Origin of the sequence: Flavobacterium sp. N2820, assembly GCF_025947285.1 — a bacterium.
In the GTDB taxonomy this organism is placed as follows: domain Bacteria; phylum Bacteroidota; class Bacteroidia; order Flavobacteriales; family Flavobacteriaceae; genus Flavobacterium.
In genome coordinates this window covers 57,072-172,414 of the sequence record NZ_CP110008.1, presented here as the reverse complement: position 1 = coordinate 172,414, position 115,343 = coordinate 57,072, and the positions used below count along the sequence as shown (strand labels likewise).

106 protein-coding genes, 1 tRNA gene, 1 other RNA gene and 1 pseudogene (1 of these 109 only partly in view) are annotated in these 115,343 nt (G+C 31.5%); 47 read left to right on the top strand and 62 right to left on the bottom strand.

Annotation, left to right across the window (positions count from 1 at the left end; genetic code table 11):
• Positions 1–10: 10 nt before the first annotated feature.
• The 5 genes from OLM52_RS00865 to OLM52_RS00845 all read right to left on the bottom strand — a co-directional run bounded on the left by OLM52_RS00865 (position 11) and on the right by OLM52_RS00845 (position 9,514).
• The gene (locus OLM52_RS00865; protein ID WP_264549273.1) at positions 11–1,411 is read right to left on the bottom strand and encodes an Ig-like domain-containing protein; all 1,401 of its coding nucleotides are present in this window, start codon (positions 1,409–1,411) and stop codon (positions 11–13) included.
• A 16-nt stretch (positions 1,412–1,427) separates the two neighbouring features.
• Positions 1,428–4,550, bottom strand: a complete 3,123-nt coding sequence (locus OLM52_RS00860; RefSeq protein ID WP_264549272.1) for a glycoside hydrolase family 2 TIM barrel-domain containing protein — start codon at positions 4,548–4,550, stop codon at positions 1,428–1,430.
• Positions 4,551–4,816: 266 nt separating this feature from the next.
• Entirely contained in the window at positions 4,817–7,624 is a 2,808-nt protein-coding gene (locus OLM52_RS00855) for a triple tyrosine motif-containing protein (protein WP_264549271.1), read from the bottom strand.
• Between the two features lie 109 nt (positions 7,625–7,733).
• Positions 7,734–8,972 carry a T9SS type A sorting domain-containing protein gene (locus tag OLM52_RS00850; protein ID WP_264549270.1) on the bottom strand — a complete coding sequence of 413 codons (1,239 nt, stop codon included), beginning with the start codon at positions 8,970–8,972 and terminating at the stop codon, positions 7,734–7,736.
• On the bottom strand, positions 8,876–9,514 hold the full coding sequence (locus OLM52_RS00845; protein WP_264549269.1) for a carbohydrate binding domain-containing protein: 639 nt from the start codon (positions 9,512–9,514) through the stop codon (positions 8,876–8,878). The genes OLM52_RS00850 and OLM52_RS00845 overlap by 97 nt, the downstream gene beginning before the upstream one ends.
• Positions 9,515–9,857: 343 nt before the next feature.
• On the opposite strand from OLM52_RS00845, the gene uvrA reads away from it, so the two are divergent.
• Positions 9,858–12,650 carry an excinuclease ABC subunit UvrA gene (gene uvrA, locus OLM52_RS00840; protein WP_264549268.1) on the top strand — a complete coding sequence of 931 codons (2,793 nt, stop codon included), beginning with the start codon at positions 9,858–9,860 and terminating at the stop codon, positions 12,648–12,650.
• The gene (locus tag OLM52_RS00835) at positions 12,650–13,846 is read left to right on the top strand and encodes an LETM1-related biofilm-associated protein (RefSeq protein WP_264549267.1); all 1,197 of its coding nucleotides are present in this window, start codon (positions 12,650–12,652) and stop codon (positions 13,844–13,846) included. The genes uvrA and OLM52_RS00835 overlap by 1 nt, the downstream gene beginning before the upstream one ends.
• Here OLM52_RS00835 and can read toward each other — a convergent pair.
• From can to OLM52_RS00810, 5 genes are all read right to left on the bottom strand, one after another.
• Complete coding sequence (can, locus tag OLM52_RS00830) at positions 13,843–14,478, bottom strand: carbonate dehydratase (RefSeq protein ID WP_264549266.1); 636 nt, start codon at positions 14,476–14,478, stop codon at positions 13,843–13,845. The two genes, OLM52_RS00835 and can, sit on opposite strands and share 4 nt — an antisense overlap.
• Before the next feature lie 103 nt (positions 14,479–14,581).
• A complete protein-coding gene (locus OLM52_RS00825) occupies positions 14,582–15,265 on the bottom strand; it encodes a carbonic anhydrase family protein (protein ID WP_264549265.1) in 684 nt (227 codons plus the stop codon).
• A 6-nt stretch (positions 15,266–15,271) separates the two neighbouring features.
• A complete protein-coding gene (locus tag OLM52_RS00820) occupies positions 15,272–16,867 on the bottom strand; it encodes a SulP family inorganic anion transporter (RefSeq protein WP_264550505.1) in 1,596 nt (531 codons plus the stop codon).
• Between the two features lie 64 nt (positions 16,868–16,931).
• Positions 16,932–17,222 (bottom strand): hypothetical protein, encoded by a 291-nt coding sequence (locus tag OLM52_RS00815; protein ID WP_264549264.1) that lies wholly within the window; start codon positions 17,220–17,222, stop codon positions 16,932–16,934.
• Positions 17,223–17,299: 77 nt separating this feature from the next.
• Entirely contained in the window at positions 17,300–17,779 is a 480-nt protein-coding gene (locus tag OLM52_RS00810) for a Dps family protein (RefSeq protein ID WP_264549263.1), read from the bottom strand.
• 97 nt (positions 17,780–17,876) lie between these two features.
• Between OLM52_RS00810 and OLM52_RS00805 the strand changes: the two genes are divergently transcribed.
• A complete protein-coding gene (locus tag OLM52_RS00805) occupies positions 17,877–18,818 on the top strand; it encodes a LysR substrate-binding domain-containing protein (RefSeq protein ID WP_264549262.1) in 942 nt (313 codons plus the stop codon).
• A gap of 38 nt (positions 18,819–18,856) precedes the next feature.
• Here OLM52_RS00805 and OLM52_RS00800 read toward each other — a convergent pair whose 3' ends face one another.
• Both OLM52_RS00800 and mnmD read right to left on the bottom strand, forming a co-directional pair.
• Entirely contained in the window at positions 18,857–19,051 is a 195-nt protein-coding gene (locus OLM52_RS00800; protein WP_262318116.1) for a hypothetical protein, read from the bottom strand.
• 132 nt (positions 19,052–19,183) lie between these two features.
• Complete coding sequence (gene mnmD / locus OLM52_RS00795; RefSeq protein ID WP_264549261.1) at positions 19,184–19,849, bottom strand: tRNA (5-methylaminomethyl-2-thiouridine)(34)-methyltransferase MnmD; 666 nt, start codon at positions 19,847–19,849, stop codon at positions 19,184–19,186.
• Positions 19,850–20,001: 152 nt separating this feature from the next.
• Here mnmD and OLM52_RS00790 point away from each other — a divergent pair, with 152 nt between their 5' ends.
• On the top strand, positions 20,002–20,337 hold the full coding sequence (locus OLM52_RS00790; RefSeq protein ID WP_264549260.1) for a hypothetical protein: 336 nt from the start codon (positions 20,002–20,004) through the stop codon (positions 20,335–20,337).
• On the opposite strand, the gene OLM52_RS00785 is transcribed toward OLM52_RS00790, so the two are convergent.
• Together OLM52_RS00785 and OLM52_RS00780 are read right to left on the bottom strand one after the other, a co-directional pair.
• On the bottom strand, positions 20,315–20,779 hold the full coding sequence (locus OLM52_RS00785; RefSeq protein WP_264549259.1) for a hypothetical protein: 465 nt from the start codon (positions 20,777–20,779) through the stop codon (positions 20,315–20,317). The genes OLM52_RS00790 and OLM52_RS00785 overlap by 23 nt on opposite strands.
• On the bottom strand, positions 20,779–21,270 hold the full coding sequence (locus OLM52_RS00780; protein ID WP_264549258.1) for a DUF4920 domain-containing protein: 492 nt from the start codon (positions 21,268–21,270) through the stop codon (positions 20,779–20,781). The genes OLM52_RS00785 and OLM52_RS00780 overlap by 1 nt, the downstream gene beginning before the upstream one ends.
• A gap of 272 nt (positions 21,271–21,542) precedes the next feature.
• On the opposite strand from OLM52_RS00780, the gene OLM52_RS00775 reads away from it, so the two are divergent.
• Entirely contained in the window at positions 21,543–22,610 is a 1,068-nt protein-coding gene (locus OLM52_RS00775; protein WP_264549257.1) for a branched-chain amino acid aminotransferase, read from the top strand.
• Between the two features lie 61 nt (positions 22,611–22,671).
• Here the strand turns inward: OLM52_RS00775 and OLM52_RS00770 are convergent, their stop codons facing one another.
• Positions 22,672–23,055, bottom strand: a complete 384-nt coding sequence (locus OLM52_RS00770) for a nucleoside triphosphate pyrophosphohydrolase family protein (protein WP_264549256.1) — start codon at positions 23,053–23,055, stop codon at positions 22,672–22,674.
• A 296-nt stretch (positions 23,056–23,351) separates the two neighbouring features.
• Between OLM52_RS00770 and OLM52_RS00760 the strand changes: the two genes are divergently transcribed.
• Positions 23,352–24,377: a GyrI-like domain-containing protein gene (locus OLM52_RS00760; protein ID WP_264549255.1), complete on the top strand. Its 1,026-nt coding sequence runs from the start codon at positions 23,352–23,354 to the stop codon at positions 24,375–24,377.
• An 11-nt stretch (positions 24,378–24,388) separates the two neighbouring features.
• Here the strand turns inward: OLM52_RS00760 and OLM52_RS00755 are convergent, their stop codons facing one another.
• Genes OLM52_RS00755 through OLM52_RS00745 form a run of 3 tightly spaced genes read right to left on the bottom strand, consistent with a single transcriptional unit; the run spans position 24,389 to position 26,377 of the window.
• Positions 24,389–25,114 (bottom strand): tRNA threonylcarbamoyladenosine dehydratase, encoded by a 726-nt coding sequence (locus tag OLM52_RS00755; protein ID WP_264549254.1) that lies wholly within the window; start codon positions 25,112–25,114, stop codon positions 24,389–24,391.
• Between the two features lie 32 nt (positions 25,115–25,146).
• On the bottom strand, positions 25,147–25,794 hold the full coding sequence (locus tag OLM52_RS00750; RefSeq protein WP_264549253.1) for a TatD family hydrolase: 648 nt from the start codon (positions 25,792–25,794) through the stop codon (positions 25,147–25,149).
• Positions 25,787–26,377 (bottom strand): DUF1684 domain-containing protein, encoded by a 591-nt coding sequence (locus OLM52_RS00745; RefSeq protein ID WP_264549252.1) that lies wholly within the window; start codon positions 26,375–26,377, stop codon positions 25,787–25,789. Before OLM52_RS00745 ends, OLM52_RS00750 begins: the two co-directional genes overlap by 8 nt.
• A gap of 84 nt (positions 26,378–26,461) precedes the next feature.
• Here OLM52_RS00745 and OLM52_RS00740 point away from each other — a divergent pair, with 84 nt between their 5' ends.
• The 4 genes from OLM52_RS00740 to OLM52_RS00725 all read left to right on the top strand — a co-directional run bounded on the left by OLM52_RS00740 (position 26,462) and on the right by OLM52_RS00725 (position 30,095).
• Positions 26,462–27,688 (top strand): MDR family MFS transporter, encoded by a 1,227-nt coding sequence (locus OLM52_RS00740; RefSeq protein WP_264549251.1) that lies wholly within the window; start codon positions 26,462–26,464, stop codon positions 27,686–27,688.
• Positions 27,689–27,772: 84 nt separating this feature from the next.
• Positions 27,773–28,132: a BlaI/MecI/CopY family transcriptional regulator gene (locus tag OLM52_RS00735; RefSeq protein ID WP_264549250.1), complete on the top strand. Its 360-nt coding sequence runs from the start codon at positions 27,773–27,775 to the stop codon at positions 28,130–28,132.
• 1 nt (position 28,133) lies between these two features.
• A complete protein-coding gene (locus OLM52_RS00730) occupies positions 28,134–29,894 on the top strand; it encodes a M56 family metallopeptidase (protein WP_264549249.1) in 1,761 nt (586 codons plus the stop codon).
• Positions 29,895–29,954: 60 nt separating this feature from the next.
• Positions 29,955–30,095 (top strand): SsrA-binding protein, encoded by a 141-nt coding sequence (locus tag OLM52_RS00725; protein ID WP_166236213.1) that lies wholly within the window; start codon positions 29,955–29,957, stop codon positions 30,093–30,095.
• Here OLM52_RS00725 and OLM52_RS00720 read toward each other — a convergent pair.
• Positions 30,092–30,604 carry an adenine phosphoribosyltransferase gene (locus tag OLM52_RS00720; RefSeq protein WP_264549248.1) on the bottom strand — a complete coding sequence of 171 codons (513 nt, stop codon included), beginning with the start codon at positions 30,602–30,604 and terminating at the stop codon, positions 30,092–30,094. The genes OLM52_RS00725 and OLM52_RS00720 overlap by 4 nt on opposite strands.
• Positions 30,605–30,676: 72 nt before the next feature.
• Here OLM52_RS00720 and OLM52_RS00715 point away from each other — a divergent pair.
• Positions 30,677–30,750, top strand: a tRNA-Arg gene (locus OLM52_RS00715).
• Between the two features lie 141 nt (positions 30,751–30,891).
• On the top strand, positions 30,892–32,244 hold the full coding sequence (locus tag OLM52_RS00710; RefSeq protein WP_264549247.1) for a T9SS type A sorting domain-containing protein: 1,353 nt from the start codon (positions 30,892–30,894) through the stop codon (positions 32,242–32,244).
• Between the two features lie 116 nt (positions 32,245–32,360).
• On the opposite strand, the gene OLM52_RS00705 is transcribed toward OLM52_RS00710, so the two are convergent.
• Genes OLM52_RS00705 through OLM52_RS00695 form a run of 3 tightly spaced genes read right to left on the bottom strand, consistent with a single transcriptional unit; the run spans position 32,361 to position 38,594 of the window.
• Complete coding sequence (locus tag OLM52_RS00705; RefSeq protein WP_264549246.1) at positions 32,361–34,295, bottom strand: OmpA family protein; 1,935 nt, start codon at positions 34,293–34,295, stop codon at positions 32,361–32,363.
• Between the two features lie 18 nt (positions 34,296–34,313).
• Positions 34,314–35,240 (bottom strand): type IX secretion system membrane protein PorP/SprF, encoded by a 927-nt coding sequence (locus OLM52_RS00700; protein WP_264549245.1) that lies wholly within the window; start codon positions 35,238–35,240, stop codon positions 34,314–34,316.
• 12 nt (positions 35,241–35,252) lie between these two features.
• Positions 35,253–38,594, bottom strand: a complete 3,342-nt coding sequence (locus tag OLM52_RS00695; protein ID WP_264549244.1) for a gliding motility-associated C-terminal domain-containing protein — start codon at positions 38,592–38,594, stop codon at positions 35,253–35,255.
• Between the two features lie 163 nt (positions 38,595–38,757).
• On the opposite strand from OLM52_RS00695, the gene OLM52_RS00690 reads away from it, so the two are divergent.
• The 4 genes from OLM52_RS00690 (at position 38,758) to OLM52_RS00675 (ending at position 42,726) form a co-directional block, all read left to right on the top strand.
• Entirely contained in the window at positions 38,758–40,638 is a 1,881-nt protein-coding gene (locus tag OLM52_RS00690) for a sensor histidine kinase (RefSeq protein WP_264549243.1), read from the top strand.
• Entirely contained in the window at positions 40,635–41,267 is a 633-nt protein-coding gene (locus OLM52_RS00685; RefSeq protein ID WP_264549242.1) for a response regulator, read from the top strand. Before OLM52_RS00690 ends, OLM52_RS00685 begins: the two co-directional genes overlap by 4 nt.
• A gap of 154 nt (positions 41,268–41,421) precedes the next feature.
• Positions 41,422–42,036 (top strand): YkgJ family cysteine cluster protein, encoded by a 615-nt coding sequence (locus OLM52_RS00680; protein WP_264549241.1) that lies wholly within the window; start codon positions 41,422–41,424, stop codon positions 42,034–42,036.
• A gap of 81 nt (positions 42,037–42,117) precedes the next feature.
• On the top strand, positions 42,118–42,726 hold the full coding sequence (locus OLM52_RS00675; protein ID WP_264549240.1) for a YkgJ family cysteine cluster protein: 609 nt from the start codon (positions 42,118–42,120) through the stop codon (positions 42,724–42,726).
• On the opposite strand, the gene OLM52_RS00670 is transcribed toward OLM52_RS00675, so the two are convergent.
• Positions 42,723–43,238: an NUDIX hydrolase gene (locus OLM52_RS00670; RefSeq protein WP_264549239.1), complete on the bottom strand. Its 516-nt coding sequence runs from the start codon at positions 43,236–43,238 to the stop codon at positions 42,723–42,725. The two genes, OLM52_RS00675 and OLM52_RS00670, sit on opposite strands and share 4 nt — an antisense overlap.
• A gap of 210 nt (positions 43,239–43,448) precedes the next feature.
• Here OLM52_RS00670 and OLM52_RS00665 point away from each other — a divergent pair, with 210 nt between their 5' ends.
• Positions 43,449–44,663, top strand: a complete 1,215-nt coding sequence (locus OLM52_RS00665; protein ID WP_264549238.1) for a glycosyltransferase family 4 protein — start codon at positions 43,449–43,451, stop codon at positions 44,661–44,663.
• Between the two features lie 58 nt (positions 44,664–44,721).
• Here the strand turns inward: OLM52_RS00665 and OLM52_RS00660 are convergent, their stop codons facing one another.
• The gene (locus tag OLM52_RS00660) at positions 44,722–45,303 is read right to left on the bottom strand and encodes a tRNA-(ms[2]io[6]A)-hydroxylase (RefSeq protein WP_264549237.1); all 582 of its coding nucleotides are present in this window, start codon (positions 45,301–45,303) and stop codon (positions 44,722–44,724) included.
• 153 nt (positions 45,304–45,456) lie between these two features.
• On the opposite strand from OLM52_RS00660, the gene OLM52_RS00655 reads away from it, so the two are divergent.
• Positions 45,457–45,711 carry a hypothetical protein gene (locus OLM52_RS00655; protein WP_264549236.1) on the top strand — a complete coding sequence of 85 codons (255 nt, stop codon included), beginning with the start codon at positions 45,457–45,459 and terminating at the stop codon, positions 45,709–45,711.
• A 53-nt stretch (positions 45,712–45,764) separates the two neighbouring features.
• On the opposite strand, the gene OLM52_RS00650 is transcribed toward OLM52_RS00655, so the two are convergent.
• Genes OLM52_RS00650 through OLM52_RS00615 form a run of 8 tightly spaced genes read right to left on the bottom strand, consistent with a single transcriptional unit; the run spans position 45,765 to position 53,252 of the window.
• On the bottom strand, positions 45,765–46,805 hold the full coding sequence (locus OLM52_RS00650) for an o-succinylbenzoate synthase (RefSeq protein ID WP_264549235.1): 1,041 nt from the start codon (positions 46,803–46,805) through the stop codon (positions 45,765–45,767).
• A 40-nt stretch (positions 46,806–46,845) separates the two neighbouring features.
• Positions 46,846–47,388 carry a TPM domain-containing protein gene (locus OLM52_RS00645; protein WP_264549234.1) on the bottom strand — a complete coding sequence of 181 codons (543 nt, stop codon included), beginning with the start codon at positions 47,386–47,388 and terminating at the stop codon, positions 46,846–46,848.
• A 7-nt stretch (positions 47,389–47,395) separates the two neighbouring features.
• Positions 47,396–48,592 carry a tetratricopeptide repeat protein gene (locus tag OLM52_RS00640; protein WP_264549233.1) on the bottom strand — a complete coding sequence of 399 codons (1,197 nt, stop codon included), beginning with the start codon at positions 48,590–48,592 and terminating at the stop codon, positions 47,396–47,398.
• A 41-nt stretch (positions 48,593–48,633) separates the two neighbouring features.
• Entirely contained in the window at positions 48,634–49,311 is a 678-nt protein-coding gene (locus OLM52_RS00635) for a metal-dependent hydrolase (RefSeq protein ID WP_264549232.1), read from the bottom strand.
• Between the two features lie 27 nt (positions 49,312–49,338).
• Positions 49,339–50,259 (bottom strand): 1,4-dihydroxy-2-naphthoate octaprenyltransferase, encoded by a 921-nt coding sequence (gene menA, locus OLM52_RS00630; RefSeq protein ID WP_264549231.1) that lies wholly within the window; start codon positions 50,257–50,259, stop codon positions 49,339–49,341.
• 43 nt (positions 50,260–50,302) lie between these two features.
• Positions 50,303–51,796, bottom strand: a complete 1,494-nt coding sequence (locus OLM52_RS00625) for a PH domain-containing protein (protein ID WP_264549230.1) — start codon at positions 51,794–51,796, stop codon at positions 50,303–50,305.
• Positions 51,789–52,370 carry a PH domain-containing protein gene (locus OLM52_RS00620; protein ID WP_264549229.1) on the bottom strand — a complete coding sequence of 194 codons (582 nt, stop codon included), beginning with the start codon at positions 52,368–52,370 and terminating at the stop codon, positions 51,789–51,791. Before OLM52_RS00620 ends, OLM52_RS00625 begins: the two co-directional genes overlap by 8 nt.
• A 42-nt stretch (positions 52,371–52,412) precedes the next feature.
• Entirely contained in the window at positions 52,413–53,252 is an 840-nt protein-coding gene (locus tag OLM52_RS00615) for a 1,4-dihydroxy-2-naphthoyl-CoA synthase (protein ID WP_264549228.1), read from the bottom strand.
• Between the two features lie 106 nt (positions 53,253–53,358).
• On the opposite strand from OLM52_RS00615, the gene OLM52_RS00610 reads away from it, so the two are divergent.
• Genes OLM52_RS00610 through OLM52_RS00600 form a run of 3 tightly spaced genes read left to right on the top strand, consistent with a single transcriptional unit; the run spans position 53,359 to position 56,095 of the window.
• Positions 53,359–54,477 carry a C1 family peptidase gene (locus OLM52_RS00610; protein ID WP_264549227.1) on the top strand — a complete coding sequence of 373 codons (1,119 nt, stop codon included), beginning with the start codon at positions 53,359–53,361 and terminating at the stop codon, positions 54,475–54,477.
• Entirely contained in the window at positions 54,478–54,924 is a 447-nt protein-coding gene (locus OLM52_RS00605) for a PH domain-containing protein (protein ID WP_264549226.1), read from the top strand. It begins immediately after the preceding gene.
• Positions 54,914–56,095 (top strand): serine hydrolase domain-containing protein, encoded by a 1,182-nt coding sequence (locus OLM52_RS00600; protein WP_264549225.1) that lies wholly within the window; start codon positions 54,914–54,916, stop codon positions 56,093–56,095. Before OLM52_RS00605 ends, OLM52_RS00600 begins: the two co-directional genes overlap by 11 nt.
• Here the strand turns inward: OLM52_RS00600 and ygiD are convergent, their stop codons facing one another.
• The 4 genes from ygiD to OLM52_RS00580 all read right to left on the bottom strand — a co-directional run bounded on the left by ygiD (position 56,096) and on the right by OLM52_RS00580 (position 59,508).
• A complete protein-coding gene (gene ygiD / locus OLM52_RS00595) occupies positions 56,096–56,974 on the bottom strand; it encodes a 4,5-DOPA dioxygenase extradiol (RefSeq protein WP_264549224.1) in 879 nt (292 codons plus the stop codon).
• A 66-nt stretch (positions 56,975–57,040) separates the two neighbouring features.
• Positions 57,041–57,325 carry a hypothetical protein gene (locus OLM52_RS00590; RefSeq protein ID WP_264549223.1) on the bottom strand — a complete coding sequence of 95 codons (285 nt, stop codon included), beginning with the start codon at positions 57,323–57,325 and terminating at the stop codon, positions 57,041–57,043.
• 1 nt (position 57,326) lies between these two features.
• On the bottom strand, positions 57,327–58,163 hold the full coding sequence (locus OLM52_RS00585) for a S1 RNA-binding domain-containing protein (RefSeq protein WP_264549222.1): 837 nt from the start codon (positions 58,161–58,163) through the stop codon (positions 57,327–57,329).
• A 127-nt stretch (positions 58,164–58,290) separates the two neighbouring features.
• Complete coding sequence (locus OLM52_RS00580) at positions 58,291–59,508, bottom strand: OprO/OprP family phosphate-selective porin (RefSeq protein ID WP_264549221.1); 1,218 nt, start codon at positions 59,506–59,508, stop codon at positions 58,291–58,293.
• Between the two features lie 91 nt (positions 59,509–59,599).
• Between OLM52_RS00580 and prmA the strand changes: the two genes are divergently transcribed.
• The 3 genes from prmA to OLM52_RS00565 all read left to right on the top strand — a co-directional run bounded on the left by prmA (position 59,600) and on the right by OLM52_RS00565 (position 63,532).
• Positions 59,600–60,436 (top strand): 50S ribosomal protein L11 methyltransferase, encoded by an 837-nt coding sequence (prmA, locus tag OLM52_RS00575; protein ID WP_264549220.1) that lies wholly within the window; start codon positions 59,600–59,602, stop codon positions 60,434–60,436.
• Positions 60,437–60,512: 76 nt separating this feature from the next.
• The gene (locus OLM52_RS00570; RefSeq protein WP_264549219.1) at positions 60,513–60,788 is read left to right on the top strand and encodes an ATP-dependent Clp protease adaptor ClpS; all 276 of its coding nucleotides are present in this window, start codon (positions 60,513–60,515) and stop codon (positions 60,786–60,788) included.
• Between the two features lie 140 nt (positions 60,789–60,928).
• Positions 60,929–63,532 (top strand): AsmA family protein, encoded by a 2,604-nt coding sequence (locus OLM52_RS00565; RefSeq protein ID WP_264549218.1) that lies wholly within the window; start codon positions 60,929–60,931, stop codon positions 63,530–63,532.
• A 61-nt stretch (positions 63,533–63,593) separates the two neighbouring features.
• On the opposite strand, the gene OLM52_RS00560 is transcribed toward OLM52_RS00565, so the two are convergent.
• Positions 63,594–64,385, bottom strand: a complete 792-nt coding sequence (locus OLM52_RS00560) for a DUF2797 domain-containing protein (protein WP_264549217.1) — start codon at positions 64,383–64,385, stop codon at positions 63,594–63,596.
• Between the two features lie 101 nt (positions 64,386–64,486).
• Between OLM52_RS00560 and OLM52_RS00555 the strand changes: the two genes are divergently transcribed.
• From OLM52_RS00555 to OLM52_RS00545, 3 genes are all read left to right on the top strand, one after another.
• The gene (locus tag OLM52_RS00555; RefSeq protein WP_264549216.1) at positions 64,487–65,995 is read left to right on the top strand and encodes a GH3 auxin-responsive promoter family protein; all 1,509 of its coding nucleotides are present in this window, start codon (positions 64,487–64,489) and stop codon (positions 65,993–65,995) included.
• A 358-nt stretch (positions 65,996–66,353) separates the two neighbouring features.
• Entirely contained in the window at positions 66,354–67,940 is a 1,587-nt protein-coding gene (locus tag OLM52_RS00550) for an OmpA family protein (protein WP_264549215.1), read from the top strand.
• 10 nt (positions 67,941–67,950) lie between these two features.
• Positions 67,951–68,085 (top strand): hypothetical protein, encoded by a 135-nt coding sequence (locus OLM52_RS00545; protein WP_264549214.1) that lies wholly within the window; start codon positions 67,951–67,953, stop codon positions 68,083–68,085.
• Between the two features lie 55 nt (positions 68,086–68,140).
• Here OLM52_RS00545 and clpX read toward each other — a convergent pair whose 3' ends face one another.
• The 8 genes from clpX to OLM52_RS00505 all read right to left on the bottom strand — a co-directional run bounded on the left by clpX (position 68,141) and on the right by OLM52_RS00505 (position 76,551).
• Positions 68,141–69,373 carry an ATP-dependent Clp protease ATP-binding subunit ClpX gene (gene clpX, locus OLM52_RS00540; RefSeq protein ID WP_264549213.1) on the bottom strand — a complete coding sequence of 411 codons (1,233 nt, stop codon included), beginning with the start codon at positions 69,371–69,373 and terminating at the stop codon, positions 68,141–68,143.
• A gap of 81 nt (positions 69,374–69,454) precedes the next feature.
• Positions 69,455–70,111 (bottom strand): ATP-dependent Clp endopeptidase proteolytic subunit ClpP, encoded by a 657-nt coding sequence (gene clpP / locus OLM52_RS00535; protein WP_262319236.1) that lies wholly within the window; start codon positions 70,109–70,111, stop codon positions 69,455–69,457.
• A 165-nt stretch (positions 70,112–70,276) separates the two neighbouring features.
• Complete coding sequence (gene tig, locus OLM52_RS00530) at positions 70,277–71,602, bottom strand: trigger factor (RefSeq protein ID WP_264549212.1); 1,326 nt, start codon at positions 71,600–71,602, stop codon at positions 70,277–70,279.
• A 101-nt stretch (positions 71,603–71,703) separates the two neighbouring features.
• On the bottom strand, positions 71,704–72,048 hold the full coding sequence (locus OLM52_RS00525) for a phage holin family protein (RefSeq protein WP_264549211.1): 345 nt from the start codon (positions 72,046–72,048) through the stop codon (positions 71,704–71,706).
• Between the two features lie 78 nt (positions 72,049–72,126).
• Complete coding sequence (locus OLM52_RS00520; RefSeq protein ID WP_264549210.1) at positions 72,127–73,704, bottom strand: G-D-S-L family lipolytic protein; 1,578 nt, start codon at positions 73,702–73,704, stop codon at positions 72,127–72,129.
• Between the two features lie 18 nt (positions 73,705–73,722).
• Positions 73,723–74,949, bottom strand: coding sequence for an OmpP1/FadL family transporter (locus OLM52_RS00515; protein WP_264549209.1), 1,227 nt, complete (start codon positions 74,947–74,949; stop codon positions 73,723–73,725).
• A 123-nt stretch (positions 74,950–75,072) separates the two neighbouring features.
• Positions 75,073–75,834: an alpha/beta fold hydrolase gene (locus tag OLM52_RS00510; protein WP_264549208.1), complete on the bottom strand. Its 762-nt coding sequence runs from the start codon at positions 75,832–75,834 to the stop codon at positions 75,073–75,075.
• 3 nt (positions 75,835–75,837) lie between these two features.
• Positions 75,838–76,551, bottom strand: a complete 714-nt coding sequence (locus OLM52_RS00505) for a pyridoxine 5'-phosphate synthase (RefSeq protein WP_264549207.1) — start codon at positions 76,549–76,551, stop codon at positions 75,838–75,840.
• A 95-nt stretch (positions 76,552–76,646) separates the two neighbouring features.
• On the opposite strand from OLM52_RS00505, the gene OLM52_RS00500 reads away from it, so the two are divergent.
• The 8 genes from OLM52_RS00500 to murI all read left to right on the top strand — a co-directional run bounded on the left by OLM52_RS00500 (position 76,647) and on the right by murI (position 84,915).
• Entirely contained in the window at positions 76,647–77,306 is a 660-nt protein-coding gene (locus tag OLM52_RS00500) for a CBS domain-containing protein (protein ID WP_264549206.1), read from the top strand.
• A gap of 4 nt (positions 77,307–77,310) precedes the next feature.
• Positions 77,311–78,195, top strand: a complete 885-nt coding sequence (locus OLM52_RS00495; protein WP_264549205.1) for an NAD kinase — start codon at positions 77,311–77,313, stop codon at positions 78,193–78,195.
• 121 nt (positions 78,196–78,316) lie between these two features.
• Positions 78,317–79,000, top strand: coding sequence for a DUF6089 family protein (locus OLM52_RS00490; RefSeq protein WP_264549204.1), 684 nt, complete (start codon positions 78,317–78,319; stop codon positions 78,998–79,000).
• Position 79,001: 1 nt separating this feature from the next.
• Positions 79,002–79,745: an isoprenyl transferase gene (locus tag OLM52_RS00485; RefSeq protein ID WP_264550503.1), complete on the top strand. Its 744-nt coding sequence runs from the start codon at positions 79,002–79,004 to the stop codon at positions 79,743–79,745.
• Entirely contained in the window at positions 79,675–82,404 is a 2,730-nt protein-coding gene (gene bamA / locus OLM52_RS00480; protein ID WP_264549203.1) for an outer membrane protein assembly factor BamA, read from the top strand. Before OLM52_RS00485 ends, bamA begins: the two co-directional genes overlap by 71 nt.
• Positions 82,405–82,516: 112 nt before the next feature.
• Complete coding sequence (locus OLM52_RS00475; protein ID WP_264549202.1) at positions 82,517–83,533, top strand: OmpH family outer membrane protein; 1,017 nt, start codon at positions 82,517–82,519, stop codon at positions 83,531–83,533.
• 25 nt (positions 83,534–83,558) lie between these two features.
• Positions 83,559–84,062 carry an OmpH family outer membrane protein gene (locus OLM52_RS00470; protein ID WP_264549201.1) on the top strand — a complete coding sequence of 168 codons (504 nt, stop codon included), beginning with the start codon at positions 83,559–83,561 and terminating at the stop codon, positions 84,060–84,062.
• Between the two features lie 73 nt (positions 84,063–84,135).
• The gene (murI, locus tag OLM52_RS00465; protein WP_264549200.1) at positions 84,136–84,915 is read left to right on the top strand and encodes a glutamate racemase; all 780 of its coding nucleotides are present in this window, start codon (positions 84,136–84,138) and stop codon (positions 84,913–84,915) included.
• Between the two features lies 1 nt (position 84,916).
• Here the strand turns inward: murI and OLM52_RS00460 are convergent, their stop codons facing one another.
• The 3 genes from OLM52_RS00460 to OLM52_RS00450 all read right to left on the bottom strand — a co-directional run bounded on the left by OLM52_RS00460 (position 84,917) and on the right by OLM52_RS00450 (position 93,735).
• Complete coding sequence (locus OLM52_RS00460; RefSeq protein WP_264549199.1) at positions 84,917–85,429, bottom strand: gamma carbonic anhydrase family protein; 513 nt, start codon at positions 85,427–85,429, stop codon at positions 84,917–84,919.
• Positions 85,430–85,490: 61 nt separating this feature from the next.
• A complete protein-coding gene (locus OLM52_RS00455; RefSeq protein WP_264549198.1) occupies positions 85,491–86,492 on the bottom strand; it encodes a type IX secretion system membrane protein PorP/SprF in 1,002 nt (333 codons plus the stop codon).
• Between the two features lie 172 nt (positions 86,493–86,664).
• Positions 86,665–93,735, bottom strand: a complete 7,071-nt coding sequence (locus OLM52_RS00450; protein WP_264549197.1) for a T9SS type B sorting domain-containing protein — start codon at positions 93,733–93,735, stop codon at positions 86,665–86,667.
• Positions 93,736–93,843: 108 nt separating this feature from the next.
• Here OLM52_RS00450 and OLM52_RS00445 point away from each other — a divergent pair, with 108 nt between their 5' ends.
• Entirely contained in the window at positions 93,844–94,743 is a 900-nt protein-coding gene (locus OLM52_RS00445) for a NifU family protein (RefSeq protein WP_264549196.1), read from the top strand.
• Between the two features lie 61 nt (positions 94,744–94,804).
• Here the strand turns inward: OLM52_RS00445 and OLM52_RS00440 are convergent, their stop codons facing one another.
• From OLM52_RS00440 to OLM52_RS00430, 3 genes are all read right to left on the bottom strand, one after another.
• Positions 94,805–95,071 carry a heavy-metal-associated domain-containing protein gene (locus OLM52_RS00440; protein ID WP_264549195.1) on the bottom strand — a complete coding sequence of 89 codons (267 nt, stop codon included), beginning with the start codon at positions 95,069–95,071 and terminating at the stop codon, positions 94,805–94,807.
• Positions 95,072–95,147: 76 nt separating this feature from the next.
• Complete coding sequence (locus OLM52_RS00435; RefSeq protein WP_264549194.1) at positions 95,148–95,561, bottom strand: YeeE/YedE family protein; 414 nt, start codon at positions 95,559–95,561, stop codon at positions 95,148–95,150.
• A gap of 4 nt (positions 95,562–95,565) precedes the next feature.
• Complete coding sequence (locus tag OLM52_RS00430; RefSeq protein WP_264549193.1) at positions 95,566–96,132, bottom strand: YeeE/YedE family protein; 567 nt, start codon at positions 96,130–96,132, stop codon at positions 95,566–95,568.
• 102 nt (positions 96,133–96,234) lie between these two features.
• Between OLM52_RS00430 and OLM52_RS00425 the strand changes: the two genes are divergently transcribed.
• The 4 genes from OLM52_RS00425 (at position 96,235) to OLM52_RS00410 (ending at position 98,977) form a co-directional block, all read left to right on the top strand.
• Entirely contained in the window at positions 96,235–96,738 is a 504-nt protein-coding gene (locus tag OLM52_RS00425) for a DUF4199 domain-containing protein (RefSeq protein WP_264549192.1), read from the top strand.
• Between the two features lies 1 nt (position 96,739).
• Positions 96,740–97,201, top strand: coding sequence for a 2-dehydro-3-deoxyphosphooctonate aldolase (locus OLM52_RS00420; RefSeq protein WP_264549191.1), 462 nt, complete (start codon positions 96,740–96,742; stop codon positions 97,199–97,201).
• A gap of 92 nt (positions 97,202–97,293) precedes the next feature.
• Complete coding sequence (gene kdsA / locus OLM52_RS00415; protein ID WP_264549190.1) at positions 97,294–98,112, top strand: 3-deoxy-8-phosphooctulonate synthase; 819 nt, start codon at positions 97,294–97,296, stop codon at positions 98,110–98,112.
• A 19-nt stretch (positions 98,113–98,131) separates the two neighbouring features.
• Positions 98,132–98,977, top strand: a complete 846-nt coding sequence (locus tag OLM52_RS00410) for a hypothetical protein (protein ID WP_264549189.1) — start codon at positions 98,132–98,134, stop codon at positions 98,975–98,977.
• A 53-nt stretch (positions 98,978–99,030) separates the two neighbouring features.
• Here OLM52_RS00410 and OLM52_RS00405 read toward each other — a convergent pair whose 3' ends face one another.
• Both OLM52_RS00405 and OLM52_RS00400 read right to left on the bottom strand, forming a co-directional pair.
• Positions 99,031–99,381, bottom strand: a complete 351-nt coding sequence (locus OLM52_RS00405; RefSeq protein WP_264549188.1) for a DUF1801 domain-containing protein — start codon at positions 99,379–99,381, stop codon at positions 99,031–99,033.
• On the bottom strand, positions 99,381–99,638 hold the full coding sequence (locus OLM52_RS00400; RefSeq protein WP_264549187.1) for a hypothetical protein: 258 nt from the start codon (positions 99,636–99,638) through the stop codon (positions 99,381–99,383). The genes OLM52_RS00405 and OLM52_RS00400 overlap by 1 nt, the downstream gene beginning before the upstream one ends.
• 84 nt (positions 99,639–99,722) lie before the next feature.
• On the opposite strand from OLM52_RS00400, the gene OLM52_RS00395 reads away from it, so the two are divergent.
• From OLM52_RS00395 to creD, 6 genes are all read left to right on the top strand, one after another.
• The gene (locus OLM52_RS00395) at positions 99,723–100,346 is read left to right on the top strand and encodes a hypothetical protein (RefSeq protein ID WP_264549186.1); all 624 of its coding nucleotides are present in this window, start codon (positions 99,723–99,725) and stop codon (positions 100,344–100,346) included.
• Positions 100,347–100,470: 124 nt separating this feature from the next.
• The gene (locus OLM52_RS00390) at positions 100,471–100,707 is read left to right on the top strand and encodes a hypothetical protein (RefSeq protein ID WP_264549185.1); all 237 of its coding nucleotides are present in this window, start codon (positions 100,471–100,473) and stop codon (positions 100,705–100,707) included.
• A 30-nt stretch (positions 100,708–100,737) separates the two neighbouring features.
• The gene (locus OLM52_RS00385) at positions 100,738–101,034 is read left to right on the top strand and encodes a winged helix-turn-helix domain-containing protein (RefSeq protein ID WP_133606851.1); all 297 of its coding nucleotides are present in this window, start codon (positions 100,738–100,740) and stop codon (positions 101,032–101,034) included.
• A 56-nt stretch (positions 101,035–101,090) separates the two neighbouring features.
• A complete protein-coding gene (locus tag OLM52_RS00380) occupies positions 101,091–101,546 on the top strand; it encodes a hypothetical protein (RefSeq protein WP_264549184.1) in 456 nt (151 codons plus the stop codon).
• 100 nt (positions 101,547–101,646) lie between these two features.
• Entirely contained in the window at positions 101,647–101,964 is a 318-nt protein-coding gene (locus OLM52_RS00375; RefSeq protein ID WP_264549183.1) for a hypothetical protein, read from the top strand.
• A 10-nt stretch (positions 101,965–101,974) separates the two neighbouring features.
• The gene (creD, locus tag OLM52_RS00370) at positions 101,975–103,270 is read left to right on the top strand and encodes a cell envelope integrity protein CreD (RefSeq protein WP_264549182.1); all 1,296 of its coding nucleotides are present in this window, start codon (positions 101,975–101,977) and stop codon (positions 103,268–103,270) included.
• Positions 103,271–103,466: 196 nt separating this feature from the next.
• Here the strand turns inward: creD and OLM52_RS00365 are convergent, their stop codons facing one another.
• Together OLM52_RS00365 and OLM52_RS00360 are read right to left on the bottom strand one after the other, a co-directional pair.
• Positions 103,467–105,248 (bottom strand): MFS transporter, encoded by a 1,782-nt coding sequence (locus tag OLM52_RS00365; protein WP_264549181.1) that lies wholly within the window; start codon positions 105,246–105,248, stop codon positions 103,467–103,469.
• Between the two features lie 218 nt (positions 105,249–105,466).
• A complete protein-coding gene (locus OLM52_RS00360; RefSeq protein WP_264549180.1) occupies positions 105,467–106,669 on the bottom strand; it encodes an NAD(P)-dependent oxidoreductase in 1,203 nt (400 codons plus the stop codon).
• A 154-nt stretch (positions 106,670–106,823) separates the two neighbouring features.
• Here OLM52_RS00360 and ssrA point away from each other — a divergent pair.
• Positions 106,824–107,221: a transfer-messenger RNA gene (gene ssrA, locus OLM52_RS00355) on the top strand.
• A gap of 568 nt (positions 107,222–107,789) precedes the next feature.
• Here ssrA and OLM52_RS14320 read toward each other — a convergent pair.
• The 7 genes and pseudogenes from OLM52_RS14320 to OLM52_RS00325 form a co-directional block, all read right to left on the bottom strand.
• Positions 107,790–108,710 (bottom strand): annotated as a pseudogene (locus OLM52_RS14320) (recombinase family protein); the annotation flags it as partial.
• A 233-nt stretch (positions 108,711–108,943) separates the two neighbouring features.
• Positions 108,944–109,852, bottom strand: coding sequence for a hypothetical protein (locus tag OLM52_RS00350; protein WP_264549179.1), 909 nt, complete (start codon positions 109,850–109,852; stop codon positions 108,944–108,946).
• A gap of 1,073 nt (positions 109,853–110,925) precedes the next feature.
• Positions 110,926–111,720: a hypothetical protein gene (locus OLM52_RS00345; RefSeq protein ID WP_264549178.1), complete on the bottom strand. Its 795-nt coding sequence runs from the start codon at positions 111,718–111,720 to the stop codon at positions 110,926–110,928.
• Between the two features lie 117 nt (positions 111,721–111,837).
• The gene (locus tag OLM52_RS00340; RefSeq protein ID WP_413614423.1) at positions 111,838–112,899 is read right to left on the bottom strand and encodes a hypothetical protein; all 1,062 of its coding nucleotides are present in this window, start codon (positions 112,897–112,899) and stop codon (positions 111,838–111,840) included.
• A gap of 15 nt (positions 112,900–112,914) precedes the next feature.
• Positions 112,915–114,147: a DEAD/DEAH box helicase gene (locus OLM52_RS00335; protein WP_264549176.1), complete on the bottom strand. Its 1,233-nt coding sequence runs from the start codon at positions 114,145–114,147 to the stop codon at positions 112,915–112,917.
• Positions 114,114–115,013, bottom strand: coding sequence for a DUF1837 domain-containing protein (locus OLM52_RS00330; protein ID WP_264549175.1), 900 nt, complete (start codon positions 115,011–115,013; stop codon positions 114,114–114,116). The genes OLM52_RS00335 and OLM52_RS00330 overlap by 34 nt, the downstream gene beginning before the upstream one ends.
• A gap of 71 nt (positions 115,014–115,084) precedes the next feature.
• A protein-coding gene (locus tag OLM52_RS00325) for a 5'-nucleotidase (RefSeq protein ID WP_264549174.1) crosses the window boundary here: on the bottom strand, positions 115,085–115,343 show its final stretch. It continues 743 nt past the right edge of the window; only the last 259 of its 1,002 coding nucleotides appear in the window; its start codon lies off the right edge, out of view; it ends in the stop codon at positions 115,085–115,087.

The following is a 115,343-nucleotide window of genomic DNA, read 5'->3' as shown; positions in this document are numbered from 1 at the left end:
TTACTTGTAATTAATTATAGAAGTAAATATTATCAACATATATGACAGAACCATCGCCACCTTCTAAAATAATTTGTGCCAAGTGAGATCTGCTCAATAAAAGTGGCATTGCAGAAAAAGGAATATCAATTGGAATCCAATTTTGAGAAACTAAAGTCGGAGCTGTAAAAGTTGTTGAATGTCTAGTATCATCTCCTCCGCCAAACGCGCCATCTGCACCAAAATCAACTACAATAACACGTAATTGTCTACCTGGAGCAATTGGTCCTGGTATGAATGCATCTAAATGAACGTGGGTCATACTATTTGCATTAATTGTAGGAGAACTAAATTCTATTCCTACGAAGTTAAAAATAGTATAATTCAAGATGTTATCATTTTGAACTGTAAAATCATTAGAAACAGTTGTTTGCCAAGGTTGCCAATATCCATTATAATAGTTTACTGGTACATTTGTGTAAGCATCTGAAAAGATAGATATTACATTCGCTTGATTTTTTGTAGGAGTTGGTGCATGAACAAATGTACCAACACAATTGATTGTAAGGCTACCTGTTGTTGGTGTTCCGTTAAAATCTGCAGTAATAACAGAAGTTCCTGTACTCAAAGAAGTTACTAAACCTGAAGAATCAACACTTGCAACGGATGTGTTTGAAGAAGAAAAATTCAAATAAGCAGGACTAATCGACACCGATTGATTTATACCATTTGGCATGTTAAAAGTAGCAATAACTCCTTCAACATTAGAATTAACGCCAACAAATGTAGTTTCAGATAGATTGTTTCCATTCAAAATAGAAGCTTGACCATGCGCAATAGTTCCTAATTTTTCATACATTACATTATCAATCCAAAAAGTATAACCTAAGCCATTTTCTGGACCTTCAGAATACCAAAACATACCTTTTTCTTGTACTAATTTAGATGCATCAGGAATAGGAATTATCACTTTAGACCAGTTTGTTCCTATCGGTACATTTTGCATAACAACATTATATTTATTTTCGCCAAAATCAGTTCCAAAACCTACTTCATTTAATGTAGCAGCTTGAGAACCTTTTACCCAAAAAGTTAAGGCATCATATTCGGTTAAATTTCTACCCGAACCGTCTATAAAAACACCTCCGGCATAAGCGCCAGCAGGATCACCTTCACTAGGTACATCAAATCGCATTGATGCTGTTCCTAGGTACTTTGTTTCAGTATCTACTGTGAATGCAGTATATTTTGAACCTCCAAAGGCTCCATAACCTAATCCAGCACTAAATGCATCAATAAAAACAGCTGGATTTTTTGAAAAAGTTGAAAGTGTTGCATCATCAGACAAATCTCTTTCACAGTTCACATTTATTAGCAATACTAAGGCTAATACAAATGTGTTTTTTAAGTAATTAATTTTCTTATTTTTCATTTTTCAATTTTTTAAATTATTTTCCAATGTTGATGTGTATATATGTTCTAATTTCCCATTCTGAGCCATTTCCAAAACCTACAGGACTCAAAATTGGTTCTGTATCAAATTCGGTAGCTGTTTGATTTGGTAAATATCTTGGTGAGTATTGGTCTAATGAACGCCAAATTCCCATAATTCCTAATTTTGTGTTTGGCAAAATAAACCAGTCAGGTTTACCAAGAGAAGTTGACAAATCTAGAGACATTTGTAAAGGATAAGTTAAGTTAAAATCACGGTGATAATCATATGGTCCCCAATCATTAAATTTAACTGCTGAAACTAGTTTTACTTTTTTATAAATTAATCTAACATCTGCACCTACTCTTTCAATTAATCTTGCATCGCTTCCATTTGCTTGTGCATTTCCAAAATAAACATTTGCTATAAATCCTAAATCGGGATTTAATTTAGAAACGATTCTTGTATTAGATTCCCACAAATCATGTGCTGGTGCCGATTTATCAAAAGCAAAAGAACTACGATCACTAAAAAATCCAATTGCAGCATCTTGTGTTGTTGGCAAATGACGGAAAACAAAGCCAGAGCTAATTGCAAATTTTGCATCTTCAGCCATATCATTATCCCATTCATACATCCAAGTTCCTGGTGTTGGGTCATAAGTTAATAATAATTCTCCACCAACAGTCTCTCTATTTGCTCTAACTACAAACGGATCATCTTGAATATTTCTTAATCTTCCTGGAGCTTGAACATCGTTTGGCATGGCTTCAAGTAAAGGTTTTTGCCACAAGAAATTAGGTGCAATTTGAAGATTACCAATACTGTATGTAAAACCAGCTAAGAAATTTGCTTGATTTCCACTTCCACTATCTTTTAATCTCCAGCCAGTAAATGTTTGTGTGTTATCGGCACCACCATTTGCAACTAATCCCATTACTGCTCCTTGTGCATACACATTAAATGCCCCTCCGGTGTAGGTAATTTTAGTTTTACCACCCCAATTGTCAGACCCTTTAACTTTATCATCATACACGGTGTAATTTCCAGAAGTACCTTCTGCATATTGGAATATTCTACCATTAAGAGGTTGTCCTCCCCAAATACCACCTAATTCAATACCAACTTTTCCGATAGTTGTTTTAAAATGTACGGTTGCTCTACGTGTTTTAGGAAGTGGAATTGCAATTGAAGTAAGTGCTGCAGAAGCCTTATCAATATCTTCATGATACACAGCTGTTGCATCAAATTTTCCTATTTTTTTACTATATTTCAATAAGAAAGCAGGGTTAGCTCCCCACCAAAGTTGTGGTCCAAAAGCAGCCTTTAATCCATTTAATTCTCTTTTACCATCAATTTCAAAACCCATAGTTTCTCCATTGTAAATATCTAAATTAGGACCATAATTTGCTTCAGGATACAACCCAAAGAAATCGCCTTCATATCCCCAATGGTAATGTCCGGTTCTGTAAAAACCTCTCAAATCAAAATATTTTTCATTCCAAGAATACGAAGCGTTATAAATTTGAACTCTATTGACATCGCTTAATTCAACTGTACCCGTTTCTGTATTAACGGTTTGAGTTCTTCCTCTATTTTCATAGAAAATTTCATTGATAGGATTTTCAGCTACACGACCTAAAATATTAACATTAACATTAGCTTTCATGTTTGGCGCTGGATTTGCTTCAACACCAATATAATAAGATTGCATGTGATCAAATCCTAATTTATTTGGATAAGCATTAGCCTCTGGATCTTCACTTTCAGGAGTTGTAATCAAACTACCACCAGTATTAAATGTAGTAAATTCAGCTCTCAGATTACTTAATTTTATTATCTCACTATCATTTCCACCCAACGCCGCTTTGTCTCCACGGGCTTTTAAAACAGCATCCATTATTTGAATGTTTTTAAAATATTGATTGATATTTTCTAAAGAAACTCCGCTTTCATATGGATTAAGTCTGTGAACATCTTTTAATGTATAGTATGCTGCACGAGGGTATAAATCATAAAAACCTCTTGCATTTGTAGGCCCTTTTGCACAAATACCAAACCACTCTTCATTCATGTTATTTTCACCTAATCTATAATCAAATTGGTACCCACCGTTTGACCAAGAGGCATTATTATCGTGAACACTTAAGTTTTTAGTTTGTCCATATTTCCACCATCCATCACTAAATTGAAAAGTAAATCCTCCTAAAGCATTTCCTGATTTACCTAAACCTGCAGCATTTTCATAAATTTCTTTCCAATTTTCTTTCAGGTAATGTGCTTGAGCGCTTTGATCTTCTTGATTATTTAAAGCATTAAAAGCGTCTGAACCAAATTCAGTAAATAAGACTGGTTTACCGTATTCTTTTTTTACTCTTTCAAACAAATCCCCAAAAGATTGTCCTCTATATACGTTAGTTCCAAAAATATCGACATCTTTACATTCTTCGGCTACTAAATCTAAAAACAATAAATCACCATTACAAATAGCTACTGGATGCGAATTATCAATTGATTTCATTGCTAAAGCAGCCTCATTGAATAATTTGTACATTGCACGGGCACGAACAGTTGATTTTCTATCTTTTACAGGAATATTTTCAGTTTCAGCACCATCCCAAAATAGACCGTAGTTATTTTCATTTCCTAACAAAAATAAAAGCAATCCTTTCGTGTCTTTATAATCTGAAGCCATTTGAGTAACTTCTTTTATTAAAAGCGATTTTGTCTTGGCGTTAGAATACTCTGTATTTGGTGTCCAAACACCATCTAAAGTTAAGCCATAACGTCCAAATGAATGATTTAACATGGTATAAATTCCATATCGATCATGAATGTACTCAATCCATTTTTTGGGCATTCCAGAATATACTCTAATTGTATTTACACCCATGTTTTTTAATAATCCCATCTCTTGGTCAAGAGCTTGTTGAATAAACATATCGGATTGGTTCCAAAGACTGTAAGAATAGTTGGTTCCAATTGGAAAATAATCCCAATTCATTCCGTTTACTATAAAGTCTTTACCATCCACTTTAAGTTTCATTTCCGAATTATTATTTTCAACAACTACTTTTTCGGTTTGAGAATAGGTAGTAAATGAATAACAAAAAATTAGTAAAAAAATAATTTTTTTCATTTGCTGTTTAGGATTTAAGTAATTAATAATTTTAAAAGTTTTTGATTTGTTAATGATTTCATAAAAATAATCAGTAATTATTACATATTTAATAAAATTAACCTCAACAAAAAATATACATAATAAAAATATCGCTAAAACCCTTAAAAAAAGCCAATAAACAATGCGTAGAAGAATATAAAAAACATTTTTATACAATCTACAATTTATAGTAAAAGTGGATTTGTTGAGGTAATGTATAGGTAAAAAATACTTGAAATATCGCTTTATATAGACAATAAATATTCTACAAGACCCATTTCATGCGGGAGATTCATTTTTTTTCGCAAACGATATCGTTTAATTTCTATACTACGAACAGATATATTAAGAAGTGGTGCAATTTCTTTAGAAGATAAATTCAAACGTAAATAGGCACACAGTCTTAAATCATTAGGAGTCAATGAAGGATGATTCTCTTTAACTTTCTTTAAGAAATTATTATCGGCACTATCAAATGCTTCTTTAAAAACATTCCAGGTGTTTTCTTCTTTCACATTTTTATTAATGGTTGAAATTACCGATTTAATACTTCTATTTGTTGTACTATCTGTTGAGTTTTTTAAATCACCTTTGATAATATTTAAAAGTTCTGTTTTCTTAATAAGATTCATAGTTGAAACTGCAAGTTCTTTGTTCTTTTTATCTACATCTTGCGTGAGCTGTTCATTCTTAATTTTCATTATTTGTTGCTCGTTTTCTAATTCCTTTAATTCCAATAAGATATTGTTTTCAGCGATAATTCGTTCATGTCTTTTTTCGTGATAAAGGGTATAGAATTTGTGAATATAATACCCTAAAACAACTAATAATATAAAATAAAACAATTTAGCCCAATTGTTAGCATACCATGGTTTATTGATTACAAAAGAATAAGTTGCAGTATTGTCGGTCAAAGAATTTGCTACCTTAGCTCTTACACTAAAAACATATTCACCAGCAGGTAAATTTTCGAAAACTACCTGAGAATTAAAAGACCAATCGCTCCAATGCTCATGAAGACCCTCTAATTTATATTGGTATTCGGCATTAATATACTTATCATATTCAGGAACAGTATAACTAAATGCGAGATTGTTTTGATTGTGTTTTAAAATTCCTTTATTTGAAATGGAAATATTGGTTGATTTTGAATTCACTACATTATTTGATATTCCAATCAAAGAAACTTTGTAATTGCTAAACTTAAAACCATTATTCTTTAAAACATAATATCCATCCGTTGTGCCTATTAGATAATTATCATCACTTAGTTGCAATATATTTTCGTATCCAGGCATAGAATTAGTTAAAGATGAAGGGATAGGCAAGCTATTTTTCTTTAATTCTGAAGATAATTTACCAGAAGAATAATAGTGAATATAGTTCTTAGTGAAAAACCATAATTTATTAGACTTATCAACAATCATTTTTCCAGTTACATATTCATCATTTTGGAAAATGGTGCTTAATGATTTATCTTTTTCAAAAGCCTTCGTTGTGTTATTCATTTTAAAAACACCTTCTTTTGATGCATAGTAAATTTGATTATTATATTTAGCTAGTGTTGCATTTTTGCTCTTAGTTGGATTATTAAATTTTATTATTTTTGAAGCATTTAAAAGTGAATTATCAATGGTAAATGTATACACACCTTTATATTCATGGCTTACATAGATATCCTTTTTGAGGATTTCAAAATGTTTTGATGAATAATTAAAGCCATTTATTTTATTTTTAAAAACCCAATTATTATTTTTCTTTTCTAATACAGATATCCCGTTATAATTACCTTGTAAAATATAATTACTTCCTTTAGAGAAAGGCTCAAATTTCCATGTTCCTGAAGCAGCAAAAATAAGGTTAGCATTTGTATCGTTAACGATAAAAGTTCCTGAGTCATGACCACAAAAAAGTGTATTTTGGTATGAAAATAAAGACCAAACTTGACCTTTCGTATTTTGAATAAATTCAAATTTTGATGAAGAATTTAAATCTTTAAAAAACAGTCCTTGATTTGTTCCTATATACAATTTATTGTTATGTGTAATCGAAGTGTAAATTGTTCCTAAAATCCCTGTGTTATCCAAATAGCTCTTTATTGGAGATTTAAGATTAATACAGTTAATTCCATTATCGAGACCAATCCATAAATTCTTATCTACATCTTCAAAAAGCGAAAGTGCAGTATTATTACTCAATCCAGAATTTTGAGTAATGTGGTAAATTAATTTACCTTCTTTAGATAAAATAAATATTCCATTTGAAATAGAACCAAGAGCAATGCTTTCATCTGAAAGTAATTGACTACTATAAATATTACTTTGCTGAATTTCTGAATCAATATTCGTAGGAAATTTACTCAAAACACCATTTTTATAGTTAAAAATTCCTTGTTTTTGAGTCACTAAAACTAAACCATCACTAGTATCAAAAATGTTAATCAATTTATTCTGATTAATAATTTCATTGCTTAAGAACAGTTTACTTTTACCTTGATCAATTTCATATAATCCCTTTGTAGTTTGAAAATAAATAGCATTAGCTGTTTGAAATGCCTTATTAATAGTACTGTTTGGGTTTATTATAGTAAAGGATTGATTTTTTGTGTTGTATGCATAAATTTTTTCTAATGACTGAAAAAGAATCCAATTATCAAAAGGAAAAATACCCCAAAATTGTTCGTCATCATTAATTTTATCCTTTATTGTATTGCTAAGTGAAGTATAATATAACTGACCGTTTATAGCACGTTGCCAATAGCCAAATTCCATGAAAGCACCCGTGTAAATTTTATCATTAATACATTTTACTGAACGAACAATTGCCTCATTTGGAGATGGATTCAGTATCCATTTTGCTCCATTAAACTCAAGTAAACCTTCATTATTTGCAAAATACATAAATCGATGACTGTCTTGAGAAATCATCCAATTCTGAATTCCAGCTCCATATATATCTTTAGAATACTTGACAATTGGAGGCAACTGTTGAGCCGAACAAAATAAAGAAAATAAAATTATGAAAAGTTTAATTTGAATTTTTAGAAATTGCATTTTCATTATAATTAGAAAATAAAGATATATAATATAAATATTATAAAAAAATGATTTAAAAAAAAGACTGCCATTGCTGACAGTCTTTAATATGTAAGAATTGAAAAAACTATTCTTTTATGAATTTTGTAGACGAAATATTTCCATCGATACTTGTTCTTATAACATAAATTCCTGCTTGTAGATTTGAAATATCTAAAGAAACTGATGAACTATCAACATTTTTAGTAATAACTTCTTGTCCTAAAACATTCACAACACTTATGTTTTGTATCGCAACAACTGATTCAATATTTAAAATATTAGTTGCAGGATTAGGGTATAATCTAACTTTTGAAACATTAAAGTTTTCTGAACTTAATGTTGTATTTTTATGTAAATAAATATTATCATACCAAACATTACTAACCATTGCAGTTGTAATTCCAATTTGAGCTACATCACTTCTTGTTAAATTATTTGCAACTACACCTCCTAAAGCTGTAATTGGCACATCAACAGAAACCCATTGATTGGCAACTAATTGTGGTGTACTCCCACCATTAATATTAATCTCTAGAGCAGAAGCTTCAGCCGTTCCACCACCAAAATCAACTAATTTAACATTGAATACATCACCAGTTAAATCAGTATCAGTTATATAAAAATCAAAATGAATGTGTGTAAAAGCAGATAAATCTAATTTGTTTGATTGAAATTCAATTCCATGACAAACAACACCAGAATTCTTTTTCAATGTGTTATTACCAACAATTTGAACCTCAGTTGTAGCAGCACCTCCGCACCATCCTGCGTCAAAATTATCAAAAGTAATAGGCGAATAAGCATCACTATAAATTGAAACTACATCAGCAGCAGCTCTAGCTGGAGGGGTTGGAGCTGGAACAGCTGGAGAAGGCGTTACAACTGGCGTACCAAGTGGCCCTCTAATATTATCTACATAAAAAGTTCTAGCAGGTTTAGTTACATTTGGAAAAAATGATGTTTCACCAGGAGCCCAATAAGTATGAATTACAAAACCAGAATATGTTCCATTCGCTAAAGCAGCTTGACCGTCTAATGAAGTGTTGAAAGTAAAAGGAATAGTTTGCCATGTATTACCTCCTGGGTGAGTTACAGAAGCTGCAACAGTTCCAGCACTACCTGAACCACCTGTTACTTTTACTAAAAACGTAATAGGATCTGCAGAGTAAACATCCATTGTCATAGTTTGAGTTGTGGCTAAATCAACTAATGAAGTTAAAGTTAAATTTACACCTTGCCAAACATCAGATGCAGGATTTCCAACAATTTTAAGTACATTAGTGGTGTTAGACCCTGTACCATTTTCAACAACTGGAGGAGCCATACCCCAAATTCAGCCCCAACACCACCGCTTTCAGAAGATTCAAAACCTAAAACAAGTGGTAAGACTTCAACAACAGAAACATTATCAATAAATACAAATCCTGTAGCTGCACCCATGTCAAATATAACTCTATCTGTTACAGCATTACCATAATTAATAGTAACGTCATAAGAAAAAGTTTGAGGAGTTGGAGTTAATGTAGGAGTAAATGTTAAAGATGCAAAAGGAGCTCCTGTTTGCCCTAATCCAGCTACAATTGTTCGCGAACCTGTTGTAGCATCAGTGAAAGCATCAAAAGTAAACTTATAAGTTTTCCCGTCTTCTAATAAAACCTCTTGACTTAAGTTTACATCCCAAGGATTACCCGCACTACCAACATTAGCCTGGTTTACAAAGTTTCCTCCACCTAAATCAACAACATTTGCAGCGTTATTATACCAAGGTGCTGCCGTACCTGTCTGAAAATCACCATTAGTCACAAGGTTCTGAGCAAAACCTAATGAACAAGTCATTAACGTTAGTAAAAAAGTAATTTTTTTCATAATATCTAATTTTATTTAGTTAAAATTTATTAATTGTAAATTTAAAAGTTATAATTTCTAAACAATTCTCAATTCGTATATACAAACTATACAACTCCTTTTTTATAAATTATTTTTTAATTATTTTTTTAAAAACATAACTAATTGATTTTTAATTAATTAATTATATTTTTAAAGTATAAAAATATGAAATGTATAGCTAATGTATAGTTAAAAATTTCTATTTTATAACAACTATAACGATATAATAAAGTCATTCCTAGGTAAAAAAACAAAATGAAATAAAAGATTCTGTATAACTTGAAATAGATTAATTATCTTTGCAATTCTATTAAAATCAACAATGATACAACCCGATTTTTCAACGTTAGAACCAAAAAAAAATATCTTAATTAAAGGTGCTCAATTGCATAATCTTAAAAATTTAGATGTTGCCATTCCACGAAACAAATTGGTAGTAATTACTGGGCTTTCAGGCTCTGGAAAATCAAGTTTGGCATTCGACACACTTTATGCTGAAGGGCAACGTAGATATGTTGAAAGTTTATCCTCTTATGCACGACAATTTTTAGGAAGATTAGATAAACCAAAAGTAGAATATATTAAAGGAATTGCGCCAGCCATTGCCATTGAACAAAAGGTAAACACAAGTAATGCGCGTTCTACAGTAGGTACATCAACTGAAATTTATGATTATTTAAAGCTTCTTTTTGCACGAATTGGTAAAACCTACTCTCCTATCTCTGGAAAAGAAGTTAAAAAAGATACTGTTTCTGATGTGATAAATGACATCAAAACATTTCCTATTGAAAGTAAATGGCTACTGCTTTCTCCTATTCATTTGGAAGAAGGAAGGGCTTTAGAAGACAAACTAAAAGTATTGTTACAACAAGGTTTTGCACGTATTTTAGTAGATAATGAAATGGTGCGCTTGGATATGATTGACCAACATCAATTGGACAACAAAGATATTCTACTGATCATTGACCGAATTGTGGTTAAAACCGAAGAAGAATTTTTTAATCGTTTAGCTGATGCTGTGCAAACCGGCTTTTACGAAGGTAAAGGTGTTTGTTATTTGCAAGAAGTGGATACCAAAAAGCGTTTAGAATATAGTGCTAATTTTGAATTAGATGGCATTACATTTTTAGAACCGAATATTCACTTATTCAGTTTTAATAATCCTTACGGAGCTTGTCCAACATGTGAAGGCTACGGAAGTGTTATCGGAATTGATACCGATTTAGTAATTCCTAATACGGCTATATCAGTTTATGAAAATGCTGTTTTTCCGTGGCGTGGCGAAAGTATGAGTTGGTACCGAGATCAATTGGTAAACAACGCTTATAAATTTGATTTTCCGATTCATAAACCCTTCTTCGAACTTTCAGACGAACAAAAGCAGTTGATTTGGGACGGAAACAACTATTTTACAGGATTAAACGATTTCTTTTCGGAATTAGAAGAGAAAAATTATAAAATTCAAAATCGTGTTTTACTTTCGAGATACCGAGGAAAAACAAAATGTCATACATGTAAAGGTAAAAGACTTCGCCCAGAGGCCAATTACATTACAGTTGGCGGAAAAACAGTTTCAGATTTGGTAGATTTACCAATCGTAAACTTGATTGATTTCTTTAAAAAATTAGAATTAAACGAATACGATACTAAAGTAGCCAAACGTTTGTTAATCGAAATCAACAATCGTTTAGACTTTTTATTCAATGTAGGATTGAGTTATTTGACATTAAATCGTAATTCTAACTCACTTTCTGGAGGCGAATCGCAGCGTATCAACTTGGCCACTTCGTTAGGAAGTAGTTTGGTAGGCTCGATGTATATTTTAGACGAACCAAGTATTGGTTTACATCCAAAAGACACCGAAAGATTAATCGAAGTATTGAAAGAACTTCGTGATTTAGGCAACACCGTTATCGTAGTCGAACACGACGAAGATATCATGAAAGCTGCTGATATGATTATCGATATTGGCCCAGAAGCTGGAACACATGGCGGTGAATTAGTTGCACAAGGAACGTATGATGAAATACTGAAGTTTGATTCGTTAACCGCGAAATATTTGAATGGTCAAGAAGAAATTTCGGTGCCAAAAACTAGAAGAAAATTCAAAAATCACATCGAAGTTATTGGTGCGCGAGAAAATAACTTAAAAAATGAAAACTTCACCTTTCCGTTGGAATGTTTAACTGTGATTACAGGGGTTTCGGGTAGTGGAAAAAGCACATTGGTAAAGAAAATTTTATTTCCTGCGATTCAAAAAAAATTAGAAGGTGTTGGTGAAAAAGCAGGACAATTTACCGAATTGGCGGGAAGTTTTTCGCACATCAAACATATCGAATATGTAGACCAAAATCCAATTGGAAGAAGTTCACGTTCGAATCCTGTTACCTATATCAAAGCGTATGATGATATTCGTGAATTATTTGCCAAACAAAACGTTTCCAAACTAAGAAATTATCAAGCAAAACATTTCTCTTTTAATGTTGATGGCGGAAGATGCGAAGTTTGCAAAGGAGATGGCGAAGTAACTATCGAAATGCAATTTATGGCAGACGTTCATTTAGAATGTGAAGTTTGTAACGGAAAACGTTTCAAAAAAGAAGTGTTAGAAGTTACTTTCGAAGGAAAAAACATTGATGACATTTTAAAAATGACCATTGATGAAGCTTTGAATTTCTTTACCGAACAAAAACAGACAAAAATCACGCAAAAATTACAACCTTTACAAGATGTTGGTTTAGGTTATGTGCAATTAGGACAATCATCTTCTACACTTTCTGGTGGTGAGGCGCAACGTATTAAATTGGCTTCCTTTTTAGTCAAAGGAACTATAAAAGATAAAGCACTGTTCGTATTTGATGAACCTACAACAGGTTTGCATTTTCATGATATTAAAAAATTATTAGCTTCGTTTGATGCGTTGCTTGAAAAAGGACATTCGATTATCGTAATTGAACACAATTTAGACTTAATCAAATGTGCCGATTACATTTTGGATATTGGTCCGGAAGGTGGCGAAAACGGTGGAAAATTAATGGCTTTTGGCACACCAGAAGAAGTGGCCAAAAACAAGAATTCAATTACAGGAAAATATTTAAAAGAGAAACTAAAGTAATGATAAACCCTTCTGCAAATGGATGGATTGACAAGTTTTTTACTGAAAATCGTGAAAATTTCATTGATTTTCAAGGCGATTATTTGTCTTTTTATGAAAGTTGTAGAAAAACAGGTTTTATTTATGGCTATGTAATTAATTTTCAATTAAAAGCGGATGTAAATACTTCAAAATGGTCGTATGATGAAATTACGAAGGTTGGGTTTTTAAACACCTTATTTTCTGTTTATTCCCTAGAAAATAAAGAAGCTAAAGCAAAAGATTTCATCAGTTCTGTTTACCAATTTTACAATATAATTCAGCCCGAAAATCTGAATTTCATTAAAAAAATGTTGCCCGAAAGCACACACAGTTCACGATTAGAAAAAGTGATTGACGACAGAATTCAAACCAATCAGAACAGTATTAGCAAAAATTTTTCGCACATTATAACCAATGCTTTATTGTTTATTGATGTTTTGGCGTTTCATTACTATCTAAAAAACAATGAATTAGCATCAGATTATTTAAAAAATGTAGAATCTGATTGTATCAAAATTGTTTCATTGGCGCTAAAAACAAAACAAAACAAATCTAAATATGATGAATTATTGGTGAAATTGTTTGAAAACTCCATTCGTTATACCAAATTTTCAACTATTGACTCTATTGAATTCTCGGACATTAAATTGCTAAAATATACCGAATTATTAGAAAAATTATACTTGTTGGATATGGCTCAAATGGCCTTGTGGAGTGATGAAAAATTAGAAGAACACGAAGTTATATTTTTAAAAAACATCAATGCTGATTTAGGTTTAGAAGCTACAATTCTTGACAAAAGCATTAACGATATTAACTTTTTCATCAATCAGTATAAAGCTGAAATTCCTTTTTTTAATTTTTCAAATCCAATTAAACATTTTTACGATCAAGCTAATAAAAATGTAACCAAACTGATTATTCGCAACAAAGATAGATTAACTAAAGAAATCAAAGAAAGTGGCGAATTAATGCAACTATTAGCCAAATCAACCCGAAAAGATTTGAGTAAAGAAGAAAAAAAGAAAGTAAAAAAACAGCTGCTAGATGTGTGTAAAACCATTCCATCGTTAACTATCTTTTTACTTCCTGGTGGTGGCTTATTATTGCCTATTTTGATAAAATTTATTCCGCAATTATTACCCTCCGCTTTTAATGAAAATTTGGATGATTAAAACTTCAATTGATACACATCATCTAAATCCTTATCGCAACTAAAATTTACACCTAAATCGGTTACATAACCATCATTTAATCCATAAACCCATCCGTGTAAAGATAATTCTTGCCCATTTTTCCAGGCATTTTGAACGATAGATGTTTTTGCTAAATCTAAAACTTGTTCTTTAACATTGATTTCGACGAATGTATTGAAACGTTCTTTTTCATCAGTAATGGCATCTAATTCTTGTTGATGAAAACGATATACATCTTTAATATGACGAATCCAATTATCAATAATCCCGATTGAACTGTTTCCCATTGCGGCTTTAACACCTCCACAACCATAATGTCCACAAACAATTACGTGTTTTACTTTTAAAGCATTTACAGCATAATCGAGTACACTTAGCATGTTCATATCAGAATGTACTACCATATTGGCAATATTTCTATGTACAAAAACTTCACCTGGCTCAGCACCAATAATTTCATTTGCAGGAACACGACTATCTGAACAGCCAATCCATAAAAGTGGTGGATTTTGTCCGTCAGCTAAATTTTTAAAATAATTTGGGCTTATCGCTAATTTATTCTCTACCCATTTTTTATTATTATCTAATATTTTTTTGTAAAAATCGCTCATTATCATTGTGTATCTGGTATCAAATATAAAATAAAAAAGCTATCAATTCAGTATTAAAATTTGAAGAAATGATAGCTTTTGTAATTATGGTTTAAAATTTATTTTAATGTTTTAGTTCTGCAACTGTAAATTCAGGATTTAAATCATCTTTTATGTACATTACATCATCATAAAAAATTACTTTACCCGATTCAATATCGTGCATAGCACCCACTATACCGATTTGACCTTCTTCTAACATTTGCTCCAAGACAAAACTTCTTTCAATAATGTTTTTTACATTTCTTTTCACATTGATTTCGGCAACATTTTCAACAAATTCACTATTTTTTGAAGTTCTGTTGTTTGCTGTTTCTTTTTCTTGGTAAACTGCCGGTTGAATTTTAGATAATAACTCGGTTAAATTCCCCATTTCAACATGATCACAAGCGCCTTTAACAGCGCCACATTTTGAATGTCCTAAAACCACGATTAATTTAGAACCTGCTACTTTACATGCAAATTCCATACTTCCTAAAATATCAGTATTTACAATGTTTCCAGCAATTCTTACTGAAAAAATATCGCCTAAACCTTGATCAAAAATTAACTCTGCCGAAGTTCTACTATCAATACAACTTAAAATTGTAGCAAAAGGCCATTGTCCGTCTCTTGTTTCATTAGCTTGTTCTAATAAATTTCTATTGGCTTTTAAATTATTAATAAAACGACTGTTTCCTTCTTGTAAAAATTGTAGTGCTTTACGAGGAGTCATTTGAGCTTGTGTTTCTTTATTATGTGCTTTCATAGGGTTTTATTTTTTTTCTTCTTTCGAATCTTTAATTTTTACGTGTTTAAATTCTGTATTGTCTATACTGTATTGTTCTTTAAAACCTTTTAAGGTTAATTCAATTTCTTTGTCTTCTGCTTGGACATTTCTAAAATCTTTTATTAGCTCTAAAACATCAAAATCAATATATTTTGCATTTGAAGCATCAATAATTAATTTAGACCCATTTGGAATACTTCCTAAAGTGCTTTTAATGGCCGCTTTATTTAAAAATGAGACTTCTTGAGCTAATTTAATTGTAACTATATCGCCATCATGAAATGATTCTTTTTTAAACGAGTACGCAATTTTTAAATTTTGATACAAAATAAAAATGATACTTACTGCTAAACCAATTCCAACTCCTTTTAATAAATCAATTCTAACCACTGCTATTACAGTAATTACAAAAGGTATGAATTGTGAATATCCATTATTCCATAAATGTACAAAAACACTTGGTTTAGCTAATTTATAACCTACCATTAATAAAACGGCTGCCAAAGCGGCTAATGGAATTTTATTCAAAATAAACGGAATGGAAAGTGCAAAAGTGAATAAAAGTAATCCATGAAAAATAGTTGAAAATTTAGTTCTACCTCCAGAATTTATATTGGCCGAAGATCGAACTACAACTGATGTCATGGGTAAACCACCTAATAAACCACTTAAAATATTTCCAATACCTTGTGCTTTCAATTCACGATTAGTATCTGTAAATCTTTTATATGGGTCTAATTTATCTGTTGCTTCTATACATAATAATGTTTCAATTGAAGCCACAACAGCAATAGTAGCTGCAACAAGCCAAACATCTCCATTTATTAAAGCTGCAAAATTAGGCAAAGCAAATCCATTGCTGATTTCTGTAAAAGAAGGTAGACTTACTAAGTGATTTTGAGTAACAATTGCTAAACTTGAACCTGATTGAATAAAAAATTCGTTCAATAAGATACTTACCACAACAACAACTAATGCTCCTGGTACAACTTTTATTTTTTTCAAAGCAGGAACTTTTTCCCATGTAATCAAAATTGCTAAGGATAGTAATGCAATTATTAATGCGCCTGTATGAATAAAATTTATGGATTCTATTAGGGTATCAAAAGTAGTATGCCCAGATTTTTCGATGTAGAAAAAATCCCCTTCATTATCCACATCGTGACCAAAAGCATGCGGAATTTGTTTTAAAATAATAATGATTCCTATTGCGGCCAACATGCCTTCAATTACACTTGTTGGAAAATAATTTGAAAAACTACCTGCTCTTAAAAACCCTAAAGCAATTTGTATTAATCCAGCTAAAATTACAGCAACTAAGAAGATATCGAATCCTCCTAAATCTGTAATTGCAGATAAAACTATAGCGGTTAAACCAGCCGCTGGCCCCGTAACACTTAATGCTGAATTACTCAAAAACCCAACAACAACACCTCCAATTACACCGGAAACAATTCCGGAAAAAAGAGGCGCACCAGATGCTAATGCGATGCCTAAACACAATGGCAAAGCTACTAAAAATACAACAAGCCCAGCTGCAAGATCCCCTCTTACATTGGAAAAAATAGAATGATTGTTCATAAAAAAATATAAGTACATTAATACTACACTTCAAAGTTTGAAGCGTTAAAAAAACAATAATGTATTATATTAAATTTGGAGGTGGTGAAAAAATCTGATGTGCTAAGTTAAAAAATGCGACATCGTGCTTAGTATTTACATCAAATACATTATTATCTTCTAAATCTAAATTTAAAAAAGAATAATGATTAGATGGAATCGATTTTATTTCATTAAATGGTGCATGATTCTCTTCTTCTTCACACATACTATAGAAATAGGATGTATCTACTTTATCATCTATCATACCAACTAATGTTGGCGTAGACAAAAAAGTGATAAAAATGAATAAAACTATGTTTACCAAAAATTTCATATGGCGAAAATACTATTTCTGAAGGGTAAATATCTTAATTTTTTTATAAAAAAACCACTTAAAAGTGGTTTTTACAATTAAATTTCTTCTTCCATCCAAGCTTTGAGCATCCAATTGGTCTTTTCTTGCTCTGCAATAAAATCACTCATCATCGAATTTGTTCCTTCGTCGTTGATATCAGCTGCTTTGGCTAAAATGACTCTCTCCACCTGTAACAAAACACTCAATGACTCTAAAATCAAATGAATAGCTTCTACATCTTTAGAAATATTTTTTCCAACATTTAATTTACTGTTCGCAATATAATCCGCAAAAGTATGCAAAGGTGTGCCTCCTAATGTCAAAACACGTTCTGCTATTAAATCAATTTTAATTTGACTGTCGTTATATAGTTCTTCAAATTTTAAATGCAAATCAAAAAAACGTTTTCCACGAATGTTCCAATGTAAACCTCTTAAATTTTGATAATAAATCTGGAAATTAGATAATAAACCATTCAATTCATTTACTAATTCTTCCGATTCTTTAATTGGTAATCCTAAACTATTTATTTTCATTTCGTTTGTTTTTCTATCTCAAATTTACAAAATACCTTAACCAATTCCTATAAGTTTAATTGATTGTTTTTATATTTGCATCAAAATTATCAATACAATGACCATTACTCAATTATACTATGTTTTGGCTGTGGCCGAATACAAAAATTTCACTTTAGCAGCAGAAAAATGTTTTGTTACACAACCTACTTTAAGTATGCAAATCCAAAAATTAGAAGACGAACTGTCTATTTTAATTTTTGACCGTAGTAAAAAACCCATTTTATTAACTGAGGTAGGTGAAAAAATCGTAAACCAAGCAAAAAATATTGTTAATGAAGCAGGAAGAATTAAGGATATTGTAGAACAACAAAAAGGATATATTGGAGGCGAATTTAAAGTTGGGATTATTCCAACTGTGATGCCAACATTATTGCCTATGTTTTTGAATAATTTTATTAAAAAATACCCAAAAGTTAATTTAATTATTGAAGAACAAACGACTGAAGAAATTATTAAGCGTTTAAAAAATGGACACTTAGATTGCGCCATTGCTGCAACGCCTTTGGAAGAAGAAAATCTAAAAGAAATTGTTTTATACTACGAACCTTTTGTAGCATATATTCCTGAAAACCATAGTAGCTTTGATAAAAAAGAAATTACAATTGACGACATTGATTTAGATACAATTTTACTTTTACAAGACGGACATTGTTTTAGAAACGGAATTTTGAACTTGTGTAAAAATAATAAATATATTGTAGACAGTCATTTTCAGCTCGAAAGTGGCAGTTTTGAAACCTTAATCAAATTAGCCGATGAAGGTTTAGGAACCACATTGTTGCCTTATTTACACACTTTAGATTTAAACGAAAAAAACAAATCAAAACTTAGACCCTTTAAAGACCCAAAACCAGCTAGAGAAGTAAGCTTAATTTATCCAAAAAATGAATTAAAAATTCACATAATAAATGCTTTACGCGATGTAATATCTGGAGTTGTAAGGGGTGCAATAGCATTTAGTGACGTAGAAATTATAAGTCCGAAAAGTAAAAAATAGTAAAACAAAAAAGTCCCGCATTTAACGGGACTTTTATTTTAGTTGATATAAATTAAACACTGTCTTAATTCGGGCTTTTCTTCTGTAAATTGCAAAAGCCACTCTCTTAATTGCTCAATTTCGTATGGAAGCAAGTTTTTGATTGCTTTTTCTAATTCTTTACAGAATAATTTTGCATCAAAACTTACTCTTTCCAAAATAGATTTTGTGTAAGAAAACATTGCTCGGGGCATATTAATACTATTTTATTGGTTTGAATAGTGATAAGAACTTGATGTAAAGTTAAACAAAAAAAGGTTTCGAAAACGATATAGTTTGTAAAAAAAGTGCTAAATTTTTGCTAAATTTTTATTTAACACGAAAAATTACGGCTTTTTTGTTGCTCGAAGCATTTCACGTTTTCCTGGAGCTCCAGGTAGTTTTTCAACTGAAAATCCAGCATTTAGCATCGCTTTTCTTATTGGCGTTCTGCATGCATAAGTAACTAAAACGCCATTTGGAAATAATGCTTCATACATCTTTTCAAAAATAACTTCACTCCACAATTCGGGTTGTAATGGAAATCCGAAAGCATCAAAATAAATTAAATCATAGTTATTTTTGTCTTCAATATCTTGAAAGAACTGCTTTCTTTTTGTCAAATAAAAGTTGGTTTTCATTTGATTTTCAATTTCCCAACTGCAATTGTGCATTGTTTCAAAAATTGGTTTAAAATCTGTTGCTTGCAATTCAGAAACATAATTCATTTGAAGCACTTCTTCTGTAGAAATTGGATAGGCTTCTACCCCAACATAATTTACTTTTTCTTTATTTAAAGTTTCTAAAAAAGTAATAAAAGCATTTAAACCCGTTCCAAAACCAATCTCTAAAATTGAAATCGAATCCTGATTATGAAATAAATCCAATCCGTTTTTGATAAAAACATGTCTCGCTTCTTGAATTGCCCCGTGTGTAGAATGGTAATTTTCATCCCATTCTGGAATTCGAATTGTAGTTGAACCGTCGTCAGTAATTATAATTTCTCTTTTCATGGGATTTGGAAGCAAAAAAAAAGGTTTTAGAAAACTCAAACCTTAATTTTTTTTTATCTTGAAAATATTTTCTTTTGAATTTTGGCATTAAAAATACAACGATTAAAAATATATAAAAAAACAATGTGAAAAAATTAAAAGAATAATACCATATGTTGTTAGTTTTTAAATGCAATGGATGTTTTATTGAATCCAAAAAGAAAAATGGATTTATCGGCCAAGCTTCAGAAGCACCAATATTAAAATTGATTAAAATTGCAACTAAAGCAGATATTAAGAAAAGTAATCCAAAACACCAAGTAAACTTATTTTTAAAGCCAATAAATAGAATTAAAACTAAGATTACTAAAACTGAACTTCTGTTTATTGGAATTTCATACAATTGCCAAAAGAGCAATTTTAAAACCAATATTATGGAAAGTAATCCAGATAAAATTTTAGTTATCATATTATCGAACAGAATAATTACTCAATATACAATTTCTTAATTTTCGGTATCGGTCCGCCACATTTTACTTCGTGGCATTTGATACAAGCATCGATTCCGTTATTGAAATGTTCTTTGGCGTTTTTTGGATCTTCATAAATCAATTCTTGTGCTTTGATGAATTTAGCTGCTTGTTCGTTAAAAAAAGCATCTTTATCGGTTTCATCTGTCATAACAGCTTTGTGAATTTTGACAAAATGCTGTGGAAATTTCCCAATTGTATCCCCTTTGATAATTCGATTTTTCAAACGTTCATTATCCACATACATTTGTTCCATAAGTGCTGCCATTTCAGACATTTCGTACATTTCAAAGCCATCTTTATTCAAAGTTGAATCTGTTGCACAAGCTTCTTTATCTGTTGCTTTTTCTGATTTATCGCCAACTTTCTTCTCACAAGAAAAAAGCAATAATCCGAAAATTATTAGTGCTAATTTTTTCATTATTTAGCGATTAAAACACCATCAGCCATAAATGAATACGTTACTTTTGGTTCAGTAATACTATCAATTGCTGCTTGTGATTTTCCGGCATCTTTTGCATAATGTTTCAAAACATCTACACTTTCTACACTTACAAATGCTTTACCGTTTACAACCACTTCTTTATCTTGCGCATTTTTAGGCACAAAAAAGCCATAATCTTTAAACTTTACAAATGCTTCTTTGTCATCGGCTAAATCTAAAGTCATCCAACACCCTTTTTTCTGACACACTTCGTTTATTTCTGATTTGAATTTTACTTCAAGTGTATCTCCTTCTTTTAATTCAGCAAACTTTTGCATCATTTCATCCGAAGTTAAAGCACCCTCATTTGAAATTGAATCGCCAAATTTAACATAGTCAACTTTAGCAACTTCTGGGGTAACTTCTTTTTTTTGTTCGCAATTCGCAAATAATGACGCCATTACAACAAGAGCAAGTATTTTTTTCATTTTTAATAGTATTTATAAAACAAAATTAACTATATTTTTTTACTTTTACAGCTAGTAAAGAAAAGAATTATTTGCTATTCAAATAATTATTTAATTCTGATATTAATCCAAGCCGTCGATTACACCTTATTTATGTTATTGATTTCTTAGTTGTTGATAATTATTTTTAATTATATAAAATTAAAACTTCTTTTTTTTATTAGATTTGCAATTAATATATAAAATTTAGCCCTTTTATTGCTGAATATCTAATTTATAACAGATTATCCCTGATGGAATTAAAAACTTTAAGCGAAATTGAAATTATTTCGACAGCTTCGTCAAGAATCAATGAAGTAGATTTTGAAAATCTAACTTTTGGAAATGTATTTACAGACCATATGTTGGTTTGTGACTATAAAGATGGAGCTTGGCAAAAACCTGTTATAGAACCTTATGCCCCTTTTATGATTGATCCTTCTGCAAAAGTTTTCCATTACGGACAAGCTATTTTTGAAGGAATGAAAGCATACAAAGACGAGCAAGATGCTGTTTGGTTGTTTAGACCTGATGAAAATTTTCACCGATTTAATAAAAGTGCTTCAAGAATGGCAATGCCGGAAGTACCCGAAGATATTTTTATGGGCGGTTTACACAGACTCTTAGAAATTGAAAAAGAATGGGTTAAAAAAGGTAAAGGAAATACATTATACATAAGACCTTTCATGATTGCAACAGGGCATGGTGTAATTGCTGCACCTTCGTCTGAATATCGATTTATGATTATTCTATCACCAGCTCGCTCATACTATTCAGGAGAAGTTAAAGTAATTATTGCCGAACATTTCAGTAGAGCTGCAAATGGTGGAATTGGCGCTGCAAAAGCAGCTGGAAATTATTCAGCACAATTTTACCCAACAAAATTAGCAAACGAAAAAGGATTTCAACAAATCATTTGGACAGACGATGCAACGCATACTAAATTAGAAGAAGCTGGAACAATGAATGTTTTCTTTAGAATTAACGATACATTATTTACAGCACCAACAAGTGAGCGTATTTTAGATGGTGTAACGCGAAAAAGTGTAATTGAATTAGCTAAAAGAGAAAACATCAATGTTGAAGTTCGTTCAGTTTTAGTTGATGAATTAGTTACCGCTGCAAAAGATGGTTCATTGAAAGAAATTTTTGGTGCCGGAACAGCTGCTGTTATCAATCCAATTGTAGGTTTTTCATATAAAGATACGTATTATGAATTACCAAAAATTGAAAACTCAATGGCTTTGGAAATTAAAGAAAAACTAACAAATATTCAATACAAATTAGCTGAAGATACTTTTGGCTGGACAGTTAAGATATAGTGTTCAGTGTTCAAAATTAAAATAAAAAAAGGCGATTTTCGAGTGGAAATCGCCTTTTTTCTTATTTTAAAATTTCTTCAAAGTTGGGTTTAAAATAATTTGGTCCCTTCATTACTTTGCCATCTTCACGATAAATAGGTTTTCCATCTTCACCTAATTTGCTCATGTTGGAACGCTGAATTTCGTCAAAAACGGCTTCAATTTTATGTTGCAAACCATGTTCTAAAATAGTTCCACATAATATATATAACATATCACCAAGCGCATCGGCTATTTCTACAATATCATTATTTTCTACTGCTTCTAAATATTCTTCGTTTTCTTCTTTCATTAAATTAAAACGAAGCTCATTTTTTAGGTTCCCTAAATCGGCTTTCAATTCAGTACTTACCCCTAATCCATAGGTTTCGTGAAATAATTTTACAGCGTTTAATTGTTTTTGCATAATTGTCAAATTAATTTTACTAAAAATAGAAATTTTGAACCTAATTAATCATTATTTTTGTGAAAATTATTAATATGTTTTCAACAGGTCAAATCTATTTTGCGATTTTTTTTATTATTGTTTTTATAATTACGATGGTTCTAGTTTATCGTAAAGATTTAAAAATATTGAAACCTTTTTACACAAAAACGTATACCATTTTTATCGTTTTCATCGTTTTTATTGGTTTACTCTTTTTAATTAAATTTTTGATGAAAGATTAATTTGCTATATTTGAACTATATAAGCTGTACCAAATGAGAATTCTTAAATATGTCCTTCTTTTATTGCTGCTTTTTAGTGTAGCTTTTACAGTATTTGTAGCTACTCAACCAGGCGACTATAAAATAAAACGCACTAAAGAAATTAAAGTAGCAAAAGATATTATTTTTAATTTTGTTTCTGATAGTACGGCTATTACAGATTGGAGTCCTTGGGATAAAAATGAAGCTGTATTTAAAAACAGTATTACAATTGCTAACGACACACTTCAACATAATATAATTGTAGATTCAGAAGAAAACAAATCGTTATTACAATTTCAAAAAACAAAAACCGGAACTTTAATCACTTGGGAACTTAACGGAAAATTAGATTTTAATTTAAAAATGTTAAGTGTTTTACAAGGTGGTGTTGATAACGTTTTAGGTGATAAATTAGATGAAGGTTTGAATAATATAGATTATTATTTGGTCAAAGAATTATCTTCTTATTCTATCAAAATCAATGGTTTAGTTACCAAACATACCACAAACTACATTCAGCAAATAGATACTTGTTCACTTGCAGATTTTCAGAAAACTTCAAAAGCAATGTTGCAAAATATGCTTTCGTTTGTAGAAAAAAATGATATTAAAATTACAGGTTTGCCATTTATTGTGTACGAAAATAAAAACACAGTAGACAATCAAACCATTTTTGCAATGTGTGTTCCTGTTGAAGAAGAAATTTTAACTACAGAAGGTAGCGAAATTTCTGGTGGACATTTTGATGAATTCTTAGCCGTTAAAACAACATTAGTTGGCGATTATTCTCACAATAAAGAAGCTTGGAAAAAGACTGCTGCATACATAAAAGACAAAAAAATGGTTGAAGACGAAGCTGGGAAACACATTGAAATTTATAAAGTGAGTTTACCAAAAGAACGCAAGCCTTCTAAGTGGGTAACAGAAATTTACATTCCTGTAAAGAAAAAAGTGTATCGCCCAAAAGTTGCAAAACCAGAAACTATTGAAGAAGTTGCTGCACCAAGTGAAAGTACAACAACAAATCCTGTTCAATAATTAGTTTTTCTTTACTTTTTTACTTTACCTATTAAATGTTTTACAACAGTTTCGGCAGCATGTAAACCAAAAAGTGCTGGCATCCAACTGTTAGTACCATAAAACGACTTTTTAAAATTGGTTCCATCCGTTGTTTTAATACTCGAGTAATCTGGACGTTCGTATGAATACACCACTTTTACCCCCTTCGAAATTCCTTCTAATTTTAAACGTTTGCGCACATTTTTAGCCAACGGACAATATTCTGTTTTGCTAATATCGCGTACTTGAACTTTTTCGGCTTCAAATTTACCGCCTGCTCCCATGTTGCTGATAACTTTTACTTTTTTGCGCTTACAAGCCACTATTAGATTAATTTTTGGAGTCACGCTATCAATGCAATCTAAAACGTAATCAAACTCAGGAGAAACCAATTCAAAAGCACGTTCTGGCGACAAAAACTCTTCGATTCGAGTTAATCTCAATTCCGGATTAATATCCATCAAACGATCCCCAACAATTTTTACTTTTGGCTCACCAACCGTACTATGCAAAGCTGGCAATTGACGATTAATATTAGTAATATCAACCACATCACCATCAACAATAGTCATAGAACCAACACCAGCACGAGCTAAAAATTCGGCAGCAAAACTTCCTACACCACCTAATCCAACCACTAAAACATTAGCGTTTTCAAGTTTTTGAATTCCTTCTTCTTTGAATAATAAAGCTGCTCTTTCTTTCCACTTTGCCATAATAGTGTTGAATCGTTAAATTGATTAATTGTTTAACTGAAAATCCTTGAAAAATTAGTAAAAACAATCGTTTTCATATCTTCTATTGAAATTCCTTTTATGGAAGCTGCTTTTTCATACACTTCATAAATAGATTCTTCAATCGTATCGGTTTCTAATAAAATTTGATTTTCGGGTGCAAAGGTAAATACTTTTTCTAAATCTGGATTACGAAGTAGGTATTTTCCAAACGAAAGATAAAATCCATTATTCAAAAGCGATTTTGCAACTTGCTCATTCTTTGAAAACCCATGAATTAGCATTGGATTTGAAATTTTCAACTCTTTTTTAATGGCAATTAGTTCATCAAAAGCTGCTACACAATGTAAAACAATCGGTTTATTGGTGAGCTTTACGATTTCTAATTGCTTCTTGAAAACAGATATTTGTAATTCCATTGGAATTTCAATTCGTTTGTCTAAACCACATTCACCAAGTGCTAAGCATTCCGACAATTGCAGTTTTTCTTTGATGATTTCTAAATCATTTTCTAATCGACTTTCATCAATAAACCACGGATGAATTCCAATAGAATAGTTTGGAATAGATGCATCAAATTCCCACGGATATTGATTTACGACTTCTATAACATTCGATAAATTAGAAAATTTATGTGTATGTAAATTGATGAATTTAGTCATGGAATTTTTTTACACCCGCATTAATTTCAATATCCAAATCGTTTTCTAAAGGAACAATCGGACACGAATACTCATAATTATAAGCACAATATGGATTATACGCCTGATTAAAATCGACAGTGACTTTTTCCGATTTTGGGATTCGCATATCGATATATCTTCCACCAATGTAACTATCTTTTCCACAGGTTAAATCGGAAAACGGTAGAAATAAATAATCTTCATAACCCGGTTTTTTCTTCAAATCTACATTTTGATATACATTCAATTTCAATTCTTTTCCATCAATTGAAAAATGTAATTCTCCATATTTTTTATATATTGGAGTTCTACTGGTTGTTGTTTTCATTTTGAATGATTTTTCTTTTTTTGTTCGGATAAAAATCGCTTCAACAATATATTTTTCATCAATTGGATAAAAATCTAAACCTTTAAATTGCTTTAAATCGTCTTTCATTAAAGGGCTTTTTAGTGAATCTGCATAACTTTTATTTAATTCCGATTGAAATTTTTCGGCTGCAGCCACATCTTTTTGAGCATAACTAGAAGTGAAACAAAAAAGAAAAAGAATGATATTTTTCATCAGTAGTATTTTTTACAAAAATATATAATTTCTATAACATTTTAATCGTGCTAGCTTTTGTAAATTTGCAATTCAACTTATGGTATGTTACAGCGCGCTTTTAATAAATATATCGACAATTTCAGAGGATTTTCTCGCGAAATTTGGATACTTACACTTATCACTTTTATCAATCGTGCCGGAACTATGGTACTTCCATTCTTGTCTAAATATTTAAGGGAAGATTTAGACTTTTCATACAATCAAGTAAAATGGATTTTAATTAGCTTTGGATTAGGATCAATTGTTGGTTCTTGGTTAGGAGGAAAATTATCTGATAAAATTGGTTTTTATAAAATCATGATTTTTAGCTTAATGACTAGTGGTATTGCTTTTTTTGGATTGCAATTTGTAACCAGTTTTGAAGGCTTGCTAGTTGCTATGTTCTTCATTATGGTCGTTGCCGATATGTTTCGACCTGCAATGTTTGTATCCTTAGGCGCTTATGCCAAACCAGAAAACAGAACGCGAGCATTAACCTTAGTCAGATTAGCTATTAATTTAGGTTTTGCGGCTGGACCAGCACTTGGTGGCCTATTAATTATGACTGTAGGCTATAAAGGCTTATTTTGGGTTGATGGTACTACTTGTATTTTAGCTATTTTAATATTCTGGATTTTGGTTAAAGAAAAGAAAAAATCTAAATATACTGACAAAGAACATCCAGGTGAAATTTTAACGCATTCCGTTTTTAAAGACCGACCTTTCTGGATATTTCTTGGTGCAACTTTAATTACGGGGATATTGTTTTTTCAATTGTTTACAACGATTCCATTGTATCATAAAGAGCAATTTAATTTATCTGAACTACAAACAGGATTACTGTTAACTTTAAACGGTGTGTTAATCTTCTTTCTAGAGATGCCAATTGTAAGCTATATTGAACGTCACAAAATCAACAAGCTAAAAGTCATTACATTAGGCTGTTTAGCTATGGCAATAAGTATGTATTTACTTTTAGTCAATCAATGGGCTGGCATCCTAATCATTATGATGCTGTTTATGACTTTTGGTGAAATGTTTGTGTTTCCATTTTCAAATTCCTTTGCTATGAGTCGCGCTCCTAAAGGTCATGAAGGTCGATATATGGCAATATTTACAATGAGTTACAGTACAGCTCATATTTTAAGTGCAGAAGCTGGGATGGATATGATTCGCTTATTTAGCTATCAAAACAATTGGTTTTTCATGGGAACACTAGGTATTATTGGTGTTTTACTCTTTGTTTGGACAATGAAATTAGTTACAAAAGAACCACCAAAAATTCTTTAAAACTAAAAATTTAGTTAAATAACTATAAAAATAGTTGTATAACTAAAAAAATAGTTTTAGTTTTGACTTATCAAATTCTCAGTCATGCAAAAACTAACCAATAAAGAAGAAGAAATCATGCATATTTTATGGAAGCTTAAAAAAGCTTTTGTGAAAGATATCATGGAAGAAATTACCGACGATAAACCACATTATAATACACTCTCAACCATTGTTCGCAATCTAGAAGAAAAAGGTTATGTGGGTTATAATGCATATGGAAAAACGCATCAATACTTCCCGATTGTTAAGATAGAAGATTACAGAAAAACGTTTATGAATACTGCTATTGACAACTATTTCAATAGTTCGTATAAAAATTTGGTTTCCTATTTTGCTGAAGAAGATAAAATTTCGGCAGACGAACTTCGCGAGATTTTAGCCTTAATCGAAGAAAAAAAATAGTATGGAAAATCTGCTAATTTATTTCCTAAAAGTAAACGGACTCATTGTTTTGTTCTACTTGATGTATGTTTTGTTTTTAAGAAAAGAAACTTTTTTTACATCAAATCGTTGGTATTTGATTAGTGGTTTAGTTTTGTCTTTGCTTTTGCCATTAGTTACATTCACAAAAACAATTTGGATTGAACCAGAACCAATAGTTTATGAGAACGTAAAACCTATCATACACTCAACTTTTGAAACAATTCCAGTAGAAGAAACGCCATTTGATTGGACTTTACTTGTAATTGGTGCTTATAGTGCAATAGTTGGCTTAGTACTGCTAAAAATTGGCATTGAACTCATTTCGTTCTATAAAAAAATTCAAAAACAAAATAAGCAAAAAGAAGTCGATTATACATTGGTAGATTCAAATTCAGCCGAAAATCCTTTTTCATTTTTTAGTTACATCGTCATTAATAAAGAAATGTTTACCGAAGAAGAATTGGAACACATTTTAACGCACGAAAGCATTCATGTGAAACAAAAACATTCGTTTGATGTGCTGTTAGGAAAAGTATTTTGTGCTTTATTTTGGGCAAACCCAATTATTTGGTTGTACCGAAAAGTCATGTTACAAAACCTTGAATTTATTGCCGATAATGAAACTTTTCAACAAATAGAAAACAAATATTTATATCAAAGAACATTATTAAAAGTTGTGACTCATCAACACAATTTAAGTATTACTAATCAATTTTATCAATCATTAATCAAAAAACGAATCGTTATGTTACACACAAATCAATCAGACAAAAAAAATGTTTGGAAGTATGCTACAATTCTTCCGCTATTAGTAGGTTTCATGTTATTGTTTCAAATTGAAACTATTGCGCAGGTAAAAGAAAATCAACAAAAATCTCATGTGGCAAAAGTTGAAGCCATTGGTTTTAGTTGGGATAAAAATGCAACCGATGAAGAAATGAAATCAGATGCCGAACTACTAAAAAACCAAGGAATTGATTACAAATTTTCAAAAGTAAAACGCAACAAAAACGGTGAAATTATTGCCATAAAAATCGAATTTAATGATGGTAAAGGTAACAAAGGCGTAAAAGAAATTAAAGGTGATGACCCAATTGAACCGATTTATTTTAATGCCGAAGAAGGAAGAATCGGATTTACAACCGAACCTGATTATTCTGACTATGTTATAGATGAAAAACTATCAAAACAATTTGGAACTGAAATAAAAGTTAAAATGGCTAAAGTTATAGATGATGCAGATTATCCTACGCCACCAACACCGCCAACACCGCCAAATCATCCGTTTGAGAATTTAATGGACGCTCCAACTCCACCAGATTTTCCAAGTGTTCCAGATTTTCCATCTAATATAGATGATAAAAAAGCAATGGAAAAGTATGAGAAAGCAATGGCTACTTTTGAAAAAAAGATGAAAGCTATTGAACCTAAAATGAAAGAATTTGAGAAAAAAATGGAAGTTTTTGAAAAGGAAATGAAACTCAAAGAACCTGACATGAAAAAATTTGAAGAAGAAATGAAAATTTTTGAACAAAAAATGAAAGTCTTTGAAAAAGAAATGGAGGTATATGAGAAAGAAATTGAAAAATCATCAGCCGAATATTACATCAACGGTGAAAAAGTTTCAAAAGAAGAAGTTGAAAAAATGCAAACTGATGAAATTGAATCTATTAATGTTAGAAAAAATAGTTCACCAAACAGAATCGAAATTAAAAAAACAGAAATCAAAAAAAATAAATAAACAAAAAATCCCGAGTAAATCGGGATTTTTTATTTTCATATCTTTGCAAAAAACAAATCAATGTATAAGTTATTAGCCAAACTCAACAAAGCTCTTTTACCCAGTTTCACCAAACAAGGTTTAGATCCTATCAAAGCAAAAAAATGGCAAAAAGCTATAATTGCCTATCGGTATTGGGTAACGGTAAAATCGCTAGACTAATACGTAATTGCAGCAAAAATCTCTTTATTTCCTAATTTTTCTCTTCCGTTTAAAAACGATAATTCCATTAAGAAATTCATTTGCACGATTTCGCCACCTAACTGCTCTACCAACTCACAAACCGCTTTTGCAGTTCCTCCTGTCGCTAAAACATCATCATGAATTAACACCTTATCGCCTTTTTGAATGGCATCTATGTGCATTTCTAACGTATCGGTACCATATTCCAATTCGTAGGAAGCACTAATTGTTTCAAATGGTAACTTTTTTGGCTTTCGAACAGGTACAAAGCCTACATTTAATTTTTGTGCTAATAAGATTCCAAAAAAGAAACCACGACTTTCAACTCCAATAACTTTTGTGATTTTTTTATCTTGTAATGTACTGACTAACAAGTTCAAGCAAGCATTTGTTGCTTCCGGATTACTTAACAATGGGGTTATATCTTTGAAACCAATTCCAGGCTTTGGAAAATCCTGAATATCACGAATATAGTTTTCAATGTTCATTTTTTATATATTTTTTCTTAATTAGGCTTGCAATTTACACAATTATATCTATATTTGCACTCACAAAAAAAAGGCCTCGTGGCGCAACTGAATAGCGCATCTGATTACGGCTCAGAAGGTTACTGGTTTGAATCCAGTCGAGGTCACTTTTAAATCCCCAATTCCTTATAAATAAGGCTTTGGGGATTTTTATTTTCTATTTGTGCCACTCTTGTGCCCAATTTGATAAATCCATTTAAAAGAGTTTCTCATTTTTTTTATTAAATTTGTTATTCTAGCCAATTTTTATGAAAAAAACACTACTATTCCTGTTATTACAATTATCAATCAATACTTATTCACAAGGTTGTGTCGATCGAATTGTAACTTCTGACGATATGACAACACTCTATTTACTTGATGGAACAACGTTAACATGGGGAAGTAATCAATATGGACAACTGGGAAATGGCACAACAACCTTACAAGGTACTCCAATGTTAACTGTAAACGAAAGCAATTGGCAAGATGTAAATCATGCCAGAATGCATACTGTGGCATTACATCAAAACGGAACGGTTTGGGCTTGGGGAAATAATTATGTAGGACAATTGGGCAATGGAACTAACACCGACAGCAGTATACCGGTTCAAGTAGGAACAGATTCTGATTGGGCTGTAATTTCACCTGGAAATTTACACACAGTAGCTTTAAAATCTGATGGTACTTTTTGGGGTTGGGGAAATTCTGGTGCATTTGAGCTCACCAATAGTACTACTACGCACTATGTTAATCCAATTCAATTAAGCACAGAAACCGACTGGAATAAAATTTATGGTGGTTATTTCAAAACTTTTGCGATAAAAGACAATGGAACCCTTTGGGGAAGAGGCCGAAATAATTTTGGCGATTTAGGAATTGGCTCTACTTTTCCTTTGCTAACCTTAACACAAATTGGAACCGATAGCAATTGGTCTAAAATTTCAGCTGCCCGTAATCGCTTTACAATAGCTCTTAAAACTGATGGTACACTCTGGGCTTGGGGAGATAATGAAAACGGTCGCCTAGGGGATGGAACTTCTGTAAATAGATATTCTCCAGTACAAATTGGCACAAGCACCTGGAAAGATATTGCGGCAGGGAATTTTCATACAATCGCAATAAAATCAGATGGAACCTTGTGGCAGTGGGGAAGTTATGGCTGGATCAATGGTGCTTTTTTAATCCCAAACAGCAATATTCCTGTTCAAGTGGGTACAGATTCTGATTGGAAATCTGTTATGGCAGGTTTGAGTACTTCCTATGCGATTAAAGAAAACAACAACTTATATGCATGGGGTTATAATGGCGGTTCTCTTGGTGATGGAACTTCAATTTCCAGAGCGAATCCTACTTTAATTCCGTGTAGTCAATTAAACTCGATAAGCTTCAATGAAAGCACGTTAATGATTTATCCTAATCCCGTTGTAGATTTTATTTACCTAAATGACATTTCCGAAATAAAATCCTTTGAAGTTATAAATGTCTTGGGTCAAAAAGTAATTTCAAGTCTGATTTATGATAACAAAATTGATTTATCTAATCTCCCTGAAGGAATTTATAGTGCTGTATTTTTAAAATCAAACGGACAACTAATAAATTATAAGTTTATAAAAGAATAGTTTTTCCCTTTTAAAATATAAAGTGAATCAATAGTTGAAAAAAAAATTCGATTTTAAAATATCAAAAAAAGTGCCTAAGAATTCACTCAGACACTTTAAAAAAAAATTAAATCAATCTATTGCTTATTACTCAAAATAATAAAATCGGATCTTCTATTTATGGAATGTAATTCTTCTGAACATTTAACGCCGTCTTCGCAATGATTTTTCAATCTCGACTCGCCATAGCCAATTGCAGATTCAATTCTGTTCATATCAATTCCGTTTTCAATTAGATACGCTTGTGTAGATTTTGCTCTTTTGTCTGATAACGATAAATTATATGCGTCTTTTCCTCTAGCATCGGTATGTGATTCTATTTTGATTTTTACATCTGGAAACTCCCTCATTACTTTGAGAACTTTTTCTAATTCTACAATTGCTTTTGGAGTGATATCCCATTTATTATAATCAAAATATATAGGTTCTACTATAATTTTAACAACACCATCTTCTTCTTTTACTAAATCAGAAAATTTGGTTAAATAAACATCTTGTTTTGTGACTTTATTTGGCACTTCATCAGCTACATAGTTTATCTTTTTTGTACTATAACCTGATTTTGAGAATTCAACAACATATTCGCTTGAACACGGTAATGATAAAGTATAATTTCCTTTGTCATCTGAGGTTTGTTCCTGAATTACCTCATCAAAAAGATTATATACTTTTACACTTGCATTTGGAATTGGAAGTTTACTTTTCTCTTCATAAACTACTCCCGAAAGCGTTTGATTATTTATAATTGGTTGTAATTCGAAATAATAAATATCATCATCACCTTTTCCACCACTTCTGTTGGATGAAAAATATCCAGACAAGTTATTTTCATTAAAAGTAATTGCAAAATCATCCATGTTGGAATTGATATCCTTTCCTAAATTTTTTGGAGTAACATACATCACTTTTGATTTCATTTCGCTTTTAAAAATATCCAAACCTCCAAATCCATAGTGATTATCTGATGCAAAATAAAGTGTTCCATTTTTAAAATAAGGAAACATTTCTCTACCGGCAGTATTAATTTGGTCACCCACATTTACAGGAGTATTAATTGTGCCATCATCAAAAATTTCTGCAACATAAATATCTGTTTGTCCTTTTGTCCCGGGCATATCTGAAACAAAAAACAAGTATTTACCATCATCACTTATTGCTGGCTGGCCGCAAGAATAGGTATCGCTATTGAATTTTAGTATTTCTTCATTTATCACTTTTCCCTTTTCTAAAGTACCTCTTACAATTTGAAGATTTGACATTCCTTTTTGATTTACGGAAAGCTTTTGGTTCTTTTTGATATAATTTCTAGTAAAAAAAACATATTTATAATCGGGTGAAAAAGCAACAGTACCTGTATGATAATTAGATTTTATATCTTTTAATAACAGTTGCACTTGACTTAATTCACCATTAGATAAATTAACTTCGGAAACAAACAAATTTAGATAGGGTTGATTGTTCCACTTATATAATTTACTATTAAAATTTAAAGAATCACGTGAGGATGAAAAAATAAATTTTTCATTGTATTTTACGGTTCCAAACTCTGAATATTTTGTATTAATAGCTAAATTTCTGACAAATTCTGTGTTTTTAGTATCAAAAATACTGTCAAATTGTTTTTTTCGAGCAGCATAAAAATTTATTTTTTTAGGATCATTTTTATAATACTCTTTTAAAAGATGCAATGAAGGTTCATAATCACGATTAGATCTTAAGCAAGATAAATAACGCGAAAAACTTACTTCAGACATTGAATTTTGTTTGCTTGCATATAACTTATCATACCATAATTTGGCATTTTGATAGTCGTTAATATTAAAATATGAATCGGCTAATTGTTCAATTTGAGATTGAGAAAGTTCGACCTTGTCTTCAATAGCTTTATTATAACTGGCAATTACATTATTAAAATCCATGTTTTTAAAATGATGTTCTGCTTTTTTTAGACTACTTTGACTCCAACTTAAATTGCTGATAAATACAAAAAATATAATATAAAATATTCTCATAAGTGTAGGTTTTTATTTTTAGAAAAATCTTGGTGATTTCAAATTAGAGTTCTTTTTATTCAATTGGAATTTTAATATCAACTCATGCGAACCGTCGTTGTACTTTTGAAGGTTAGTTAATGTTCTGTCGTATGCATAGCCAAGAAAAATGGTATCTGATATATTAATTCCTACCAACCCACTTATCGCATCATCATAACGATAACCAGCGCCAAGAGTGACTTTTTCAGAAATTAAAAAATTAGCAGAAACATCCCAGGTTATAGGAGCTGAAGGAACAATTTTTAACATGGTAGCAGGCTTAAATTTAAGTTCATCTGAAAGTGTAAAAACATAACCCGCAATAGCATAAAAATGAAGTTCTCTATCTAACATAGCTTCTTGAACATCATCATAAAAATCATTCTTGATAAGATTAGGTGCCGAAACTCCACCATACCATTTATCAGAATAAATATATACTGCTGATCCTAAAACAGGCCTAACTCTTCCACTAACATCTGTGCTAAATAATGGATCTTGAGGATTATTATAACTTCCTTCTGACCAATTTAATCCAAGCACATTTACTCCAGCATTTACTCCAAAAGCTAACTTGGTTTCAAAACCTAAATTAAGACTGTATGAAAATGTACCTTCAATATTGGTTTCTTGAGATGGCCCAATTTTATCATTTATAACTGATAATCCCAACCCAACCTTATCTGAAATAGGTGATTGAATTCCGAAAGAAGCTGTTTTAGGAGCGCCATCTATTCCAACCCATTGAGAACGATATAATAAAAAGGCATCTAATGAGCCCGTTGAGCCTGTATACCCTGAATTAATTGACATGGTATTATACATGTATTGGGTATATTGAGGTTGTTGTTGAGCTTGTAGTTTTTGAAAAAACAAACTTATCCCGAAAATTGTACTTAAGTATATAATTGATTTGAATCTCATATCGATATTTTTTTATTTAGCAATGTAAATCCACCCTGTTTTTTTGAAGTTGACATCGTCAATGGTTAGAATATAGAAATAGGTGCCCGAAGACAATACTTCTCCTTTATTTAGTATTCCTGAAACATTTGCAACGCCACTCCATTCGTTATTATAAGAACGTTTTTGGTAAACTATGCTACCATATCGATTATAGATTTCTATCTTATTGTTCGGATAATTTTCAATACAATCAATTTCAAAATAATCATTTACACCATCTCCATTTGGCGAAAACTCATTATAAATTGTAAAACATTCGATGGTAACACCTTGTTCATCCGAATTATTATTTAAATCAACATCAATAGGAACTGAATTTACAATTGTTGCTGTATTCATATAATCTCCATTACTATTCACGGTTACCGCCATAGTCATTGTTACCTGCTCATTTTGATCAATTGCCGGAATTAGCCACATCCCATTTGAAACTGAATAACTCCCAGAAGTTGCAGTATAACTCACAAAATTATATCCAGATGGCAGAACATCACTAACCTCAACATTTGTAAAAACAGACAATCCATTATTAGTAACAGAGATTGTAAAATGAATGGTTTCTCCTGGAATTGGAGTTGAATTGTCAACGCTTTTTTCAATCACTAAGTCCGAACAATTATCTAAAATTTGTGTAAATGATCCAAACGCTAATCCTCCACATCCCAAGGCATCATCATAGGTTACTGAAACTTCTGCTCCTGTGGTTACATTCCATTGCACAGTTACACTTGCATCATTTACTCCACCACCACTAGTAATAACACCTCCTACTACTGTCCATTGATAGTTACCCATTCCTATAGTTGTTGTATAGGTATTCGAATTTCCTACACACAATTGTAGATTTGCTGGAGTAATATTTGCTATAGAATTTGATAAAATATCAACTGTAATCATTAATCTAGTGGAACTTTCACAACCGTTGGCACCTACTTGTGTTGCATAATAAATTCCGTTATCAACTAATAAAGTTGTTCCTGCTAAAGCCGTTCCTCCTGTTGGAACATCGTACCAGTTAATATTTAAACCAGTTGCTTGTAATTGCGCAACCGTTGCTAAATCAGTTATACAAAATTCTTGTGTTGTATCTGTTGTGGTAGGCGCTGGAGTATCGTCTAAATCAACGGTAACCATTAATCGAGTGGAACTTTCGCAACCATTTGCTCCTACTTGTGTTGCATAATAAACTCCGTTATCAACTAATAAAGTTGTTGATGCTAAAGCTGTTCCCCCAATTGCAACATCATACCACAATACATTAGATTCATTGACTTGTAGTTGCGCAATTGTAGCGGCATCAGATATACAAAATTCTTGTGTTGCATCTAAAGTAGTTGGTGTAGCCGAATCAATCAAATCAACAGTTATAGACAGACGAATAGAGCTTTCACAACCATTAGCACCAATTTGTGACGCATAATATATTCCGTTATCAACCAAAACAGTTGTTGTTGGCAAAACGGTGCCTCCTGTTGGAAGATCATACCAAACTACAGTAGATTCGTTGACTTGCAGTTGAGCAATTGTTGCTGCGTCGGTAATACAAAACTCTTGCGTTGTGTTCAATGTTGTTGGTGTTGTCGCATCAATAATTGACACTTGAATTTCTTTTAAATCCCCTACTAAATTTCTACAACTAGTGGTTCCATTTGTTACGCTTACATAAAAAGTATAAGGACTATTTACGTCGTTTAATCCTGTAATTGTTAAAACTCCATTGGCATCAACAGCATAATTAACTCCTCCTGTCATCATACCATCAGTTATTTCTTGTGTATAATCATTAGACAAATACCAATTAAAACCGTTTCCTACTGAACTTGATGGCGTTAAAACAACTGGTTGAATCGCACAAATATCTGTTTCGTTTCCAGTGATATTTATATCTGCAGCTGTTGGGCTTTGATTCACCGTAATAACAACTGGAATACGCAAAGATTCTTCTGGGCAACTTATGATTCCCGAAGCAACATAAAAAGTTGTTGTCGCATTAATTACAGGAGTAACAAACGGTTGTCCAGATGCTGTAGTAGCAATTAAATTACCTCCTACTTCTGCATCATACCATCTAATTTCTAATGTAGTTGGATTTGAATTAGCGATTAAAGTTGCACTTGTACCCGAACAAATAGTAACATTTTGAGATGAAACATCTAAAGTTGGCGATTGTGGTACACGAACAATATCATATAAATCTAAACTTTGAGTTAAGGATACATTTAATAATGAATTATACCTTACTGTTACTCTATCTACGGGTTGATTTGGCGTAAAAGGAATAGCTGCCACTTGATTGCCTTGCAATGCCGTTAACAAATCTAAATTCAATAACGATGATAAACTCACTGTTTGAACCATATTTGGTCCATTATAAGCAATTAGTTCAACATTATTTGCTACACCAAGAGCCAATAAGGCCGGATCAACTTTTAAACTAACAATAAAACTATCTGATGAATTAGACAGCCCTTCAAAATAAACAGATTGTTCAATAAACCCTGCAACAGCAATAATTCCTAAACTTAATCGTGAATAAGTTGCTAAATCATTATCGATTACATGATTCGGATTTTGAACTCCAGCACCTCCAAGAGTTAACAAATCTAAAGTCAAACCCGACCCGCTGTAAGAAGTATAAGTAGCCGAACCACAAACAGATGGCGCATCATAATAAAAAGCATCGTAAACCCACAAATCTTTTGTGTTTCCTAGACCAATCAATGAACCAACTCTATCGGTAATTCTTATTCTATTATAGGGTTGACTTGGAGTAATCATCAAATAAGCATTATTCAAGTCATCTATAACTACTTTTAATCGAGGACCAGCAAAATCATTATCTATTTGAGAATTACCATCTAAAACAACAGTCGAAGTGTTCTTAGCCTCAATTGTAAATTCTTGATTTCCTAATATAACTACTCCCAAGACATCCGATAGAAGACCACCTAATTCACCACCTAATAAAACATCTAACAGATTGTCTTCTGTTTCAATTTTTACATAAGTTGTTGTGTTTGCTGGTAATAGTGTTGGAAATTCAAGTTCAATATGCCCACTGTAAGCACCTATTCCAATAGCAATTCCTGAACTAGCTCTTACTCTTGCTCTAGTCGTCAAATCTGAATCTATTGCTAAATTAGAATCTGTAGTATAACTTTCATCAGAAACTGTAGTAGCAAAAACTAAATTTTGAGATTTAATTTCCTGACTTATCAGAAAAATAAAAAATAAAAAAACAATGGTTTTACTCTTACAAAAACAATAAAAACAATTTATTCTACAAAAATTTCGAGGTAATAATTTTTCCATATTCTTTTATTTTAACATTAAATTAACTATTGTAAATTTACCTCTAAACCAACAAACTAGAATAATTAGAAAAAATGATTTTAAAAATTAGTCGTTTACCACTAGTTATATTGCCTAAAACTTTGATATTTTTGTTATTATAAGTTATTATTTTTACTTACAAATGAGAATAAAATTATTAGTCTTTTTACTATTTAGTTGTACTTGTTTAGCGCAAGAGATTAAACAAAACTTAATAAACTCATTTGAAGATATTGACAGCTTGTCTGTATATTGCAACAATCAGAAAAAACTAGATGATCTTATTGTTTTAGCTGAAAACTATATTAAAGCAAATCCTAACGACTCTTTAAGATTAGAATTAATAAAAATCAGAATTGATTTCCATCAAAGAAACTATCAATATAAAAGAACTGAACCGCTCATTAAAGAGCTTATTCAAAGCAAAAGCGAATATTTTAAAAATATTGGCTACACTAGAAAAGCATTGTTTTTCTTAAATACTGGAAATACAAAGTTTGCATTTGAAAATTTTTTGAAAGCTTATAATTTTGCTAAGATTAAAAACAATAAAAAAGAAATTGCTATTATTTTAAATGGTTTAGGTAACTTATATTCTTTGGATTTAAAAGAAGAAAAAGCAATAGAATATTACTTACAAGCTTATAATCAATTACCCGTTAAAAACTACATTTCTGAGAAAAATTTATTACTTAATAATCTAACCAGTACTTATGCAACTATTAATGATTATAAAAAATCAAAATATTACCATCAAAAGCACCAAGAATTATTAGAAAACAACCCCGATAATGAAATTATTAAATTTACTTATCACTACAATTCTGCTAATTTTAATGCTAAAATTAATAAAAAATCGGCCGCAAAAGAATCTTTAAAAATCATTAAAACCTTATCATTTAAAGCTAATAATACCTATCAAAAAGGGCTTTACTATAAAACATATTCACACATTAATTTAATAGAAAAAAAATTAAATAGTGCGTTAACAAACATTGATTCGGCTCTTTATTACTTTAAAAAAGGGAGTTCTGATTTATATATTTTAAACACTCAAATCAGTAAAATTAAAATTCTTAAAGAATTAAATAAATTTAAAGAAGCTTTTGAAGTTTTAGAAGAATATAAGGAATTAAAGAAAAAAAGTGATGATTTATATGTAGATGCTTATATCCAAGAAGCAGAACTAAAATACAACGATATCAATCAAAAACTTATCATTACTAAATTTAAATTAAAAAATGAAAAACAAGAAAAACAAAAAGAAAACTTTCTTTATATTTTCATTATCTTTACTATTATAATCATTTTTGCAACAATTATACTTTTTTTTAACAATAAAGAAATAAACACTCAAAAGGACATTATTAACTCAAAAATTCAGACCAACACATTTTTAACCATTTTAAGAACTGAAGATAGAGAACGAAAACGAATTTCCAATGAATTACATGATATTGTAGGCGCAAAAATGGCTGTTTTAAAATTAATGATTGAAAATATTTTAGACGAACAGCAACCAAATAAAGAATGCCAACGACATATATCAGGTTTTATTGATAAAATAATTGATGAAATACGTCAAATTTCTCATAATTTATTACCTCAAAACATACACGATAACGGATTAGATAACTCAATCTTAGAATTAGTCCGAGATTTTAACAACCAAACCAAAATACATATCGATTATTTCTCTTCAGGAATTGATGATGAAATTGACGAATATTATGCTTTGTTTATTTATCGTATAGCACAAGAGTTTATAGGTAATATATTAAAACACTCCAAAGCCACAGAATGTATTTTAAACATTTATAAAGTAAAAAACAAAATTCATATTACAATCGAAGATAACGGAATTGGATTTGATATTGATAAAGAATACAAAGGCCAAGGAATTCGAGAAATACAAAATTACATCAAAAATGTAAATGGAAAATTTGAAATAGAAAGCTCCCCAAATAGCGGTACTATCATAAATATAATATTCAACTTAACCAACACAACTAATTCAACATGATTAAAATCGCACTATTAGATGATCATATCATACTTTTTGAGGCAATACAATTTGTGCTCAAAAAAAAACCTAAATACTCTTTCATCAGAGGATTTACAAATTTTAAAGAAATTAAAGATTATTTAAACGAAGGAAACACTTTAGACATTCTTCTCCTTGATATCCAAATAGAAAAAAATGATGGTCTTGAATATTGTGAAAAAATTAAAAAATTAGATCCCAATTTAAAAATTATAATTTTCACTAGCTATATCAGCAAGGCGTTAATCATAAAAGCGCTAGCCAATGGTGCTTCAGGGTATATGGTTAAAAATATTTCAAGTGAAGAATTGATAAATGGTATTGAAATCGTTTTACAAAATAAAATTTATCTCCATGAAAAAGTATCCCATTTTTTTGCACCAGAAAAAAAAGTATACGACGATTATTTTCCAAAACTAACCAAAAGAGAAATAGAAATTCTTAAATTAATTATGGAAGAATTCACATCTAAACAAATTGCCCAAAGATTATTTATTAGCGTAAATACCGTAGAAACACACAGAGCTAATTTATTCACTAAAACAGGCGCAAAAAACGTTGCCGGATTAATTACAATTGCCTTGGAAAAAAATTTACTTAACAATTAATCGTCTTTTTCATTGTAACATTACTTTGAACGTTAAAAGCAACAATTCTTTTGGATTTTTGTACTTTTACCACTGTAAAATTTAAGTGCGTTCTTTAAATACAAAGCGTTCAAATAATTGAGCGCTTTTTTTATCTAAATTCTAAACCAAAAAAATGGATAATTCCATAGAAAATCGCGTAAAATTAGTTGAAACATTGTTTCAAAATCTCGACGTGGAAATTATAGCTTTTCAAAAAGAAACAAAATTGGGTTGCATTGCTGGTTGTGGAAAATGTTGCTCAACACCTCAAATTGACGCTTCACCTCTTGAATTTTTACCTTGGGCTTTTCATATTTTTTTAAACGGTCAAGCCGAAGAAACGCTAATAGAATTAGAACAAAGCACAACAGCTACTTGCTTTTTATATCGCCCAAAATCGTTGGCAGAATTTACAACCGGAAATTGCAGTACCTACCAATATCGAGGATTAATTTGCAGACTTTTTGGTTTTGGTGCCACAACGGATAAATACGGAAAATTACGTATTGCAACGTGTAATATTATCAAAGAAGGACAAGCAACAAATTTTGAAAATGCCACAATTGCTATAAATACTGATTTATCTGTGCCTATATTTACAGAATACTACATGCAACTTTCGCAAATAGATTTTAAGCTTGGAAATGTTTTTTTGCCTGTAAATAAAGCTATGAAAGCCGCTTTAGAAGAAGTTTTGCAATATTATGCTTACAGACCTTTTCCTGACAACTATAAAAAACCTATATAAAACACTTGTTTTCAGTTAGTTGAATTAAAACTGGTAAATCAAACAAACTACCAAATTATAGTCTACCTTCGGTAAAAAATTATGACCATCGAGCAACGTGTTGTTTTGGTAGAAGAATTATTCCAAAATTTGGATGTTGAAATAAAAGAATTTCAATCATACACTAAATTAAGTTGCGTTACTGGTTGTGGCAAATGTTGCAATCATCCCGAAATTGATGCTTCACCTTTAGAGTTTTTACCATGGGCTTTTCACTTATTTTTAAATGGTGAAGCCGAAAAAGTATTAAACACACTAAACAAATCTACTGTAAACCGTTGTTTTATTTATAATCCGCTTTCATTGTTGGATAAAAACAAAGGAAATTGCAGCAGCTATCAATATCGAGGTTTAATTTGCCGTCTTTTTGGATTTGGAGCCAATACCGATAAATATGGTCAATTGCGATTGGCAACTTGCAAAATTATCAAAGAAGGTCAAGCCGAAAATTATAATAAATCAACCGAATTAATCAACAAAGGCTTACCAATTCCTATTTTCACCGATTACTACATGAATCTATCACAAATCGATTTTCAATTGGGAAATGTAATTGTTCCGATAAATAAAGCACTCAAATTAGCTATCGAAGAAGTGTTACAATATTACGCCTATCGTCCAATGCCAAACGGACATTTTAATTGTGCTTAACCTAAATATTTTTCACCGATTACTTTTCGAATCGAGATAAAACCAATTTGATTCAAATCAATTTCCGAACGTTTTACCCAAATTAACTCCTGAATTTCATCTGCTGCTGCTATTTTAATAACATCTGAAGTTAATTTACATTCATAAAAAATATCCATTGTTCTATAGGGAACATTTTTGTATAAATAATTATTTGGTGACGTGGTAATATATTTTAAATCGTGGTTTGAAATTTCTATTCCCAATTCTTCTTTGATTTCTCTACAAGCCGCTTCTTCTGCCGTTTCATTTGGGTCGATAAATCCGCCTGGTAAATCCCATTTTCCTTTGTCTGGATCGACATTTCGCACTGTAAACAAAACTTTGTCTTCAAACGTAAAAACAATCGCTACAGCAGCCGCAATGTTATGATAATAGGTAAAACCACAATCATCACACAAAAACCGACGATTATCAGGAAACGTAAAATGGGTTGAAGCACAACTTGGACAAAATTTAAAGAAGGAATTCATGAAATATCATTTAGTAGCCAAAATTACATTAATAAATTTCTAAATCAAAAGTTCGCAATATAAAACCTCCGTCACTTCGAGTGATTTTCAAAGAACTACAGAAACGAAAACAATTTAACGTCATTTCGAGTGATTTTAAAATTTAAAAACCTTAGTTTTTGAAATTTAAAATTGTATCGAGAACTACTGAAAAACTTGTACTTTTGTCACATGAAGCATTTAGTTATCATAGGAACCGTTTGGCCCGAACCAAATTCAACAGCTGCTGGAAGCAGAATGTTGCAACTCATTTCGTTGTTTCAAAAGCAAGGTTATGAAATAACATTTTTGTGTTCGGCTTCTAAATCAGATTTTTCGTTTGATTTGAGTCAGATTTCGGTTAAAACCAAAGCCATTCAACTGAATGATAGTAGTTTTGATATTGAAATTGCAGCATTAAATCCAAATGTTGTCCTTTTTGACCGATTTATGATAGAAGAGCAATACGGTTGGCGTGTGATGGAAAATTGCCCAAATGCTTTACGAATTTTAGATACAGAAGACTTACATTTTTTACGGAAAGCCAGAGAAGTGGCGTACAAACAAAATCGTGAGTTGGTTTTTGAAGATTATATTTCGGATATTTTTAAACGCGAAATAGCTTCCATTTATCGCTGTGATTTAGCATTACTGATTTCGGAATACGAAATGCAATTGGCAAAAGAAACCTTCAAAATTGATGCTTCTATTTTATATTATTTACCTTTTTTATCAGAAGAAGTTAATCCAAATGTTCCAAAATTTGAAGACAGACAACATTTTGTAAGCATAGGTAACTTTTTACACGAACCCAATTGGCAAACCGTTTTAGCCTTAAAAAAATGTTGGAAATCAATCAAAAAGGAGCTTCCCGAAGCAACACTTCATGTGTATGGCGCATATGTTTCGGAAAAAGCCAAGCAATTGCACAACGAAAAAGAAGGATTTCTAATTAAAGGAAGAGCGGAAAGTGTTGCAGATGTATATTCGAAAGCTAAAATTTTGTTAGCACCAATTCCCTACGGAGCTGGTTTGAAAGGCAAATTATTTGAAGCCATGCAATTGGGATTACCTTCAATAACCACAAAAATGGGAGCCGAAGCAATGAACGGGAATTTAGATTGGAATGGATACATCACTTCCGATGAAGCTGATTTTATTGAAAAAGCAGTCGAATTGTATACCAATAAATCACTTTGGGAAACCGCTCAAAAAAACGGCTACAAGATCCTTGAAAAACGGTTCAAAAAAGAAGTATTTGCCACTGATTTTATGAATAGAATTGAAGCACTTCAACTGGATTTAAAAGCGCATAGAAATCAAAATTTTTTGGGACAAATTTTGCAACATCAAAGTTTACAAAGCACCAAATATATGAGTAAATGGATTGAAGCGAAGAATAATTGACAGTCGCAGTTTTAAGTCACAGTATATCACTGAACAATAAGACTGAGACTACAAACTTTTACCCATGAATCGTCTCCGATTTTCCGTAACTTTCAATCACTTTTGCTTCAAATTCTAACCATTCTTCCCAACGTTTTTTAACGTCGTAACCTTCTTCTGCTAATTCGTGCGCAAATTGTAAAAATGAAGTATAATGGTTGGCTTCCGAAATCATTAATTCTCTATAAAAAACAGCTAATTCTTCGTCTTGAATATTATCGGAAAGTACTTTAAAACGTTCGCAACTTCTGGCTTCAATCATTGCCGCAAACAACATGCGTTCTACAATTAAATGCTTGCGATTTCCTGGCTTCATAAACTTAAATAAATCGTTTACATAACTGTCTTTTCGTTCGCGTCCTAAAACCCAACCACGTGCTTTGATGATTTCATGCACTTGCTCAAAATGATCCAACTCTTCTTTTGAAATTTTGGTTAATTCCGTTGTGATTTCAGTAAATTCAGGCAATAAATTGATTAACATAATCGCATTTGAAGCCGCTTTTAGTTCGCACCAAGCATGATCAGTTAGAATTTCTTCTAAATTTCCTTCAGCAATGTTAGCCCATCTTGGGTCGGTTGGTAATTTTAAACGAAACATTCAGTAAAATTAAGTATAGATTGAAGCACAAAATTACTTCTTTATTCCAAAAAATAAAAGGTTTTGAGATTTTGAAATGAAATATAAATACCTAAAAATGAAATCCCTCACTTAAATTGACTACCTTGTAAGAAATAAATAAAACCCTATACTATGAAAAAATTAAGTTTAGCAGTAAGCGCGTTGTCAATTATGTTTTTTGTTTCTTGTAAAGAAGAACCAAAAGAGCCAGTAGTAAATGAAATTACAATCGAACAAACGACAGTAGATTCAACTACAACTGCTCCAGCTGAAGTAAAAGAAGATGAAGGAACAAAAATAAAAGTAAGTTCTGATGGAGTAGAATATTCAGACGGTAAAACCGAAGTTGAAGTTTCTAAAGATGGCGCTGAAGCGAAAAAAGAGTAACCTAATTTTGTCTAAATAGTAGGAAAATATTTTACTATTTAGACATTTTTATTTTAAACTAAATTGGAAATATTCCATACTAAATTTGGATTATAAGCAATTCTTCCCTTTTTAATTTCCAACGGACAATCAAAATTATTGGTATACAAACCACCAGTTCCTAAACCTTGTGGCAATGGATTTTGAAGTGTAAATGTAAATTGTGTAATTGCATTTAAACCAATATTACTTTCCAAAGCAGAAGTAATCCACCAACCGATATTTAGACTTTCTGCAACAGCAATCCATTCTAAAGTTCCTTTGAAACCTCCAACTAAACTTGGCTTTAAAATGATGTATTGTGGTTTAATTTTAGTCAATAATTCTATCTTAGTTTCAATTTCAAACACGCCAATTAATTCTTCATCTAAAGCAATAGGAAAAGGAGCGATTTTACACAGTTCTGACATCTTGTCAGTATGGTTTTTTTGAATAGGTTGTTCAATACTATGTAATTCAAATCCAGCCAATTGATTTAATTTATCTAAAGCTTCATTTAAACCAAAAGCACCGTTTGCATCTACACGAATTTCAATGGTTTTAGCATCAAAATTTTGGCGAATAAAATGCAATAATCCCAATTCTTTCTCAAAATCAATTGCACCAATTTTCAATTTAATACACGAAAATCCTTGTGCTAATTTCTCTTCGATTTGGGTTTTCATGAAGAGCTCCTCTCCCATCCAAACCAAACCATTTATCAACATATTTTTTGTACCTTCAATAAATTCTGATGGAAATAACTCGAAAGGAGTTTTGGATTGCAACGATAAAAATGCCATTTCCACACCAAATTGAATCGATGGGAATTCCATTAATTCTTGCCACAGTTGATCTTTTCCCAAATGAATATTATGACAAACCCATTTTAATTTTTCTTCATAATCTGGTCGGTCATCAATAGAAAGTGATCGCAAAATTCCACACTCACCAATTCCTATTTTTCCGTTTTCTTCCAGAAATAAAAACCAAGTTTCTTTCTCCGACATTACACCACGAGAAGTGCCACTAGGTCGCTTGAAATTAAGAACATATTTTTTGTAGGTTGCTTTCAATTTTAGTTTAAGAGTTTAGGTATTTATTCGTTTAAAGGTTTTATTTTAATCGAACTTTCAATAATTTTATTATTTCAAATAAACCTGCTTGGGTTCCTTCAAAATATTCTTCTTTTTTAAAGTATGGAATAATTTGATTTCGAATAATTTTCGCTGTTTCATCATCCGATAAAACAAGGGTAATTCCATCACCATTTTGAATTCTTAGTTGCCTATATCCTTTAGAAATTGCGATTAAAATACCATTCGATTTTTCTTTTTTTCCAACACCCCAAGTTCTGGCAATATGTAGCGATAAATCATTAATTTTTTCTCTAGATACCTTGAACGTATCAATCGTAACTATCGCTATTTCAACTGTAGTTTCTTTTTCAAAATCAGCTATAATTTGATTCAATTTAGCTTCTTCATCGTCAGAAAAAATATTTTCGTAATCGTTTGTCCAATTGAGCGGTTTAGGTAAATTATCCCAAAATGTTTGTCTATCAACTTTAGCTGTATAAGTAGAGTCTTGAGCTTTCGTTGAAAAAGCTAAAAACAAAATTAAAATCTGAAAAATTAATTTTACATTTGAATTCGACATTGGCAAATTATTCTAGAATTCGTGATATTTTCTTGAAATTGTCGGTTGGAAATCCTTTTAATCCAAATTCTACAAAATCGTAATTGGTTTGTTTAATCCAAGTTTCTTTAGATGAAATATTTTGATCTTTATACATTTTATGAATATCCTTTGCTTCCGAAACTCTATCGGTAAATAAATAAACATGTGCTAAAATTAAATGATATCTCAATTCGGATGGATTCATTTTTATAGCTTTTTCAATACTTTCTTCAGCCTTAGCATATTGTTTTGAAAATAAATAAATATCCCCTAACAAACCATAATCTACATCTTTAGCATATTTTTTGGCGATTATTTCGTTTTGAATTTTTAAAACAGCTTCTTCAACTTTGCCATTTCTATTTAAAAGAATGGATTCTGCTCTAATTTTATCCAAATAAAAATCGAATTGATTCGTTTTTTTTATAGCAATTTCTTGTATTTCTAAAATAGTTTTATTCTTTTCAATTGATAACAATTGTTTAAATTCTGAATATTTATACTTTTCAGTAAAACTTTCGATAAATTGAGCTAAAAACAATTCTTTATTTGGTGAGACTTTATACCATTCTAATTTTTTACCAATTGTTACAACCTCATTTTTAGCGGTTTTATCCCAACCTCTACTTGCTTTATAATCAACCCAAGGCACGACTTCCAAGACGATTTTTTGGTTCATAACCCAATTTTGACTTTCAAATCCAAACCATAAATTAGGTAAATTGGTCAAACATAATGAAGATGACGAAATCAACTTTGCTTCTTTGTTTACTTTTTCTTTTTGTTCCCAACAAGCTCTATCCGTTTTTCCTTCTTTCAAAAATGAATTAGCTGCATTTGCTTCTTGAAACAAAGCATAGGTACATTTATCATCGCCCGAAATGGCAGATGTTAAATGAATCGCTCCAGCTGTTCCTTGGCTAATTCCAGTTGGATCAGGAATGGCTTTTAACACCGAAACCAAACTCGAAGTTAATTTTTGATTTTCGTCTAAAACGGTAATTCTATATACAAATTCGGTTGTTCCAACGGGTAAATCTTCTGCTTTAATTAGTGTTCGTTTTCCTGCTGAAAGGCTAATTTCTTTTGTAGTTGCCCGTTCTTTATCCCAAAAACCATCTTTTTGAGCAAAAAACGAAGTGGAAAAGAAGAAGGCGAATACGAAATATAATAGTTTGTTCATTTTAATTTTTAATAGGTAAATACAATTTGGGTGCCAAAGAATTACAATTCAATACTTTGGCCAATTTCTAATAACATCAAATCTTTTCCTTTGTCGAAAAATTTACGTTTAGCTTCTTCATGATTGATTTCAATGTAACCAAATGTATCAAAATGATACCCTAAAACTTTATCGCATTGTACAAAATCGGAAGCAATAATCGCATCTTCCACATCCATTGTAAAATTACTTCCAATAGGTAAAATCGCTAAATCTAATTTGGTTCGCATAGGAATTAATTTCATATCCATTGTTAAAGCAGTATCACCTGCTATGTAGATATTTTTGTGTTCACCTTCGATAACAAATCCACCTGGTTGACCGCCATAACTTCCATCAGGAAAAGACGAAGTGTGATGTGCGATTACATATTTTACGGTTCCGAACTCAAAATCCCAACTTCCTCCGTGGTTCATTGGATGAAAATTAAAGCCTTTATTTCCAAAATAAGAAGCAATTTCGTAATTTGATACAACTACAGCGTCAGTTCGTTTTGCGATTGCTTCTACGTCTAAAATATGGTCTTGATGCGCGTGCGTGAGTAATATAAAATCAGCTTCCAGTGTATTAATATCGATATGAGACGCTTTTGGGTTTCCCGAAATAAATGGATCAACTAAAATGTGAACATCATTTATGGTAATTCCAATACAAGCGTGTCCGTAAAATGTGATTTTCATAGCATTACATATTAAATTAAAACTTAATTAAGACAAAAATACTAAACTTACAGCTAAAAGTATACTAACTAAAAAAGTACTCAAGGCTACTTTTTTCAATTCAGAATCAAGTTCTTTAGGAATCTTGTTTTTATTTACTGTTTTTAAATGATTGAACAAAATAATAAAAACCAAAGCAAAACTGTATTGTGGGAATGAAAATAATAATTGATTTCCAAAAAGAATCAATAAGAGCAAAGCAGAAATTATCAATCCATACTGATATACTTTTGCGTTTTCTGAACCTAATTTCACAACTAACGTATTTTTTCCTGCGATTTTATCGTTTTCAATATCGCGCATATTGTTTAAATTTAGAACGGCAACACTAAGACACCCAATGGCAAATGCGGGTAAGAAAAGGATACCGTCTAATTCCTTTGTAAATAAAAAATTAGAACCAATAACTGAAACCAACCCAAAGAAAATAAACACAAACAAATCGCCAAAACCACTGTAACCATAGGCGCTTTTTCCAACTGTGTATTTAATAGCTGCACCAATTGAACCCATTCCTAGCAAGATATAAATCAAACTTAGTGCGAAATTTTCTTTTCCGAATGCAACGTAAATTAACAATAACGCTATAATAAAAGTCAAAATTGCGGTGATTATTACGGCTTTTTTCATTTGCTCTGCTGTGATTATTCCTGCTGCGACTAAACGTTTTTCGCCAATTCTGTTAGCATCAGTTCCTTTTATGCCATCTCCATAATCGTTTGCATAATTGGACAACACTTGTAAACCTAACGTAGTTAACAATGCCAAAACCACGATTCTCCAATCAGAGAATCCTTGATAATAAGCATAAGCGCTACCCACAATTATTCCAGAAACAGAAAGTGGTAAGGTTCGTAATCGTGCGGCTTGTATCCATGGTTTTATGTTCATAAATTCTATTTTTCTCATTTTATTTTCTTCAATCATCAAACACCCATCAACCTTCAATCATTTACATCCAATTCTTATTCGAAGTTTCTATTTGATACAACCAATAATTGACTAAATTTTTAATTTCGGTATAATTTCCTGTTGAAAAACGAATCGTTCCACCAGCAGTTGACAAAGTAACCGAACCAATATTTGTGCTTTTTTGCCAGAAAAATTGTTGGGTTTCAATAGCTTGAATTTTAAAAGGTTCAATAATTGCATTATTAATATCCCAAGCGCCATTTTGTTTAATGATAAAATCGTTGGAAACAAAAAGCTTGTAGTTTTTATAGGAAAACCATATCAGAACTCCAGAAAAAACGGTAAAAATTGTACTATAAATAAACCATTCGTTCCAAGTAAAAAAATCGGTATTTAACTTTACCAATAACGAAATAACAATTGGAAGCAGGAGTAAAAAAAACAAATTTACAGCTAATTTTCTCCAATTTGGCAAGAATAATGCTCCTTTTTGAGGAAGTTTGTCAAACAGTAATTTTAGTATTTCATTACTTTCTAATTGAGTACAACCTGGCACTTCAATTTTATCTTTTTCTTTCACTTTTTCGGCATCACTTGAAGCTTGATGCACACCAATAGTGATAATATCAAGTTTTTTCTGAAAGAAATTTTGAGTAATGGTAATTTTTTGAACTTTGTTCGGATTCAGTAATGTATTTTTTGTTGCCAATAATCCGTAAGAAAGTAAAATAGATTGCTTGTTTTTTTGAATCGTAAAATCAAAATATTTTATAATAGTTCGAACCAAATTAACAATCAAAACCAAAGCAATGACAATTGCAATACCCAACCCAATTGAAGAATACAGTGAAAATTTATCAAAATAATTGGCAACCTTATCTTCACTAATCACATCATTATCTGGCAATTGTCTCAAATTCTCCATGATAGTTGTAAAAAACACAAACAAAAGCGCAAAACTCTTTATGTAATTTGAAGTAAAACCTATTTTAATTAAACTGATTAAACTAATTTTTAATAACGAAGTTGGCGTTTCTTCTGTTGCATTTTCCTGAGAAATGGTGTTTACTACTGCAGAATGATTGATTAATCGTTCTTTCAAAATAGTTGCTAATTCATGAGAAATGGCGCTAATTGAAGCTTCTTTTTTATCGCTTCCAGCGGTGTCAATTTCTAATTTATGCACGCCAACCAATCGTTGAATTAAACTTTGATTGATGTTAACTTGTTGAATTTTATGCAATTGAATAGCGATTTTTGTGCGATTTAAAACGCCTTTTTGAATAATAAATTCATTGGTTTCTTCGTCAATATGAAACGTAAAAAAATGATATTGCAAATAAGAAATGATTGCAATTATGACAATAACCGCTGCAATTCCGCCAAAAACCATTACTTTATTTAGTGACTCAAATTTTACCAACCAAATCAATAAAACTGGCCAAAAAGCACGAACCGATTTTTGTAACGTATTGGCAAACATGACCACCACGCCTAAAAGCGATTGTTTTTGAGGTTGCGAAAAATTAGTCATTGGTTTCATTTTCGGCAAGAATTATATTTTCTGGAGATGAAGTATCTGTTATTTCAGTTGAAGGATTGATTTTTTGCGAAACCATATTTTTTATTTGTTGCGCTTCTTCCAATAACAAACCTGGGATTTCTAAATCGGAACTACTTCCTCCAGCTGTGAACAATTCGATAGAAGCTAAACCTAATTTTCGGGCAATAAAACCTTGATGTAAAGCCACATGCTGTACACGATTAAACGGAATTATTGTGGTTGTTTCTGAAATTAATCCCTCTTTATAAATAGCATCGTGGGTTCTAAATGCAAACCCTTTTTTATTGAAACTAAGTTTTGCAAGTACATACGAAAATATAATCATACAAGCGATAACTGCACCCATAATTAACCAAACTCTGTTTGAAAAAAGCTCGGTTTTAAAATACGAAAATGCAGAAAAAGCAATCAACAAAACCAAATTAAAAATACTTCTATTGATAACAATAACAGTAAAATATTTTGATTGTAAGGGTTTTAACTGAACTTCCTCAAACTTGGGTAATTCATTGATTTCTATCGCTTCATTGGTGAATTTTGACATACTTTTTCTTTTTTTCTAAATTCTAAATTCTGACTTCAAGTATTAAGGTAAATATTTCTTTTCAAAATTTGGTTTACGTTTTTCTAAAAACGCATCTCTTCCTTCTTTTGCTTCGTCTGTCATATACGCTAAACGTGTAGCTTCACCTGCAAAAACTTGTTGTCCTACCATGCCGTCATCGGTTAAATTCATAGCAAATTTTAGCATTTTAATAGACGTTGGTGATTTTGCTAGAATTTCTTGTGCCCATTCAAAAGCTGTGTCTTCTAATTCAGCATGAGGAATTACAGCATTTACCATTCCCATTTCAAAAGCATCTTGCGCGGAGTAATTTCTACCTAAAAAGAAAATTTCTCTAGCTTTCTTTTGCCCTACCATTTTAGCTAAATAAGCCGAACCATAACCACCATCAAAACTGGTAACATCCGCATCGGTTTGTTTAAAAATAGCGTGTTCTTTACTTGCTAACGTCAAATCACACACCACATGAAGCGAATGTCCGCCACCAACAGCCCAACCCGGAACTACACAAATCACAGCTTTTGGCATAAAACGAATCATACGTTGTACTTCTAAAATGTTCAATCTGTGGTAACCGTCTTCGCCTACGTAACCTTGATGACCACGAGCTTTTTGGTCGCCACCACTGCAAAAACTCCAAATGCCGTCTTTTGAACTTGGTCCTTCAGCAGAAAGCAACACTACACCAATTGATGTATCTTCTTGCGCATCATAAAAAGCTTCGATTAATTCTTTAGTTGTTTTAGGACGAAAAGCATTACGGACATCAGGTCTATTAAAAGCAATTCGGGCAACACCATCGCATTTTTTGTAAGTTATATCTTCAAATTCTTTTACCGTTTTCCAGTTGATTGTGCTCATAAACAATTGATTTAAAATTTCAAATACTTTAATTTTGTTAAAACTAAATTTCAGTAAAAATAATTCATTTTTTGCATTATATTGCAAGTTCAAAACAATTAGATTTATGAAAAACCTATATATCGGATTGCTGTTTGCATCTGGGCTATTTACAGCTTCGGCTCAAAACTATGAATTTCAAGATGTTATTGATGTTGAACGCTTACCTGTGATCTCACAAGATATCACTGGAACATGTTGGAGTTTCTCTACTTCCTCATTTTTAGAATCCGAAATTATTCGCTTGACGGGAAAAAAAATCGACCTTTCGGAGATGTTTCAAGCGAGGACCACTTATTTGGCTAAAGCAGAAAACTACATAATGCGTCAAGGAAAAGCTAATTTTAGTGAAGGTGCTTTAGCACACGATGTATTAAATAGTGTTGTTAAAAATGGTTTGGTTCCGAATAGCGTTTTTGATGGTTTAAACGATGGTGAATTGAAGCATAATCATGCTGAAATGGTGGCCGTTTTAGAAGCCATGTTGAAAACATATGTTGAAAATCCAGGGAAGAAATTATCTCCTAATTGGAAACAAGCCATTAATGCAGTTTTAGACATTTATTTAGGAAGTATTCCAACAAAATTCGAATACGAAGGCAAAAATTACACACCAAAATCATTTGCTGAATTTACTAAAATTAAGCCTGAAAATTATGTTACACTGACTTCGTTTACGCACGAAGCAAATTACAAACCGTTTATTTTGAATATTCCTGATAATTTTTCAAACGGAAGCATGTTTAACTTACCTTTAGATGAATTCATTGCTAACATAGACCATGCATTAGCAAAAGGTTATTCACTTTCATTAGATTGTGATGTTTCTGAACCAACATTTTCAGGAAAATATGGTATTGCTTTTATTCCGGAAAAAGAAGAAGATACTAAAACTGGTTTAGCAGAAATTATTACCGAAAAAAATATCACACCTGAATACCGTCAACAAGAATTTGAAAATATTTCAACTACTGACGACCACTTAATGCATATTGTTGGAAAAGTAAAAGATCAAAAAGGCAATATCTATTATAAAGTAAAAAACTCTTGGGGAAGTGATGAAAAGAAAGTAGCTAATGGAGGTTACGTATATATGAGTATACCTTATATGAAATTAAAAGCAATTTCTGTTCTACTGCACAAAGATGGAATTCAAAAAGAAACGAAAAAAAAATTAGCTTTGTAAGTGATTTTTAAATCTGCAACAAGTAAAATAAACTTATACATTTTAATAGGGGTAATTGTATTTATGTTTGGAATGACAGTTCCGGCGTTGTTTGACGACACAATCGAACCTTTTATAGTTATTTTAGCAATTAATTTAGTTATTTTTCTATTTTTACTTTGGACTTACAAAACAACATTTTATATTATAAAAAACGACAGCTTACTATGGAAATCTGGTCCATTTAACGGAACAATTGAAATAAAAAACATCAATAAAATTGAACACCATAAAGGAATTGTGGTGCCAACCATTTGGAAACCCGCATTGAGCCATATTGGTTTAATCATTACATACAACAAATATGATGACATATATATTTCTCCAGAAAAAAGCAAAGAATTTATCACCCTTTTATTAAAAACAAATCCTAATATCGAGATTAAGAATACTACTCATGTTGAATAAAACACTCCTCATACTTCTAAGCTTATTACTTGTTAATTGCCAAAACAAACCCGACGAAAACAAAGAATCTACAATTAAAGATAAAGAAGGTAATGTATCAGAATATGCTGTAAATTTCGCTCCGCTCACCACCATTTACAAAAACAGAATGGGAAATGAAGTGGAAGCTTTTTATGAAAAAAAATTTAATAGTAAAGATTACAGTGGTTCTTTCTTAGTAGCTAAGAACGGTGAAATTCTTTATGAAAACTATAGTGGATTTGCCTATAAAGAAAAAGGTGATTCAATAAAACAAAACACACCTTTGCACATTGCTTCTGTGAGTAAAGTAATAACTGCTGTAACAATTTTGAAATTAGTTGATGCTAAAAAACTAAAATTAGACGACTTAGTAACTTCCATTTTGCCAGAATTTCCACACGAAAAAACAACAATAAGAATGTTATTGAATCACAGAAGTGGCTTACGTAATTATGCTTATTTTACTGATGATAAAGGCGTTTGGGATAAAAAGAAAACGCTAACAAATCAAGATATTTTAACCCTTTTAGCTACAAAAAATATTGGCTTAGAATCCACTCCAGGAACCCGTTTTGGTTATTGTAACACTAATTATGCATTACTGGCTTTAATCATTGAAAAAGTATCAAAAAAAACCTATCCTCAAGTGCTTCAAGAATTAATTTTTGATCCATTAGGCATGAAAAACACTTTTGTTTTTAATGATTTAACAAAACAAGACAACGTTAGTCAATCCTATAAAAACAACTATTTACGATTGGCTTTTGAATATTTAGATCAAGTGTATGGCGATAAAAATATTTATTCTACACCTCGCGATTTACTACAATTTGATTTGGCTTTATATTCTGATAAATTTTTGAGTGCAGCAATGAAAGAAGAAATGTTCAAAGGATATAGTTATGAACGTAAAGGAACTAGAAATTATGGATTAGGAGTTCGTATGTTAGAATTTGAAACGGGTCAAAAATACTTCTTTCACAACGGCTGGTGGCATGGAAATACATCATCATATGTTACACTGGTAAAAGATTCGGTTACTATTATTGCAATTTCAAATAAATTCTCCAGAAAACCGTATCAAACCAAGAGATTGGCTCCAAAATTTGGTGATTATCCTTTTAAATTTAATGATGAAGAAGGCGAATAATTAACCAATTTTCACAGAAGTCATCGTTAACGAACCTCCAACGGCTTTATCGTTGAAGAATTCTACTTTATCATTATCGGTTTGTAATGCTAAAATGTACAGCAATGGATAATAATGGTCGGGTGAAGGAATAGCTAATGTTGCGGCTTTATGTAATTTTTCATATTGAATTAATTCTTTATGAAAACCATTTGAAATTTTATTTTTGAAGATATCATTCATTTCTAAAGCCCAATCAAATCCGTATTCGGATTCGTTTAATTTATCCCAAGCTACCATTCGTAAATTATGCACCATATTACCGCTTCCGATAATTAAAATTCCTTTTTTGCGAAGTGAAAGTAACTGTTTTGCTAATTCATAATGATAAGCCGCTGGTTTATAATAATCGATACTTAATTGTAAAACCGGAATATCAGCATCAGGACACATGTGTTTTACTACCGACCAAGTGCCGTGGTCTAATCCCCAATCGTGGTCTAATTCTACTGCTGGATTCGTAATTAGTTTTTGAATTTCTGAAGCTAATTCAGGATTTCCAGGCGCTGGATATTGCACATCAAACAATACTTGTGGGAAACCTCCAAAATCGTGAATCGTTTTTGGATTTGGCATTGCGGTAACTAATGTCCCTTTTGTTAACCAATGTGCTGAAATTACCACAACTGCTTTGGGTGTTGGAATTTCCTTACCCATCAGTTGCCAACGTTTTGAAAACTCATTATCTTCAATAGCATTCATAGGCGAACCATGTCCAATAAACAAAACGGGCATCTTCTCCTCTTCTTCTACTAATCCTTTTGTCCAATTATAAAACGGTTGTATACTTGCCATAGCGATTCCTCCTGAAAGTAATGTTATGAAATTCTTGCGATTCATAAACTAATATTTGTATATACAAATTTAATGATAAAAAATTAGTCTGAAATACTTATTAGGAAAAAATTATGAGAGAAATTCTATTTTGAAATATCTCAAAATGAAGAAAATAGAAATTAAATTAATTACAAGAGCTAACCAATAATACTTATTATAATCATCCGTATTTACAGCAATTTCATATAAATTTAAAAGTGGTAAAATCACAACAGCTGCCCAAATTGGTATCCAAATGATTTCAGTTTCAAATCCAATAAAATAAAAAGTTTCAAAATTTTGAAAAATGGCAACAAACGTTAGTAACAAAACTAAAACGCTAAGTGAAAAATATATTTTATTCTTTGTTGTCATTTTAAACCAAATAAATTCCGTCTTCTTTGATTTCGATTAACTTTTGTTTGTATAAATTTCCTACGGCTTTTTTGAAATTCTTTTTACTCATTTTCAACACCGTTTTGATGTCTTCTGGATGCGAATTATCTGTCAATCGCAAGAAACCACGATTGGCTTTTAATTCGTCTAAAATAATTTGCGATGAAGGTTCAATTGCTTCTACTCCAACTTTGCGAAGCATCACATCAATTTTTCCGTCAGGGCGAATATTTTTGATGTAACCAACGGTTTTCATCCCTGGTTTTACATCTGTATACACTTCATTTTTATAAGCTAAACCTTTATACTTTTGATTAATAATAACGTTAATTCCGCCATCTGTAATATGAGAAATTAAGATATTTACTTCTTCGTTAGGTTCCAAATCAACATTTTCATTCGTCAAATATTTATTGGTTCTACTTGAAGCCACCAAACGATTGGTTTTTTCATCCAAATGCATGTAAACCAAATAACGTTTTCCAACTTCCATCGGTCGGGCTTGCTCTTTAAACGGAACAAATAAATCTTTCTCTAATCCCCAATCTAAAAAAGCACCAAACTGATTCATGTAATTTACTTTTAAATGTGCAAATTCATTCAGTTTAACATAAGGCTTAAGCGTTGTTGCAACAGGACGTTCTTCATGATCTAAATATATAAATACTGTTAAATCATCTCCAATAGAAAATTCTTTTGGAACATATTTATTAGGCAACAAAACATCATCTTCCTGTGTTTCTTCGCTTCCTAAAAATAAACCAACCTTAGTATCTCTAAGAATTTTCAACGTATTAAACTCCCCTATTTGTAACATAATAAAAATAAATAAAGTGCAAAGGTAAGCATTTTAAAAATTAGAAGTTTAAAATCCGAAATACAGAAAATAAAAAAAACCACAAATCAATTACTGAATTGTGGTTTTATGCGATATTTTCTAAAACTTAGATTCCGATTTCAAGTTGTAATCGAACATACCAATTTTGTTTGTTAGTTCCGTCAAAATAATCTAAATCGGATAATGTAACTTCTCCTTGTAATTTAAAAGCATGCTCCCATAAATATTTAGTAATACCTAACGAATATTGTTTCGAATCAGGAGTCAAAGCCTGAATATCTTCGTGCATTTTTTGAGTAGAAAAACGACCAATAATTTCATAATTTGTTGGAAACACATAACTCAATTGATAATCCATTCCACTTCCAACTGGAACATAATTAAACTCCGTAATATCATCTGGATTAAAAGCAATTGGATCTTTTGCTGAACGTGACATGTAAGACGACATTAAACTCCAACCGTTATATTTTAACATGGCATCTAATAAAACTGATTTCATTGTTTTTTGTTCAAACAAGTCTCCTCCAAGCTGGCCTTGCGTTCTTCTTGCCAAATTATTTTGATGAAAAGCACCTGATAATAATAATTTTGGTGTTTTTTCTCTTGCGACATCTCCTTCAAAATTAGTTCCATCATTTTTAAATGAACCGAAAGGCATCAACTCTAATTTTCCAGTTAAAGCTACTCCGTCGTCGGCTGATTTTGTCCAGTTTCTTCCTTCTCCTGTTGAAACAGCCGTTTTTACATTGTATGAAAATTTATCTTTATTTTCATTCAGATAATACGCTTGAAAACCAAAATCTCTATCAATGGTGAAACGAGCATTATTAATACTTCTATCTGTTAATTGTAATGCTCCTGATGAATTCACACGCTGACGATTTCCTGGCAATTTGGTTTGTCCAAAAAGAAAACTCCAATGTTTATTTGGTCGATAAAAAACCGCAGCATCTCTGATAATATTTATATTTTCTCCATCTTGAATTTCACCCACATCACCTGGTGCAAACGACAATTGAATTACATATAAAAAGTGTGGATTACCTACATATCCATCAAAACGCAAACGTAAACGTCTAATTTCTCCTGAATAAGCAGCATCTTCATCCTCATTTTGAATAAATGTAACACGATTTTGCATTCTAAAACGAATATTTAATTGAAATAAACTATCTGGCGATGTTATTCCTAATCCTTTTCCATAACTATAATATGGAAGGGCAGCCAACTTTAAATCGTTGTCTTTTGTGGTTACTTTTATGTCTTGAGCTACTGTAATTGCAGTAGTTACAAGCAATAAAAAAGTTACTAATTTTTTCATTTGTTATGTTGTTGTATATTTTGTGCAAACTTAACATCAAATCAATGTTAAGTATGTTAAGTAAATATTACCTTTGCAAAAAATTAATGTTATGTCAAATATATACATTGGATATCACTTTACAATAGAACCTATTGAATTAGGTAGCGAAATTTTAATTGCTGAATTAGGAGAAAAAGCTTTTGAAAGCTTTATTGAAACCGAAACAGGAATTTCTGCCTATGTTCAAAAAGATTTGTGGAGCGAAACTATTTTAGAAGATATTCAGATCTTAGATAATCCAGAATTTAAAATCAATTATACTTTTGAGGAAATTGAGCAAGTAAATTGGAATGAAGAATGGGAAAAAAACTTTGAAGCAATCGAAGTAGACGGAAAATGTCATGTAAGAGCTCCTTTTCACGAAAAAACTAATGCCGAATATGATATTGTAATTGAACCAAAAATGAGTTTTGGAACAGGTCATCATGAAACCACTCACATGATGATTCAACACATACTTGAAACAGACTTTACAAATAAAAAAACCTTAGACATGGGTTGCGGAACAGCCATTTTAGCCATTTTAGCTGAAATGAAAGGTGCTCAACCAATCGATGCTATTGATATTGACAATTGGTGCTATCTAAACTCCATTGAAAATGCAGAACGCAATAATTGCAACCATATTTCAGTTTACGAAGGTGATGCCTCTTTATTAGTTGATAAAAAATACGACATAATTATTGCAAACATCAACCGTAATATTCTTTTAAACGACATGCAACATTATGTAAATTGTTTAAATGAAAACGGAATTTTATTTTTAAGTGGTTTTTATACCGAAGATATTCCCGTAATTTCTGAAAGTTGTATTGCTAAAGGGCTTACTTATGAAAAACAATTTGAAAAAAATAATTGGGTAGCATTACGATTTAAGAAGCAATAACAAAAGAAGAATAATTAGAATTTGTTGGTTTAAATAATTTTTTTAAATTTGTGTAGAACATTCAAACTAAAAGGAAATGAGCACGATAGAAAAATTACAGGAAAAATTTTTAGTAGAAGAAGCCATAGGTTACAATAACGAAATTGTGTTACATAATGATGATATAAATACTTTCGATCACGTTATTGATACACTTGTAAGAGTTTGTAATCATGATGATTTACAAGCTGAACAATGTGCCCTATTAGTGCATTACAAAGGAAAATGTACTGTAAAAACGGGCGCATTAGACGAATTAAAACCCCAATGCTCAGCACTTTTAGATGCTGGATTAAGCGCAGAAATTATATAAAAGAATCCCGATTATTTCGGGATTTTTTTTATAAGTTTAACTTCATTTTAATGCTAACTTATTATTTTGGTACTAATTTTGTTACAATAGAAATAGTCAAGTAGCTTATAAACCATTCGCTTCACAAATAATATATAATTATGTTGAAAAAAATCTTAAAAGGAATTGGAATTTCCCTATTGGTAATCATTATCGCATTGGCAGCGGCTCCATTTTTGTTCAAAGACAAAATCAAGGAAATGATTGCCAAAACGTTGAATGAAAATGTAAATGCAAACATTGCGTTTGAAGATGTGGATTTGAGTTTATTCAAAAGTTTTCCGCAAGCTAATGTTACGATTGAAAAATTAAGCATTATTACTAAAGCGCCATTTGAAAACGATACACTTTTATATTCGGGTGAAACCAACGTAACCATGAGTGTAAAAGAACTCTTTAAAGGCGAAGGAGAAGCTATGAATTTAGAAAGTTTTAGTGTGGTTGACGGAATTGTAAACATCATTTTTAATAAAGATGGCTTAGGGAATTTTGATATTGCATTAAAAGAAGAAGCCGATAAAAAACCTTCTGACAGCAAACCTTTTGCCTTAAATATTCAGGATTATGAAGTAGAAAATTTAAAATTCACTTATACCGACGAAGGTTCAAAAATAAAAATGGTTTTAGACAGCATTAATCACGAAGGAAAAGGGAATTTTGCTGCTCAAAAATTAGATTTAGAAACTAAAACTACTGCAAAACTATCTTTTGATATGGACAAAATGAACTACATGAACAATGTAGCTATTTCATTAGATGCCATTTTAGGAATTGATTTAGAAAAAAGTAAATATGAATTCAAAGACAACAAAGCATTAATCAATCAGTTGCCATTAGAATTCAATGGATTTATTCAAATGGTGGAAGCGGGTCAAACGTATGACTTAACATTCAAAACGCCAACATCTGATTTTAAAAACTTCTTGGGATTAATTCCAGCTGCTTATTCAGGTGATATTAACAAAGTAAAAACAACTGGACAATTTTCAGTAGACGGAAAAGTAAAAGGAAATTTAACCGAAACTACGATTCCTGCTTTTGATGTAAAAATTGCTTCTAATAATGCGTCTTTTCAATATCCAGATTTACCAAAATCGGTTAAGAATATCGTCATTGACACACATATTATCAACGAAACCGGTTTAATGAACGATACGTATGTGAATTTGAACAAACTTGCATTTTCAATTGACCAAGATGTGTTTAATGCAAAAGCCAATATTAGAAACATAGCAACAAATGCATTAGTTGATGCCGAATTAAAGGGAACAATCAATTTAGCAAATGTTACTAAGGCTTATCCCGTAAAATTAGACAAACCGTTAACCGGAATTTTAAAAGCTGATGTTAAGACAAAATTTGACATGAAATCTGTTGAAACTTCTCAATACCAAAACATTCAAAATTCGGGAATTGCAAGTTTGACTGGATTCAATTACGAAGGGCCAGAAATGGCAAAACCGTTCAAAATTAACCAAGCGTCAGTGGCATTTAATCCAAGCCAAATTCGTTTAAATCAATTTGATGCAAAAACGGGAACTTCCGATTTACAAGTTACAGGAACGTTAGATAACTTTTATGGATTTGTATTCAAAAACCAAATTCTGAAAGGAAATTTCAACATGAATTCAACAAAACTAGTAGTTTCAGATTTTATGGCTCCAACTACTACCACTAATGATGAAGGTAAAAAATCTACTGAAGCGGTCAAAATTCCTTCGTTTTTAGATTGTAGTATAACTGCAAAAGCAAAAACTGTTGTTTATGACAATTTGAATTTGCAAGATGTTTCGGGAAATATGGTAATTAGAGATGAAGCGGTAAGCTTAAACAATTTAAAAATGAGCATTTTTGGCGGAAATATCGGTTTAACCGGTACAGTTTCAACTAAAGGGAAAACGCCAACGTTTAATATGAATTTAGGCTTAGATAAAGTTAATATTGCCGAATCTTTCACACAATTAGACATGCTAAAATCGATTGCTCCGATTGCTGGGGTAATTAATGGTAAATTAAACTCTACAATAAAATTGTCGGGTGATTTACAACAAGATATGACACCAAATTTAAAAACCATTTCTGGGGATTTATTAGGTCAATTGCTATCTACTACAATTAATGAAAAAAACTCAACTTTATTAACGGCTTTAAGTTCGAATGTAAAGTTCATTGACATGAGTAAAGTCAACTTAAATGATGTAAAAGCGGCATTATCGTTCAAAGACGGAAAAGTAAATGTAAAACCATTTGATATCAAATATCAAGACATCACTGTAAATGTGGGCGGAACACATGGTTTTGATCAAAATATGAATTACAACTTAAAATTTGATGTACCTGCAAAATATTTAGGTAAAGAAGTAACTAATTTATTAACAAAGCTTACACCTGCAGATCAAAATAAAATTCAAAACATTCCTGTAAATGCTGTGCTTGGCGGAAACTTTAAACAACCAAAAATCACAACCGACATGAAACAAGCTACTACCAATTTGGCTTCACAATTGGTAAAAATGCAAAAAGACAAATACATCAATCAAGGAACATCAGCATTAGGAAATTTGCTTGGGGGTACTAAAGGCAACACTTCTGGAACTACTACAGCAACAGACACAACAAAACCTAAGGCAACTCCTAAAGAAGAACTCAAAACCAAAGCAACGGATGCATTAAATGGTTGGCTTAAAAAGAAGAAAAAAGAATAAACACACTGTTTTAAATGCAAAAACAAACCCTTTCAACTGTAAATTTGAAAGGGTTTATTTTTTACAAACTCATTTTTACTACATAACCTTCATATGTTCTAACGTTAAAGACGGTTCCGTCTTCAAAAAGTAGGTATTGTCCTTTTATTCCTGCTAATTTTCCTGAGAAATTTGGCGTTTTATCTAAATTTAAACTGCTAACTTTTTTAGGATATTGCAAAACAGGAAAATCCATTTGAATGATTTTTTCTTCCTTTGGAAAATAATCTTTTACTTCATTAGGCAACCAATCAAATACCTTGTTTCGCTCAGCAATTAAATCCATATTAGGCACTTCGTTTTTTAGCATTTTTTGCCAATTCGTTTTATCGGCAAAATGATTTTTCAAAGCAACCTCAGTAATACCAGCTAAATATCTATTGGGAACTTCTACAATTGGAATCGCTTGCACAGCGCCTTGATCTATCCATCGTGTTGGCACTTGTGTTTTTCGGGTTACTCCTACTTTCACCTCACTCGATAATGCCAAATAAACTACATGAGGTTGCAATTGCACGCGCTTTTCATAAGCTAAATCTCTATCTTCAATATCTAAATGTGCAGTACTTAATTCGGGTTTCATAATCCAATCTCCAACAGCAGGACTACTCATAAAACAATCGTAACAAAATCCTTGACGAAAGATTTTCTTAGCTTTTCCGCAATTTAAACATTGATAGCCTTGAAACGCTATTTCTATCTCCTTTCCTATAAGTTGGTTGATGTTTAAAAAACTATTTTCAAAAACCAAATAATATTGGATTGGGAAACTAAATTCGGTTTGCATTTTTGAAAGTGTGCCTTGATATATCATTTCGTGTAAAGATTTTCTTTTTTGTTCAATTATTTGAAAAAAATGCTATTTTTGGTAAAGTTATTATTCCAAATTAATAATTCAAAATTAGCAATAGGTAAATGCCATTACAAATAATAAATTCTTTTGCCACTTGGATTTTAAAAAAGCGAATTCATCAAATGGAATTGTTTTTAAAATATCCGCATGAAGTGCAAGATGAATTACTTTTTAATCTAATTAAAACGTCTGAAAACACGCAACTTGGTAAGAAATATGATTTTTCTTCCATGAAAAGCTATACTACTTTTTCAGAACGAATTCCTGTTTCTACTTATGAAGATTTAGAACCTTTAATAGAGCTTACACGTAAAGGCGATCAAAATGTATTTTGGCACTCTAACATTAAATGGTTTGCAAAATCAAGTGGAACTACTAATGCAAAAAGTAAATTTATACCTGTAAGTTCAGAAGCTTTAGAAAATTGTCATTACAAAGCGAGTAAAGATTTATTGTGTTTATTTTTAAATAATAATGAAGATTCGCAACTTTTTACTGGAAAAAGCCTTCGCTTAGGCGGAAGCAAGCAATTGTATGAAGACAACAATACTTTTTTTGGGGATTTATCGGCAATTTTGATTGATAATATGCCCATTTGGGCCGAATTTAGCTCTACACCTAGCAGTAAAATATCGTTAATGGGAGATTGGGAGACGAAACTTCCTGCCATTATTAATGAAACCATCAACGAAAATGTAACAAGTTTGGCTGGTGTTCCCAGTTGGATGTTGGTTTTACTTCAAAAAGCATTAGAAACCACCGGAAAATCTAATTTATTAGAGCTTTGGCCAAATGCAGAAGTATACTTTCATGGAGGCGTAAATTTTGATCCGTATAGAGAACAATATAAAAAATTATTCCCAAAAGACGACTTCAAATATTATGAAATTTACAATGCATCAGAAGGTTTTTTTGCAATTCAAGACCAAAATGATTCTAACGAATTATTATTGATGTTAGATTATGGAATTTTCTACGAATTTATCCCGATGGATACTTTTGGAACATTAAACCAGCGTGTTATTCGTCTTAATCAAGTAGAATTAAATAAGAATTATGCCTTAGTAATTACAACAAATTCAGGCTTATGGCGCTATTTAATTGGTGATACGATTCGATTTACTTCTTTAAACCCATATCGAATTAAAGTTACAGGAAGAACAAAACATCACATAAATGTTTTTGGAGAAGAACTAATGGTTGAAAATACTGATGCGGCTATAGCAAAAACATGCGCTCTATTTGACTGCGAAATAGTTGATTATACTGTAGCTCCAGTTTTTATGAGCGAGGCGCAAAAAGGTTCACATGAATGGATTATTGAATTTAAGCATCCGCCTGAAGACATTGAAAAATTCCGTTTTGCTTTAGACGATACTATTCAGTCTTTAAATTCAGATTATGAAGCCAAGCGATATAACAATATGACATTAAACCCGTTAGTATTAAATGTGGCCCGAAAAAACTTGTTTTATGATTGGTTAAAACAAAATGATAAATTAGGAGGGCAACACAAAATTCCGAGGCTTTCTAATGATCGAAATTATTTAGAAAGTTTATTACAATTATAATAAAATCACATGAAAAAAATAGCTTCATTTTTAGTACTCTTGAGCATTATTATTTCATCATTTTCTTGTGGACCAAGACGTTATAAGTGTGGTCCATATAGAAGATGTGAAATAAAAGAAAATGTAATAAATCCCAAGAAAAATATAGAAATTGACAAAATTAAACTGTCATAAATATATTTAACAAAAAAATAACCGAAATTTAATTCGAATAATTTTACCTGAAATCGATTTTTTTTGCAGTTCGTCGAGTTTTATCATAAATGTTTTATAAAAGATTTTTTATGTAAAATTTAGTATTAATTTTGCGCTTGATTTAATTTTTTATTACCCCACTATAAATTAAGCGTTTAACATTATGAATTACCCCAAATTACTAATTCTAATTTTCCTTTTTGGAACTTTTTTTTGTTTTTCTCAAGAACCAAAACGATCAGAATCTTTAGATTCCATTTTAAATACAATAAATAAATCTACAAAAGGTATTAATTACTTAATTAGTGATACTGGCATTAACTCAGAATTGAACGAAGTTGGAACTTCTTTTTTTAAAAATAAATACATAATTTTATCTAATAAAAAGAGAAGACACGCAGAAGTAACAGTGAATCCAGTTACAAATGAACCTAATAATAATTTATACTGTGTGGATATTAAAGATGATGGAAATTTATCTTTTCCATTGCTTTTCTCCCAAGCATTAGATTCTGAAAAAAATGAGGGTTCTATCAGTTTTTCAGCAGATCAACGTACGATTTACTTTACACAAGAAAGTCCAAATAACAATCAAATTTTTACACTTCACAAGGCTGATTTAAACGAAAATGACCCAAAAAAATGGGTAAATATTACTAATCTTCAAGTTGTACCTTCTGAATATTCTGTGGAAACACCAAGTTTATCACCTGATGGTAAAAAAATATTTTTAGCGGCAAACATCCCTGGAGGATTTGGTGGTTTTGACATTTATGAAGCACCCGTTTTATCAGATGGAACAATTGGAAAATTAGTTAATCTTGGGCCAAATGTAAACACTTCTCTTGATGAGAAATATCCATTTATGTCTTTAGACAGTAAATATTTATTCTTTTCTTCAAAAGGTCATGCTAACATGGGCGGTTATGATGTATTTAGATCTTCAGTTGTAGAGAACAATTATGTAAAAGCTTTGAACTTAGGAACTGACCTAAATTCTAAAAGAGATGATATTGCTTTTGTAATGACCTCTCCTTCTAAAGGTTACATATCTACAGATAAACAACAATCTGGTAATTTTGATATTTTAAAATTTGAAATCAAAAAACAAGAAAATTTGACCCAAACCTATACTGTAGTTGAAGAACAATCAAGTATTGTACTCCCTAATGCAGAAGTTGTTGTAACTAATGAATTTGGAGAAATTATTTCAAAAATAAAATCAGATGAAAAAGGAAAAATTAGATTAGAATTAGATCCTTTAACACAATATACAGCTACAATTAGCAAAGATGGATATGAAACAAAAATCACTTCTTTATCTTCTGGAGATTCAAATAAAAATTTAAAATTAACTCAAGAAAAAGCGATTATAACTGAAGATGCTATTGTTATCGAAAATATCTATTTTGATTTTGACAAAGCAACAATCAAACAAGAATCTACTTTATCTTTAAATAAAATTGTAGAAGTATTAAATAATAACCCTGAAATGTCTATTGCTATTAATGCACATACAGACAATAAAGGTTCCGCAGATTATAATCAAAAACTTTCTGGAAGAAGAGCAAAATCTACTTACCAATATCTAATTGACAAAGGAATTGCTGCTTCAAGATTATCATATAAAGGATATGGAGAAAGCCAACTATTAAACAAATGCGACAAATGTACACCTGAACAAGATCAGACCAACAGAAGAGTCGAATTTAAAATTAATAAAAATAATAACATTTCAACACAATTATAAAACCCTAAAAATGAAAAAAATCACTCTAACTTTCGCAATTGCAACAGTACTTTTATTAACCTCATGTTCTAGTGGATGGAGCTGTAAATCTAGCTATTGCAATGCAAAACAAGCAAAAAAAATAGAGCAAAAGAAAAATGCTTAATCTATAAAAAAGGGTCGCCAAATGGCGACCCTTTTTAAATATATAATATTCCAAATTAAGAAACTGCTTTCAATCGTTGTAATAAGTTTTTACTCAAACTATTTTCCGCATATTCTTTAGTTACTTGCAAATGTTTATCTTCAGAACTAGGCAATTCATACATAGCATCAGTTAAAATAGCTTCACATAACGAACGTAAACCTCTGGCACCTAATTTATATTCTAAGGCTTTAGAGACAATATAATTTAAAGCTTCTTCTTCAATTTCCAAAGTTACCTCATCCATTTCAAACAACTTTTTGTATTGCTTTACTAAGGCATTTTTAGGTTCGGTTAAAATTGCTCTTAACGTTTCTGCATCCAAGGGATCCATATGAGTTAAAACTGGCAAACGACCAATAATTTCTGGAATTAATCCAAAATCTTTTACATCTTTTGGGATTAAATACTGCAACAAATTATCCTTATCAATATGGTCTGTTCCAATTGAAGAACTATAACCAACAGCTTGTCTATTTAAACGTTTTGAAATAATACGCTCTATACCATCGAAAGCACCACCTGCAATAAATAAGATATTTTGAGTGTTTACCTCAACAAATTTTTGGTCTGGATGTTTTCTACCTCCTTTTGGTGGCACATTTACAACCGTTCCTTCTAATAATTTCAACAAAGCTTGTTGCACACCTTCACCCGAAACATCACGCGTAATTGATGGATTATCACTTTTACGTGCAATTTTATCTATTTCGTCAATAAATACAATACCTCTTTCGGCTTTTGCTACATCATAATCAGCTGCTTGTAACAAACGAGTTAAGATACTTTCCACATCTTCACCTACATAACCTGCTTCGGTTAAAACAGTTGCATCAACAATAGCCAATGGAACATTCAACATTTTTGCAATTGTTTTTGCTACTAATGTTTTACCTGTTCCGGTTTGTCCTACCATTAATATGTTACTTTTTTCAATCTCAACTTCGTCTTCCAATTGAATTTGCATCAAACGTTTGTAGTGATTATAAACCGCCACACTCATTACTTTTTTAGTCTGATCTTGTCCAATAACATAATCATCTAAAAACGCACGAATTTCTTTTGGTTTCAACAGAATCAAATCAGCAACCAAATTGGAATTACCCGATTGTTTTAATTCTTCTAATACAATTCCGTGAGCTTGTTCGATACATTTGTCGCAAATATGCGCATTAATTCCTGCAATTAATAAATTGGTTTCAGGCTTTTTCCTTCCGCAGAATGAACATTCTAATACTTCTTTAGCCATCCTTTTTAAGTTAGCAGTCACAGTATACAGTCACAGTTATATCGCTGAAAACTGTGACTGAAAACTGAAAACTATATTTATTTATCTTGTTAAAACCTCATCAATCATTCCGTATTCTTTTGCTTCAGCAGCAATCATCCAATAATCGCGCTCAGAATCTTTGTGCACTTTTTCGAACGATTGTCCAGAATGTTTAGAAATGATTTCATATAATTCATCTTTTAATTTCAACATTTCTTTCAAGTTGATTTCCATATCAGTTGCTACACCTTGTGCTCCTCCTGATGGTTGGTGAATCATAACTCTTGAGTGTGGTAATGCCGAACGCTTTCCTTCTGCTCCAGCACATAATAAAACCGCTCCCATTGAAGCCGCCATTCCTGTACAAATTGTAGCAACGTCTGGTTTTACAAATTGCATTGTATCATAAATTCCTAATCCAGCATAGACACTTCCACCAGGAGAATTAATATAAATACTAATGTCTTTAGAAGCGTCAACACTTTCTAAAAACAATAATTGCGCTTGAATAATATTTGCCACATAATCATCAACTCCTGTTCCCATGAAGATAATTCTATCCATCATTAAACGAGAAAAAACATCCATTGAAGCTACGTTTAATTGGCGTTCTTCAATAATATAAGGCGTCATACTTCCAACAATTTTATCGTAATATAAACTGTTTACTCCGTGATGCTTAGTAGCATATTTTTTAAATTCTTTTCCGTAATTCATAAATTAAGTTTAAAAGTTTATGTGTTTAAAAGTTTAAAAGGGATTAAACTTAAACCATTAATATTTTGCAAAGTTCGTGCCTATTACTTTTTGTGACAAATTGTCTTGAAACAAAAAGCGCCAAAACTAGTCTGACGCTCAAAGATAATTATTTTTTGTGAGAAATTATTCTCCGTACATTTCTTTGATGAATTGCTCGTAATTAACTTCTTTTGTTTTAGCCGATACTTTTTCTTTGTAAAGACCTAACATTTTTTCGCTCATTACTTGCTCAGACAAACGTTTTACTTCGTCTTGATTTGACATCACACGAGCAACAATTCCGTTAATTTCATCATCCGATGGATTTAATTGACCAAATTGAGCCATTTGTTTCTTGATTAATTCGGCAGTATGTGCTTTTAAATCTTCAAACGTAATTTGTAAATTATTTTCAGCCATTACTTTTCCTTCGATTAATTGAAAACGTAATCCTTTTTCTGCTTTTGCATATTCTTCTTCAGCTTGCTCATCAGAAAGTGGAGTTTCACCCATGGTTTTAATCCATTTTTTTAAGAACTCAGCTGGTAAATCAAATTTTGTGTTTTCGATTAAGAAATCAGTCACGTCGTTTAAGAATTTTTGATCTGCTTGTTGTGCAAATTGCGCTTCAGCATCCTCTTTAATTTTTGCTTTTACGTCTTCAACAGAAGAAACGACTCCAGCTCCAAATAATTTATCAAACAATTCTTGATTTAATTCAGCTCTTTCAGTTGCATTAATTTCTTCAATTGTGAAATGAACTGTGATATCTAATCCGTGTACATCATCATGACCTACTTTTAAGTAATCCATTAATTTGTGATCATCATCGAATAAGCCTTTTGTTCCGATAGCAACTACATCACCTACTTTTTTACCAATGAATGATTTTGCTACTTTTTTATCTGCAAAAATATCTAAAGCAAAATTTGCAGGAGCATTAATTCCTTTTTCTTCGTTTGTAAATGTTCCAACAACATCAAAACCTTCTTCTACTTTATCTTGAGAAATTAATTTTCCATATTGCTTTGCGATGCGATCTACTTGATCGTTCAACATTTTGTCATCAGCAATAACTTTGAATTTAGTAACATTGTTTTTAGCAGATAAATCAACTGAAAACTGAGGTGCTAATCCTAATTCGAAGTCAAAAGAAAAATTTTCCGCATCCCAATCGATACTTTCTGTTAACTTTGGAAGTGGATTTCCAAGAATATCTAATTTTTCAGTAGTTAAATAATTATTAAGCGAAGTTTGTAATACTTTATTCACTTCTTCTAATAAAACTGCTTTACCATATTGTTTTTGAATCAAACTCATTGGAACAGCTCCTTTTCTAAATCCAGAAATAGCAGCGTTTTTTTTGTAATCAGCTAATACTTTATTTACCTTATCAGCATAATCTTCTTTAGCGATTGCTACTGTTACAATAGCATTTAATGCATCAACTTGCGTTTTTGTAATGTTCATTTATCTGTTTATTTAAGTACCATAAAAATTGGGTTGCAAAATTATAGAATTTTTACAACCCAAACAAGTTTTTAATTTACTGAAATTCAATTCGCTAAAAATTAATCTTCACTAACAAATATTTTGTTCAATATTGATTGACTTATTGATAATAATATGCTGAAAATTAAGGCTGTTAAAAAACCATCAACATGAAATTCTGTAATAAAATAGTCGCAAATTAAAATAATACCTGCATTAATTACTAATAAAAACAAACCCAAAGTAATTAAGGTTACGGGAATAGTCAGAAAAATTAAAATAGGCTTCAAAAAAGTATTCAACAATCCTAAAACTACTGCAACCAATAATGCCGCCGTTAAATTATCTACATGAACACCAGGTAAAAAATACGCTAACGTAAATACTATAATAGTACTAATTAAAAGTTTGATAATAAAATTCATATATTTTGATTTTTTTTAAAATTACAAAAAAAGGCACCAAAAATGATGCCTTTTATATTTATTTGATAAAAATCTTATTTAGTTTGAACCTACAATTGTAGCCCCTGGGAAATTAGCTGCAGAATGTAAAGGTAAATTAGCATTATAATGACTATTTATAACTTTAATGATTTCATTTGTAATTACTGCGTAACCTCTAGCGTTAGGATGCACGCCATCTAAAGAAAACAATACAGTTGTTGCAGTTGCAGAAGAAAAATAATTTGCTGTATAAAATGTTCCATCTTCAACTCTTAAACCACCAACCAATTGATTCATGATTTGATTCATATCTGCCACTGCTAAATTATTTGAACTTGCAATAGAAACAATTGCACTGTTGTAAGCTGCTGTTGCATTTGCTACTTTAGCTTTTTCATTAGCAGTTAATACCCATCTATTAGCCATTGGATATGAAACTCCATTGATATTAATTAATGTCGAAGGAGAAGATGCATTTGGCGTACCAATTACAGAAGAAGCAGGTAAAACTACTAAATCTGCTGCAGTAGCTTGACGAGCTTTTCCAAAAACCATTCCGAATGCAGTAGCTGTTGGCGCACCTAAAGTAGGTGTTAATACAGCCGTAATTTGAGCCGAACGATCTACAGCATCAGCATCAAAAATTAATATAGGATTAGCACTAGTTGCTGATAACAACTTTACTCTGTTTGGTTCCCCAAAAGCAGTAAAAATTTGATTTAATGGACCATATAATTGAGCATTCAATGCATTTATATTTGCTGAACCACCCAAAGCAGTTGGAGATAGCGGATTATAAGGAACAGTTGTGAAATAAGGAATAGCCGTTACACTTGGAACGGTAGCCACAACTCCTTTTGCACCACCAGAAGTTAATGTGCTAATCAATGTAGAATATACGCTTGCAAAAACACCAGAATTAGTAATGTCATTACCGCCATAAGTAGCAGGATTCATATTTCCAGTCACATTATGGTCTGCTGCTGGTGTATTACCATCTGATTGCGCACCACCATTAGTTGCATAAGCTAAAACATCGTTAGCTCCAATCCAGTTTGTAAAGAAAGTTGGATTTTTAGACATCGCATCTCCTAAAACGGTAGCTGTTGGAGAAGTTGCGTGTCTTACAAAGTAAGGATTTGATTGTCCTAAAGCAACACCAGCAACATTCCCATAACCAGAAGCTAATAAATGAAATGATTTTGCACCAGGAACACCCATATTGTTGTATGCTGTTGCTTGCAAATTAGAAACCTCAATTGTTGAAGTTCCTGCTAAGTTTTCTGGACGACCTTGAGAAGCGTCAATTACTAATCTTGTATTTCCAATTGGAATACCTCCTAACATTAATCCACCTAAATTATTAACATCATCTTCATAAGAAGGTTGTGTAAATGCTCCACCGCCTACTAATGCAAATTGTTGTGCTAATAAGTTAGGATATGAGTACATTTGACCGCCTTTAGAAACTGTACCATCCATATAACCTGCAGTTAATGAATTACCCACAGCAACATAACTTGTAAAATCTGCATCACCAGAAGTATAATTTGCACCAACTTCATTTTCAAATTCTGGTTCACATGAAGCAAAACCAGCTGCTATAATAGCTAAATATATAAATTTATTTTTCATTTTTCTGTTTATTAAAAATTAGAAACCATAAGTAATACCTATACCTGGTGAAAATACAACTGATTTATAAGTTCCTCCAAAACTACTACCATCACTTACATAATCATAAGAATTATCAACTTCGTCAAAATGTAAATATAAGAAAGACACATCAACGCCTAATTTACTATTTACTTGATAAGTTAAACCTCCTGTGTATCCCATAGAATCATTTCTTGGTGTTTCTGGAGCAAAATATCCATCTTGTACTGGACTTTCGTCAAAATACCACCCCGCTCTGAATGTAAATTTATCATTTGCAGCATACTGCATACCTACTCTGTAAGTACTAGAATTTTTGTAATTTCTTGGGTTATTTGAATCTGGAAGCGCTGGATTTGTAAAATCAACATTTAAGTTTTCATAAACACTCCACATTGCTCTATTATAGTCAAAAGCCATTAATAGTCTCTCAGTAACTTTATAGGACAATCCCACTGTTAATTCTGCAGGTAATGGTAAATCTGCATTAAATTTTGTTTCTGGAGCTGTTCCGGGATAGTCATTAAAAGTAGCATCTCCATCTCTTGCTTCCATGATAATTTCAGAACGATAGTTCATTCCTATACGTAATTTTTTGGTTGGATTAAACATAAAACCAGCTGTATAACCCCATGCGGTAATACCTTTTGACTCAATAGTTAAATCTGTTCTTTCATTATCTATATTTACAGTAGATCTGTCTACATTTCTATTAAAATTAACAGAACCTGTAGCGAAAATTGGTCCACCACCTACACTAAAATGTTCTCCAACTCTAACTGAAATAGAAGGCTGAATAAAAATAGCTTGTAAATCGATATTATTTACTAAATGTGCTCCTTGCCAATCTTGATCCCATTCTACAGAACTTCCATAAGGTGTATAAACAGCTAAACCTGCTGTAAACCAATCGTTGATTTTGTAGGTAGCATACAGACTAAAAGGTGTTCCCATGTTTTCTGTTGAAGCTTCCCAGTTGTATTGCGAATTTTGGAATTTAGTTTTTGCAAACAAAGCATTACCTCCTACAGATAAATTGAATTTTTTATCTAAATAGGCCATACCAGCTGGGTTGAAAAATGCAACCTCTGCACTATTTACTACAGCTACACCTGTGTGTCCCATAGCCAATTGTTTTTGCCCTTGAATACTAACTCGATATCCTCCTGCAAAAGCAGTTGAGCCAGCCAAAGCCAATAATGTTAAAGAAAGTAATTTTCTCATAATGTAATAAGTGTTAGTTTTTTTCTGAATTTATAAAAATCAATAGTTCAAAATTATAACAAAATATGAATTTTACAATTTTTTTAACTAAAAAATTATGCGTGCATAATTTTTTTTGTCTTTTCATTGCAAAAATGCAATAACTAACTCAAAAAAATCGGTTGGATTTTCAGCATGCAACCAGTGTCCTGCGTTTTTTACAGTTTCTACTCTTGATGAAGGAAAATGGTGCAAAATTGTTTCATAATCAGCATCTGTGATGTAATCTGATTTATCGCCACGCAAAAACAAAGTAGGTTTAGAAAATGTATTTTCAAATGGTAAAGCTGTTCCGATGGTCTCAATTTTTTGATTAAAAACAGCTAGATTAAATCGAAAGGCTAATTGTTCTGGAGTTTTCCAATACAAGCTTTTTAGTAAAAACTGACGTGTTCCAAAATCTCTAATATATTTAGAAAGTTCTTCTTCGACTTCACTTCGGCTTGGTTTTTTTGCAAAATCAATAGCGTTTAAACCTTCTAAAATAGTTTGATGATGTGGTGCATAATATTTTGGACCAATATCTGCCACAATTAGCTTTGAAACCAATTCAGGATAAGTAGTTGCCAATAACATGGCTACTTTTCCTCCCATTGAATGTCCAAGTACATCAATAGTTGTTAATTGATGAAAATTACAATATTGCTTCACATCTTCAACCATGACTTCATAACTAAAATCATCAGAATGAAAACTTTTACCATGATTTCGTAAATCTAAAGCATGTGTTTGAAAACCTTGAGCTGCAAATTGCGTTGCTAGAGATTTCCAATTATCAGACATCCCTAAAAAACCATGGATTATGAGTAATGGCTTTCCTTCTCCTTCTATTCGTGAATGTAACATTTCTTATTTTAATTTTTGAAGATACATGTTTACCACATTTTCTAAACCTAAATATAAAGACTCTGAAATGAGTGCATGACCAATAGATACTTCTAATAAATTAGGTATATTTTCTTTAAAAAATTTGATATTATCTAAACTTAAATCGTGACCAGCATTGATACCAATATTCAACTCATTTGCTTTAATAGCTGCTTTTATAAAAGGTTCGATCCCATTTTTATTTCCTAAACCATACTCATGAGCAAATGATTCAGTGTATAATTCGATGCGTTCTGTACCCGTTGCTTTTGCTCCTTCAATCATTTTTTCATCGGCATCTACAAAAATAGAAGTTCGAATTCCGTTCCGTTGAAATTCCTGAATTACTTCTGTTAAATACGATTGATGTTTAATAGTATCCCAACCCGCATTTGAGGTTAAAGCACCAATAGCATCAGGCACCAAAGTAACTTGTGTAGGTTTACACTCTAAAACTAAATCAATAAAATTATGTTGTGGATTTCCTTCAATATTATATTCGGTATACACGACCGATTTTAAGTCACGTGCGTCTTGATAACGAATATGACGTTCATCGGGTCTTGGATGAATGGTGATTCCTTGTGCTCCAAACTGTTGAATATCTTTGGCAACCTTTAGTAAATCTGGCACATTTCCACCTCTTGAATTACGTAATGTTGCTATTTTATTAATATTTACCGATAATTTTGTCATGTGTTTTATTTTATTTTAGCAAAAATACAAAGTATAAATTAGGTAACATATGGTATTTTTTGATTATTTTGCGGTTTAATAATACACCAAACAAAATGAACAGTTTAGTTAGCTACATTAATAACGAGATAAAACCTATAAAACACACCGATTCTATTGCAGAAGCACAAGATGTTTTTATAGATTTTCCATATTCGCATTTTCCTGTTACCGAAGATGGTGTTTATATTGGATGCGTGAGTAAAGATGCTGTTGAGTTTTTGAATACCGATGCAAAAGTAAACGATAGTCGATTTAATTTTGAGCGTTTTTTTGTACGTTCAACCATGATTTGGCTTGATGTTTTAGAAGTTTTCGCAAAGAACGAAGCCAATTTATTACCTGTTTTAGACGATAAAAACAACTATTTAGGTTATTATGAACTAGAAGATGTAATCCGTTTTTTACATGAAACTCCATTTTTAAAAGAAGAAGGAGGTATAATTATCGTAGAAAAAGAAGTAGATAAATTTTCAATGAGCCAAGTGGCACAAATTGTTGAGAGCAATAACGCAAAAATTTTGGGATTATTTATTTCCAACATTGCCAATGGGAAAGTAGAAATTACTGTAAAAATTAGTCAAAGCGGATTGAATGATATTATTCAAACGTTTAGAAGATATGAATATGAAATTATTTCGGAGCACCAAGAAGATTCCTACTTAAACAGTTTAAAGGAACGCTCCGATTATTTAGACAAATACCTTAATATTTAAGATGATGAAAATAGCCATTTTTGGACAATATTATCAAAACAATACCGCTGAAATTGTAGCCAAAGTTGTTGATTTTTTAAGCGCAAATAATGTTACAATTTATTTCGAAACGGCTTTCTTAAAAATTGTTCAGGAAAAGAATATTGTAAATAAATCATTTCCCACTTATTCAAATTATAATGAATTATCATCTGATTTTGAAGCACTAATTAGCATAGGTGGTGATGGTACTATTTTAAAAGCTGCCACTTTTATTAGAGACAAAAACATTCCAATTATTGGAATTAATGCAGGGAGATTAGGTTTCTTAGCAACAGTACAATTTGAAAATATTGAGAGCTTATTACAAAAAGTCTTGGTTAAGGATTATTTTATTTCAAAAAGAAGTCTGCTAAGTATTACAACAACTCCCGAATATGAAAATTTTGCAGATTTAGATTTTGCACTTAACGAAGTTACCGTTGCTCGAAAAGACACTACTTCGATGATAACAATTGAAACCTTTTTAGATGGGGAGTATTTAACTTCATATTGGGCTGATGGTTTAATTGTTTCAACTCCAACAGGCTCAACTGGTTATTCATTAAGTTGTGGCGGGCCTGTTTTAACTCCAAATGTAAGTAGTTTTGTAATTACACCAATGGCTCCTCATAATTTGAATGCAAGACCTTTAGTAATCACAGATGATACCGAAATTGAATTAAGAGTTTCTGGTCGGGAAGAACAATTTTTAATTTCATTAGATTCCAGAATTGCAGCAGTTTCAAAAGACACTGTAGTGAAGATTAAAAAAACACCATTCACTATTTCAATTATAGAATTTAAAGAGGAATCTTTTTTAAATACGATTAGAAAAAAACTACTTTGGGGTGCAGACAAAAGAAATTAACAACAACACATATCATTTTTTAAAAAATTACGTTTTTAATGCACAACTAAATGTAACAAAAAAATCCTTTAAAATAGGGTTAAGAAGTCAATATTGTTATATTTGCAAACTATTTTAAAAAATGAAAAGCTTTTTTTTATATATAAGCCTGATATTCTGCACACTTAACGCATCTGCTCAAATTAATGAACTTGGTGTTTTTGTGGGTGGCATTAACTATATTGGAGATGTTGGTCCTACAGATTATATTGCACCAAACGAGCCTGCATTTGGCGTCCTATATAAATGGAATCGTAGTGCGCGACATGCATGGCGATTTTCATATTATCAAGGCAGTTTAAAATCTAAAGACATAGATAGCGAAGTTCCTAGTAGGAATTTACGAGGCTATTCTTTTGAAAATAGCATTAAAGAATTTTCGGCTGGAATGGAATTCAATTTTTTAGATTTTGACTTACACGATGGTAGAAAAAAAATATCTCCCTATGTTTTTACAGGAGTAAATTATTTCATTTATGAAGAAATTTACATTTTGAACAACGAAAGTGAAAAAGATTATCAAAGTAGCACTTTTGCTATTCCTATGATTGTAGGAGTTAAAGCACGACTATTTGACAATTTTATTTTGGGAGCAGAAATTGGTGCTCGTTACACCTTTACAGATAATTTAGACGGAAGTAATCCTGAGAACGATAATTTTGAAACCTTGCGTTTTGGAAATTTAAATAGTAACGACTGGTATGTGTTTACAGGTTTAACACTAACCTACACTTTTGGTCAAAACCCTTGTTTTTGTGCAGAATAAGATGGAATTAGTACAACAAATAAATACAGAAGCTTTGCCTCAACATCTAGCCATTATTATGGATGGAAATGGAAGATGGGCAAAACAAAAAGGTCTTTTACGTGCTTTAGGTCATGAAAGTGGCACTAAATCAGTAAGAACAACTGTAGAATCGTGTGCTAAGCTTGGGGTGAAAAATCTAACATTATATGCTTTCTCAACTGAAAATTGGAACCGTCCAAAACTAGAAGTTGATACACTAATGAAGCTTTTAATATCTTCGTTAAAGAAAGAAATTAAGACTTTACAATCAAATAACATCAAATTGAACGCCATTGGAAATTTAACAAATTTACCATCAAGTGTACAAAAAGAATTACAAGAAGTAATTGAAAAAACTGCCGAAAACACTAGAATGACACTCACTTTAGCACTTAGTTATGGAGCAAGAGAAGAGCTAGTACAAGCTGTTAAAAAAATCACCAACAAAGTTAAAAATAATATAATTTCTGAAGAGGCTATTGACGAATCAATTATTAATCAGCATCTTTACACACACAATTTACCAGATGTAGATTTAGTAATTAGAACAAGTGGCGAACATAGAATAAGTAATTTCCTTTTATGGCAAATCGCTTACGCCGAGTTTTATTTTACAGATGTGCTTTGGCCAGATTTTTCAGAAGACCATTTATATGAAGCAATTATTAGTTATCAAAAAAGAGAACGCCGTTTTGGTAAAACCAGCGAACAAATTATACCTTAAAAAAATGTTTAAAAAAGGATTACAATTACTTTCAATATTTATAGTACTTAACAGCGCAACCACATTTGCTCAAGAAACAAAACTTGAAAATGGAAAAGAGTACATCTTAGCCGATATTGCGGTTTCGGGAAAAATTAGTTACAATGCTCAAACTGTAACAACTTTTACCAGTTTAGAAAAAGGACAATCTATTATGGTTCCCGGAGAGGACATTAGTATTGCTATTAAAAAATTGTGGAAATTAGGATTATTCTCTGATGTAAATTTCTATGTAAATAAAATCGAAGGTGATAGTATATACCTTGAACTTGAATTAAACGAATTACCAAAACTTGGTGATGTAAAAATTCAAGGTGTAAAAAAAGGAAAAGCTGAAGAACTAATCAAAGAAGCTGACCTTAAAAAAGGAAAAATTGTTAATGAAAATCTATTAACAACCACTAAAAACTATTTTGAAAACAAATACAAAAAAGATGGTTTTTATAATTCAAAAGTAGTTATCAACACTGTTCAAGATTCTGCATTGGCTGACGTAAAAATGGTCATCAATATTGATAAAGGAGATAAAGTAAAAGTTAAAAGTATTGATTTTGAAGGAAATTCTTTAATGTCTGATGCTAAACTAAAAAAGAGTTTTAAAAATACAAAACAGAAAAATCCTCTAAGAATACTTAAAAAATCAAAATATATTAAAGAAAAATATAAAGAAGATTTAGCAAGTGTTATTAGTGCTTACAAAGAAAAAGGTTTTAGAGATGCACGGATAATTTCTGATTCTGTAACTTATGACAAAAAAAGTAACACCATCGCTATAAAAGTAAATTTAGAAGAAGGTAGAAAATACTATTTTGGTGATATTCGTTATTTAGGAAATACTGTTTACACTGATCGTCAATTAAACGCCCTTTTAGGAATTAAAAAAGGAGATGTTTACAACGGAACAATTCTTGAGAAAAGAATCGCAGATCAATCAAAACCGGATGGAGAAGATATTACTAACTTATATCAAAATAATGGTTATTTATTTTCAAATATTAATCCGGTTGAAGTTAGAACTGTAAATGATACGATTGATTTTGAAATCAGAATTACTGAAGGTCCAATTGCTTATTTCAATAAAATTACAGTTGTAGGAAACGACAAAACAAATGATCACGTAATTTATAGAGAATTAAGAACTAAACCAGGTCAAAAATACAGTAAAGAAGATTTAATTCGTTCTATTCGTGAAATTGGACAATTAGGATTCTTTGATCCGGAAGCGATTAAACCAGACTTTAAAAATGTTGACCCACAAGCCGGAACAGTAGATATTGAATACAATGTTGTTGAAAAAGGCTCAAGTCAAATTGAATTACAAGGAGGTTATGGCGGTGGAGGTTTCATTGGTACTTTAGGGCTATCATTTAATAACTTTTCTGCAAGAAACATCTTTAATAAAGAAGCTTACAAACCATTACCAATGGGAGATGGACAAAAAATGTCGTTACGTTTACAAGGAAGTTCTTATTTCCAAACGTATAGTTTGTCATTCTCAGAACCTTGGTTTGGTGGAAAAAAACCGGTAAGTTTTTCTACTTCATTATCACACAGTAAACAATTTTTATACAATTTCCGTTCTAGAGACGTTAATAGAAGTCAAAGTTTTAATATTACGTCACTTTCTGTAGGTATTGCAAAACGTTTAACAGTTCCAGATGACTATTTTGTGTTATCACAAGCTGTGTCATTTCAATATTATGATTTAAATAATTATAACACTGGATTGTTTACTTTTGGTGATGGTGCATCTAGAAATTTAGCCTATACTGTTGGCTTATCAAGAAATAGTAAAGGAGTAAATCCAATTTATCCAACTTATGGATCTGAATTTAGTATTTCAGGTAAATTTACGCTTCCTTACTCTTTATTCAATGGCATTGACTATGCAGATTTAAAAAATCAAAAAGCATACAAATTAAAATATACTACAGGAGCAGGAATTAATGTTCAAGCCAATGAAAATGGTCAAGTTCCTATTGAAGGCGATTATATTCAAGAAACTTCAGAAGGTTCTGGAGTATATGAAACAGTAGGTACTGATTGGCAATCTGCATCTGCCAACCAATCAAAAGTGGATCAAAAAAGATTCAACTGGTTAGAGTATTACAAAATTAAATTCAAAGCAGATTGGTATACACGTGTATATGAAAAGCTTGTTTTACGTTCGGTAGGTGAATTTGGTTTTATGGGAGCTTATAATCCTGACAGAGGATTAGTACCTTTTGAACGCTTTTTCCTTGGTGGAGATGGATTGGCAAATTTTGCATTAGACGGAAGAGAAGTAATTCAGTTAAGAGGTTATCCAAACAACTCATTATCATCAACTGATGGAGGAACAATATATAACAAATTTTCATTAGAATTAAGATACCCAATTACGCTTAATCAATCTGCTTCAATTTACGCATTGAGTTTCTTAGAAGCTGGAGCAGCTTTTGATGATTTTAAAGATTATAATCCATTTACATTGCAACGTTCTGCGGGTGTTGGTTTACGTGTATTCATGCCTGCTTTCGGATTATTAGGTATAGATTTTGCACATGGGTTTGATGCAATTCCAGGAGAAACTGTTAAGAGCGGATGGCAAACACACTTTATTATTGGACAACAATTTTAAAGATAGTTAATAGTTTTTTGTTAAATTCGTAAAAATATTTTGATATTTGTTACGTTTGTAAGGTATCCATATTTTATTTTGAGTCTTACTCGCAAAAAAAAACTTAATGTACATGAAAAAATTATTCTTATTCTTATCGTTTATTTCGATTATAGCTAATGCTCAAACCGCAAGAGGTGTAAAAATTGGTTATATCGACATGGAATATATTTTAGAAAAAGTTCCTGATTATGCTGATGCGATGAACCAACTGGAACAGAAAGCACAAAAATGGAAGCAAGAAATTGATACCAAAAGAAATGAGATTACAATTCTAAAAGATAATCTTAAAACAGAGCGTGTTCTATTAACAAAAGAATTAATAGAAGAACGTGAAGAAGAAATTGCTTATTTAGATAAAGAACTTTTGGACTATCAAGAAAAACGATTTGGACCAAAGGGCGATTTAATTATTCAAAAAAGTGTCTTGGTAAAACCTATTCAAGATCAAATTTTTACGATTATTCAAGATGTAGCTGAACAAAGAAAATATGATTTTGTTTTTGATAGAGCATCTGATTTAACCATGCTTTTTGCGGATAAAAAACATAATATTAGCGATTTTGTCGTAAGAAAACTTACTTCTGCTCAAAAAAGAGAAGAAATGAGTAAAAAACAATTAAAAGCATTAGAAGCTAAGGAAGCTCTTGAAGAATCAGTAGCAGATAATCCAGCACTAGAAGAGCGCCAAAGAATCTTAGATGAGAAAAAAGCTGCTAGAGAAAAACTTCTTGAAGAACGTCAAAAAGCAATAGAAGATAAAAAAGCTGCTGCCGCAGAAAAACGTAAGAAATTAATTGAGGAAAGAGACGCTAAAAAAAATGGCACAGTAATTGAAAAGGATTCAACAGGAGATGACAATAAAAAACAACCACAAGTGAACGAAACTGATGAAAAGGTTACAGAAGAAATTAGTGGTGAGAAAAAATTAACTCCTGAAGAAATTAGACAAAAAGCAATTGACGACAGAAACAAAAAAATAGAAGAACGTAAAAAAGCTTTAGAAGAAAAGAAGAAAAAAATAGCAGCAGATAAAGAAGCAGCTATCAAAGCAAAAGAACAAAAAACAGAAACAGAGAAAAAAGATTAATAAACACTAAATTAAAATTAAAAAAATGAAACAATTCAAAACGTTAGTAATCGCAGTTATACTTTTTATTGGAACACAAGTATCAGCACAAACTAAAGTAGCACATATTGACTTACAAGCCTTAATGACTACTATGCCAGATATGAAAACCGCTCAGGATCAAATGAAAAAAATCCAAGAAACGTATGATAAAGATTTCAAAGCTATGGCTACTGAATATCAAACGAAATTACAAAAATATGAGCAAGAATCAGCAACTGCTGGTGATGCTTTAAACGAAACTCGCTCTAAAGAAATGCAAGACATGGGAGCTCGTATTCAAAAGTTTCAACAAGATGCTCAAAAAGAATTAGGTCAAAAAGAAATGGACTTAATTAAGCCAATCATGGAAAAAGCACAAGCAGCTATTAAAAAAGTAGCAAAAGCAAAAGGAATTACTTATGTATTAGATGCTACTACTGGTAGTGGTGTTATTGTTGCTGATGGTGAAGATTTATTACCAGCTGTAAAAAAAGAATTAGGTTTCTAATAAATCAATAATAAATATTTAAAAACTGCTTAATCTTACAATAGATTGAGCAGTTTTTTTTATTTTTGTTTTAATGAAACATAGAAATCCAATTGGTTTATTTGATTCAGGTATAGGTGGTACTTCTATTTGGAAAGAAGTAAATGCACTACTACCCAATGAAAACACAATTTATCTTGCAGATAGCAAGAATGCTCCCTATGGCTTAAAATCAAAGGAAGAGATAATTGCTTTAAGTTGTAAAAACACAGAGTTCTTATTAAATGAAAATTGTAAAATAATTGTCGTTGCCTGTAATACAGCAACTACAAATGCGATAAAAGAATTAAGAACAAAATATGATGTGCCTTTTATTGGAATTGAGCCAGCCATCAAACCTGCTGCAACACAAAGCAAGACAAATTGTATAGGAATACTTGCAACAAAAGGAACACTGAACAGTGATTTATTTCACATCAGTGTCAGAAATCATCCTGAAGTCAAAATTGTTGAACAAATCGGACATGGGCTAGTTCAACTCATTGAAAATGGTGATATAAATTCACCTGAAATGATTGAATTATTAGAAAGCTATCTACAACCGATGGTTGAAAAAAATATTGATTATTTAGTTTTGGGATGCAGTCACTATCCTTATCTAATTCCACAAATAAAGAAAATAATACCATCAAACATAAAAATAATCGATTCAGGTGAAGCAGTTGCTAAACAAACTAAAAATATACTAACTCAAAATAACATATTAAATACTTCAAATGAAGATGCTACAAAAGTATTTTATAGCAATAGTAATCCAGAAGTTTTAGAAAATATTTTAGAACACAAAGAAAAAGTGATTTATAAAAATTTTTAATTTATTCCTTAAACCAACCTGAATACATTACATAATTATTAGAAATTCGCTCAATTTCTCCAGCAAAGTCACTTTGGTCAATTTCTTTTACTTTCTTAGCAGGAACTCCTGCATAAATAGAACCTGATTCTACAACCGTATTTTGAGTAATAACAGAACCTGCTGCAACAATAGAATTACTTTCAATTACACAATTATCCATCACAATAGCTCCCATTCCTATTAAGACATTATCTTTAATTGTACAACCATGAACAATTGCATTATGACCTATAGATACATTGTTTCCAATAATTGTAGGATGCTTTAAATAGGTACAATGAACAACAGCACCATCTTGAATATTTACTTTATTACCTATAAAAATTGAATTAACATCGCCACGAATTACAGCATTAAACCAAACACTACAATTAGTACCTAAAGTCACATCGCCAACAATAGTAGCATTTTCGGCTACATAACAATCTTCTGGAATTTGCGGAAACTTTCCGTTTACTTCTTTTATTAACATAATTTATTTTTAAAAAAAATGTCCCGATAAATCGGGACAAATATAATACTATTTTATAAACTTAGTTTACAGCAGGACAATTACAATCCCACTCTTTATCTTTACAGAATACATTGATACCTAAAGTGATTTGGTGAAAACCACCATCATCAAACTTAACATCGCCCATAATATGAGAATAGGTATATGAGAACATGAATTTATCATAATTCAAACCAATAATTGGTGTTATCCATTGCAATTTTTGTTCTTGAATTCCACTTCCACTTACATACTGAGCACCATCAAAACTTCTTCTGTATGATAAACCACCCCAAAGTTTTCCAAATTCTAATTCTTTATAAACTTTTAAGTTTAAATCAATTGCTTTTTCTTTAGTTTCTGAAGTATATTGAAACATGAATGATGGTTCAAATAATAAATTACTATCATCTCCAAAAACAGCTCCTGCACTCCATAAATATTTACTTAAGTTATCAGATTCAAATCCTTCTGAATATAACTCTCTTCTTTGACTTGCTAAAAAGTTTTTGATTGTAAAGTGAGTAAAGAAATCCATATAATGATAAGAAACACCTAAATCAATATTAAAATATGAATCTTTTTGAATTACCCCTGGAACAATAACTGGATCAAAACCAGTAAATTCAGAACCATCCAAAGTACTTTGTACAAATGCTGTGCTTAATCCAAAAGATAATTGATTTAAATCTACAGTTCCTCTAGAAAATCTTAAATGATGTGCATAAGTTAACTTAGCTCCTCTTTGCGAATGATAACCATTTTTGTCATTAAAAAGAATCATCCCGATACCAGACTTTCCATCTTCATCAATAGAAGTATTAAAACTTATGGTCTGCAAAGCTGGAGCATCATCTTGCCCAAACCATTGTTGACGACCTGTAAGTCTAATTTTTCCACAATTTGCGGCTCCAGCCATAGATGGATGAATTAGATAATAATTGTCTGATAAATAATCAGAATACACTGCAACACCTTCTTGTGAGTAAGTAAATTGTGCTACTAAAAATGCTAAAATAAAATAACTCTTTTTAAAATTCATCGTAGGTTATCGTTTTAATAAAAAAATGCGATTTAAAATCTTCTTTAGTTGTCTTTATAGTTTTTAAGAACATAACGAATAATGAACTTTAAAAATCATTATTCGTTATGATACCTTATCGGCCAAAGATATAAATTTTTCAGTCTATTTACATCTTTATTTTTATTTTCTCTTATCTTTTCATTGAAAAATGTGCTTTAAATTGTTTTGCAGCTCCATTTTCAGTGTAGTCTAGTGTAAACCAGTAATCTGTAGATGGTAATTGTTGTCCGTTATAGGTTCCATCCCATCCGTTACTTGTGTCCGTTGCACTTAATTGTTTGATTAACTTTCCGTATCTATCAAAAATATACAACTTCGCATCTGCTTGATTCATTCCTACTATATTCCACGTGTCGTTGTGACCATCGCCATTTGGTGTAAAGTATTTTGGGTAATCAATCACTGTTACGTTTTGTGTTATAAATGTACAACCTTCACTATCTATTACTGTAACTGTGTGCTCTCCTGCGCTTACTCCTGTAAAAATATTTGATGATTGGAAAGAACCCTCATCTAATTGATACAACAAAGTACCTGAACCACCTGAAACGGTTACTGTGATTGTTGCATTGTCTGAAAATGCATCGGTTACCAATGTGGTAAACGAATCTGCTGGTGTAGTAGCAGTAACTGCTGCAAACTCTTCTTCTGAAACACAATTCGTAACCGAATTGGTTGCTATAACACTATAAACACCCACAACTGAGGCTGTAAATGTGGCTGCATCTGAATTTGCTTGAGCAACTCCATCAATATACCAAACAAAATCATACATACTTGCATCTAAACCTGTGTCTAATAAATACGTCTGGAAGGTAACTCCTGCTGCATCAACACATATTGTTCCATCTGCTAAAACAGGCTGCGGTAAAGGATTTACATAAACTCGAACCGTAACTGAGGTACCTGAACATCCATTTAATGTTGGCGTAATTACATAATCAACATAACCTTGTGTGTTACCTGTTGTTTCTAATACTTGCTCTATTAATAATGTAGATCCTGTACTTGTATCAGCGGTTGCCCCTGTTACTCCTACTTGATTCACGGTCCATGTAAATATGGTGTTGGCATTAAAGGTAGAGAAATTGATAAACGTGCTACCCACACCACTACATAATTCTGGATGGTTTGGACTTCCAAATAACTCCGGAATTGGATTAACATATACTGTAATTGTCGCAGATGCACCTACACAACCATTTAAACTTGGTGTTACTTGATACACAACAACGCCTTGAGATAATCCTGTTGTTTCCAATACTTGTGCAATTGAGCTTCCTGATCCATTTGATGCGCCTGAAACTCCTGTGCTACTTTGAACAACCCATGTGAAAACGGTATTGTTTACTGTGCCCTCAAAAGAAATATTTGTCGTCTCGCCAGAACAAATCGTTTGGCCATCACCGGTTACCGTAACATCGGGTATAGGATTTACTGAAATCGTAACGAAAACTGTTTCCCCAACACATCCATTGGCCTCTGCAACTATTCCATAAACAACCTCTCCTGTTCCTGTAATTCCTGAATTTAAAACCAAAGTCTGGTTGATAAACGTATCGGTAGAACCAACTACTGATGATGAATGACCTGTAACTGTTGCACTACTAGAGGTCCATGAAAAAATAGCCCCAGGAACATTACTGCTCAATTGAATATCTACAACATCTCCTGAACAAAGAACACCTGTACTTGGTAAAACAGTAGCTGTTACCACCGGGCGTGGATATATTTGAACGGTCATTTGTGTATTCAATGCACATTGTCCTGCATCGGGTGTAAACTCATATGTTGCATCGGTTGGTGTAGAACTTATAAGTTGCCATGCACCTGTAATACCATTGGTTGATGTAGTTGGTAAATTTATTGTTACTCCATCACAAACCGCATTTGCTTGCGTGAAAATTGGTGCAATTCCGTTTGTAAGAGTAATACTGCCCGATAAACTCGGTGTACCACAAATACTTCCTGTAGCCGTAATTGTATAATTAAAAGTCGCAGCTGTTGCTGATGTTGGCGTACCACTTATAGTAACTACATTTCCAGAAGTCGAAGCTGTTACACCTGCTGGTAAACCTACCACATTAACTCCTGTTGCACTTCCTCCAAAAGTATAAGTAATATTACCTATTGCTGTATTAACACAAATGGTTTGATTTGTAGATGCAACACTTGAAGTAAGTGTAATTTGTGGAACAGCAATAATTGTTAGCGTTGTACTTACCGTACTACTTGCACATCCTGCACTCGCTGGAATAGTGTACGTTACCGTATATGTTCCTGCTGTACTTCCGTTTGGAGTGATCGCCCCTGTTGAAGCATCTATTAGTAAACCTGTTGGAGAAGCACTGAAACTTCCGCCTGTATATGCATTCGTTCCTGTTAAAGTAACGGCTTGTCCTGTAGCAATATCATCACAATAAGGGGTTCCCGCATAACTGATAGCTGCTGTTGGAGCTGCTGTGATGGTAACTGTAGTAGTTACATCACTACTCGCACATCCTGCACTCGCTGGAATAGTGTACGTTACCGTATATGTTCCTGCTGTACTTCCAGTTGGAGTAATCGCTCCTGTTGAAGCATCTAAAAGTAAACCTGCTGGAGTAGCACTGAAACTTCCTCCTGTATAGGCATTCGTTCCTGTCAAGGTAATTGCTTGTGCCGTAGCTAAGTTATCACAATAAGGTGTTCCCGCATAGCTGATAGCTGCTGTTGGTAAACCTGTTATGGTTACTGTTGTTGTTACATCACTACTTGCACATCCTGCACTCGCTGGAATAGTGTACGTTACCGTATATGTTCCTGCTGTACTTCCAGTTGGAGTAATCGCTCCTGTTGAAGCATCTATTAGTAAACCTGCTGGAGAAGCACTAAAACTTCCGCCTGTATACGCATTCGTTCCTGTTAAAGTAACTGCTTGTGCCGTAGCAATATCATCACAATAAGGTGTTGCTGCATAACTGATAGCTGCTGTTGGCGCTGCTGTGATGGTAACTGTAGTAGTTACATCACTACTCGCACATCCTGCACTCGCTGGAATAGTGTACGTTACCGTATATGTTCCTGCTGTACTTCCTGTTGGAGTAATCGCTCCTGTTATTGCATCTAAAAGTAAACCTGCTGGTGTAGCACTGAAACTTCCGCCTGTATATGCATTCGTTCCTGTCAAGGTAATTGCTTGTGCCGTAGCTAAGTTATCACAATAAGGTGTTCCTGCATAGCTGATAGCTGCTGTTGGTAAACCTGTTATGGTTACTGTTGTTGTTACATCACTACTTGCACATCCTGCACTCGCTGGAATAGTGTACGTTACCGTATATGTTCCTGCTGTACTTCCGTTTGGAGTAATCGCTCCTGTTGAAGTATCTATTAGTAAACCTGCTGGAGAAGCACTAAAACTTCCGCCTGTATATGCATTCGTTCCTGTTAAGGTAATTGCTTGTGCTGTAGCAATATCATCACAATAAGGTGTTGCCGCATAGCTGATAGCTGCTGTTGGAGCTGCTGTGATGGTAACTGTAGTAGTTACATCACTACTCGCACATCCTGCACTCGCTGGAATAGTGTACGTTACAGTATATGTTCCTGCTGTACTTCCAGTTGGAGTAATAGCTCCTGTTGAAGCATCTAAAAGTAAACCTGCTGGTGTAGCACTGAAACTTCCGCCTGTATATGCATTCGTTCCTGTCAAGGTAATTGCTTGTGCCGTAGCTAAGTTATCACAATAAGGTGTTCCTGCATAGCTAATAGCTGCTGTTGGTAAACCTGTTATGGTTACTGTTGTTGCTACATCACTACTTGCACATCCTGCACTCGCTGGAATAGTGTATGTTACCGTATATGTTCCTGCTGTACTTCCAGTTGGAGTAATCGCTCCTGTTGAAGCATCTATTAGTAAACCTGCTGGAGAAGCACTGAAACTTCCGCCTGTATAGGCATTCGTTCCTGTTAAAGTAACAGCTTGTGCCGTAGCAATATCATCACAATAAGGTGTTGCCGCATAACTGATAGCTGCTGTTGGCGCTGCTGTGATGGTAACTGTAGTAGTTACATCACTACTCGCACATCCTGCACTCGCTGGAATAGTGTACGTTACCGTATATGTTCCTGCTGTACTTCCAGTTGGGGTAATCGCTCCTGTTATTACATCTAAAAGTAAACCTGCTGGTGTAGCACTGAAACTTCCGCCTGTATAGGCATTCGTTCCTGTCAAGGTAATTGCTTGTGCCGTAGCTAAGTTATCACAATAAGGTGTTCCCGCATAGCTGATAGCTGCTGTTGGTAAACCTGTTATGGTAACTGTTGTTGTTACATCACTACTTGCACATCCTGCACTCGCTGGAATGGTGTACGTTACCGTATATGTTCCTGCTGTACTTCCAGTTGGAGTAATAGCTCCTGTTGAAGCATCTATTAGTAAACCTGCTGGAGAAGCACTGAAACTTCCGCCTGTATATGCATTCGTTCCTGTTAAAGTAACTGCTTGTGCTGTAGCAATATCATCACAATAAGGTGTTCCCGCATAGCTTATAGCTGCTGTTGGAGCTGCTGTGATGGTAACTGTTGTTGGAGTTCCAACTATAACACAAGCACCTACTGATGCTGGCGTATAATTTATTGTATAAGTTCCCGCTGTACTTGCACTTGGGTTAATTACTCCTGTAATTAAATCTATTGATAATCCTGCTGGAGTAGCAGTATAATTTGTTGCTGAACCTGCTCCTGTTAAAGTTGGCGCATACGTAGCTGTGTCATTTGTACACAATGGTGTCGTATAACTAACGCTAGCAGACCCTGGTGAAGAAACGGTTACTGTTGTTGTGAAATTTGCAACTCCACATCCGCCACAAGCTGGATAAGTAAGCGTAATGGTATATGTACCTACTACACTTGTACTTGGCGTAATAACTCCTGTTGTTGCATCTATGGTTAAACCTGCTGGTGTTGCTGTATAAACTGGTGTAGTTGAAGCACATGTGCCTGTACCCGCTCCAGAAATTACAACCGTAGGCGCATATGTACCAAAATCAATCGTACAAAAATCTGATGGCGTGTAGCTTAAACTTCCTGCTACTTGCTGTGAAACTGTAATCACAACACTACCTGTTGGAGTAGCTGTACAAACTGGTGTCGTATTAGATGCAACACTTACCAAACTATAGGTCGTTGTAGTAGTTGGTGAAACACTCACTGTTGATGTTCCTCCTGTTAATGTGGTGGTAAAATTACTTGTACCATCTGTATAGGTAACAATCGCATCTGCTGTTCCTGTGAAGGTTAAATCTGTAGCACTTCCTGAACAAATAGCTGTTGTACCAGAAATAGTAGCTGTTGGTAAAGCAATAACGGTAACCGTAGCCGTAACACCTGTTAATGGTGTAGTTATCGTTCCGTCAGAAACTTCTACCAAAGTGTAAACCGAATCTGCTGTTAAAACTGGTGTAGTCAATACAAATTGACCCGTAGCGTCTAAAGTTATCGTCTGATTTGGTGAACCGTCAACTGTATAGGTAACTACAGCATTTGGAGTACCCGTAAAAGTAACAGTACCTGTTGTTCCTGAACATATCGTATTGGCACTAACTGAAGCTGTAGGACCAGTAGCTATAGTAATTATAGCACTACCTGTAACGTTTACTAAACATCCACTAAAAACACTAACTAAGTTATATGTTGTATCAGCTGTAAGATTAGGAGTTGTGATAGTAGCAACACCTGTAGCATCTAATGTTATTGTTAGTTGAGGACCTCCATCTATATTGTAAGTAACTACTGCATTAGGTGTTCCTGTAAAAGTAATTGTTGTACTAGTCCCCGAAGGAATAGTAGTTGTTCCAGAAATTGATACCGTTGGTGAAGCCGAATTAACTATTGCATCAAATTGTGTAAAGGCCGGACATGGTATTGCAAAATTTTCAACTCTAACAAAAATTGGTGTTACAGGCAGCGTTGCTAGAAAATTTGCCGAAATTTGATTTGTATTATCAATAGCATCTTGAGCGGTTAGGTAAAATAGAACATCATATTCCATAGGATCTAATGTCCCTAAAACTTCCAAATTATTATCTGCTAAATTAAAATTATAAGAACAACTGTATAAATCTGGTGGGTTTTGATTAACTGTAATTCCTGGTAAATACTCCACTACAATACAATCTGTTTGAGTACAAGAAGCACCCGAAATATTACTTGCCGCTAAACAATAAGTTCCAGGAGCTGATACAGTTAAAGTAGAACCAGTTTCTCCAACTAAAACATTTGAATCTAAAGTCCAAACAAAATTATAATCTGCTGGATCTAAATTTGAATCCAAAACTCTAATATCACCAGGACACATAGCTAATCCATTAACTTCTGTCATGTCATCGGTCTCAAAACCAATACCAACAGGATATGTTAAATCAGCAACCCCTACATTAAAACTTCCTGCTTCAATAAAAACCGCAGAATCAAATGCAGAATCATTATAATCTCCAATAGCTAATTTAATTCTATAATTTCTATTTGGAATTACGTCCGCAAAAGCCGTTAAAGGAACTGTATACCCTCTCATATTCATTACAGATGTAGGAGCTCCAACGTTATAAACATCAAACAATAAAGGATTAACCGAAGCACATGTTGCATTGTGTGCATTGTTTCTAATTGTAGTAACAGATACTGGCGTTGTCGTTGAAGGAACCACTGCTAAATTCGTAGTAACTCCAGTAACTAAATCCGTTAAGATAAAGGCAAATACATCTGAGAAACCACATTGAAACGTTCCATATTCATTAGATGAAAATATATAATTGAAACTAAATCTATCGGTTAAAGGTGTGAAATCAAATTGAACATAGGTAACATCATTAATAGATCCCGTATTTCCATTGGCATTTGAAATAGCTTGTAATTGAACATCTCCCGAAGTTGAGCAAGTACTACTCATATTGTTTCCCGTGTAACTTCCAGCTGAATTAACAGCGAGTCCGTTTCTAAGAATAACTCCAGATGAAAAACCAAAATTTGTTCCAGCATATTGGAAATATCCAATTCCACAAGATGGTGAAGAAGTGAAATTTGACACCAAAGCACATGGCGAATCAATTAAAATATCTTCTATTAATTGAGGGACAGTATAAGTTGTTGTATTAACTGTAACTGTTTGAGAAACACCAAAAAATGATGTTAATAAAAGTAAATAAAAGTAAATTTTTTTCATATTGGTTGTAGTTTGTTGTTCGTTAATCTAAAGTTAAATTTAGATTAAAAAGACAAATATAAACATTTGAAAATATTTTGTTCTTATCTTTGCGAAAACTATCATAAAATGCGTGTAATTTCGATAAAAATAACAAATAACCCTTCGATTGTTAAATTTGAACTAGATGAATTCATTGTCAAAAGTGAAAACTTTGAGTTTAAAAACATTGATGAAACAAAACAATCTCCATTAGCCAAACAATTATTTTTCCTGCCTTTTGTAAAAACGGTTTACATATCAGGTAATTTTATTGCTATTGAAAAATTTTCAATTGTAGAATGGGAAGATGTTCAGGATGATGTTGTTAGTCAAATTAATGATTTTATTGCCAATGGTGGAGAGGTTTTAAAAATTGAGGAAAATCAGAACAAAAAACAGCCAATCACTATTTATGCAGAAACCACTCCTAACCCATCCGTATTAAAATTTGTATGCAATAAATTGTTAACCAAAACAGCTTTGGAATGCAAAAACATTGATGAAACTTTAGCTTCGCCACTTGCAAAAGAATTATTCAAATTTCCATTCGTTAAGGAAGTTTTTATTGATGAAAATTATATTTCTATTACAAAATTTGCTATAACAGAGTGGGATGAAATTACGTTAGAACTAAGAACATTTATAAAAGAATATATTGAGAATGGCAAAGTTGTTATTGATGAAACAGCGATTGTAAAAACCGAGATTCACCAAAAACAACAAGAAGCTTATTTTGACACTTTAGACGTTACTTCACAACAAATTATTAATATTATTGAAGAATATGTAAAGCCAGCTGTTCAAAGCGATGGTGGAAACATTATGTTTGAATCATTTGACGCTTCTGAAAAACGTGTTAAAGTAGTTTTACAAGGCGCTTGCAGTGGATGTCCTTCTTCTACTTTTACATTAAAAAATGGCATTGAAAACATGTTAAAAGACATGCTAAAAGACAACGACATCAAAGTTGAGGCAATTAACGGATAAAATAATCAATTTACAAAATTCAAAAACCTTCAAAACATAAATATTTTGAAGGTTTTTTTGATTAACTCATTTTTCCAATCGCACAACTCACATAAGATTTGGCTTTTGAACCTAAACTATTAAGCGCTCCATCTTCTGGATAACCTAATGTTTTTAATTTTTCTTTTACTGCTCTAAGTTTTTCTTCTGTTGGATAATCGAAAGAAACTGAACTCTCTTCAACATTTACATTTACCTCTTTTACTGCATCTATCAGAGAAATATTTTTAGTAATTGTATTGGCACAACCGCCACATTTTAAATTTTGAATATATAAGGTAGTTTTCATAATTATTCATTTATCTATAACAAATTTACAAAATCTACAACCAATATAATATCTCTTTTATTACTTTAACTTAATTTTAATGAGGCAATCTATCTTTTAACAAACCATAGATATAAGTTCCTAGTAATGCACCGATTAAAACTACAGCAATTGCATAAGTACCTGTTCCCAATAAAATAAAAATTGGTCCAGGGCAACTACCAACCAATGCCCATCCTAATCCAAAAATTGTTCCGCCAATTACATACCTCCAAAAACCTCTTTCTTTTTCAATAATCTTGATTGGAAGTCCATTAAAATCTTTTAATTTTTTCTTTTTTATGAATTGTAATCCAACAATTCCTGTAAAAAGAGCTGTGCCTATAATTCCGAACATATGAAACGATTGAAAATGAAACATTTCATAAATTCGATACCAAGAAACAGCTTCTGCCTTAGTTAAAACAATTCCGAATAAAACTCCTGTTAGAAAAAAACGTGCTAGCTTCATAAATTTATGTTGTTTTAAAAATTAAAGGCAAAATCAAATGCGCCATCAACAAACCTCCAATAAAAAATCCAATGACCGCTACCAAAGAAGGCAATTGCAAATTACTTAATCCAGAAATAGCATGACCTGATGTACAACCGCCAGCATAACGTGTTCCAAAACCAATTAATAATCCTCCCATCAATAAAATCGCGAATCCTTTTGGTGTTTGTAATGTTTCAATGCTAAAAATTGCATCTGGCAATAACTTTCCGTTAGGTGCTTCAATTCCGATTGCTTGTAATTGAGTAATTGTATCAGGATTTAAAGAAACCCCTGTTCCATTTGACAAAAAATGATACGCTATAAATCCACCAACAATTGCTCCTAAAACAACAGCTAAACTCCATTTTTGTTCGCGCCAATCTAATTTAAAAAAATCGGTAAATTTTCCAGCTCCTGCCATAGAACACAAGGTTCGCAAATTAGACGACATGCCAAATGTTTTTCCAAAATAAGTTAAAATAAGCATTGTAACTCCGATTAAAAAACCAGAAACTGCCCAATGCCACGTTCCATAGATATATTCCATATTTTTTTTGCAATTTTGTACAAAAATAGAAATTAAGATTGGTTTTGGTAACAAATGTTACAAATTTGGCTAATTTTGAAGCAACAAAATACTATTAAAAAAATGAAAAAGTTTAAAATAGAAATCAAATGGGCTGTTATCATGTTAATTATCTTTTTGGCTTGGATGACATTAGAAAAACAATTGGGATTTCATGATGAAAAAATAAAATGGCAAATGTTTTTTACGATGCTTATCATTTTTCCAAATTTTATATTGTATTATTTGGCTTTGAAAGATAAAAAGGAAAACTTTTATATGGGAGATATGAATTGGAGACAGGGATTTATTTCGGGTGTTGTCATTTCATTTGTTGTTGTAATTTTTAGCCCGATTACACAATTTATTACTCATGAATTCATTACCCCAAACTATTTTGACAAACTGATTGCGCTCTCAGTAGAAAGCAAAAGATTAACATTAGAAGAAGCGAAAAGTTATTTTAATTTAACAGCATATATTTGGCAAAGTATTTCGGGCGGATTATCTTTTGGAGTAGTTATTGGCGCGATTGTTGCATACATTTTAAAAACAAAAACACCTGATTCAACTAGTAAATTAAAATAAAATGAAGTATTTTTTTTCAATAATTACCGCCCTATTATTAACCGGTTGTGTGAGCACAGAATCTACCTTAAAAAACGTAGACAATACTGCTAAAAGACCTTCATTTACTGATGGCAGATACATTTTAACAGAATATGCACAAGACAGTAAATATGGATTTGATCCTGATTATCCAGTAAATATTGGATTTATTCATGACAAGCAAGAAACCATAAATATAACTTATTATTTCAATGCCTTGGAAGGTCCAAATGGTGAGAAAATCAGTTTCAAAAAAGTTGACACTTGTTGCCCATTTCCTACCAAAAACAATACCATGGGCGCTGGAACTATTGGGATTTATGAGGTAACTTTAGAAGGAACAACAAAAAAACTAACGATGTATTTTAATACTTTTGAAAAAGGAAAAATACTTTGTCCGAAAGGATTATCATTAAAAAAATTCCCAACACGTGATAAATAATAAAAAATAAATAAAGTGTAACATAAGTAACCTTTTAAACTGCTGTTTAGAAGGTTTTTATTTTTATCTTTGCAACTTCAAAATCAACACAAATGAATTTACAAAACATACCTCAAATAAAACATACTGAGAGTGGCAACTTTTTCTTATTAGCTGGACCTTGTGCTATTGAAGGTGAAGAAATGGCTATGCGAATTGCTGAAAAATTAGTTTCTGTTACTGATAAATTACAAATTCCTTACGTTTTTAAAGGATCTTTTAAAAAAGCTAATCGTTCAAGAATTGATAGTTTTTCTGGAATTGGAGACGAAAAAGCGTTGAAAATTTTACAAAAAGTTTCTAAAGAATTTGGCGTACCAACCGTTACAGACATACACACAAACGAAGACGCTGCCATGGCCGCTGAATATGTAGATGTATTACAAATTCCAGCTTTTTTAGTTCGTCAAACAGATTTAGTAGTAGCTGCTGCAAAAACAGGAAAAACGGTGAATTTGAAAAAAGGACAATTTATGAGCCCTGAAAGCATGAAACACGCTGTTCAAAAAGTATTAGATTGCCAAAACGAGAATATTATGGTAACTGATAGAGGAACAATGTTTGGTTATCAAGATATGATTGTTGATTTCAGAGGAATTCCTACCATGCAAAATTTTGCAACCACTGTACTGGATGTGACCCATTCACTTCAACAACCCAATCAAATGACAGGAGTTACTGGTGGTCGACCAGATATGATAGAAACAATTGCCAAAGCTGGAATTGCTGTAGGTGTAGACGGAATTTTCATCGAAACACATTTTGACCCATCCAATGCAAAAAGTGATGGTGCAAACATGCTACATTTGGATTATTTCGAAGGTTTAATGACCAAATTAGTAGCGATTCGTAAAACCGTAAATCAATTTTAATTTTTTTTTATAACTTCAAATGAAGCAACCATTTTTAATGGCTGTACTAACTTTTTGTGTTTTTTCACAGTACACCTTTTCACAAGAAACAGTTGAAAATCCTGAAAAATACACGAGTAAAAACAAAGGTAAATTTTATATTTATTGGGGCGGAAATCGTGAATCATATTCAAAATCTGACATTCGTTTTAAGGGAGCAGATTATGATTTCACAATTCACAATGTTTCTGCACATGACAAACCAAAAGGATGGCATTGCGATTATGTCAATCCGGCTCGTATGACTATTCCTCAGACAAATTTTAGAATAGGCTATTTTATAAATGATCATTACAATATTTCAATTGGGGTTGATCATATGAAATATGTTATGTATAATGACCGAAGAGTAAATTATACAGGTTATTACCCAAATCCTGGAAACTATAATGAGAATCCAATCGATGGTCAGTTGACTTTAGATGAAGATTTTCTTACTTTTGAACACACCGACGGACTGAATTATGTAAACACTGAAATTTCTCGTGTGGATGATATTTCTTCTTTGTTTAAATTACCCAATACTGATAAATTCCAAATTAACATTACAGAAGGATTGGGCGCTGGACTGTTATATCCAAAAACAAACACCACACTTTTAGGAAAAGACAGATACGACGAATTTAATGTGGCTGGTTATGGATTGTCTGCAAAAGTAGGTTTGAATTTTACTTTTTTCAAACATTTCTTTATTCAAACGGAATTAAAAGGGGGCTACATCGACATGAATAATATTAGAACTACAAAAAGTTCAGCAGATTCTGCGGAACAAAATTTTTGGTTTTTCCAACGCGTTATTGCAATTGGAGGAATATTTAGAATATAGTTTTTTATAAAATATTATAAAAAGTCACGCGTTCTAAAAGAATTCGTGACTTTTTATTTATAAAGTAATTTTGATTCTGAAATAACATCGATTAAAACAGTATTATCAATTGTTTCAATCGAAAAATAGCGTAAAGATTTAACCGTATTCCTATTTTCGTCAACTAAGGCATCTTGATTTCTTTTCAACTGAAATCCCTTAGCAAACCCAACATCTAAAAACCCTTTTTTTCGATTTGGTGCCAAATAACAAAATGGTTTTTTCTTATAATACACATATGGAATTCCCCATTTAAAAAGTAATTCAGATACTGAAAGCTCTTGCTCAACCACTGATAAAACATGCAACATCATAACTTGATATTGTGCTGGCTGACGAAGTATGTAAGCTTCAGTGGGTTTCATTATTCTTTACCGATAGTTGAAATTTCACGCTTAAGATTAGCTTTTGCTATTAGCTTATTACCGTACTTAAATAAACTAAATGTCGCCCAACCCATTCCTAAAACTCCTAAAACAATACCAAAAATATAACCTGATATAAACGCAGCATCTTCATCTGTATGGTTGCCAATCCTTTTTATGGCAGAAATAGTACTAAATACTAAACCTATTAAAATAAATATACTAACTCCTTTTAAAAAATAGCCTAAAAACTTCATTTCAATTTTTTTTTCAAAAATAATCTAAAAACATTTGGTCAGCAAATAATTTATTATTTACTTTGTAATTCAAAGTACTTTAAAATGGAAAACGAGAAATATCTTAACGACATCACAGAAATCAAAAATTTGATGAACAAATCATCGCGTTTTATTTCCTTGAGTGGTTTATCGGGAATTTTGGCAGGCGTTTATGCTTTAGTTGGCGCTTGGTTTGCTTATAAAACCATTTATTTTGACACCTCTACACTGGGCGCTTATCGTGATTTAATCATTTCTGAAGCGGCTGTAATTCGATTACTTGTTATTGCAACTTCTGTTTTAGTATTATCTATTACAACTGGAATTGTGCTAAGCATCAGCAAAGCTAGAAAAAGTCATGAAAATGTTTGGAATACCGCATCTAAAAGATTGGTTATCAATTTCATGATTCCACTAGCGACAGGTGGATTTTTCATTATCTTTTTAATCGAAAAAAACATATTTGGACTTGTTGCTCCTTTGACTTTAATTTTTTACGGATTAGCTTGTGTAAATGCTAGCAAATATACTTTGGGAGACGTTCGTTATTTAGGAATTACGATGATTGCCTTGGGATTATTATCAACTTGGTTTTTAGGTTATGGATTATTATTTTGGGCATTAGGTTTTGGCGGTTGCCACATTTTATACGGAAGTTTAATGTATTTTAAATACGAGAGAAAGTAATATGCATTTTTTAATTGGTTTTAGTTTACTCTTCCTTTTGTGCATTTTTTGGTTAAGAAAGAAAAAAATAAGCTATTTTAAAATAATTGCAACATCATCAATCAGTTTTTATCTAATATCCATTTTGTCGTTACAATATTTTGATTTTATTGATAGACAAGAATTAAGAAAAATTGAGTTAAATAATAATGGTAAAATTGACGGAAATGAATACAAATATGAATACGAACAATTAGAAGAGGAAATAATTCAAGACAATGGAACAAACCAATTTTATATTTTTGGCTATCCTTTTTGTTTAGTTTACTCAATTATCATTGTTTTATTTTTTTACATCGTAACAAAACTTTTAACCTTTTAAACCTCAAACTTTAAACCTTTAAACAAACTCATGCTAAACATCATCCAAAATATCAACAAAGCCTTTGATCACCGAATTCGTTTGGGGATTATGTCGGTATTGATGGTGAATGAAAGTGCCGATTTTAATATGTTAAAGGAGCTGTTAGGCGTAACTGATGGTAACTTAGCTTCACACACAAAAGCATTAGAATTAGAAAATTATATTCAAATTGAAAAACAGTTCATTGGAAAAAAACCAAATACAAAATATAGTGCAACAAAAGAAGGGAGAATTGCCTTTACTTCACATATTGAAGCGCTTGAAAAATTAATTAAGAAAAGTTAAATCTATTTTTTTATCTATATACTTTGAATTTCAAAGTACTTTTAAATTTAATAAAAATGAAAGAAATCATAATTGAAACCTTATACCGAATCATCAAAGTACCTTATCAATTTTTATTTAAACAAACTAAAGCTTGGGATATTACCATACAAGATTTTCTAAAACTTCCCCAAGACAGTTTGGGATTTCATTATGGTTGTTTTTTGTTAAAATACAATTTCAATATTCAAGCAAGTTTAGAAGAACACGATGTGTATCATGTTATAACAAACACAGGAATTTCAGTCAAAGATGAAATTGACATGCAGTTTTATTTATTAGGAAATGGAAAAAAAAGCCCGTTTGTATTTATTGTAATTGGCACTGGAATACTCTTCTACCCTTTTGAATATCAAAGCTTTTACAAAAATTTTAAAAGAGGAAGAGAAGCACATCAATTTTATGACTTAGACTTCTTTAAAATGCTTTCTGTACCTCTTTCAACTATTCAACAAACCTTTAATATTCGATAATATGAATACATTATTTTCAATTATTATGACATTGCTCATCAGCCTATTCCATCCAAATAATTCACAATAAATATCATTAATAAATTAAAACCATTAGCCAATGGAAAATAAAATTTTAAAACTTCCTTTCCCCATTCAAATAGCAATACTTTCATTTTTATTTGGTACTATCTTATTTATAAGCTATTTCATATTTCCAAAATGGGATAATATACTATTTGTAGGAATATTGTATGTCTTGGCTGCTCTATTTGTAAATATAATAGTTGTAATCAATCTGTTTATAAATTTTATTACAGAACCTTCTCAAAGAAAAAGTATTGCCATTCAAACTGCAATTGTAGTAACAAATATTCCAATTTCACTTACTTACTTTTCAATTATTATCTATTCAATCACATCAAATTCACCTTTTTAAATTAAAAATCATGGAAACACAAATGCAACAAGAGCCAAAAGTATCTTTTTTTCAAACCACAACCGCCAAAATGATTATGGTGGGAATTTTAACTTTAGTGTTATTAATTCCGCTAGCCTTAGTGCAAGAATTAATAGTTGAGCGAAGTGTGCGACAAAAAGAAGTCATTTCAGAAACCACATCAAAATGGGGAAGTTCGGTTTATTTTTATGGTCCAATTTTAAAAATTCCGTACAAAGATCCAATGACTGGAATAAATAATTACGCCTACTTTTTTCCAGAAAATTTAAATAATAAATCAGAGGTTACAATGGTAAAACCTTTGGAACGAAGCATTTATAAATCAAATGTGTTTACCACAAAAATGCAATTTGACGGAAAATATAGCCAACCAAATTTTGCTTCTAAAGGAATTCCAGCTGAAAATATTTATTGGAATCGAGCCAAAATCATGATTCGAACTACCAATTTAAAAAGTTTAAAAGACGAAGTAAAAATGAAAATAGGCAATCAAGATTTAGCTTTTGAATCGGTTGCCAATGCAACAAATGATAGTATTGAGAGCCTGGAAACCAACTATTTTGATTATAAATCGCTTCAAAACAACACCCAATTCAATTTTGATATTTCGTTCAACGGAAGCAAACAAATTAAAATGGTTCCTATTGGAAAAACAACTGATGCCAAAATAACTTCTAATTGGAATTCGCCGAACTTCAACGGTAACTTCTCTCCTATTTCAAGAGAAATTACAGACAAAGGTTTTGCTGCAAATTGGAAAATACTGCACTTTAATCGTCCGTTTGCACAACAGTATTTCGATATTTTACCCGAATTAGGAAAATATGCATTTGCTGTTGATTTTATTACTCCAGTAGATGAATACCAACAAAACGAACGCGCTTCAAAATATGGCTTTCTAGTTATTGGATTGACCTTTTTAATCTTCTTTTTAATTCAATCGATTAGTAAAATCAACATTCATATTTTTCAATATTCGATGATAGGCATTGCACTAATCATGTTTTACACCTTATTGATTTCCATTACTGAACACAGTAGCTTTTCGTTTGCTTATATTGTTGCTGCAAGTTCAGTAATAGCGTTGATTTCATTGTATTCTATTTCCATTTTAAAAGACAAAAAGTTTCCGCTATTTATTGGTGTTTCGTTAACTGTTTTATACACATTTATCTTCGTTATCATTCAATTAGAAGATTATGCATTGTTAGTAGGAAGTATTGGATTGTTCTTGATATTGGCAGCTGTGATGTATTTCTCGAGAAAGATTGAGTGGAATAAATAGTTTTTTGAAGCGAATGGCTTAGGCGTTTTTGAAATTCATTTTCCTGCTTTTCGTCATGCACGGCATTTCCTTCAATCAGGGCTAAAAAGCCAATCATTTGATTAAAAATCAAAACTCCGAAAGAAATTTATTTTCAATCGGAGTTTTATATTTAAAGTTAACCACTGTATACTAAACACTGATTACTGAACACTAATTAATGACTTCCTTCCACTTCAATTGCATCTACATCAATGTTTTGTTTTTTCAACAAGCCTTTTACTAAAATTGCGAAAAGCGTTAAATAAGCAAAACAAACAACTGCAATTATATATGATTGATGAATTCCGATAATATCAGATAATTTTCCTTGAATTGGAGGAATAATTCCTCCACCTAAAATCATCATCACTAAAAACGCAGAACCTTGAGAAGTATACTTTCCTAATCCAATTATAGACAAACTAAAAATGGATGGCCACATAATACTACAAGCCAAACCACCTGCTAAAAAGGCATAAATGGCAACTGTTCCAGTGCTAAACAAACCAATTAACATGGCAATAACTCCAAATGTTCCGAATATAGTTAACGTTCTAGCGGGTTTATCTTTACTTAAGAAGAAAGCGCCAATTTGAATCAAAACACAGAAAATATAGTAATACAAAGGTTTCATGTCTTTTCCTGAAAGGATATTTACACCTAAAATAATTCCAAAAGCAATTAATGGAACCACAATTAATGCTATGGTCTTTTTTGTGCCTTGCAAATTGAAAACGCTAATAGCTCCTGCCCAACGTCCAATCATCAAACTTCCCCAATACATAGAAATATAGGGCGCAATATCAGATGATTGTAAGCTACCAAATTCTTCTAATTTTAATAATTCTCCTAAATTACTTCCAATTGCTACCTCAACCCCAACATAGGTAAAAATAGCCAACATTCCTAAAACCAACTGTGGATACTGCATAGCTCCCCATCCTTCAGATTTCTTTTTTGCTGAAGCATAAGAAAACATCAAACCACCTACAACAACCAATAAAGCCCCAGAAAGCCAAAGCATTCTCTCTCTTTCAATTGCCTTCTTTAGAACTACTAATTGACTGTTTTTATTATCTAATGTTTCTTTATAAATGGCTAATTCATCACCCGTAAAATCTTTTGTTTTTTGGATGGCATTTTTGGATTTAGCATAATTCAAATCATATTCTAACGTTTCAATTTTTTTAGCTTCAGCACTTTTATAACTTTGAAATACTGGTGTAAACATTACGCCTAATAAAACTGTCATGATTACCAAAGTTCTCAATGCTTTATTCGCTTTTTCCATAGGTTCATTTGCAATTCCGCTTGGTACTTTTTTAGAAAAATAAAATAAAGCCGCAGCTGCAACGAATAATAATCCAACACCAATATATAATAATACAACCTTACTTAATTCTAATGCTTTAATTTGGTCATCTGAAATTGATTTTGCAGTACCAAATAAAGCCAATGCCACTACAATTGGTCCAATGGTTGTCCCAAACGAGTTGATTCCTCCTCCAAGATTTACACGACTTGCTCCTGTTTTTGGATCACCCAATAAAATTGCAAACGGATTGGCAGCGGTTTGTTGCAATGAAAAACCTAAAGCTACAATAAACAATCCAACTAACATTCCGGCATAAACACTTGCTTCAACAGCAATAATCATAGCCCCAGCACCTAAAGCCGAAAATAATAATCCATAAACAATACTTTTTTTATACCCCCATTTACCTACAATATCTTTGCCTGATAAATCACCAAAAGCAAATAACAATAATGCACCAACATAATAAGCGGTATAAAAAGCAAAATCAACCAACTGTGATTGAAATTGATCTAATGAAAAATAACTCTTACAAAATGGAATAAAAATACTATTCCCTGCGGCGATAAATCCCCAAAAGAAAAACACTGTAATTAATGTATACAATGCTGGATAATTTGTTTTAGTTTGGTTTGTACTCATAGTTTTTAGTTTTGTGCTAATTTAAATGAAATCCTTTAGAACTACAAAATAGCAATTCGGTAATTATAGATAGAATTAATTGCTAAATATACATGCAATTATGTTTTCAATTATAACTATTGAGAAATTTTATTAACGAAAACGTTTGCGATTCATTAAATGATGATTGCTAAAAATAAAAAATCCCGAACAAATCGGGATGTATTACATTGCTTTTTTTATTTACCGTCAACATAGTCTTGCAAATAGGCAAAACGTTGTGTCAACTTTCCGTTTTCGGTCATTTTGGCTCTTTCTAAAATACCGTCTTTGTCACCGTTAAAAAAAGCTGGAATTACATGTTTCATAAACATTTCACCAAAACCTTCACTCGCATCTTTTGGTAATTCACAAGGCAAATTATCAACAGACATTACCATTATTGAAGCAGGATGCGTGTATGAAACTTCTTTGTGTTCACTTGGTAAATATCCAAAAAATGGTTCTGCAATAGTTGAAGCCTTTAATGTACAAGCCACTGGACCATCTACATCGCAAGAAATATCAGCCACTACTTGAATTTTATTATCTGGTGCTTGCAACATTTCACGTGTTAAAATGTCGGGCGCACCATTTCCATGAAAATGCCCCGCCATAAAAATATCTGCCACTTTAGAAAAACGTCCAAAATCGGAAGTATAATCTTGTGGATTTTTATAAAAATCTTCGTTATTTAAAACTTGTCCGTCTATTCTTTTGTTGTAATCCAAAACATCAATTTGGACATAAACAGGTTCAGAATATTTTTTTGTTAAAAAATCAGCCACTGCTACCTGTTTGATTTTCATACCATCCAAAATTTCTTTAGCTCCCATTCCTACTTTTCCGTGTCCGGTAAGCACAATTTTTATATTTGGAAGGGTTTGTCTTTTTAAACGGGTAATCAACTCATCTTTGCCACTTAGCGTTTCGGCTTTAGCCAAAGTAAATAAGTCATATTTAATTCCGAAAGCTCTAAAACCATTGTATGCACCAACAATTCCAGCATATCTTCCAAAACCAATTAGTCTTCTGTTATTTGCATCAACAATTGTTTCATGATCATACAATTCGATATTTTTTTCAAGTATTGCTTGAAGTAGTTTTCGATTGTAAGATTGTTTTTTTATCGTATGCGAAAAGAAAAAGTATTTTTTATTCGGAATTAAAGCATCAACTGGCACTTCTTTCACACCAAATAAAACATCACAATCGGTTACATCTGTGTCAACTTTAATGCCTAAATTTTGGTATTGTTCATCCGAAAAAATGCGTATATCTGAACTTTCAACTTTTACAACTGCCTCAGGATGTTCCGATTGTAATCGAACCAATTCTTCTGGAGTAAAAACAACTCTTCTATCAGGGGGATTTTTTCTTTCTTTTATAATACCAAACTTCATTCTAAAAATATTTTGTAACCAAACATTTGATTAATGTTACAAATATAACTTTTTACCTTTGTTTGCACAACAGTTTTTTTTATTGAAAAATTGATAGTACTTTTGGCTCACTTTTTGATGAATATACAATTCAAAAAGCTATTTTTTTCACATTGGGGTCGACTGGTTTTGACAGCGAGTGGAATTGATTAGTAAGCACGTCGAGCGTTGTATATTTAGCTCGTAAATCCAAATGTACAAACCTATAAACGGCGAAAATAATTACGCTTTAGCTGCTTAATCTGAATTATAGTAAGATTTGCCATGTTCCTACTAGGTAGGAAAGCTGGATTCTCCTCAAAAGCCTTGGTTTATGGCGGTTGGTTTAGGAGAACCGTAAAAGTAAACCTAGGAATGGTAATGCTTTAAATCCGTTCTGACACTGATAAAGCTAAGCTAAAAGTGGCGGTTTCTAGCCTTGCTTTTGGTCGAAAATTTAAGAAGAAACTAAGCGTGTAGAAACCTTTTTGATTGCTTGTTTGGACGAGAGTTCGATTCTCTCCGACTCCACTAAAGTGGACAACTCCAAATTTTGGAAGTTTTGTCCACTTTTTTTATTTCCCAATTCGCTATTAATCAACAACATACATCTAAGTATATCGTTTATTCTTTGAGTTCGACATTTGTTTTTAAAAAAATAAATTTTTTCTGGAAATATCGAACTTAGTATAGCTTGTTTCTCTTTAACTCCTCCATTCATATAAAAACTCTCAAGATTATTCAAAAAATGTATTCCTGATTTCAACCAATTATTATACTCAAAACTAGTCACTTGAATTGAATCTATTTTATCAACTAAATCTCTTTTTACATTTTCATAGCGTTGCATGGTTTGCATATAATTTTCTTTATCAATATTTCCATCAACATACAAATCTTGTAATTTCTGAATGCGATTATTTTGCTCATTTAATTGAATTGATAATTTTTCTTTTGATAAACTACTTTCTTCTGATTTTGATTGAAGCATATTTTTTATCATTAATTCATACAAAATTTTTGATTCTTGAGTGAATTTAAATTCAGAAAGTATTGATTCAACGTTTGAATTGACAATTTCAGCTGAAAAACGCTCTTTGTGACAATTATTACAATGATAGTAAGAATATCTTCTGCCGGTAGCACTTTTTGATTTACTTGCTGTTAGCTTACTTTCACAGCTTGAACAAAACAATATTCCTCTTAAAGGAAATTCTTCTCTTTGAAATGAATATCCTATTTTTTTATTTGATTTTTTACCGCTTAAAACTTCTTGTACATTGTAGTATAAATTTTCAGAAATAATTGCGTCATGAATACCTTCAATAATTTGTGTAGGTTCATTTTCAAATTTTGGAACAATTATTTTACCCATGTAAAATGGATTTCTTAGTAATTTTGAAAAATTACTTCTACTAATAATTACTCCTTTTTTTCTTAAATCTTTAATTATATCACTTTGTAATTTTCCTTCACTAAAATCTTTAAATGCATTGTGAATTAAAGTTGCATTGTGACTAAGAATTACAATTGGTTTATTCTTTTCATCTCTTGAATTTTTGTATCCAATTGGAGCCATCCTTGACCATCTTCCAGATTTTAAAGCAGCTCTAATTCCCCCTCTAATTTTAATTGACCTTCTATCATTATCAATCTCTGGAATGGCCAAAAAAATAGCTAACATTGCCTTATTTTCAGGAATACTCATGTCAATTGGTTGTTCGATTGCCTGAACCTCAACCCCATACTTTTCTAAAGTTCTCATCATAATTAATGAGTCTGTTAAATTTCTGGAAAATCTATCCCAAGATGTAATCAACAATAAATCAATACTGTTCTTATTCTTTTTTAAAAAACTGAGAAATTTTTGATATTCTGGTCTATTAAAATTTTTAGCTGAATGGTCTTCTCTATATTCTTTTACAATTTCTATATTATTGCGTTTACAATAATTCACCAATTGTTCATATTGAATATCTAAACTATATCCTTTAGCTTGTTCATCACTACTTACACGACACATTATGACTGCTCTTTTCATAATCATTTTTTTTATAAAATTCTTCAACAGTTAATTTTGCATAAAACTCTAATAACTCTTTAATTTCTCTAATATTCTCGTCTGAATATTTAACTCCTTTTTTGTTTAATATTTTTTTACATTCTTTAAATGAAACCATGTTTATTACACATGTGCATCACTTTCGCTTTCTACGATAAGCTTACTATTTATTTATAGATCTGAGTTATTCAGTATCATAATTTTATTTTTTCGGTATCTTCAAAGTTTACTATATTTCCGTTAGCAATATCTATAGTTATCTTTTTATAATCCGCCTTTTTAATGTGATTGATTATTTTGCTTTCTAAAGCTACTTTTTTTATTGTAGTAACTTCAATTAATTCAATATTTCCTGTCTTGTATTTTACTTTTAATTGTTTAATTTTTTCAAAATTCTTTCTTATAATTTTTAATAACTTACTTTCTTGTTCCGTAAGTATCATTGTAAATAAATTATTTTTTATATCTTTTCTATTACTTAAAAATTTAGAAACATAATTACTTATTGGAATATTATAGAACGGAAAATTCAGAAAATCATCAACTAAACTTCTAACATTAGAGTTACTATATTCTTTTAACATTGTATCAGAAAAAGGAAGAAAATATTGCGATTCATCTTTTCTTATAAATAAAGAAAGTTGCTCACCTGTATAGATTATATTTACAATAAAAATATCTAAAAGATTAAAATTAAACTCTTTATGAGGATCTAATTCATTTAACTCTTTATATAGTTGAGAATACATTTCAAACTCTGTATTTCCTATAATTTTCTTTATCTCATCAAATAGTGCGATGTAATCATTTACTTTGAATTTATTTACAAGTACTTTTTTTAATACTATTATATCTTCGTTGTTACATCCAAAATCTTTTAACTGTTCTACAATTTTTATCCAAACATATTCAGAATAACTAATTTTATTCCAGTTTCCTTTTTCTGCTTCGTTGTATTCTGAAAGCAAATTAGATCTTTCCCAATTTTTTATATCTGAATAAACTATGTCGATCTCTGTTTTTAAAAACACCTTTTCCTGAACTTTATCAAATAAATCAGGAGCTTTCTCTAAAACGAAAAAGTAATCTGCAACGTTAATCATAGTAATATTTTTTAAGACCCTACGAATTTATATAAAAGTTTGTAATAAAACAAACTTTTATATAATAATCTGAAAAACAATAGAAACCAAATCTTTATAGGTAAGCTATAGGTCACAAATAGATATAAACAGATGAAATTATAGATTAGTAAATAGGTCGGGAAATCTATGCAAAATAGGTTAACAAATAGATAAAGTATCTATCGAAAAATAGATAAGAATAGGTCGTAGAGAAATAATTGAAAATATAGATTAGAAAATAAATGTATAATAGATAATGAATCTATGGAAAAGTAGATAAGAATAGATTAAAAGAATAATTGAAAAAGTAGATTCGAAAGTGAATGAAATATAGATAATTATTCTATCGAAAAGTAGATAGGAATAGGTCAAAAATAAATCAAAGAAATAATTGAAAAATTAAGTTCGAAAATAAATGTAAAATAGATAAATAATCTATCGAAGAGTAGATAAATATAGGTCAAAAAAATAGTTGAAAGATATAGGTCTAAAAATGTGATTTTATAGATATACTATAGGTCAAAAATAGATCAAAAGAATAATTAAAAAAGTAGATTCGAAAGTGAATGAAAATAGATAATTAATTTATCGAAGAGTAAATAAGTATAGGTCAACGAAATAGTTAAAAAAATAGGTCTGAAGATAGAATTTCATAGATATATTATAGGTTAAAATAGATAACATAGATCATGATTAAGTTTAAAAACCACCTACTAAAATTAATACGTTTTAAAACATATTAATTCGGAATAATATAGATAATTGCACATCTATAACCTATGTAAAGTTTTGACTAAAATGATCTATATGAAAAACAAAAAAAACTAGTATATCACCTATGAAGACACTAGTTTTTCTTTATAACTCATAGGTCATTAACCTTTCAAAGTCGGAATTATCGCTCTGAAACTCTCCAAACCTATTTCTACGTTTTCTATGATTTGTTCTGCAAATTAAAAATATATCAAAACAGTTCATTCAGCAGCTGATTTTCTGTAGGAAAATCTGGAAGTAGCAATTGAAGCAAACGGCTGTTAGGTGCAGTGCTTAGTTTACAAATTTTGATATTCACATGTCATTTCTTCCAAGTTGATATGTTCGATTCTTGTTGCTAGAATGCAAACACTTGAAGATGGCCATCCCCAGATAATTGCTGTAACTTCAGCCATCGATGGATCCCATTCAATTTCTTTTCTTTGGCATTCAATGCGTTTAGTGTTCCATAGCAAGGATCCACTGAACCCATGTGGATCAGGAAGTGGTACAGAAGGTTCTCTAGTTTCTACTAATTCAGGAGGATAAGGAATTGATATATGGTATATTGGATCTGCGTGTTCTATGTTTTCAGGAAATGTACATTCCTGCGTCAAAAATGGTGTTCCACGACTGAAACAATTGTCAAATACTATTTTTGATCTTTTTCCACTAAAGCCAGCAAAGAAAAGCAATTCACCCTCAACAGGAGAATGCTTGTTTGCAAATCTTTTTATTGGAATTGCTTCTCCTTCACATTTATGTTCTGACCATGCCACCTTTTCAATTTTACAAATAGCTACATCAATTGGCAAAAGATCGCTAATGAATGGTTTGCGTATATTCAAGATATCATTGCTACCCTTGAATGAATGAGTAAGTCGATAGTCTTGGTTGTATTTTGCTACATGTTCATTCGTAATAATAAATTGTCCCTGAGAATTTTCGAAGTATGATCCCGATCCATGTAGTTTAATGTCGTTTTCATCTTCATCTCTATATTTCCAAATCGGTGTAATGAAAGACTCCACATGATCCTCCATTCTCACCAAAGTATCGTTACATATTTCTAGCCATTTTTTTTCTTGACACATTGTGAATCACTTTTATGTTTTGCATTGCACCTAACGTTTTGCAGCATGGCGAAATGACGGATTTAGAAGTACAAATGTTCAATTTAGCACTGGACCCGCCATTTTGGCAAACTGCTGTTAGGCGCTTGTGCTTTTATCTGTTCCGTTTATAATTGTTTCTATTCTGTCAAATATTTTCATTTCGTAATTGTCAAAATTAGCTTTAATGTCTTTTGATTTTTCTTCGTTTTCGTAATATTCTAAAACACTTGAAGGTACTCCATAATCGCTCGCAATTCTTCCGTTTTCAGTCAAAGCATTATATTCAAGTTTGACCAAAAGCCTGTCAATACCAGCAACATCTTCAAACTCTTTACCATTGTCTTGAGCTTGAATGAAGCGATACATAACATTAAAGACTCCAAGGTATTTTACAACCTGATATTTTAGAGTATTATAAACAAATTCGGCTGTGTCGGAAATCGCTTTGTCAATTTTTACATTTTGAGAAATCTTATACTTAATTGAACCAATAAAACCGCCTGTCAAATAGAAATGTAGTAGATGAGTCAGTGTAGAATATTCACCATTTAAACCTTTATAGTCTATTAAGAATATAAGTTTTTGATTTCTTACAATTGGGCGGATTACTTTCAAGATCACTTGAAAACCATCATAATCAATGTCCATTTTGTAATTGACAACTCTAATAAGTGTTTTAATTGATTCTATTTCGGAAGCTGATAATTGCTTGATTTCATCATAAATCGTAATCTTATCAAGTCTACTTACAACTTTGTACAAGTTGAATATCTCATCAGGAATTCCTCTTTTTTCTTGTTCTGCTTTTATATTTGTTTTTCTATCTCGGTCTGTTTGTGAAAGAAATTCGTCCTTTGAATAAAATAAATCTATTTCGTCTTTTGGTGCTTGTAAATCATAATTTTTGTGTTTGATTCCTTCGGGTTTAGATTCAATTGCTTTCATAAAGTCATTTTGAAGAACGATAACTCTTCCAGAATAATGATATAAAAAGCGACCTGCTCTTCCAGCAATATTTTTAGCATCAAATTTCTTAAGTTCTTTATCTCCTTTTTTACTATGAAGTACAATTAAATTTTTTGCAGAGGTATTAACACCTTCTGTAATTGTAGTTGTTGACAATAAAACCTTTAATTGACCTGAATTAAATAATGAGATTATCTCTTTTTGAATTTACTTTGGTATTAAACCGTGATGAACACCAATTCCTTTTTGCAATGCATTTATTATTGTCCAATCTTTGCTGAAATTTTTAGATATATGTTTTATAAAGTCTGAATAATCATTGTCTGAATGATTGTTGAAAACATCTGACTCTAAAAGTGTTGTAGCGTATGATTCTGTGTAATTTCTTGTCGAACAATAAATGATTGTATTCTCATTTATATCATTTATTTTTTTTACAATTTCAATTAATTTATCCTTCTTCTTATTGGTCTCAAAATCAAATTCTAAATATTTATCAACATCAATATGCTTTTTAGACTTAATATCTTCATATGATTTGCTTACAATTTCATATTGATTGTAATTTTTTAATTCAATTTCGTTTTGAGTAAGAAATTTATCAAATGAAGAATTATATCCTGTTTTTTGAGAATCATAAAAATCAATATATGGACCAGCTAAGAGAACATCAACATTATTTTCTAATGCATAAAACACAGATAAACGATATGCAACATCTCTTTCATTTTCTTTTACTTCTTCATCAAGCAAATATTCGTTGTCAATTTTATAAATCTCATCAACAAAGGCAAAATTAAATGTTATACTAGTAGGATTTTTTTCTTTGAAAGATAAAAACCGTTCAGGTGTGTAAATAAATAAATTATTTTCTTCAAATTCGGTTACTTCACTTAAAGTGTGAATTTTATATTTTCCTCTAAAATATTCATAGTTATCATGGGATATTAACTTTTCGAGATTTTCAGAAAGTAACGCAATAGTTGGAAAAATTAGAACTACGTTTTTGTAGTCCATTTTTTTAATGATTTCAAAAACAATATGTGTTTTACCAAACGAAGTACTTGCTGATAAAAAATATCTATTCAATTTTCCTGTTTGAAACAAATCCATAATTTCCATTTGATATTTATGGACTTTTGAATTCTCAGCTGTGTGTAAAGTACTTTCGTAAAGCAATGAGGAAAAAGTGTTTAAATTATATTCTTCTATTTCTGTTTCTTGATTGAATTGGCTATTCAAGATGTCAAAATAATGTGGTATTCCTGCAACATTTGAAATGTATTTTAGAAATTTTAAGTCAGATTGATTTAATGTGTCATTTTTTATTTCGTTGAAATAATCGCATACGAATTTAATAAGAATATCATCAGATATTTCTTTTGAATTGAATTTATTGATTTGTCTTAGGACATTAGTGGTTTCTTCAATTCTATCCATTTGATTACTTCTTGTTTAATTAATTTTACATCTTTCATTGGAACCAAAATAAAAAAAATAGAATAGTCAACTGTTATACTGAAAGTATTCGCTGTGTATTTTTCTTGAATATATTTTGGAATATTTTTAATGCTATCATCATATCCTAAATCGTTTTCTTCGTACAATAACATTACTGGATAAACCAGTTTCATGTTATGTTGCTTAAGCTCGTCAATTATAGATAAATATGGGTTTTCTTCCCAGTCTTTTATGACTGTTTCAATTTTAGAACCTTTATAATGGAGATTATTAATTTGGTTTGAAATTGCAAATACATTTGTTTTCAAATAATCGTCCGAAATAGCTTTGTCAATATTTTTAAATATACTATCAATTCCAGTTTTATATTTTTTATGAAATTTAACTTCTCCAAACCAAAGTTCCGTTTGATTATTGTTTTCAATCAAATGGTAAGAATCATACCCTTTTGTTTCTGAATTTTCTAATGGATTATAAAAGTATCCTCTCGCAATCAAAGGTTGAGACTTAAATAAAACATACAACACACTAAACAAAACTACTTCTCCTAAAAAGCCATATTTTACTTTTTGGTCAAGATCTAAATCTGGATTATATTTTAATCTTTTTTGTAAGGCTATGTAGTGTAATTTGTCATAGTCCTTGTTTTCAATTTCAAATTCATTAAATGAATATTCTAATATGGAGTTATAAATAATTTCGGTGAAGTCGTTTTTGTCTATTGATTTGAAACATTGGTCATTGTCAACTGAAACAATAGTCTTTGATATTCCTGCTGTTGTATTTGGCAAGTCATATTGGTAAACAATTGTTTTCTCTATAAGGTCAAGTAATGATTGTCTCATTCGTTAGTCTTTTATTAATTTGTAGTTTCGCTTATAGCATATCGCCAAACCGCTGTTGTGTGATCGTTGCTTTAAATATTTTCAGATTCTTTAACTTCTTTTGCTTCAATTTCCTTTTCTTGTAACTTTTCTGTTATAATTCTTTGGTCGTATTTTTTCATTGGAGAATTCGATTTATATAGTACCTTACCACAGGGTACAACTTTTCTCGAACCATCTAAATGAATTTCTTGGTCATCAAAGAAAATGTGTGCTCCAAAAGCTTTTAATACATTCTCTTTTGACAAACCTCCCATAAAGTATGCTTCGTCTACATATACACCCCAATGT

What these genes read in the sequence shown, in the direction of transcription:
- OLM52_RS00865 (WP_264549273.1), bottom strand. Translation starts at nt 1,411, where the DNA reads ATGAAAAATAAGAAAATTAATTACTTAAAAAACACATTTGTATTAGCC.
- OLM52_RS00860 (WP_264549272.1), bottom strand. Translation starts at nt 4,550, where the DNA reads ATGAAAAAAATTATTTTTTTACTAATTTTTTGTTATTCATTTACTACC.
- OLM52_RS00855 (WP_264549271.1), bottom strand. Translation starts at nt 7,624, where the DNA reads ATGCAATTTCTAAAAATTCAAATTAAACTTTTCATAATTTTATTTTCT.
- OLM52_RS00850 (WP_264549270.1), bottom strand. Translation starts at nt 8,972, where the DNA reads ATGGCTCCTCCAGTTGTTGAAAATGGTACAGGGTCTAACACCACTAAT.
- OLM52_RS00845 (WP_264549269.1), bottom strand. Translation starts at nt 9,514, where the DNA reads ATGAAAAAAATTACTTTTTTACTAACGTTAATGACTTGTTCATTAGGT.
- uvrA (WP_264549268.1), top strand. Translation starts at nt 9,858, where the DNA reads ATGATACAACCCGATTTTTCAACGTTAGAACCAAAAAAAAATATCTTA.
- OLM52_RS00835 (WP_264549267.1), top strand. Translation starts at nt 12,650, where the DNA reads ATGATAAACCCTTCTGCAAATGGATGGATTGACAAGTTTTTTACTGAA.
- can (WP_264549266.1), bottom strand. Translation starts at nt 14,478, where the DNA reads ATGAGCGATTTTTACAAAAAAATATTAGATAATAATAAAAAATGGGTA.
- OLM52_RS00825 (WP_264549265.1), bottom strand. Translation starts at nt 15,265, where the DNA reads ATGAAAGCACATAATAAAGAAACACAAGCTCAAATGACTCCTCGTAAA.
- OLM52_RS00820 (WP_264550505.1), bottom strand. Translation starts at nt 16,867, where the DNA reads ATGAACAATCATTCTATTTTTTCCAATGTAAGAGGGGATCTTGCAGCT.
- OLM52_RS00815 (WP_264549264.1), bottom strand. Translation starts at nt 17,222, where the DNA reads ATGAAATTTTTGGTAAACATAGTTTTATTCATTTTTATCACTTTTTTG.
- OLM52_RS00810 (WP_264549263.1), bottom strand. Translation starts at nt 17,779, where the DNA reads ATGAAAATAAATAGTTTAGGATTACCAATTAAAGAATCGGAAGAATTA.
- OLM52_RS00805 (WP_264549262.1), top strand. Translation starts at nt 17,877, where the DNA reads ATGACCATTACTCAATTATACTATGTTTTGGCTGTGGCCGAATACAAA.
- OLM52_RS00800 (WP_262318116.1), bottom strand. Translation starts at nt 19,051, where the DNA reads ATGCCCCGAGCAATGTTTTCTTACACAAAATCTATTTTGGAAAGAGTA.
- mnmD (WP_264549261.1), bottom strand. Translation starts at nt 19,849, where the DNA reads ATGAAAAGAGAAATTATAATTACTGACGACGGTTCAACTACAATTCGA.
- OLM52_RS00790 (WP_264549260.1), top strand. Translation starts at nt 20,002, where the DNA reads ATGTTGTTAGTTTTTAAATGCAATGGATGTTTTATTGAATCCAAAAAG.
- OLM52_RS00785 (WP_264549259.1), bottom strand. Translation starts at nt 20,779, where the DNA reads ATGAAAAAATTAGCACTAATAATTTTCGGATTATTGCTTTTTTCTTGT.
- OLM52_RS00780 (WP_264549258.1), bottom strand. Translation starts at nt 21,270, where the DNA reads ATGAAAAAAATACTTGCTCTTGTTGTAATGGCGTCATTATTTGCGAAT.
- OLM52_RS00775 (WP_264549257.1), top strand. Translation starts at nt 21,543, where the DNA reads ATGGAATTAAAAACTTTAAGCGAAATTGAAATTATTTCGACAGCTTCG.
- OLM52_RS00770 (WP_264549256.1), bottom strand. Translation starts at nt 23,055, where the DNA reads ATGCAAAAACAATTAAACGCTGTAAAATTATTTCACGAAACCTATGGA.
- OLM52_RS00760 (WP_264549255.1), top strand. Translation starts at nt 23,352, where the DNA reads ATGAGAATTCTTAAATATGTCCTTCTTTTATTGCTGCTTTTTAGTGTA.
- OLM52_RS00755 (WP_264549254.1), bottom strand. Translation starts at nt 25,114, where the DNA reads ATGGCAAAGTGGAAAGAAAGAGCAGCTTTATTATTCAAAGAAGAAGGA.
- OLM52_RS00750 (WP_264549253.1), bottom strand. Translation starts at nt 25,794, where the DNA reads ATGACTAAATTCATCAATTTACATACACATAAATTTTCTAATTTATCG.
- OLM52_RS00745 (WP_264549252.1), bottom strand. Translation starts at nt 26,377, where the DNA reads ATGAAAAATATCATTCTTTTTCTTTTTTGTTTCACTTCTAGTTATGCT.
- OLM52_RS00740 (WP_264549251.1), top strand. Translation starts at nt 26,462, where the DNA reads ATGTTACAGCGCGCTTTTAATAAATATATCGACAATTTCAGAGGATTT.
- OLM52_RS00735 (WP_264549250.1), top strand. Translation starts at nt 27,773, where the DNA reads ATGCAAAAACTAACCAATAAAGAAGAAGAAATCATGCATATTTTATGG.
- OLM52_RS00730 (WP_264549249.1), top strand. Translation starts at nt 28,134, where the DNA reads ATGGAAAATCTGCTAATTTATTTCCTAAAAGTAAACGGACTCATTGTT.
- OLM52_RS00725 (WP_166236213.1), top strand. Translation starts at nt 29,955, where the DNA reads ATGTATAAGTTATTAGCCAAACTCAACAAAGCTCTTTTACCCAGTTTC.
- OLM52_RS00720 (WP_264549248.1), bottom strand. Translation starts at nt 30,604, where the DNA reads ATGAACATTGAAAACTATATTCGTGATATTCAGGATTTTCCAAAGCCT.
- OLM52_RS00710 (WP_264549247.1), top strand. Translation starts at nt 30,892, where the DNA reads ATGAAAAAAACACTACTATTCCTGTTATTACAATTATCAATCAATACT.
- OLM52_RS00705 (WP_264549246.1), bottom strand. Translation starts at nt 34,295, where the DNA reads ATGAGAATATTTTATATTATATTTTTTGTATTTATCAGCAATTTAAGT.
- OLM52_RS00700 (WP_264549245.1), bottom strand. Translation starts at nt 35,240, where the DNA reads ATGAGATTCAAATCAATTATATACTTAAGTACAATTTTCGGGATAAGT.
- OLM52_RS00695 (WP_264549244.1), bottom strand. Translation starts at nt 38,594, where the DNA reads ATGGAAAAATTATTACCTCGAAATTTTTGTAGAATAAATTGTTTTTAT.
- OLM52_RS00690 (WP_264549243.1), top strand. Translation starts at nt 38,758, where the DNA reads ATGAGAATAAAATTATTAGTCTTTTTACTATTTAGTTGTACTTGTTTA.
- OLM52_RS00685 (WP_264549242.1), top strand. Translation starts at nt 40,635, where the DNA reads ATGATTAAAATCGCACTATTAGATGATCATATCATACTTTTTGAGGCA.
- OLM52_RS00680 (WP_264549241.1), top strand. Translation starts at nt 41,422, where the DNA reads ATGGATAATTCCATAGAAAATCGCGTAAAATTAGTTGAAACATTGTTT.
- OLM52_RS00675 (WP_264549240.1), top strand. Translation starts at nt 42,118, where the DNA reads ATGACCATCGAGCAACGTGTTGTTTTGGTAGAAGAATTATTCCAAAAT.
- OLM52_RS00670 (WP_264549239.1), bottom strand. Translation starts at nt 43,238, where the DNA reads ATGAATTCCTTCTTTAAATTTTGTCCAAGTTGTGCTTCAACCCATTTT.
- OLM52_RS00665 (WP_264549238.1), top strand. Translation starts at nt 43,449, where the DNA reads ATGAAGCATTTAGTTATCATAGGAACCGTTTGGCCCGAACCAAATTCA.
- OLM52_RS00660 (WP_264549237.1), bottom strand. Translation starts at nt 45,303, where the DNA reads ATGTTTCGTTTAAAATTACCAACCGACCCAAGATGGGCTAACATTGCT.
- OLM52_RS00655 (WP_264549236.1), top strand. Translation starts at nt 45,457, where the DNA reads ATGAAAAAATTAAGTTTAGCAGTAAGCGCGTTGTCAATTATGTTTTTT.
- OLM52_RS00645 (WP_264549234.1), bottom strand. Translation starts at nt 47,388, where the DNA reads ATGTCGAATTCAAATGTAAAATTAATTTTTCAGATTTTAATTTTGTTT.
- OLM52_RS00640 (WP_264549233.1), bottom strand. Translation starts at nt 48,592, where the DNA reads ATGAACAAACTATTATATTTCGTATTCGCCTTCTTCTTTTCCACTTCG.
- OLM52_RS00635 (WP_264549232.1), bottom strand. Translation starts at nt 49,311, where the DNA reads ATGAAAATCACATTTTACGGACACGCTTGTATTGGAATTACCATAAAT.
- menA (WP_264549231.1), bottom strand. Translation starts at nt 50,259, where the DNA reads ATGAGAAAAATAGAATTTATGAACATAAAACCATGGATACAAGCCGCA.
- OLM52_RS00625 (WP_264549230.1), bottom strand. Translation starts at nt 51,796, where the DNA reads ATGACTAATTTTTCGCAACCTCAAAAACAATCGCTTTTAGGCGTGGTG.
- OLM52_RS00620 (WP_264549229.1), bottom strand. Translation starts at nt 52,370, where the DNA reads ATGTCAAAATTCACCAATGAAGCGATAGAAATCAATGAATTACCCAAG.
- OLM52_RS00615 (WP_264549228.1), bottom strand. Translation starts at nt 53,252, where the DNA reads ATGAGCACAATCAACTGGAAAACGGTAAAAGAATTTGAAGATATAACT.
- OLM52_RS00610 (WP_264549227.1), top strand. Translation starts at nt 53,359, where the DNA reads ATGAAAAACCTATATATCGGATTGCTGTTTGCATCTGGGCTATTTACA.
- OLM52_RS00600 (WP_264549225.1), top strand. Translation starts at nt 54,914, where the DNA reads ATGTTGAATAAAACACTCCTCATACTTCTAAGCTTATTACTTGTTAAT.
- ygiD (WP_264549224.1), bottom strand. Translation starts at nt 56,974, where the DNA reads ATGAATCGCAAGAATTTCATAACATTACTTTCAGGAGGAATCGCTATG.
- OLM52_RS00590 (WP_264549223.1), bottom strand. Translation starts at nt 57,325, where the DNA reads ATGACAACAAAGAATAAAATATATTTTTCACTTAGCGTTTTAGTTTTG.
- OLM52_RS00585 (WP_264549222.1), bottom strand. Translation starts at nt 58,163, where the DNA reads ATGTTACAAATAGGGGAGTTTAATACGTTGAAAATTCTTAGAGATACT.
- OLM52_RS00580 (WP_264549221.1), bottom strand. Translation starts at nt 59,508, where the DNA reads ATGAAAAAATTAGTAACTTTTTTATTGCTTGTAACTACTGCAATTACA.
- prmA (WP_264549220.1), top strand. Translation starts at nt 59,600, where the DNA reads ATGTCAAATATATACATTGGATATCACTTTACAATAGAACCTATTGAA.
- OLM52_RS00570 (WP_264549219.1), top strand. Translation starts at nt 60,513, where the DNA reads ATGAGCACGATAGAAAAATTACAGGAAAAATTTTTAGTAGAAGAAGCC.
- OLM52_RS00565 (WP_264549218.1), top strand. Translation starts at nt 60,929, where the DNA reads ATGTTGAAAAAAATCTTAAAAGGAATTGGAATTTCCCTATTGGTAATC.
- OLM52_RS00560 (WP_264549217.1), bottom strand. Translation starts at nt 64,385, where the DNA reads ATGATATATCAAGGCACACTTTCAAAAATGCAAACCGAATTTAGTTTC.
- OLM52_RS00555 (WP_264549216.1), top strand. Translation starts at nt 64,487, where the DNA reads ATGCCATTACAAATAATAAATTCTTTTGCCACTTGGATTTTAAAAAAG.
- OLM52_RS00550 (WP_264549215.1), top strand. Translation starts at nt 66,354, where the DNA reads ATGAATTACCCCAAATTACTAATTCTAATTTTCCTTTTTGGAACTTTT.
- OLM52_RS00545 (WP_264549214.1), top strand. Translation starts at nt 67,951, where the DNA reads ATGAAAAAAATCACTCTAACTTTCGCAATTGCAACAGTACTTTTATTA.
- clpX (WP_264549213.1), bottom strand. Translation starts at nt 69,373, where the DNA reads ATGGCTAAAGAAGTATTAGAATGTTCATTCTGCGGAAGGAAAAAGCCT.
- clpP (WP_262319236.1), bottom strand. Translation starts at nt 70,111, where the DNA reads ATGAATTACGGAAAAGAATTTAAAAAATATGCTACTAAGCATCACGGA.
- tig (WP_264549212.1), bottom strand. Translation starts at nt 71,602, where the DNA reads ATGAACATTACAAAAACGCAAGTTGATGCATTAAATGCTATTGTAACA.
- OLM52_RS00525 (WP_264549211.1), bottom strand. Translation starts at nt 72,048, where the DNA reads ATGAATTTTATTATCAAACTTTTAATTAGTACTATTATAGTATTTACG.
- OLM52_RS00520 (WP_264549210.1), bottom strand. Translation starts at nt 73,704, where the DNA reads ATGAAAAATAAATTTATATATTTAGCTATTATAGCAGCTGGTTTTGCT.
- OLM52_RS00515 (WP_264549209.1), bottom strand. Translation starts at nt 74,949, where the DNA reads ATGAGAAAATTACTTTCTTTAACATTATTGGCTTTGGCTGGCTCAACT.
- OLM52_RS00510 (WP_264549208.1), bottom strand. Translation starts at nt 75,834, where the DNA reads ATGTTACATTCACGAATAGAAGGAGAAGGAAAGCCATTACTCATAATC.
- OLM52_RS00505 (WP_264549207.1), bottom strand. Translation starts at nt 76,551, where the DNA reads ATGACAAAATTATCGGTAAATATTAATAAAATAGCAACATTACGTAAT.
- OLM52_RS00500 (WP_264549206.1), top strand. Translation starts at nt 76,647, where the DNA reads ATGAACAGTTTAGTTAGCTACATTAATAACGAGATAAAACCTATAAAA.
- OLM52_RS00495 (WP_264549205.1), top strand. Translation starts at nt 77,311, where the DNA reads ATGAAAATAGCCATTTTTGGACAATATTATCAAAACAATACCGCTGAA.
- OLM52_RS00490 (WP_264549204.1), top strand. Translation starts at nt 78,317, where the DNA reads ATGAAAAGCTTTTTTTTATATATAAGCCTGATATTCTGCACACTTAAC.
- OLM52_RS00485 (WP_264550503.1), top strand. Translation starts at nt 79,002, where the DNA reads ATGGAATTAGTACAACAAATAAATACAGAAGCTTTGCCTCAACATCTA.
- bamA (WP_264549203.1), top strand. Translation starts at nt 79,675, where the DNA reads ATGAAGCAATTATTAGTTATCAAAAAAGAGAACGCCGTTTTGGTAAAA.
- OLM52_RS00475 (WP_264549202.1), top strand. Translation starts at nt 82,517, where the DNA reads ATGAAAAAATTATTCTTATTCTTATCGTTTATTTCGATTATAGCTAAT.
- OLM52_RS00470 (WP_264549201.1), top strand. Translation starts at nt 83,559, where the DNA reads ATGAAACAATTCAAAACGTTAGTAATCGCAGTTATACTTTTTATTGGA.
- murI (WP_264549200.1), top strand. Translation starts at nt 84,136, where the DNA reads ATGAAACATAGAAATCCAATTGGTTTATTTGATTCAGGTATAGGTGGT.
- OLM52_RS00460 (WP_264549199.1), bottom strand. Translation starts at nt 85,429, where the DNA reads ATGTTAATAAAAGAAGTAAACGGAAAGTTTCCGCAAATTCCAGAAGAT.
- OLM52_RS00455 (WP_264549198.1), bottom strand. Translation starts at nt 86,492, where the DNA reads ATGAATTTTAAAAAGAGTTATTTTATTTTAGCATTTTTAGTAGCACAA.
- OLM52_RS00450 (WP_264549197.1), bottom strand. Translation starts at nt 93,735, where the DNA reads ATGAAAAAAATTTACTTTTATTTACTTTTATTAACATCATTTTTTGGT.
- OLM52_RS00445 (WP_264549196.1), top strand. Translation starts at nt 93,844, where the DNA reads ATGCGTGTAATTTCGATAAAAATAACAAATAACCCTTCGATTGTTAAA.
- OLM52_RS00440 (WP_264549195.1), bottom strand. Translation starts at nt 95,071, where the DNA reads ATGAAAACTACCTTATATATTCAAAATTTAAAATGTGGCGGTTGTGCC.
- OLM52_RS00435 (WP_264549194.1), bottom strand. Translation starts at nt 95,561, where the DNA reads ATGAAGCTAGCACGTTTTTTTCTAACAGGAGTTTTATTCGGAATTGTT.
- OLM52_RS00430 (WP_264549193.1), bottom strand. Translation starts at nt 96,132, where the DNA reads ATGGAATATATCTATGGAACGTGGCATTGGGCAGTTTCTGGTTTTTTA.
- OLM52_RS00425 (WP_264549192.1), top strand. Translation starts at nt 96,235, where the DNA reads ATGAAAAAGTTTAAAATAGAAATCAAATGGGCTGTTATCATGTTAATT.
- OLM52_RS00420 (WP_264549191.1), top strand. Translation starts at nt 96,740, where the DNA reads ATGAAGTATTTTTTTTCAATAATTACCGCCCTATTATTAACCGGTTGT.
- kdsA (WP_264549190.1), top strand. Translation starts at nt 97,294, where the DNA reads ATGAATTTACAAAACATACCTCAAATAAAACATACTGAGAGTGGCAAC.
- OLM52_RS00410 (WP_264549189.1), top strand. Translation starts at nt 98,132, where the DNA reads ATGAAGCAACCATTTTTAATGGCTGTACTAACTTTTTGTGTTTTTTCA.
- OLM52_RS00405 (WP_264549188.1), bottom strand. Translation starts at nt 99,381, where the DNA reads ATGAAACCCACTGAAGCTTACATACTTCGTCAGCCAGCACAATATCAA.
- OLM52_RS00400 (WP_264549187.1), bottom strand. Translation starts at nt 99,638, where the DNA reads ATGAAGTTTTTAGGCTATTTTTTAAAAGGAGTTAGTATATTTATTTTA.
- OLM52_RS00395 (WP_264549186.1), top strand. Translation starts at nt 99,723, where the DNA reads ATGGAAAACGAGAAATATCTTAACGACATCACAGAAATCAAAAATTTG.
- OLM52_RS00385 (WP_133606851.1), top strand. Translation starts at nt 100,738, where the DNA reads ATGCTAAACATCATCCAAAATATCAACAAAGCCTTTGATCACCGAATT.
- OLM52_RS00380 (WP_264549184.1), top strand. Translation starts at nt 101,091, where the DNA reads ATGAAAGAAATCATAATTGAAACCTTATACCGAATCATCAAAGTACCT.
- OLM52_RS00375 (WP_264549183.1), top strand. Translation starts at nt 101,647, where the DNA reads ATGGAAAATAAAATTTTAAAACTTCCTTTCCCCATTCAAATAGCAATA.
- creD (WP_264549182.1), top strand. Translation starts at nt 101,975, where the DNA reads ATGGAAACACAAATGCAACAAGAGCCAAAAGTATCTTTTTTTCAAACC.
- OLM52_RS00365 (WP_264549181.1), bottom strand. Translation starts at nt 105,248, where the DNA reads ATGAGTACAAACCAAACTAAAACAAATTATCCAGCATTGTATACATTA.
- OLM52_RS00360 (WP_264549180.1), bottom strand. Translation starts at nt 106,669, where the DNA reads ATGAAGTTTGGTATTATAAAAGAAAGAAAAAATCCCCCTGATAGAAGA.
- OLM52_RS00350 (WP_264549179.1), bottom strand. Translation starts at nt 109,852, where the DNA reads ATGATTAACGTTGCAGATTACTTTTTCGTTTTAGAGAAAGCTCCTGAT.
- OLM52_RS00345 (WP_264549178.1), bottom strand. Translation starts at nt 111,720, where the DNA reads ATGTGTCAAGAAAAAAAATGGCTAGAAATATGTAACGATACTTTGGTG.
- OLM52_RS00335 (WP_264549176.1), bottom strand. Translation starts at nt 114,147, where the DNA reads ATGGATAGAATTGAAGAAACCACTAATGTCCTAAGACAAATCAATAAA.
- OLM52_RS00330 (WP_264549175.1), bottom strand. Translation starts at nt 115,013, where the DNA reads ATGAGACAATCATTACTTGACCTTATAGAGAAAACAATTGTTTACCAA.